General features: G+C 63.2%; 112 protein-coding genes (2 of these 112 running past the window's edge). 43 read left to right on the top strand and 69 right to left on the bottom strand.

Translation table 11 applies throughout. The annotated features are described in order from the left end of the window. From AC1D1B_RS11010 to AC1D1B_RS10950, 13 genes are all read right to left on the bottom strand, one after another. On the bottom strand, positions 1–658 hold the 5' end (the start) of the coding sequence (locus AC1D1B_RS11010) for a sarcosine oxidase subunit alpha (protein WP_477331957.1). It extends 2324 nt beyond the left edge of the window; only the first 658 of its 2982 coding nucleotides appear in the window; its start codon is at positions 656–658; its stop codon lies off the left edge, out of view. Next, on the bottom strand, positions 658–933 hold the full coding sequence (locus AC1D1B_RS11005; RefSeq protein ID WP_477331956.1) for a sarcosine oxidase subunit delta family protein: 276 nt from the start codon (positions 931–933) through the stop codon (positions 658–660). Before AC1D1B_RS11005 ends, AC1D1B_RS11010 begins: the two co-directional genes overlap by 1 nt. 10 nt (positions 934–943) lie before the next feature. After that, positions 944–2197: a sarcosine oxidase subunit beta family protein gene (locus tag AC1D1B_RS11000; RefSeq protein WP_477331954.1), complete on the bottom strand. Its 1254-nt coding sequence runs from the start codon at positions 2195–2197 to the stop codon at positions 944–946. Positions 2198–2234: 37 nt separating this feature from the next. Continuing rightward, positions 2235–3542: a type III glutamate--ammonia ligase gene (gene glnT, locus AC1D1B_RS10995; RefSeq protein WP_477331952.1), complete on the bottom strand. Its 1308-nt coding sequence runs from the start codon at positions 3540–3542 to the stop codon at positions 2235–2237. A gap of 36 nt (positions 3543–3578) precedes the next feature. Continuing rightward, positions 3579–4907, bottom strand: a complete 1329-nt coding sequence (locus AC1D1B_RS10990; RefSeq protein WP_477331950.1) for an FMN-binding glutamate synthase family protein — start codon at positions 4905–4907, stop codon at positions 3579–3581. Between the two features lie 6 nt (positions 4908–4913). Further along, on the bottom strand, positions 4914–5642 hold the full coding sequence (locus tag AC1D1B_RS10985; protein ID WP_477331948.1) for a GltB/FmdC/FwdC-like GXGXG domain-containing protein: 729 nt from the start codon (positions 5640–5642) through the stop codon (positions 4914–4916). Between the two features lie 4 nt (positions 5643–5646). Then, on the bottom strand, positions 5647–6543 hold the full coding sequence (locus AC1D1B_RS10980; RefSeq protein WP_477331946.1) for a class II glutamine amidotransferase: 897 nt from the start codon (positions 6541–6543) through the stop codon (positions 5647–5649). Between the two features lie 85 nt (positions 6544–6628). Beyond that, positions 6629–6946 carry a hypothetical protein gene (locus tag AC1D1B_RS10975; RefSeq protein ID WP_477331944.1) on the bottom strand — a complete coding sequence of 106 codons (318 nt, stop codon included), beginning with the start codon at positions 6944–6946 and terminating at the stop codon, positions 6629–6631. After that, positions 6943–7632 carry a hypothetical protein gene (locus tag AC1D1B_RS10970; RefSeq protein WP_477331942.1) on the bottom strand — a complete coding sequence of 230 codons (690 nt, stop codon included), beginning with the start codon at positions 7630–7632 and terminating at the stop codon, positions 6943–6945. Before AC1D1B_RS10970 ends, AC1D1B_RS10975 begins: the two co-directional genes overlap by 4 nt. Positions 7633–7674: 42 nt before the next feature. Next, entirely contained in the window at positions 7675–9081 is a 1407-nt protein-coding gene (locus AC1D1B_RS10965) for an APC family permease (RefSeq protein ID WP_477331940.1), read from the bottom strand. Positions 9082–9095: 14 nt separating this feature from the next. After that, the gene (locus AC1D1B_RS10960) at positions 9096–9257 is read right to left on the bottom strand and encodes a hypothetical protein (protein WP_477331938.1); all 162 of its coding nucleotides are present in this window, start codon (positions 9255–9257) and stop codon (positions 9096–9098) included. 45 nt (positions 9258–9302) lie between these two features. Beyond that, on the bottom strand, positions 9303–9680 hold the full coding sequence (locus AC1D1B_RS10955) for a hypothetical protein (RefSeq protein ID WP_023668545.1): 378 nt from the start codon (positions 9678–9680) through the stop codon (positions 9303–9305). 28 nt (positions 9681–9708) lie between these two features. Further along, positions 9709–9996 (bottom strand): hypothetical protein, encoded by a 288-nt coding sequence (locus AC1D1B_RS10950; protein WP_477331936.1) that lies wholly within the window; start codon positions 9994–9996, stop codon positions 9709–9711. A gap of 287 nt (positions 9997–10283) precedes the next feature. On the opposite strand from AC1D1B_RS10950, the gene AC1D1B_RS10945 reads away from it, so the two are divergent. The 4 genes from AC1D1B_RS10945 to AC1D1B_RS10930 are packed head-to-tail and all read left to right on the top strand — an operon-like array spanning position 10284 to position 14067. Next, complete coding sequence (locus AC1D1B_RS10945; RefSeq protein WP_477331934.1) at positions 10284–11417, top strand: aminomethyl transferase family protein; 1134 nt, start codon at positions 10284–10286, stop codon at positions 11415–11417. 41 nt (positions 11418–11458) lie between these two features. Further along, the gene (locus tag AC1D1B_RS10940) at positions 11459–12055 is read left to right on the top strand and encodes a dimethylamine monooxygenase subunit DmmA family protein (RefSeq protein WP_477331932.1); all 597 of its coding nucleotides are present in this window, start codon (positions 11459–11461) and stop codon (positions 12053–12055) included. Further along, positions 12052–13017, top strand: a complete 966-nt coding sequence (locus AC1D1B_RS10935) for a PDR/VanB family oxidoreductase (RefSeq protein ID WP_477331930.1) — start codon at positions 12052–12054, stop codon at positions 13015–13017. Before AC1D1B_RS10940 ends, AC1D1B_RS10935 begins: the two co-directional genes overlap by 4 nt. Before the next feature lie 9 nt (positions 13018–13026). Further along, a complete protein-coding gene (locus AC1D1B_RS10930; protein ID WP_477331928.1) occupies positions 13027–14067 on the top strand; it encodes a heme-dependent oxidative N-demethylase family protein in 1041 nt (346 codons plus the stop codon). Between the two features lie 115 nt (positions 14068–14182). Here the strand turns inward: AC1D1B_RS10930 and AC1D1B_RS10925 are convergent, their stop codons facing one another. Then, the gene (locus AC1D1B_RS10925) at positions 14183–14554 is read right to left on the bottom strand and encodes an endonuclease domain-containing protein (protein WP_477331926.1); all 372 of its coding nucleotides are present in this window, start codon (positions 14552–14554) and stop codon (positions 14183–14185) included. A 148-nt stretch (positions 14555–14702) separates the two neighbouring features. Further along, a complete protein-coding gene (locus AC1D1B_RS10920; protein ID WP_477331924.1) occupies positions 14703–15422 on the bottom strand; it encodes a helix-turn-helix domain-containing protein in 720 nt (239 codons plus the stop codon). A gap of 313 nt (positions 15423–15735) precedes the next feature. Between AC1D1B_RS10920 and AC1D1B_RS10915 the strand changes: the two genes are divergently transcribed. Then, positions 15736–17094: an NAD(P)-binding domain-containing protein gene (locus tag AC1D1B_RS10915; protein WP_477331922.1), complete on the top strand. Its 1359-nt coding sequence runs from the start codon at positions 15736–15738 to the stop codon at positions 17092–17094. An 11-nt stretch (positions 17095–17105) separates the two neighbouring features. Here the strand turns inward: AC1D1B_RS10915 and AC1D1B_RS10910 are convergent, their stop codons facing one another. The 9 genes from AC1D1B_RS10910 to AC1D1B_RS10870 all read right to left on the bottom strand — a co-directional run bounded on the left by AC1D1B_RS10910 (position 17106) and on the right by AC1D1B_RS10870 (position 27690). Then, on the bottom strand, positions 17106–17906 hold the full coding sequence (locus AC1D1B_RS10910; RefSeq protein WP_477331920.1) for a hypothetical protein: 801 nt from the start codon (positions 17904–17906) through the stop codon (positions 17106–17108). Positions 17907–17913: 7 nt separating this feature from the next. Next, on the bottom strand, positions 17914–19893 hold the full coding sequence (locus tag AC1D1B_RS10905; protein ID WP_477331918.1) for an ABC transporter permease: 1980 nt from the start codon (positions 19891–19893) through the stop codon (positions 17914–17916). Then, positions 19890–20963 carry a quaternary amine ABC transporter ATP-binding protein gene (locus AC1D1B_RS10900; RefSeq protein WP_477331916.1) on the bottom strand — a complete coding sequence of 358 codons (1074 nt, stop codon included), beginning with the start codon at positions 20961–20963 and terminating at the stop codon, positions 19890–19892. Before AC1D1B_RS10900 ends, AC1D1B_RS10905 begins: the two co-directional genes overlap by 4 nt. Positions 20964–21034: 71 nt before the next feature. Beyond that, positions 21035–22009 carry an ABC transporter substrate-binding protein gene (locus tag AC1D1B_RS10895; protein ID WP_477331914.1) on the bottom strand — a complete coding sequence of 325 codons (975 nt, stop codon included), beginning with the start codon at positions 22007–22009 and terminating at the stop codon, positions 21035–21037. A 422-nt stretch (positions 22010–22431) separates the two neighbouring features. Further along, a complete protein-coding gene (locus AC1D1B_RS10890) occupies positions 22432–23217 on the bottom strand; it encodes an SDR family oxidoreductase (protein WP_477331912.1) in 786 nt (261 codons plus the stop codon). Between the two features lie 11 nt (positions 23218–23228). Then, positions 23229–24014, bottom strand: coding sequence for an SDR family oxidoreductase (locus tag AC1D1B_RS10885; RefSeq protein ID WP_477331910.1), 786 nt, complete (start codon positions 24012–24014; stop codon positions 23229–23231). 103 nt (positions 24015–24117) lie between these two features. After that, complete coding sequence (locus AC1D1B_RS10880; RefSeq protein WP_477331908.1) at positions 24118–25626, bottom strand: sugar ABC transporter ATP-binding protein; 1509 nt, start codon at positions 25624–25626, stop codon at positions 24118–24120. 29 nt (positions 25627–25655) lie between these two features. Further along, positions 25656–26594 carry a sugar ABC transporter substrate-binding protein gene (locus AC1D1B_RS10875; RefSeq protein ID WP_352584436.1) on the bottom strand — a complete coding sequence of 313 codons (939 nt, stop codon included), beginning with the start codon at positions 26592–26594 and terminating at the stop codon, positions 25656–25658. Between the two features lie 112 nt (positions 26595–26706). Then, positions 26707–27690, bottom strand: a complete 984-nt coding sequence (locus AC1D1B_RS10870; RefSeq protein WP_477332126.1) for an ABC transporter permease — start codon at positions 27688–27690, stop codon at positions 26707–26709. Between the two features lie 272 nt (positions 27691–27962). Between AC1D1B_RS10870 and AC1D1B_RS10865 the strand changes: the two genes are divergently transcribed. Then, a complete protein-coding gene (locus tag AC1D1B_RS10865; protein ID WP_477331906.1) occupies positions 27963–28925 on the top strand; it encodes a sugar-binding transcriptional regulator in 963 nt (320 codons plus the stop codon). Between the two features lie 18 nt (positions 28926–28943). On the opposite strand, the gene AC1D1B_RS10860 is transcribed toward AC1D1B_RS10865, so the two are convergent. The 5 genes from AC1D1B_RS10860 to AC1D1B_RS10840 form a co-directional block, all read right to left on the bottom strand. Continuing rightward, a complete protein-coding gene (locus tag AC1D1B_RS10860) occupies positions 28944–29477 on the bottom strand; it encodes a hypothetical protein (RefSeq protein WP_477331904.1) in 534 nt (177 codons plus the stop codon). 158 nt (positions 29478–29635) lie between these two features. After that, positions 29636–31123 carry a xylulokinase gene (locus AC1D1B_RS10855; protein ID WP_477331902.1) on the bottom strand — a complete coding sequence of 496 codons (1488 nt, stop codon included), beginning with the start codon at positions 31121–31123 and terminating at the stop codon, positions 29636–29638. A 19-nt stretch (positions 31124–31142) separates the two neighbouring features. Then, positions 31143–32465 (bottom strand): NAD(P)H-dependent oxidoreductase, encoded by a 1323-nt coding sequence (locus AC1D1B_RS10850; RefSeq protein WP_477331900.1) that lies wholly within the window; start codon positions 32463–32465, stop codon positions 31143–31145. Between the two features lie 379 nt (positions 32466–32844). Continuing rightward, positions 32845–33729 carry a DUF427 domain-containing protein gene (locus tag AC1D1B_RS10845; RefSeq protein ID WP_477331898.1) on the bottom strand — a complete coding sequence of 295 codons (885 nt, stop codon included), beginning with the start codon at positions 33727–33729 and terminating at the stop codon, positions 32845–32847. Between the two features lie 108 nt (positions 33730–33837). Further along, entirely contained in the window at positions 33838–35493 is a 1656-nt protein-coding gene (locus AC1D1B_RS10840; RefSeq protein WP_477331896.1) for an ABC transporter substrate-binding protein, read from the bottom strand. Positions 35494–35607: 114 nt separating this feature from the next. Here AC1D1B_RS10840 and AC1D1B_RS10835 point away from each other — a divergent pair, with 114 nt between their 5' ends. Continuing rightward, positions 35608–36516: a LysR family transcriptional regulator gene (locus tag AC1D1B_RS10835; RefSeq protein WP_477331895.1), complete on the top strand. Its 909-nt coding sequence runs from the start codon at positions 35608–35610 to the stop codon at positions 36514–36516. A 106-nt stretch (positions 36517–36622) separates the two neighbouring features. Here the strand turns inward: AC1D1B_RS10835 and AC1D1B_RS10830 are convergent, their stop codons facing one another. The 9 genes from AC1D1B_RS10830 to AC1D1B_RS10790 all read right to left on the bottom strand — a co-directional run bounded on the left by AC1D1B_RS10830 (position 36623) and on the right by AC1D1B_RS10790 (position 48844). Next, on the bottom strand, positions 36623–38662 hold the full coding sequence (locus AC1D1B_RS10830; protein WP_477331893.1) for a dipeptide ABC transporter ATP-binding protein: 2040 nt from the start codon (positions 38660–38662) through the stop codon (positions 36623–36625). Next, positions 38655–39530, bottom strand: a complete 876-nt coding sequence (locus AC1D1B_RS10825; RefSeq protein WP_477331891.1) for an ABC transporter permease — start codon at positions 39528–39530, stop codon at positions 38655–38657. Before AC1D1B_RS10825 ends, AC1D1B_RS10830 begins: the two co-directional genes overlap by 8 nt. Continuing rightward, positions 39527–40480, bottom strand: coding sequence for an ABC transporter permease (locus AC1D1B_RS10820; protein ID WP_455860121.1), 954 nt, complete (start codon positions 40478–40480; stop codon positions 39527–39529). The genes AC1D1B_RS10825 and AC1D1B_RS10820 overlap by 4 nt, the downstream gene beginning before the upstream one ends. Before the next feature lie 11 nt (positions 40481–40491). Further along, positions 40492–42834, bottom strand: coding sequence for a molybdopterin guanine dinucleotide-containing S/N-oxide reductase (locus AC1D1B_RS10815; RefSeq protein ID WP_477331890.1), 2343 nt, complete (start codon positions 42832–42834; stop codon positions 40492–40494). Between the two features lie 134 nt (positions 42835–42968). Then, positions 42969–44633 carry an ABC transporter substrate-binding protein gene (locus AC1D1B_RS10810; RefSeq protein ID WP_477331888.1) on the bottom strand — a complete coding sequence of 555 codons (1665 nt, stop codon included), beginning with the start codon at positions 44631–44633 and terminating at the stop codon, positions 42969–42971. 308 nt (positions 44634–44941) lie between these two features. Further along, positions 44942–46126 (bottom strand): mandelate racemase/muconate lactonizing enzyme family protein, encoded by a 1185-nt coding sequence (locus tag AC1D1B_RS10805; RefSeq protein ID WP_477331886.1) that lies wholly within the window; start codon positions 46124–46126, stop codon positions 44942–44944. A 1-nt stretch (position 46127) separates the two neighbouring features. Further along, on the bottom strand, positions 46128–47231 hold the full coding sequence (locus AC1D1B_RS10800) for a mandelate racemase/muconate lactonizing enzyme family protein (protein WP_477331884.1): 1104 nt from the start codon (positions 47229–47231) through the stop codon (positions 46128–46130). Positions 47232–47262: 31 nt separating this feature from the next. Next, the gene (locus AC1D1B_RS10795; protein ID WP_477331882.1) at positions 47263–47949 is read right to left on the bottom strand and encodes a GntR family transcriptional regulator; all 687 of its coding nucleotides are present in this window, start codon (positions 47947–47949) and stop codon (positions 47263–47265) included. Positions 47950–48055: 106 nt separating this feature from the next. Beyond that, entirely contained in the window at positions 48056–48844 is a 789-nt protein-coding gene (locus tag AC1D1B_RS10790) for a HalD/BesD family halogenase (RefSeq protein ID WP_477331880.1), read from the bottom strand. A gap of 100 nt (positions 48845–48944) precedes the next feature. Here AC1D1B_RS10790 and AC1D1B_RS10785 point away from each other — a divergent pair, with 100 nt between their 5' ends. Beyond that, on the top strand, positions 48945–49865 hold the full coding sequence (locus AC1D1B_RS10785; RefSeq protein WP_477331878.1) for a LysR substrate-binding domain-containing protein: 921 nt from the start codon (positions 48945–48947) through the stop codon (positions 49863–49865). Positions 49866–49925: 60 nt separating this feature from the next. On the opposite strand, the gene AC1D1B_RS10780 is transcribed toward AC1D1B_RS10785, so the two are convergent. The 3 genes from AC1D1B_RS10780 to AC1D1B_RS10770 are packed head-to-tail and all read right to left on the bottom strand — an operon-like array spanning position 49926 to position 54531. After that, the gene (locus AC1D1B_RS10780; protein WP_477331876.1) at positions 49926–51080 is read right to left on the bottom strand and encodes an efflux RND transporter periplasmic adaptor subunit; all 1155 of its coding nucleotides are present in this window, start codon (positions 51078–51080) and stop codon (positions 49926–49928) included. A gap of 14 nt (positions 51081–51094) precedes the next feature. After that, entirely contained in the window at positions 51095–54295 is a 3201-nt protein-coding gene (locus AC1D1B_RS10775) for an efflux RND transporter permease subunit (protein ID WP_477331874.1), read from the bottom strand. Next, positions 54289–54531: a hypothetical protein gene (locus tag AC1D1B_RS10770; RefSeq protein ID WP_477266026.1), complete on the bottom strand. Its 243-nt coding sequence runs from the start codon at positions 54529–54531 to the stop codon at positions 54289–54291. Before AC1D1B_RS10770 ends, AC1D1B_RS10775 begins: the two co-directional genes overlap by 7 nt. Before the next feature lie 243 nt (positions 54532–54774). On the opposite strand from AC1D1B_RS10770, the gene AC1D1B_RS10765 reads away from it, so the two are divergent. Next, positions 54775–55356: a TetR/AcrR family transcriptional regulator gene (locus tag AC1D1B_RS10765; RefSeq protein WP_477266024.1), complete on the top strand. Its 582-nt coding sequence runs from the start codon at positions 54775–54777 to the stop codon at positions 55354–55356. Between the two features lie 471 nt (positions 55357–55827). Here the strand turns inward: AC1D1B_RS10765 and AC1D1B_RS10760 are convergent, their stop codons facing one another. The 7 genes from AC1D1B_RS10760 to AC1D1B_RS10730 form a co-directional block, all read right to left on the bottom strand. Continuing rightward, complete coding sequence (locus tag AC1D1B_RS10760; protein WP_477331872.1) at positions 55828–56850, bottom strand: LacI family DNA-binding transcriptional regulator; 1023 nt, start codon at positions 56848–56850, stop codon at positions 55828–55830. 141 nt (positions 56851–56991) lie between these two features. Further along, on the bottom strand, positions 56992–57786 hold the full coding sequence (locus AC1D1B_RS10755) for an ATP-binding cassette domain-containing protein (RefSeq protein WP_477331870.1): 795 nt from the start codon (positions 57784–57786) through the stop codon (positions 56992–56994). A gap of 3 nt (positions 57787–57789) precedes the next feature. Continuing rightward, a complete protein-coding gene (locus AC1D1B_RS10750; protein ID WP_477331868.1) occupies positions 57790–58776 on the bottom strand; it encodes an ABC transporter permease in 987 nt (328 codons plus the stop codon). Positions 58777–58893: 117 nt separating this feature from the next. Continuing rightward, positions 58894–59826 carry a substrate-binding domain-containing protein gene (locus AC1D1B_RS10745; RefSeq protein WP_477331866.1) on the bottom strand — a complete coding sequence of 311 codons (933 nt, stop codon included), beginning with the start codon at positions 59824–59826 and terminating at the stop codon, positions 58894–58896. 259 nt (positions 59827–60085) lie between these two features. After that, positions 60086–61114: an ABC transporter permease gene (locus tag AC1D1B_RS10740; RefSeq protein ID WP_477331864.1), complete on the bottom strand. Its 1029-nt coding sequence runs from the start codon at positions 61112–61114 to the stop codon at positions 60086–60088. Further along, a complete protein-coding gene (locus AC1D1B_RS10735; RefSeq protein ID WP_477331862.1) occupies positions 61111–62655 on the bottom strand; it encodes a sugar ABC transporter ATP-binding protein in 1545 nt (514 codons plus the stop codon). Before AC1D1B_RS10735 ends, AC1D1B_RS10740 begins: the two co-directional genes overlap by 4 nt. Before the next feature lie 138 nt (positions 62656–62793). Then, positions 62794–63951, bottom strand: a complete 1158-nt coding sequence (locus AC1D1B_RS10730; RefSeq protein WP_477331860.1) for a fumarylacetoacetate hydrolase family protein — start codon at positions 63949–63951, stop codon at positions 62794–62796. Positions 63952–64135: 184 nt separating this feature from the next. On the opposite strand from AC1D1B_RS10730, the gene AC1D1B_RS10725 reads away from it, so the two are divergent. From AC1D1B_RS10725 to AC1D1B_RS10685, 9 genes are all read left to right on the top strand, one after another. After that, entirely contained in the window at positions 64136–65419 is a 1284-nt protein-coding gene (locus AC1D1B_RS10725; protein ID WP_477332124.1) for an NAD(P)/FAD-dependent oxidoreductase, read from the top strand. Between the two features lie 96 nt (positions 65420–65515). Further along, entirely contained in the window at positions 65516–66403 is an 888-nt protein-coding gene (locus tag AC1D1B_RS10720; RefSeq protein ID WP_477331858.1) for an ABC transporter permease, read from the top strand. Then, on the top strand, positions 66400–67224 hold the full coding sequence (locus AC1D1B_RS10715; protein ID WP_477331857.1) for an ABC transporter permease: 825 nt from the start codon (positions 66400–66402) through the stop codon (positions 67222–67224). Before AC1D1B_RS10720 ends, AC1D1B_RS10715 begins: the two co-directional genes overlap by 4 nt. Positions 67225–67255: 31 nt before the next feature. Continuing rightward, the gene (locus AC1D1B_RS10710; protein WP_477331855.1) at positions 67256–68344 is read left to right on the top strand and encodes an ABC transporter substrate-binding protein; all 1089 of its coding nucleotides are present in this window, start codon (positions 67256–67258) and stop codon (positions 68342–68344) included. Between the two features lie 276 nt (positions 68345–68620). Beyond that, positions 68621–69229, top strand: coding sequence for a cupin domain-containing protein (locus AC1D1B_RS10705; protein WP_477331853.1), 609 nt, complete (start codon positions 68621–68623; stop codon positions 69227–69229). After that, positions 69219–70304, top strand: coding sequence for an ABC transporter ATP-binding protein (locus tag AC1D1B_RS10700; RefSeq protein ID WP_477331851.1), 1086 nt, complete (start codon positions 69219–69221; stop codon positions 70302–70304). Before AC1D1B_RS10705 ends, AC1D1B_RS10700 begins: the two co-directional genes overlap by 11 nt. A 37-nt stretch (positions 70305–70341) precedes the next feature. Further along, positions 70342–71769, top strand: a complete 1428-nt coding sequence (locus AC1D1B_RS10695; protein ID WP_477331849.1) for an aldehyde dehydrogenase family protein — start codon at positions 70342–70344, stop codon at positions 71767–71769. 151 nt (positions 71770–71920) lie between these two features. Further along, entirely contained in the window at positions 71921–72544 is a 624-nt protein-coding gene (locus AC1D1B_RS10690) for a 2'-5' RNA ligase family protein (RefSeq protein WP_477331848.1), read from the top strand. Positions 72545–72681: 137 nt separating this feature from the next. Next, positions 72682–73035 (top strand): SnoaL-like domain-containing protein, encoded by a 354-nt coding sequence (locus AC1D1B_RS10685; RefSeq protein ID WP_477331846.1) that lies wholly within the window; start codon positions 72682–72684, stop codon positions 73033–73035. 82 nt (positions 73036–73117) lie between these two features. On the opposite strand, the gene AC1D1B_RS10680 is transcribed toward AC1D1B_RS10685, so the two are convergent. Genes AC1D1B_RS10680 through AC1D1B_RS10670 form a run of 3 tightly spaced genes read right to left on the bottom strand, consistent with a single transcriptional unit; the run spans position 73118 to position 74513 of the window. Beyond that, the gene (locus tag AC1D1B_RS10680; protein WP_477331844.1) at positions 73118–73597 is read right to left on the bottom strand and encodes an SRPBCC family protein; all 480 of its coding nucleotides are present in this window, start codon (positions 73595–73597) and stop codon (positions 73118–73120) included. Continuing rightward, on the bottom strand, positions 73594–73944 hold the full coding sequence (locus AC1D1B_RS10675; RefSeq protein WP_477331842.1) for an ArsR/SmtB family transcription factor: 351 nt from the start codon (positions 73942–73944) through the stop codon (positions 73594–73596). Before AC1D1B_RS10675 ends, AC1D1B_RS10680 begins: the two co-directional genes overlap by 4 nt. Then, positions 73944–74513 carry a dihydrofolate reductase family protein gene (locus AC1D1B_RS10670; protein WP_477331840.1) on the bottom strand — a complete coding sequence of 190 codons (570 nt, stop codon included), beginning with the start codon at positions 74511–74513 and terminating at the stop codon, positions 73944–73946. Before AC1D1B_RS10670 ends, AC1D1B_RS10675 begins: the two co-directional genes overlap by 1 nt. Before the next feature lie 149 nt (positions 74514–74662). On the opposite strand from AC1D1B_RS10670, the gene AC1D1B_RS10665 reads away from it, so the two are divergent. Further along, the gene (locus AC1D1B_RS10665; protein WP_477331838.1) at positions 74663–75013 is read left to right on the top strand and encodes an ArsC family reductase; all 351 of its coding nucleotides are present in this window, start codon (positions 74663–74665) and stop codon (positions 75011–75013) included. A 210-nt stretch (positions 75014–75223) separates the two neighbouring features. Here AC1D1B_RS10665 and AC1D1B_RS10660 read toward each other — a convergent pair whose 3' ends face one another. The 3 genes from AC1D1B_RS10660 to AC1D1B_RS10650 form a co-directional block, all read right to left on the bottom strand. Next, positions 75224–75580 (bottom strand): DUF488 domain-containing protein, encoded by a 357-nt coding sequence (locus AC1D1B_RS10660; protein ID WP_477331836.1) that lies wholly within the window; start codon positions 75578–75580, stop codon positions 75224–75226. A 21-nt stretch (positions 75581–75601) separates the two neighbouring features. After that, the gene (locus AC1D1B_RS10655) at positions 75602–76858 is read right to left on the bottom strand and encodes an aminopeptidase (protein ID WP_477331834.1); all 1257 of its coding nucleotides are present in this window, start codon (positions 76856–76858) and stop codon (positions 75602–75604) included. A gap of 86 nt (positions 76859–76944) precedes the next feature. Further along, on the bottom strand, positions 76945–77859 hold the full coding sequence (locus AC1D1B_RS10650; protein WP_477331832.1) for a LysR substrate-binding domain-containing protein: 915 nt from the start codon (positions 77857–77859) through the stop codon (positions 76945–76947). A 95-nt stretch (positions 77860–77954) separates the two neighbouring features. Here AC1D1B_RS10650 and AC1D1B_RS10645 point away from each other — a divergent pair, with 95 nt between their 5' ends. The 3 genes from AC1D1B_RS10645 (at position 77955) to sbmA (ending at position 81077) form a co-directional block, all read left to right on the top strand. Further along, the gene (locus AC1D1B_RS10645; protein WP_477331830.1) at positions 77955–78158 is read left to right on the top strand and encodes a hypothetical protein; all 204 of its coding nucleotides are present in this window, start codon (positions 77955–77957) and stop codon (positions 78156–78158) included. 377 nt (positions 78159–78535) lie between these two features. After that, positions 78536–79693, top strand: coding sequence for a YbfB/YjiJ family MFS transporter (locus AC1D1B_RS10640; protein ID WP_477331828.1), 1158 nt, complete (start codon positions 78536–78538; stop codon positions 79691–79693). A 121-nt stretch (positions 79694–79814) separates the two neighbouring features. After that, positions 79815–81077, top strand: coding sequence for a peptide antibiotic transporter SbmA (sbmA, locus tag AC1D1B_RS10635; protein ID WP_477331826.1), 1263 nt, complete (start codon positions 79815–79817; stop codon positions 81075–81077). Between the two features lie 38 nt (positions 81078–81115). On the opposite strand, the gene AC1D1B_RS10630 is transcribed toward sbmA, so the two are convergent. After that, positions 81116–82120 (bottom strand): polysaccharide deacetylase family protein, encoded by a 1005-nt coding sequence (locus tag AC1D1B_RS10630; RefSeq protein ID WP_477331824.1) that lies wholly within the window; start codon positions 82118–82120, stop codon positions 81116–81118. Positions 82121–82314: 194 nt separating this feature from the next. On the opposite strand from AC1D1B_RS10630, the gene AC1D1B_RS10625 reads away from it, so the two are divergent. Together AC1D1B_RS10625 and der are read left to right on the top strand one after the other, a co-directional pair. Then, entirely contained in the window at positions 82315–82977 is a 663-nt protein-coding gene (locus tag AC1D1B_RS10625) for a tetratricopeptide repeat protein (RefSeq protein ID WP_181058392.1), read from the top strand. 58 nt (positions 82978–83035) lie between these two features. After that, complete coding sequence (gene der / locus AC1D1B_RS10620; RefSeq protein ID WP_477331822.1) at positions 83036–84469, top strand: ribosome biogenesis GTPase Der; 1434 nt, start codon at positions 83036–83038, stop codon at positions 84467–84469. Positions 84470–84704: 235 nt separating this feature from the next. Here der and AC1D1B_RS10615 read toward each other — a convergent pair whose 3' ends face one another. Next, positions 84705–85613, bottom strand: coding sequence for a LysR substrate-binding domain-containing protein (locus tag AC1D1B_RS10615; RefSeq protein WP_477331820.1), 909 nt, complete (start codon positions 85611–85613; stop codon positions 84705–84707). Between the two features lie 116 nt (positions 85614–85729). On the opposite strand from AC1D1B_RS10615, the gene AC1D1B_RS10610 reads away from it, so the two are divergent. The 7 genes from AC1D1B_RS10610 (at position 85730) to AC1D1B_RS10580 (ending at position 91424) form a co-directional block, all read left to right on the top strand. Beyond that, the gene (locus tag AC1D1B_RS10610) at positions 85730–87031 is read left to right on the top strand and encodes an MFS transporter (RefSeq protein ID WP_477331818.1); all 1302 of its coding nucleotides are present in this window, start codon (positions 85730–85732) and stop codon (positions 87029–87031) included. Positions 87032–87298: 267 nt separating this feature from the next. Next, positions 87299–88483, top strand: a complete 1185-nt coding sequence (locus tag AC1D1B_RS10605; protein WP_477331816.1) for a cell wall hydrolase — start codon at positions 87299–87301, stop codon at positions 88481–88483. A gap of 265 nt (positions 88484–88748) precedes the next feature. After that, positions 88749–89141, top strand: a complete 393-nt coding sequence (locus AC1D1B_RS10600; protein ID WP_477331814.1) for an AtpZ/AtpI family protein — start codon at positions 88749–88751, stop codon at positions 89139–89141. A 63-nt stretch (positions 89142–89204) separates the two neighbouring features. After that, a complete protein-coding gene (locus tag AC1D1B_RS10595; protein ID WP_454573732.1) occupies positions 89205–89963 on the top strand; it encodes a F0F1 ATP synthase subunit A in 759 nt (252 codons plus the stop codon). Positions 89964–90031: 68 nt separating this feature from the next. Beyond that, on the top strand, positions 90032–90256 hold the full coding sequence (locus tag AC1D1B_RS10590) for a F0F1 ATP synthase subunit C (protein ID WP_006206606.1): 225 nt from the start codon (positions 90032–90034) through the stop codon (positions 90254–90256). 66 nt (positions 90257–90322) lie between these two features. Continuing rightward, positions 90323–90922 carry a F0F1 ATP synthase subunit B gene (locus AC1D1B_RS10585; protein WP_477331812.1) on the top strand — a complete coding sequence of 200 codons (600 nt, stop codon included), beginning with the start codon at positions 90323–90325 and terminating at the stop codon, positions 90920–90922. A gap of 10 nt (positions 90923–90932) precedes the next feature. Continuing rightward, positions 90933–91424 (top strand): F0F1 ATP synthase subunit B, encoded by a 492-nt coding sequence (locus tag AC1D1B_RS10580; RefSeq protein ID WP_477331810.1) that lies wholly within the window; start codon positions 90933–90935, stop codon positions 91422–91424. A 293-nt stretch (positions 91425–91717) separates the two neighbouring features. On the opposite strand, the gene AC1D1B_RS10575 is transcribed toward AC1D1B_RS10580, so the two are convergent. Both AC1D1B_RS10575 and AC1D1B_RS10570 read right to left on the bottom strand, forming a co-directional pair. Next, a complete protein-coding gene (locus tag AC1D1B_RS10575) occupies positions 91718–92413 on the bottom strand; it encodes a ribonuclease HII (RefSeq protein WP_477331808.1) in 696 nt (231 codons plus the stop codon). Between the two features lie 152 nt (positions 92414–92565). After that, the gene (locus tag AC1D1B_RS10570; protein WP_352584514.1) at positions 92566–93720 is read right to left on the bottom strand and encodes a PA0069 family radical SAM protein; all 1155 of its coding nucleotides are present in this window, start codon (positions 93718–93720) and stop codon (positions 92566–92568) included. A 149-nt stretch (positions 93721–93869) separates the two neighbouring features. Here AC1D1B_RS10570 and AC1D1B_RS10565 point away from each other — a divergent pair, with 149 nt between their 5' ends. Beyond that, entirely contained in the window at positions 93870–94373 is a 504-nt protein-coding gene (locus tag AC1D1B_RS10565; protein ID WP_477331806.1) for a glycosyltransferase, read from the top strand. A gap of 156 nt (positions 94374–94529) precedes the next feature. Further along, on the top strand, positions 94530–95504 hold the full coding sequence (locus AC1D1B_RS10560) for a hypothetical protein (RefSeq protein WP_477331805.1): 975 nt from the start codon (positions 94530–94532) through the stop codon (positions 95502–95504). Here the strand turns inward: AC1D1B_RS10560 and AC1D1B_RS10555 are convergent. The 7 genes from AC1D1B_RS10555 to AC1D1B_RS10525 all read right to left on the bottom strand — a co-directional run bounded on the left by AC1D1B_RS10555 (position 95494) and on the right by AC1D1B_RS10525 (position 99837). Beyond that, entirely contained in the window at positions 95494–95922 is a 429-nt protein-coding gene (locus AC1D1B_RS10555; RefSeq protein ID WP_477331803.1) for a GFA family protein, read from the bottom strand. The two genes, AC1D1B_RS10560 and AC1D1B_RS10555, sit on opposite strands and share 11 nt — an antisense overlap. A 129-nt stretch (positions 95923–96051) precedes the next feature. Beyond that, positions 96052–96606 carry a molybdenum cofactor biosynthesis protein B gene (gene moaB, locus AC1D1B_RS10550; RefSeq protein WP_477331801.1) on the bottom strand — a complete coding sequence of 185 codons (555 nt, stop codon included), beginning with the start codon at positions 96604–96606 and terminating at the stop codon, positions 96052–96054. Then, positions 96593–97486, bottom strand: coding sequence for a 4-(cytidine 5'-diphospho)-2-C-methyl-D-erythritol kinase (locus AC1D1B_RS10545; protein WP_477331799.1), 894 nt, complete (start codon positions 97484–97486; stop codon positions 96593–96595). The genes moaB and AC1D1B_RS10545 overlap by 14 nt, the downstream gene beginning before the upstream one ends. Positions 97487–97512: 26 nt before the next feature. Further along, a complete protein-coding gene (locus tag AC1D1B_RS10540) occupies positions 97513–97698 on the bottom strand; it encodes a hypothetical protein (RefSeq protein WP_454586702.1) in 186 nt (61 codons plus the stop codon). A gap of 83 nt (positions 97699–97781) precedes the next feature. After that, on the bottom strand, positions 97782–98639 hold the full coding sequence (locus AC1D1B_RS10535) for a S49 family peptidase (protein ID WP_477331797.1): 858 nt from the start codon (positions 98637–98639) through the stop codon (positions 97782–97784). A 179-nt stretch (positions 98640–98818) separates the two neighbouring features. Further along, positions 98819–99613: a tRNA1(Val) (adenine(37)-N6)-methyltransferase gene (locus AC1D1B_RS10530; protein WP_477331795.1), complete on the bottom strand. Its 795-nt coding sequence runs from the start codon at positions 99611–99613 to the stop codon at positions 98819–98821. Then, the gene (locus AC1D1B_RS10525; RefSeq protein ID WP_112567065.1) at positions 99613–99837 is read right to left on the bottom strand and encodes a putative signal transducing protein; all 225 of its coding nucleotides are present in this window, start codon (positions 99835–99837) and stop codon (positions 99613–99615) included. The genes AC1D1B_RS10530 and AC1D1B_RS10525 overlap by 1 nt, the downstream gene beginning before the upstream one ends. 199 nt (positions 99838–100036) lie before the next feature. Here AC1D1B_RS10525 and AC1D1B_RS10520 point away from each other — a divergent pair, with 199 nt between their 5' ends. The 5 genes from AC1D1B_RS10520 (at position 100037) to AC1D1B_RS10500 (ending at position 105256) form a co-directional block, all read left to right on the top strand. Continuing rightward, the gene (locus AC1D1B_RS10520) at positions 100037–101053 is read left to right on the top strand and encodes a polyprenyl synthetase family protein (protein ID WP_181058521.1); all 1017 of its coding nucleotides are present in this window, start codon (positions 100037–100039) and stop codon (positions 101051–101053) included. 90 nt (positions 101054–101143) lie between these two features. Further along, entirely contained in the window at positions 101144–101812 is a 669-nt protein-coding gene (locus AC1D1B_RS10515) for a GntR family transcriptional regulator (protein ID WP_181058374.1), read from the top strand. A gap of 355 nt (positions 101813–102167) precedes the next feature. Then, positions 102168–102758, top strand: coding sequence for a biotin transporter BioY (locus tag AC1D1B_RS10510; RefSeq protein WP_477331792.1), 591 nt, complete (start codon positions 102168–102170; stop codon positions 102756–102758). A gap of 110 nt (positions 102759–102868) precedes the next feature. Then, complete coding sequence (locus tag AC1D1B_RS10505) at positions 102869–103285, top strand: DUF1284 domain-containing protein (RefSeq protein ID WP_477331790.1); 417 nt, start codon at positions 102869–102871, stop codon at positions 103283–103285. A gap of 192 nt (positions 103286–103477) precedes the next feature. Beyond that, complete coding sequence (locus AC1D1B_RS10500) at positions 103478–105256, top strand: tetratricopeptide repeat protein (RefSeq protein WP_477331788.1); 1779 nt, start codon at positions 103478–103480, stop codon at positions 105254–105256. Positions 105257–105319: 63 nt separating this feature from the next. On the opposite strand, the gene AC1D1B_RS10495 is transcribed toward AC1D1B_RS10500, so the two are convergent. Further along, positions 105320–105781, bottom strand: coding sequence for an N-acetyltransferase family protein (locus AC1D1B_RS10495; RefSeq protein ID WP_477331786.1), 462 nt, complete (start codon positions 105779–105781; stop codon positions 105320–105322). 172 nt (positions 105782–105953) lie between these two features. Here AC1D1B_RS10495 and AC1D1B_RS10490 point away from each other — a divergent pair, with 172 nt between their 5' ends. Together AC1D1B_RS10490 and AC1D1B_RS10485 are read left to right on the top strand one after the other, a co-directional pair. Beyond that, positions 105954–106898, top strand: a complete 945-nt coding sequence (locus AC1D1B_RS10490) for a glycine--tRNA ligase subunit alpha (protein ID WP_477331784.1) — start codon at positions 105954–105956, stop codon at positions 106896–106898. A gap of 77 nt (positions 106899–106975) precedes the next feature. Then, entirely contained in the window at positions 106976–107662 is a 687-nt protein-coding gene (locus AC1D1B_RS10485; RefSeq protein WP_477331782.1) for a DUF4328 domain-containing protein, read from the top strand. Here the strand turns inward: AC1D1B_RS10485 and AC1D1B_RS10480 are convergent. After that, complete coding sequence (locus AC1D1B_RS10480; RefSeq protein WP_477331781.1) at positions 107659–107829, bottom strand: hypothetical protein; 171 nt, start codon at positions 107827–107829, stop codon at positions 107659–107661. The two genes, AC1D1B_RS10485 and AC1D1B_RS10480, sit on opposite strands and share 4 nt — an antisense overlap. A 221-nt stretch (positions 107830–108050) precedes the next feature. Here AC1D1B_RS10480 and glyS point away from each other — a divergent pair, with 221 nt between their 5' ends. Together glyS and AC1D1B_RS10470 are read left to right on the top strand one after the other, a co-directional pair. Next, positions 108051–110492 carry a glycine--tRNA ligase subunit beta gene (glyS, locus tag AC1D1B_RS10475; RefSeq protein ID WP_477331779.1) on the top strand — a complete coding sequence of 814 codons (2442 nt, stop codon included), beginning with the start codon at positions 108051–108053 and terminating at the stop codon, positions 110490–110492. A gap of 150 nt (positions 110493–110642) precedes the next feature. Next, entirely contained in the window at positions 110643–111017 is a 375-nt protein-coding gene (locus tag AC1D1B_RS10470; RefSeq protein ID WP_477331777.1) for a hypothetical protein, read from the top strand. 135 nt (positions 111018–111152) lie between these two features. Here AC1D1B_RS10470 and AC1D1B_RS10465 read toward each other — a convergent pair whose 3' ends face one another. Together AC1D1B_RS10465 and AC1D1B_RS10460 are read right to left on the bottom strand one after the other, a co-directional pair. After that, entirely contained in the window at positions 111153–111545 is a 393-nt protein-coding gene (locus AC1D1B_RS10465) for a hypothetical protein (RefSeq protein ID WP_477331775.1), read from the bottom strand. A 146-nt stretch (positions 111546–111691) separates the two neighbouring features. After that, on the bottom strand, positions 111692–112162 hold the full coding sequence (locus AC1D1B_RS10460; RefSeq protein ID WP_477331773.1) for a hypothetical protein: 471 nt from the start codon (positions 112160–112162) through the stop codon (positions 111692–111694). A gap of 161 nt (positions 112163–112323) precedes the next feature. Here AC1D1B_RS10460 and AC1D1B_RS10455 point away from each other — a divergent pair, with 161 nt between their 5' ends. After that, positions 112324–112523: the start of an L-threonylcarbamoyladenylate synthase gene (locus AC1D1B_RS10455; RefSeq protein WP_477331771.1), read on the top strand. Its footprint extends 766 nt past the window's final position; 200 of the gene's 966 nt are visible here — the first part of the coding sequence; its start codon is at positions 112324–112326; its stop codon lies off the right edge, out of view.

Genomic DNA, 112523 nt, shown 5'->3' with positions numbered 1-112523 from the left:
GCCCGTCGATGGTGCCACCGTCCGACAACAGCCGGCCGCCAAGCGCAAAATCCTCCTCGCACAGGATGACGCGGGCGCCGCTGCGGCCCGCGGCCAAAGCGGCCGCCAGACCGGCCGGGCCGGAGCCGGCGATCACCACATCGCAATGCGCCCAGGCCTTGTCGTAGTGATCCGGGTCGGCGACGATCGCGGCACGGCCGAGACCGGCGGCGCGGCGGATCGCCGGCTCGTAGATCATCTCCCAGAATTTCGCCGGCCACATGAAGGTCTTGTAGTAGAAGCCGGCGACGAAGATCGGCGCGAACAGCTGGTTGACCGACATGAAGTCATGGCGCAGCGACGGCCAGCGGTTCTGGCTGGCGGCTTCGAGCCCTTCATAGAGTTCTGCCGTGGTCGCCTTGGTGTTCGGCTCGCGTCTTGCGCCCGTACGCAGCTCGACCAGTGCGTTGGGTTCTTCCGAACCGGCGGTGAGAATGCCGCGCGGGCGATGGTATTTGAACGAACGGCCGACCAGCTTGACGCCATTGGCGACCAGCGCCGATGCCAGCGTGTCGCCCTGGAAGCCTTGGAAGGTCTTGCCGTCGAAGCGGAAGTTGAGCGGCGCCGAGCGGTCGATGAGACCGCCATTGTCCAGCCGGTTTGTCTGTGCGCCGGCCATCACGCACCAACCTTGGCGGCGCCGACGCCCGCCGCCGGCGCCACCGCCGAAATCTCATGCGTGAGCGTGTTGCGGGTGACCTTCAGCCAGGCGCGGCAGCCGCCGCCGTGATACCAGTTCTCAGCCATCACGCCGGCGACGTTGTCGCGCAGATAAACATAGTCGTAGACGGCATCTTCGCCGGCATCCGCGGCAGGGCGTTGCGGCTTGGCGTCGCCGAGATAGGTGAACTCCCCGAGTTCACGTTCGCCGCAGAAGGGACAGACAATACGCATGTAGTCGTCCTCAGTGCAGGTTCGGTTGGGCGCCCTGGCCCTTTTCGTCGATCATGGCGCCACGCTGGAACCGGTCGAGGCGAAACAGCGCCGCTTCCTTGTGTGACTCGTCGCGGGCCAGAAGATGGGCAAAGACGAAGCCGGAACCCGGCGTCGCCTTGAAGCCGCCATAGCACCAGCCGGCGTTGAGGTAGAGCCCGTCCACCGGCGTCTTGTCGATGATCGGCGAACCGTCCATCGACATGTCCATGATGCCGCCCCATTGGCGCAGAAGCCGCACGCGGCCGATCATCGGGATCAGCGCCATGCCACCTTCGCAGACATCCTCCATCACAGGCAGATTGCCGCGCTGGGCGTAGGAATTGTAGCCGTCGATGTCGCCGCCGAAGACAAGGCCGCCCTTGTCCGACTGGCTGACATAGAAATGCCCGGCGCCGAAGGTCATGACGCCGGGAATGAGCGGCTTGATCGCTTCGGAGACGAAGGCTTGCAGCACATGGCTTTCGATCGGCAAGCGCATACCCGCCATCGCAGCGACGCGCGAGGAGGAACCGGCGACCGCCATGCCGACCTTGCCGGCGCCGATCTTGCCGCGCGACGTCTCGACCCCTGTCACCTTGCCGTTGCCGTCCCGGACAAAACCGGTGACCTCGCAATTCTGGATAATATCAACGCCGAGTTCGCTCGCCGCATGCGCATAGCCCCATACCACCGCGTCGTGGCGCGCCGTGCCGCCGCGCCGCTGCAGCAGCCCGCCCTGCACGGGAAAGCGCGCATGGTCGAAATTCAGGAAGGGCAGCATTTTCTTCAGCGCCGCCTGGTCGAGCAGTTCGGCGTCGATGCCGTTGATGCGCATGGTGTTACCGCGCCGCGCATAGGCATCGCGCTGGGCGTCGGAGTGGTAGAGGTTGAGCACGCCGCGCTGGCTGACCATCGAATTGTAGTTGAGATCCTGCTCCATCCGCTCCCACAGCTTCATCGACAATTCGTAGAAGCCGGTATTGCCGGGCAGACCATAATTGGAGCGGATGATGGTGGTGTTGCGGCCGGCATTGCCGGAGCCGATCCAGCCCTTTTCCAGCACGGCGACATTTTTGATGCCGAACTCGCTGGCAAGGAACCAGGCGGTGGCGAGCCCGTGGCCGCCGCCGCCTATGATCACCACATCGTAGCGGTCCTTCGGCGTGGCGTCGCGCCAGGTGCGCTGCCAGTTCTTGTGGCCGGAAAGGGCGGCGCGGGCGAGCGAGAAGATGGAGTATTTCATCAGGTCATTCCGAGGTCGCTCGCACCGCTTGGACGGATCAGATATCCAGCGTGTGGTCGCGCTCCCACTGCGTGAAGTGCGAAGCATAGGAATTCCATTCCTGGTGCTTCAGCTTTAGATATGCCGACGAGAATTCCTCACCCAGCGCCACCTTGAGCGATTTGTCCTTGTCGAACTCGCGCAACGCGTCGAGCAGGTTGAGCGGCAGCTTCGGCGCTCCCTTCACGGTGTGGCCGTGCTGGTACATGTCGATGTCGTAGCGCTTGCCGGGATCGGCCTTGGAGCGGATGCCGTCGAGGCCGGCGGCGATGATGACCGCCTGCAGCAGATAAGGGTTGGCGGCGCCGTCCGGCAGCCGCAGCTCGAAGCGGCCGGGGCCGGGCACGCGCACCATGTGGGTGCGGTTGTTGCCGGTCCAGGTCACCGTGTTCGGCGCCCACGTCGCGCCCGAAATGGTGCGCGGCGCGTTGATGCGCTTGTAGGAATTCACCGTCGGGTTGGTGATCGCGGCCAGCGCCGAGGCATGTTTCATGATGCCGCCGAGGAAATTCTTGCCCTTGGCCGACAGGCCTAGTTCCATCGCATTGTCGGCAAAGACGTTGGTCTTGCCTGATTTGTCCCACACCGAGATGTGGGCATGGCAGCCATTGCCGGTCAGGCCCTGGAAGGGCTTTGGCATGAAGGTGGCGCGCAGGCCGTGCTTTTCGGCCACCGACTTGACCATGAACTTGAAGAAGGAGTGCTTGTCGGCGGTCGCCAGCACGTCGTCGAAAGCCCAGTTCATCTCGAACTGGCCGTTGGCGTCCTCATGGTCGTTCTGGTAGGGGCTCCAGCCCAGCGCCAGCATGTGGTCGCAGATCTCGGCGATGACATCGTAGCGGCGCATCACCGCCTGCTGGTCGTAGCAGGGTTTTGATGCCGTATCGTATTTGTCGGAAATGACGCTGCCGTCCGGCGAGATCAGGAAAAACTCCGCCTCGACGCCGGTCTTGACATGCATGCCGTCGGTGGCGGCCTCCGCGATCAGCCGCCGCAGCGTGTTGCGCGGCGCCTGCTCGACCTCCTTGTCGTCCATGATGCAATTGGCGGCGACCCAGGCGACATCCGGCTTCCACGGCAGCTGGATCACCGAATCCGGATCCGGCACCGCCAGCATGTCGGGATGCGCCGGCGTCAGGTCGAGCCAGGTGGCAAAACCGGCAAAGCCGGCGCCGTCCTTCTGCATGTCTGATATCGCCTGCGCCGGCACCAGCTTGGCGCGCTGGCCACCGAACAGGTCGGTGTAGGAAATCATGAAATATTTGACGCCGTTCTCTTTGGCGAATGCGGCGAGATCGTTCCCCATTATAGTTCCTCGCTTATGTGATCTGGGTAGTCTTTGTCAGAAGCCGTTCTTCCCCGGTATCCAGTTGGTGCCGGCAAGCGGCACGCCGGCCATGGCGGCGGCTTCGATGGTGAGCGCGACAAGATCCTCGGGCTCGAGATTGTGCAGGCTGTTCTTGCCGCAGGCACGCGCGATCGTTTGAGCTTCGAGCGTCATCACCTTGAGGTAGTTGGCCAGCCGCCGTCCAGCGGCGATCGGATCGACCCGCTTCATCAACTCCGGGTCCTGCGTGGTGATGCCGGCGGGGTCGCGGCCCTCGTGCCAGTCGTCATAGGCGCCGGCCGTGGTGCCGAGCGCATTGTATTCCGCCTCCCAGCGTGGATCGTTGTCGCCGAGCGCAACCAGCGCCGCGGTGCCGATCGACACCGCGTCGACGCCGAGCGCCAGCGCCTTGGCGACGTCGGCGCCATTGCGAATGCCGCCCGACACGATCAGCTGCACTTTGCGGTGCATGCCGAGATCCTGCAGCGCCTGCACCGCCGGCCTGATGCAGGCAAGCGTCGGCTGGCCGACATTTTCGATGAACACTTCCTGCGTCGCGGCAGTGCCGCCCTGCATGCCGTCGACGACGACGACATCGGCGCCGGCCTTCACCGCAAGGGCTGTATCGTAATAGGGCCGGGCGCCGCCGACCTTGACGTAGATCGGCTTTTCCCAGTCGGTGATCTCGCGCAGCTCGAGGATTTTGATCTCGAGGTCGTCGGGTCCGGTCCAGTCGGGATGGCGCGAGGCCGAACGCTGGTCGATGCCTTTCGGCAGCGTGCGCATCTCGGCGACGCGGTCGGAAATTTTTTGGCCAAGCAGCATGCCGCCGCCGCCGGGCTTGGCGCCCTGGCCGACCACCACTTCGATCGCATCGGCGCGGCGCAGGTCGCGCGGGTTCATGCCATAGCGCGACGGCAGGTACTGATAGACCAGCGTCTTCGAATGGCCCCGTTCTTCCTCGGTCATGCCACCGTCGCCGGTGGTGGTCGAGGTCCCGGAAAGGGTCGCACCGCGTCCCAGCGCTTCCTTGGCCGGGCCGGACAGCGAGCCGAAGCTCATGCCGGCCACGGTGATCGGTATCTTCAGCTCGATCGGCTTCTTGGCGTAACGCGAGCCAAGCACCACCGATGTGTCGCAGCGCTCGCGATAGCCTTCCAGAGGATAGCGCGAGATCGAGGCGCCGAGGAACAGGAGGTCATCGAAATGCGGCAGCTTGCGCTTGGCGCCGGCGCCCCGGATGTCATAGATGCCGGTCGCCGCGGCACGGCGGATTTCGGAAAGCGTGTAGTCGTCGAAGGTCGCGGATTTGCGCGGTGTCGTCGGCGGGTTCTTGTAGGTCATGCTGCCTCAATACGCGTCGGCGTTGTCGATATTGAAATTGTAGAGCGTGCGCGCCGAGCCGTAGCGCTTGAACTCCGACGGCTTGACGCCAGTCACGCCGGCGCGGTCGAGAAGGCCCTGCAGCAACTCGATATGCTCGGGCCGCATCTCCTTGGCGATGCAATCAGCGCCCAGGCTCTCGACCTTGCCGCGCACGAACAGCCGCGCCTCGTAGATGGAATCTCCCAGCGCATCGCCGGCATCGCCCAGCACCACCAGATTGCCGGACTGCGCCATGAAGGCCGACATGTGGCCGATATTGCCGTGGACGACGATGTCGATGCCTTTCATCGAGATGCCGCAGCGGGAGGATGCGTTGCCCTCGATCACCAGAAGTCCGCCCTTGCCGGTGGCGCCGGCATACTGGCTGGCGTCGCCCTTGATGACGATCGAGCCCGACATCATATTCTCGCCGACGCCGGGACCGGCCGAGCCGTGCACGGTGATCGCGGCGCCGTCATTCATGCCTGCGCAATAATAGCCGACGCTGCCGCGCACATCGATGCTGACCGGCTGGTCGACGCCGACGGCGACCGAATGGCTGCCCTTCGGGTGCAGCACTTCCCACGCTGTCTCGTTGGAGCCGGGCGTCAGATTGTGAAGCGCCTGGTTGAGTTCGCGCAGCGACGACACATCGAGATCGACGACCCGGGAGGCGTGGTCTTGCGCCGCCTTCGAAAGTTTGGTTGCCGGCATGGGCTCAATGCTCCCAGAAATAGACGGTTGCGGGTTCCGGTTCCCAGACCCTCGCATTGTCTATGCCGGGCAGTTTGGTCAGCGCGCGATATTCGGAGCCGAAGGCGACATACTGGTCGGTCTCGGCCATCACGGCCGGCTTGCAGGCGATCGGATCACGCACCACGCCGAAACCGTTCTTGGTGCCGACGACGAAGGTGAAGAAGCCGTCGAGGTCGGACAGCGTGCCTTCCAGCGCCTCGCCGAGATTCTTGCCGTGCGCCATCTGCGAAGAGAGATAGGCGGCCGCGACCTCAGTGTCGTTTTCGGTCTCGAAGGTCATGCCTTCGCGCCGCAATTCGCGCCGCACATTGTTGTGGTTGGACAGCGAGCCATTGTGCACCAGGCACTGGTCGGCGCCGGTCGAGAACGGATGCGCGCCCATCGTGGTGACGGCCGATTCCGTCGCCATGCGGGTATGGCCGATGCCATGCGTGCCGGTCATCGAGCGCACATCGAAGCGGTCGACGACCGCCTCCGGCAGGCCGACTTCCTTGTAGATTTCCACCGCTTCGCCGGAACCCATGATGCGCACGTCGGGTCGGATCGATTGCAGCGCTTCGCGCGCGGCGTCGACCTTGTCCGGGGCGGTCCGGAGCACCGCATGCGTCGACTTCACCGCAATGCTCACCGGCGCGCCGATCGCCTTGGCGAGTTCGGCGTCGAGGCCGCGGAAATCGCGCTCAGGCTTGGCCGACTGAATGGTGATCTTGGCTTCGTTCTTCGAAGGCGCGCCATAGATGGCGATGCCGGCGCTGTCGGGGCCGCGATCGCTGAGCGAGATCAGCATCTGCGACAACATCGAGCCGAGCTGCGGCTCAAGCGACTTGTCCTTCAAAAAAAGTCCGACGATTCCACACATGTCAGCCTCCCGGCGTTTACCACTAAGAGATGATGTACCGAATGCGCTGCCAGAATTCAATCATATGAAAAAAATATTCCTGTAGTTACGTATGCGGCTCAATGCCGTCCTGTCCACTATCGCCGCCCGCGCGGGCACTGTGAACCCATGTGGCGGCGCGGATGCGGGCGATTTTGTAGGCATCGAGGATCGACAGCGCATAGATCAGGAAGCCGCCGGCATGGCGGCCGACGAAGCTGGCGTCGGCCGGCGCGATCTTGGCGGTGACCCAGGCCAGGATGACCATGAAGAACAGGAACTGCAGGCCGCGCACCGGCACGCCGAGAATAACATGGCCGCTTGCCGGTAGGACGATCGCGGCCCCGAGCACGAGATAGGGGTTGGTCGGTGCGGGTGCGCTCATGCCACCTGCCTTTCCTGGCGGTTGATAGCATCGCGCAGCGCCGATGCCGAGGTGAGCAATCTCTCGATCAGCCCCGGATCGAGCCTTGCGCCGCCGAAGGCAGCCTGTCGGAACACGCCGTAGCGGGCGCGCTCTGCCTCGGCCAGCAGCCAGACGATGCGCACGCCGTTCGGCGTGATCAAGAGTTCCTTGGCGCGGCCTTCGGCAAAGATGTCGAGATGACTGGCGATGAGGTTTTGCGGAAAGCGCGCCGCCCTGAGGTCGGTTCGCAGCACGGCCTCGGCTGGAAATCCCGGCGCCTTCGGCAGCGTATGCTGAAGGTGGTCGAAATTGGAGAAGGTCGTCGGCGAGCCCGGCCGCATCATCATGTCGAAGGTCGCCGGCACCGCGACCGGTTCGGTGATCGAGACGCTCAGCCAGCGCGCCGGCAGTTTTCGCGTTGCCAGCGTGTCGACGATGGTGCGTACCTGCACGCGATGTCCGTTCCACGAACCCACCCAGGTGACGACGCCGACCGTGCCGTCCGAGATGTCAGCGGCATCAGGGATGACGGCGCGGATGCCGGCCTCTTCGGCGGCATGAGCAGCCTTGGCCCTGTTGCGGCTGGCGCGCGCAAGCCAGGCGAGGTGCAGGACGAGAGCCAGGGCGATCGCCCCGGCCAGCAATGCTGTCGTCACGTCAGACACCTCGTCACGCCATGCCCGCCCAAACCGGCAGGCCCTCTCCTGTCAATAGCCCTGTGGCTTCGGCCACGGCATGGTGAACTGGTCGCCGCGGCGCACATAGCGGTAGCGGTAGAAGTGGAACCACAGCGAGATCAGGAAGTAGAAGGCGACCATGGCGATCAGCTGCGAGCCGAAGCCGAGGAAGATCGCAAAGAAGGTCACCACGCACAGGCAGAACAGCACGATCGCCGGCAGCGGATGGAAGGGGTGGGTGTAGCCGCGACGGATGGTGCCCAGAGGCCACTTCTTGCGGAACATCATGATGTTGATGCTCATGAAAGTGTATTGCAGCACGCCCGACAGGATCGAGAAGGTGATCGCCTGGTTGAGGTCGGCGATGAAGGCGAAGGCGAGCGCGATCGGCAGCAGGAACAGGATCGAGCGGTAGGGCGTGCGGTATTTCGGGTGCACGGCCGAGAACCAGGTCGGCAGATAGCGGTCGCGTCCGAGCGAGAACCACGCGCGGGCCGCATCATTGATACAGCCATTCGCTGAGGCGAGTGCCGCCAGCAGCGTGGCGATGAACAGCAGGTTTTCCAGCAGCGCACTCCCCGTCAGCTTGCCGGCGTCCCAAAGGGGATAATAGGTGATGCCGAGATATTCCCAGGGCATCAGCGAGGCGCAGACATACCAGGTCATGGCGGCGGCGATCAAAAGTGTGATCATGCCGGCCATGGTGCCGTAGGGCAGCGAACGGGCCGGCGAGCGCACTTCTTCGGCAGCCTGCGTGGTGCCTTCGATGCCGAGATAATACCAGATGCCGAACTGGAAGGCGGCGATGACGCCGATCCAGCCATAGGGCAGCGCGTTACCGGGCGTCACCAGTTCGTTGAGCTTGAGCACCGCGCCTTGCGTCCACGGGCTGACCGAGAAGAACAGGATGACGATCGAGATATAGGCGATCGCGGTGATGACGAAATTGACGTTGAGCGTCATCAGCACGCCGCGATAGTTGAGCCACGCCAGCACGACAATGGTGGCGGCAATGAAGGAATTGTGGGTAAGCCCCTCGACCCCCGCCTTGGCGACAATGGTGTCGCCGAGCAGGATGGCGTCCGAGACTTCCAGCATGGTGTAGGCAAAGACCAGGAACAGCGCGACGTTGAACGCCATCAGCGGCCCGACAATGTGCTTGGCCTGGGCGTACTGGCCACCGGCGGCGGCGACCGTCGATGTCACCTCGGAATCGATCATGGCGACCGAGGTGTAGAGCAGTCCGACGACCCAGCAGACGATCAGCGCTGCCAGTGCGCCGCCCTTGTCGGCCGAGAAATTCCAGCCGGTGAATTCACCGACAAGCACGATGCCGACGCCGAGCGCCCAGACATGGGCCGGGCCGAGCACCCTGAGCAGCGAAACCCTGTCGCCGTGAATGGTGGTGGTGATGGTATTCTCAACCGCGGCGGTCATTGATCGATCCCCACTCAGATCCGGTGTTTTTCGGAAACGGCTTCAAGCTCGCCTTCGCGTGAGGAGGTCAGCACCTCCTCGGAGTAGGTCGTGTCGATCTTGAACCAGTCGTAGAGCATCCACAGCGCAAGCACGACCGAGATACCCCAGCATGCATAAGACAGAGCTATCCACATGAGCGTGCTTCCCCAAAATCTCTGGCGTTGTCTGAATTTCTTGCGTTATTTGTCGTCGAACTTTTCGTTGATGACGTCGCGATATTCGCGGTCGGAGGCGCGGAACAGGAAGACGAAATAGCCGATCAGCACCGCCGCCATGATGATCAGCGTCGGCCAGTCGATGATGTAGTGGAAGCGGTTCTGGATGATGTCGTGCGCGGTCTCGGGCGTATAGCCGAGCTTTTCCCAGATCGAGGCCATGGTCGGGTTCTGTCCGAGCGCCTCCCATGTCTTGGCATCGAGCGCGTCGATGGATTTCGCGGCACCGGCGAGGCCCAATTTCAGCGGCAGCCACAGCGCCACGAAAATGGCGACGACGACGACGACAATATCGAAAATCTGCCCGGCCTTGCCTTGTTCCGGCGGCGTGTAGCGCGACATGTCTTCTACCCCTCAGGACGTTCTATTTTCAGGACTTGCGGTTGCGGGCCGCGTCGGCGTTCTTGATGTCGAGACCGTAGATGAAGTCCTTGTCTTCCTTGTAGTGCTTGACCATCGCCAAGATGGCGGCTGTGTTGAAGATCAGCACGGCGGCGGCCGCGATGGCGACGACGATCTTGATCCCGGTGTCCGGGATGTAGGGCCATGTCATGATGAGTACGAAGAGGATCGTCGCCCATAGGCAGATGATCAGGAGCGCGGATCCGCGCACGTCGGAGCGGTACAGCGCTTCGATGCGCTGCTGCAGGTCTGACATCGGTTTTCCCCTTTATTCCAACGCCGGCTTCCGAATTGGCCGGTCGCTGCCCTCTTTCAAGAGAGTGAAATTTTTTTCATAAATTCAGACCGATTTGCGAAATTGTCAAGGCGAATTTACGTTTGGTTAACCGGTCATTTTGGCGTAGCAAATTTTGCCTGACAATGAAATTATTTGCTTATGGGTATTGCGACATCAGCAAGTTTGCGGTCAATATTCACTCAAAGCTCCCGCCGCAGCGCAGGGGGCAGGGAACACAATAGAATTTTCGAACGGAGGATTAGCGGATGACGGCATCCTGGAGATTTTCGACCTTGGCGGATCGCCATCGCGCGCTCGGCTCGAAGCTCGAAGACTGGAGCGGCATGGGCACCGCCTGGACCTATGACAAGGATGCCGACGAGGAATATGCCGCCATCCGCACCAAGGCCGGGCTGATGGATGTGTCGGGCCTGAAGAAGGTCCACATCACCGGCCCGCATGCCTCGCATCTGATAGACCTGGCGACGACACGCGACGTCGAAAAGATCTATCCCGGCAAGTCAGCCTATGCCTGCATGCTGAACGAGGCCGGAAAATTCACCGACGACTGCATCCTCTACCGCACCGGCCCGAACGCCTGGATGGTGGTGCACGGCTCCGGCACCGGCCATGAGGAATTGCAACGCGCTTCCGTCGGCCGCGACGTCTCGCTGCGTTTCGACGACAATCTGCACGACCTCTCGCTGCAGGGGCCGACCGCTGTCGATTACCTCGCCAAGCACGTGCCGGGCATCCGCGACCTCAACTATTTCCATCATATGCAGACGCAGCTGTTCGGTTTTCCCGTCATGATCTCGCGCACCGGCTACACCGGCGAGCGCGGCTACGAAATCTTCTGCCGCGGCCAGGATGCGGGCACGATCTGGGACAGGATCCTCGACGAGGGCAAGAGCGCCGGCATCATTCCCTGCCGCTTCACCACGCTCGATATGCTGCGCGTCGAAAGCTATTTGCTGTTCTATCCCTACGACAATTCGCAGAAATATCCGTTCGAGAATGAAGGCCCCGGCGACACGCTGTGGGAGCTCGGCCTCGACTTCACCGTCAGTCCAGGGAAAACCGGCTTCCGCGGCGCGGAGGAGCATTATCGGCTGAAAGGCAAGGAACGCTTCAAGATTTATGGCGTTCTGCTCGACGGCAAGGAACCCGCCGACGAGGGCGCACCGGTCTACCGTGATGGCAAAAAGGTCGGCGTGGTGACCTGCGCCATGTATTCGCCGCTGGTCAAGAAATCGATGGGCATCGCCCGTCTCGACGTCGACTGCGCGGTCAAGGACACCAAGCTCGAGATCCGCAACAAGAGCGGCTCGATCAAGGCGACGGCGCAGCCGCTGCCTTTCGACGATCCGAAGAAGACCAAGCGCACCGCCAAGGGTTGAGGCATAGTCGACAGCGAAGGGTTTTAAGGCACAAAGAGAGAATGGCAGCCAAGACGATCATCAGCCGGCCCATTTACGGAACCCTGTCTCCGCAGCCCGGCAAGCATCATCTTTTCGTCGTGGATGCGGAAGGCGCGCTGGCGATCGTTGATATGGCAAAGACCGCGCCGCCCGGCTTCTTCGACGGCGCCGAGATCGTCTTCATTCCCGGTCCCCACGGCAAGTATGTCGAAGCCCTCGAAGCGCTGAAGTCGGCGCAATTTCACGTTGCGCCATCTTTCGCCAGCCTGCTACCGCGCCTGAAGCAAACTCTTGCCAACGCCCATATGGGGCTGCGCCTCTATCTCGCCGGCACAGAAGGGCTGATCGGCCAGGCCATGCAGGTAGCCCTCGAAGCCGGCATCGACCACACCTCGATGCAGACCGAACACCGCGGCACGCTGGCGCGGCGCATGCAGTGTGTGCACTGCAAGGGCATCACCGAGAACGTGACGACGCAGCCGGCCACCTGCGCGCATTGCGGCCTGCTGCTTCTGGTGCGCGACCACTATTCCCGGCGTCTTGCCGCCTTCCAGGGCGTCTGCATCAATGCCGAGGATCGCTCGGAAATTCCTCCTGTCGAGGAGGCCTTCCCATGAGCACCGGCACCACCAAGCTCGATGTCGTGGTCAGCGATGTCGTTCCGGTCAACGACCTCGTCACCCGCTTCCATTTCCGCCGCCGCGACGGCGAGCTGTTGCCGACCTTTTCCGGCGGCGCGCATGTCGTGGTCGAGATGCGCGATGGCGACCTCACCCGGCTCAACCCCTATTCGCTGATGGGTTCGCCACTCGACACCCGTGAATATACCATCTCGGTGCGCCGCGACGATGTCGGCCGCGGCGGCTCGCTGTTCATGCACCGGTCGGTCAAGCCGGGGCTGGAGATGGTGGTCAGCTATCCCGTCAACCTGTTCTCGCTCGATCTCAGGGCAAAGAAGCATCTGATGCTGGCCGGCGGCATCGGCATCACGCCATTCATGGCGCAGACCGCGCAGCTCGCCGGGTCGGGCGGCAATTTCGAACTTCACTACACCTGCCGCACCGCTTCGCTCGGCACCTATGCCGATGTGCTGCAGGAGCGCTACGGCCGCCGCATCCGGCTCTATCACGACGACCTGGAGGAGCGCATCGAGCTTGATCGTCTGCTTTCCTCGCAGCCGCTCGGCACGCATCTCTATGTCTGCGGCCCGGCCGGCATGATCAACTGGGTGCGCGCCCGCGCGGCAGAACTGGGCTGGCCGCCGGAGACGGTGCACTACGAGCATTTCGCGGCACCGCAGCCCGGCCTGCCATTCGACGTCACACTTGCCGTCAGCGGCAAGACCATCCGAGTCGGCGAACAGCAGAGCCTGCTGGAAGCGGTGGAAGCTGCCGGCGTCGATCCGCCCTATCTCTGCCGCGGCGGCGTCTGCGGCCAATGCGAAACCAACGTCATCTCGTATGACGGCAAGTTCATCCACAATGACCATTGGCTGAGCGAGGAAGACCACCGTTCCGGCTGCAAGATCATGCCGTGCGTGTCGCGCTTCGAGGGCAAGTCGCTGGTCTTGGAAAGATAGGAGGCGAGCTTGGGCATCACCTTTCGCAAGGAAACGTTTCGCGACGATTTCACCTTCAAGAACAGCCCGGAGCACATCAGGCGGTTTCCGTTCCCGTTCCACGAAGATGCCTACATGTATGCGGTCAACATCGAGCCGCATGTCATCGGCCCAAAGGGCTCGGTGCTGGAAAACCAGATCGATGTCGACGAGCACTATGTCGCCGAGATGCAGGACCGCGCTCTGGTGCTGGCCGAGGATCCGCTGCGCTGCCAGTCGCTGCCGCACATGACGCTGGCCGGCTGGGACCTGCTCGAGCTTTTGATGGAGCAGCAGGCGCTTGGCTATCCCGAGCATTTCACGCTTGAGCGCGACGGCGACCGCTGGCGCTGGATCAACCGGCCGCTCGGCATCGACGACACCTTCACCTTCGGCGACACCTCGACGCTGCCTTACGGGCCGATGGAGTACATCACTCGCCAGAGCCAGGGCGATTTCTGCATCCTTGACCAGCGCGACGGCAATCTGTGGATGGATGCCGGCATGGTCACCACCCAGGCCGACTGGTCGCTCGATTTCGACATCGGCATGAACTTTTTCGAGTGGCACGCGCCGGTGCCGCTGGCGCATGAGAAGGGGATTTTCGTGCGGGCGCTAAAATTCCTCACCAACATCCAGCAGGGCAAGCCGGCGCGGCGTCTGAACTGGACGATGACCATCAACCCGCGCCTCGACACCAGCCCCGAAAATTATCACAAATGGGGACCGGATCGCGCCACGGTGACGCCGGACAATGTCGGCGAAAAGGTGCATCTGCGCGTCGAGCTGCAAAGCTTCTGGCGCCTGCCGCGCTCCAACGGCATCGTCTTCCCAATCCGCTGCTATCTCATCAAGATGGACGAACTGGTGACGCAGCCGAAATGGGCGCGGCGCCTGCACCGGGTGATCCGCGACCTGCCGGAGGAACTGGCCACCTACAAGGGCCTGACGCGGTATCGGCCGACGCTGGTGGAATGGCTGTCGAAATTGGATGATGGCAGCGCGACATCACCGGGGTTTGGGCCGGATTAGAGCCACCCGCAACGCTGCCAATCTCCCCCCAAGAGGGGGAGATGCCCGGCAGGGCAGAGGGGGGCGCCGTAGAGCGCCGGCCCTTGCCCAATGGCCACCCCAGCTTCGGCGAAGCTCACGACGCGCCGTCCACCCCGGCCACGATCACGATATGCTGGCAGACATTGTCGACATCGCGGATAACGTCGTCGTTCCAGAATCGCAGAATGGTCCAGCCTAGGGCTTCGACCTTGGCGGTTCTTGCAGCGTCCAATTCCGACGTTTCGGCCCGACCATGCTGGGAACCATCAAGCTCGACGATCAGCTTTTTGTCGGGGCACGCAAAATCGACGATATAGCCGGCGATAGGCATCTGGCGCCGAAATCCAAGTCCCATCAGCCTGTGGGCCCTGATCTCATTCCAAAGCTTGAGTTCGGCATCAGTCATCACCTTGCGCATCCTGCGCGCATTGCGGCGGTTGTTGGCGAATACTAAATTATGCGTCATCGCGGTTCGCCCCCCTCTGTCCTGCCGGACATCTCCCCCTCAAGTGGGGAGATCGGATGTCACTTCGGCTTTCGCCAATCGCCAATGCTGCAAAAGAGCAGCCGTCGCGAAGGATCTCCCCACGAGGGGGCCAAGGGAGATCGAGCTCCTAACCCGCACTATTCTGCGGATAGCAAATAATCGACAGATAGCGCATCGGCAGCTTCGTCAGCTGCTCCGGTCCGTGCGGCGCGTCGGCGTCGAAGAACAGGCTGTCGCCGGGCTTCATCGGATAGAGGTTGCTGCCGTGCCGGTAAACCACTTCGCCCTCCAGCATATAGAGGAACTCCATGCCCTCATGCTGGAAGGTCGGGAAGACATCCGAATCCTCGGTCAGCGTGATCAGATAGGGCTCGACGACGACGCCGCTGGTGTTGGAGCCGATATGGCCCAAGAGATTGTACTGGTGCCCGGCGCGGGTGCCGCGGCGTTCGACATCGAGGCCTTCGCCAGCCTTGACGAAGACGGCGCTGCGTTCTTCCTCGAAGCGGCGGAAGAAGGCAGTGACGGGAACACCGAGCGCCCGCGACAGCGCCTGCAGCGTGGTCAGCGACGGCGAGGTGATGCCGTTCTCGATCTTCGACAGCATGCCCAGCGAAATGTCGGTGGCGACGGCGAGATCGGCGACGGTGATGCCGAGCTTCTTGCGGAACGCCCTGACTTCGCGGCCGATCGCCACCTCCAGCACCTTTTCGCGCGTGTCGCGGATGGCGTGCGGGTTCTGCGTCAGCGGCGTGCGGATGGTCTTCCCGTCCACCGAGACCTTCGCCAGCGGCTTTGCCTTGGCCGGAGCTGCCCCGGGCTTGAGATCGGATGCTGTCTTCGCCATGTCGCCGCTCCCAAGAATCGCAGATTTATTTCACTCAAGGTGAACATATTCGCTGCCGATACAGAAACGCAACCGCCACAGCAAGCCCCTTAGGTCGAATGGTGTTGGGTCCGGATTTGCGCTGTCATCGGTTTTTGCGGAAAATCCGCCGGGAGGAAACGCGGTTTCGCCACAAGCCCTGTTGACAGCATCGAAGGGGCAATTACTGTCACTGTGAGTGAAATTTGTTTCGTAAGAGCAATCCTGGGAAAAGCGTGAAACGGTTTTCCCGCAGGAATTGCCTCAAAGTTGAAATGAGACCGGGAGGCCTGCCATGAACACTCGCGTTGCCGTCATTGGAGCCGGACCGTCCGGCCTTGCCCAGCTCAGGGCCTTCAAATCTGCCGAAGACAAGGGCGCCGCCATTCCTGAAATCGTCTGCTTCGAAAAGCAGTCCGACTGGGGCGGCCTGTGGAACTACACCTGGCGCACCGGCCTCGACGAACATGGCGATCCCGTCCACGGCTCGATGTACCGCTACCTCTGGTCGAACGGGCCGAAGGAATGCCTGGAATTCGCCGACTACACATTCGAAGAGCATTTCGGCCGGCCGATCGGCTCCTACCCGCCACGCGCCGTTTTGTGGGACTACATCAAGGGCCGTGTCGAAAAATCAGGCCTGCGCAAATGGGTGCGCTTCAACAGCCCGGTGCGCATGGTGACCTTCTCGGATGTGACGAAGAAATTCACCGTCACCGCGCATGACCGCACCAACGACGTCACCTATTCCGAAGAGTTCGACAATGTCGTCGTCGCCTCCGGCCATTTCTCCGTGCCCAACGTTCCCTATTTCGAAGGTTTTTCCACCTTCAACGGCCGCATCCTGCACAGCCATGATTTCCGCGACGCGATGGAGTTCAAGGGCAAGGACATATTGATCATCGGCCGCTCCTACTCGGCCGAGGACATCGGCTCGCAATGCTACAAATACGGCGCCAAATCGATCACCTCCAGCTACCGCTCCAAGCCGATGGGCTTCAAATGGCCGGAGAACTGGAAAGAGGTGCCGCTGTTGCAGAAGGTCGTCGGCAAGACCGCGCACTTCAAGGACGGCACCACCAAGGATGTCGACGCCATCATCCTGTGCACCGGCTATTTGCATTCCTTCCCCTTCCTCACCGACGATTTGAAGCTCAAGACAGCCAATCGCATGTGGCCGCTCGATCTCTACGAAGGCGTCGTCTGGGAGAAAAACCCGAAACTGTCCTATATCGGCATGCAGGACCAGTTCTACACCTTCAACATGTTCGACGCGCAGGCCTGGTTCGCCCGCGATGTCATCATGGGTCGCATCAAATTGCCGTCGCCCCAGGCGATGACCGAGCACGCCGCCAAGTGGCGGGCTCGCGAGGAAACGCTCGAAGACGCCGAGCAGATGATCTGGTTCCAGGGCGACTACACCAAGGAGCTGATGGACCAGACCGACTATCCCGGCTTCGACGTCGAGGCGGTCAACCAGACTTTTATGGAGTGGGAGCACCACAAGGCTGACGACATTATGAGCTTCCGCGACCACGCCTACCGCTCGCTGATGACCGGCACTATGGCGCCGCTGCACCATACGCCCTGGCTGCAGGCGCTGGACGATTCGATGGAGAGCTATCTCGAGGTGAAAGGCGTCGCGGCGGAGTAGCGCGGCGCCAATCAATCCAGCGGATAGTCGGGAGCCGCATCCGTCTCCGTCACCTTAACGGAGAGAAGGTCGCAGTCGTTGGCCCAGTCGGGGCCATCGCCGCGCAGCGCCATCGTGTCGGCCATCAGCAGGAACTGCATGGTTCTGAGCGCCCAGTCTGTCGGCTCTTCCGGCCAGGCGAAGACGCCGGCGGCGTCGCCGCCGAACTTCACATCGTGGCAGACGAATTCGACCTCGACCTTCCAGGATCGCAGCACGACACTTGGCGGCGGGTAGGGAGGGTCGGGCAGCTCGAAGTAGTTGGCGACCATGAGCTTCGTCGGCTCCGCCGGCTCGATGCCCTTGGCTTTGAAGGCGGCAATGGCGTCGTCGCGGAAACGCTCGAGCAGGCCGTCCCGCGTCAATCTGTAGGTCGAGCGAAAGAAGCCGCCGGCCCAGACGGATTCGTTGTTGTCGTTGGAGGTGAGCAGCGAGGTATGGAAGCGGCGCAGCCTTGGCGCCAGCACCGCCCAATTGCACTCAGCTGGTGTCGCCGACGTCGCGATAAAATCGTCGAGCAGATCGCTGCCGCGCACATTGGCGTTCAGCACCGAACAGTCTTCGCCATAGATGTGCCAGAGCTGGCGCAGCTCCGCGGCTGCGATGCCGGGCTTGCGCAATTCTTCTACCGAGGCGCGGACCCGCGCGATCGCGTAAGACGTTGCCGCCTCCAGTGTCTCGAACCCCGGAATCAGATGCTCGCCATCCGGTTCGCCGGTCCTGGCCATGTCGAAGACGAGAACGGTGAAAGGTGGAGCGCCCGGCTCGGACATTCGGCAACTATCCCAGCCTCGCCCGCGCCTTCGCCGTCCAGGCGTTGAACAGGCGGTCGGCGACGATGCCGATGAAGGCGATGGCGAGACCCGCAACAATGCCGCGGCCGGAATCGGCTTTCGAGAGTGCTATGAACACCTCCTGGCCGAGATCGCGCGTGCCGACCATGGCGCAGATGATGATCATCGCCAGCGCCATCAGGATGGTCTGGTTGACGCCGAGCATGATTTCGGGGAGCGCCAGCGGCAGCTGTACGCGGAAGAAAGTCTGGCGCGGTGTGCAGCCCGACACCTTCGCCGCCTCGATCAGCGCCGGCGGCACTTGGCGGATGCCGTGATTGGTGTAGCGGATCGCCGGCACCACGGCGAAGGCGATCGTTGCGATCATCGCGGTGACGTCGCCGACCCGAAACAGCATCACCACCGGGATGATGAAGCAGAAGGATGGCAGCACCTGCAGCGTGTCGATGATGGGCGTGACGATCTTTTCGAAGCGGTCGCTGCGCGCGGCCATCAGGCCTATGGGGATGCCGATAAGACAAGCGATGAAGGCCGAGATGCCGCAGAGATAGACGGTCGCCATGGTCTTTTCCCACAGACCGGTGACGGCGCAAAAGGCGGTCAACGCGGCGACCAGGGCGGCGAGCCGCAAGCCCGACAGCTGGTAGCCGGCAAGGCCGAGCAGGAACACTGCGCCGAGCCACGGAAAGCCTTCGCAGAAGGCGCGCAACGGGTTCAGCACATTGAGGATCAGCGCCACGCGAAACGCTTCGATCACGTCGAAGAAATTAATCGTCACCCAACTCACCGCTGCCTTCCACAAAGGCGCGGTGGTGAAGGTGATCGCCTTCGGCACGGCGGCGAAGGCCGGCAGGAACAGGCCGAGCAGCGTTGTCACGACCAAGATGGCGATGGCCAGCGACAGATTGGGATAGCGCTGCCAAAAGCTCTGGTTCGCTTGCTGTTGAACGTGGCCCTTCGCTTGGCTGTGGGCGACGGCCTGGCTCAGCCGGTCGAGCGCGATGGCGAGCGCGACGATGGCGAGGCCGGCTTCCATGGCTTCGCCGACCTTCAGCGCGCGCAGCGCCAGCAGCACGTCATAGCCGAGCCCGCCGGCGCCGATCATCGAGGCGATGATCACCATGTTCAGTGCCAGCATGATCACCTGGTTGACGCCGACCATCAGTGTCGGCCGCGCCGAGGGCAGCAGCACCCGCCACAATTTCTGCCGCGCCGTGCAGCCGGCCATCTCGCTGAAATCGTCGATCTCGGAGGGCACCCGCGACAGACCCAGCATCGTCGCCCGCACCATGGGCGGCGTGGCGAAAATGGCGGTGGCGATCATCGCCGACACCGGGCTGTTGCCGAACAGAAGCAGCATCGGGATAAGATAGGCGAAGGTCGGGATGGTCTGCATCAGATCGAGGGCAGGGGAAACGATCAGCCTCTCGGCCCAGGGCTTGCGCCACGCCCAGATTCCGGCAAACAGGCCGGTGACGATGCAGAACGGCACGGCGATGGAAATCAGCGCCAGCGTCAGCATGGCACTGGTCCACTGGCCGAACAGCGCGATGTAGAGGAAGCAGCCGCCGACCAGCAGGCCGAGCTTGCGGCCGCCCGCAGCATGCCCTGCGATGAAGGCGGCAGCGCAGACGCCGACCCAGGACAGGCGCGGCAGCACATAGGCGTCCGCGCCATGGCCGATCTTGAAATTCTTGGCGAGCAGATTGAGCGCGAAATCGAGGGGAACGCCGAGCACGGCGGTGATCGAGCGCGTCAGCCACGAAAGGTTCGACTTGATCCAGCGCATCAGCGCGCTGACCCAGTCGGCGACGGGGACAACCGCATCCGCCGGATAGTTGACGGCCCAGGGCAGCCTGTCCTGCAGCAGGAACACCACCAGCACGACGGCAAGTGCCAGCGCCCAGACCAGCAGCCAGCGCTGAACCGGCGGCCTTGTTTCGCTGGCGTTTGCCGTCACCGTCATGCGCCGGCCCTGTCCAGGCCGGCCAGCAGCCCGATCACGGCTTGCGGCGTCACTTCGCCGATCGGTTTGCCGGTGCCGTTGATCACCGCGAATGGCTTGCCTGAGGCGACGATGCTGGCCGAGAAGCTGGCGATCTTGGCATCGGGCGAAACCGTGCCGCCATGGTCCGAGCCATCGCAGGCGCGCATCAGGCTGCGGGCCGAAATCACCTTGGCGCGGTCGACGTCGCGGGTGAACTCGGCGACATAGTCGGTCGCCGGATTGACCACCAGCTGTTCCGGCGTGCCGATCTGGATGATTTCTCCATCCTTCATGATGGCGATGCGGTCGGCCAGCCGGATCGCCTCGTCGAAATCATGGGTGATGAAGACGATGGTCTTGTGCAGCATGGTTTGCAGCCGCATCAGTTCGTCCTGCATTTCGCGGCGGATCAGCGGATCGAGCGCCGAGAACGGTTCGTCGAGGAACCAGATCTCCGGCTTGGTCGCGAGGCTGCGGGCAATGCCGACACGCTGCTGCTGGCCCCCGGAAAGCTCGCGCGGATAAAAATGCTCGCGGCCGCGCAGGCCGACGAGCTCGATCACCTCGCGTGCCCGCGCTTCGCGTGTCGGCCGGTCCTGACCCTGAATGCTGAGCGGGAAGGCGATGTTGTCCAGCACGTTGAGATGCGGCAGCAAGGCAAAATTCTGGAACACCATGCCCATGCGATGGCGCCTGAGTTCAATCAGCGCGGCATCGGAAATCTTGAGCAAGTCCTTGCCTTCGAATTCGACCTTGCCGTGGGTCGGCTCGACCAGCCGCGACATGCAGCGCACCAACGTCGACTTGCCGGAGCCCGACAGGCCCATGATGATAAATATCTCGCCCTGGCGTATTTCGAGATCGACGGCGCGCACCGCGCCGACCAGCCCGGCGGCAGCGACATCGGCCATGCTGGCCTTGCCGTCGCGCGCGCGAATGAAGTTCGCCGCGTTCGATCCGAACAGCTTCCAGACATTGCGGCAGGCAAGCTTTATCGGCCGCGCATCCTTTGGCGCGCCAACTGCCTGCGGTTCAGTCGCTTCCGTCATCCAATGGTCCTTCTGGAATATGGGATAGTGACCCGGCCGCTAGGGCCGGGTCTGGCTTCCAGTCGGAACGATCACTGCGCCCAGGCTTTCCAGTCGGCTTCGTGGGCGGCAATCCAGGCGGCGGCGACCTCTTCCGGCGTCTTTCCGCCGAGGTCGATCTCGCCGCTCATCTTGTTGAGTTCGTCGGTGTCGATCGTGTAGGCCTTGGCCACCTTGTAGGCGACCGGCCATTTATCCTTCATGCCGGACCACGAGTACTTCCAGATCTCGCCATGCGGCTTGCCGCAATCATATTTGGCGTCGGGGTTGGTGCCCCATTTCGGATCGGTGTAGCACTCGGGCGTATAGTCCGGGAATTCGACCCATTCGCCCTTGTACTTGGCCGGCGCCCAATGCGGCGAATAGATCCACAGCATGATCGGCGCCTTGCGCTGATAGGCCGAGTCGAGTTCGGCGAACATCGCCGCGTCGGTGCCAGCATGGATGACGGTGAAGGGCAGCTTCAGCGCCTCGACGCGCTCGTCGTCAAAGCCTTCCCAGGTCACCGGCCCGCCGAGATAGCGGCCCTTCGGCGCCGTCTCCGCGGTCGAAAACGCCTCGGCGCATTTCGGGTCCTTCAGCGCTTCCCAGTTGGGCAGGCCCGGGCACTTTTCCTTCATGTACTCAGGAAACCACCATTCTTCCTTGGCCTTCGGCCCGAGCTTTCCGAGCCGCTCGGTCTGACCGGTGGCGTCGGACGCCTTCATCGCTTCGCCGGCGGTCGTGTCCCAGAATTCCAGGCCGACATCGAGGTCGCCATTGGTGAGGCCCGTGGTCAGGCTGGAGAGATAGTCGGCAGTCGGATATTCGACGGTGTAGCCGAGCTTTTCGAGGATGCCGCCAAGGATCTTGGCGTTGAGGTTGACGCTGGTCCAGTCGAACAGCGCGATCTTGATCGGGTCGTTGGATTCAGGTGCTGCGGCCTGCGCCACCGGTGTCAGTGCACTTGCCGCGGCAAGTGCGAGGGCTCCCATTGATAGGTTCGAAATCACACTGCGAAAGGACATGCTTGTTCTCCTGTCAAACCATGTGGAAATTCTTAGTCGTTCCCTTCTTGCGTCTTTTCTTGATTGTGTTGGAAAGGCGGGTCGTTACGCAAGCTCGTTCGCACCGTGCCATCGCAGCGGCTAGAGCCGGCGCAAGCGAAATGGTGCTCTATCTGGTGGTGGTATGATGCAGGATGGGTCCGCCTCATGGCATCGCATGGATTGCTGGAAGAGCAATCGTCAACGGATCGATCGCCGCTCTGGCGGCGCTCTGAGACGTGCGAGCCATCAAGGTCCCATGATCTCGGCCGGCGAGCCCCATCCCCGCCAAGGCCGTTTCATGGGATGAAATTATATATACCAAGGTTCATGCGGCGCAACGGCTGATGCCTTGTGCGTTGCGGAATTTCAGACTGGTCGATTGCCAGTCGTCAGGTCGGACTTCACGACATGATCAGGCCGCCATCGACATTGATGGTCTGGCCGGTGATGTAGGTGGCGTCGTTGCTGGCGAGGAAGCTGACCAAGCCGGAGACGTCCTCGCCGCTGCCGGCGCGGCCCATGGGGATGTTCTTCACCCATTCAGCCATCAGCTCGCCGGGCTTGTAGTCGCCCATCAGCTTGCCCCAGGCCGCGTCATTGTAGGCCCACATGTCGGTGTCGATGATGCCGGGGCAGATCGCGTTGACGGTGATTTTCTCCTTGGCCACTTCCTTGGCGAGGCTCTGGGTGATGCCGACGACGCCGAACTTCGACGCCGCGTAGTGCGGCGTGTAGATGAAGCCCTGCCGTGCTTGGCCAGACGCCGTGTTGATCAGCCGGCCGCCATCGCCATGCTTGCGGATGCGGGCGATCGCTTCCTGGCAGCACAGGAACACGCCCTTGGTGTTGACAGCCATCACCTTGTCCCACTCGGCTTCGGTCATTGCCTCGATCCGGGCGATGGTGATGACGCCGGCATTCTGCACCGAAATGTCGACGCGGTCGAACTCCTTCTCGGCGAGGTCGTAGAGCGCGGTGACCTCATCCTTCCTGGTCACGTCCATGCGCATCGACGCCACCTTGGCGCCTGCGGCTTTCAGGCTGGCGGCGACCTCTTCGACGCGGGCATCGATGGCGCTGACCACGACCGCCGCACCTTCCTCGGCAAAGCGCTTGGCCATTGCCGCACCGATGCCGCCGCTGGCCCCGGTGATGACAGCCGTCTTGCCTTCAAAACGCTTCGGCACTTTCTGTTCTCCTACCAGCAGACAAAACCGCCATCGACGATCAGGTCGATGCCGGTGACAAAACTTGCGGCGCGGCTGGCCAGGAACACGGTCGGGCCGACCATCTCTTCCGGCGTCGCCATGCGTCCCATTGGTGTGTCGCGCTCGAAGATCTTGATCTGTTCGGCAACTTCCGGCCGCTTGTTCATCGGCGTCAGTGTGTAGCCCGGGCTGACCACATTGACGCGCAGGCCGCGATCGGCCCACTCCATGGCGAGGCTCTTCGACATGTGGATGACGGCCGCCTTCGACGAATTGTAATGCGCCTGGGTGAGCCCGCGATTGACGATCGAGCCCGACATCGAGGCGATGTTGATGATCGAGCCCTTGCGTCGCGAAAGCATGGCGCGCGCCTCGGCCTGGCAGGACAGGAACACGCCGCTGACATTGACGTCATAGATCTTCTGCCATGTCTCAAGCGGCAGTGTTTCGGCCGGTTCGGCCCCGGCGATGCCGGCATTGTTGACGGCAATGGTCAGCGCGCCGAGCTCCTTCTCCGTGCGCGCGACCGCCAACGCGAGGTCTTCCTCCGACGTTACCGTGCCGGTCAGCACCAGCGCCTTGCAGCCAAGTGCTGAAATCTTGTGTGCCGTCTCGTCCAGCCCGCCCTTGGAGGTGTGGCCGAAACAGACGACATCGGCGCCAGCATCGGCCAGACCAATTGCGATCGCCTGGCCGATGCCGCTGCCGGCTCCGGTCACCAGTGCCACGTCTCCGTGAAGATCGAATAGTTTCATTCGTCGGTCCCTCTGCTCCAACCACCGGCCGTCTGAAATGAAGGGGCGCCAGTCCTTGCTGGCGCCCCGCGCGGTCAGTCCTTGGGAGGATATCACCTGCTGCGCTTTGTTCCGATACGTTGTTCTAGCTCGTGGCGAGTTCCATCACTGCGACGTTGCTGGCTTCGCCGCGGTCGAGAATGCCGCGCTGGCGGCCGCGGCTCAGCACCAGCACGCGGTGCGACAGCCCCAGCACTTCCTCGAGGTCGGAGCTGACCACCACGACCGCCATGCCGGAGCGGGCGAGGTCGGCGATCACGTCGTAGATCGCCGCGCGCGCGCCGACATCGATGCCGCGCGTCGGCTCATCGAGGATGAACACCTTCGGCGGCCGCGACACCCATTTGGCGATGATCACCTTCTGCTGGTTGCCGCCGGACAGTTTTGATACCGCCTGGTTCGGCTTGCCCTTGACGCCGAGCCTGGCGATGCCGGCCTCGGCGAATTTCTGCACTGCTTTCGGAAACACCCAGCCCTTGGGCGCGACATGGTCGAAATTGCCGAACGCCAGGTTTTCGCCGATGGTCTGGTCGAGCACCACGCCTTGCGCCTTGCGGTCTTCCGGCACCAGCACGACACCGGCCTTGATCGCTGCCGCCGGCCCGCTGAGATGCACCGGTTTGCCGGCGACGCGCACCGAGCCCGTCGAGATCGGATCGGCGCCGGCGATTGCCCGCACCAGTTCGGTGCGGCCGGCGCCGATCAATCCGGCAATGCCGAGGATCTCGCCAGCTTTGACCGAGAAGGAGACATTGTTGAAACTCTTCTCTGGCGAGGACAAGTTCTCGACCTCAAGCAGCGTTTCCTCGCGCGATGGCGACAGATGCGGGAACATCCGCTCGACCGAGCGGCCGACCATCTGCTCGACCACGGTGCGCACGGACACGTCGGCGCGCTCGTGGCGCGCGACGATGCGTCCGTCGCGCATTACCACCACGCGGTCGGCGATCTGCGCGATCTCATCGAGCCGATGGCTGATGTAGATGAAGGACATGCCTTCCGCCTTGAGCTTGCGGATCTGCTGGAACAGCAGTTCCGTTTCCTCACCGCCGAGCGCTGCTGTCGGTTCATCGAAGATCAGCAATTCAGCATTCAGCGTCAGCGCCTTGGCGATCTCGACCTGCTGCTGGGCGGCGATGCGCAGTGTGCGTACCTTGCGCTCGGGCGAGACGTCGAGACCAAGCCGCATCAATTGCGCCGAGGCCTTGGCGTTCATCTCAGCACGGTCAATGTGGCCGCCGCGCATCGGCAGGCGCCCGACATAGACGTTTTCCGCCACCGACAGGTCCGGCAGCAGTTTCAGTTCCTGATGGATCATGCCGACGCCGGCGTCGATTGCCGCGGCAGGCGAGGCGGGGGAGTAGGGCTTCCCCCGCCAGATGATGGTGCCGGCATCGGCCCTGATCGAGCCGGCGATGATATTGGACACCGTTGACTTACCGGCTCCGTTTTCGCCGAGCAGCGCCACGACCTCGCCCGGCCGTACCTCGAAGCTCGCATCGGCCAGGACCTGGACCGGTCCGTAGCTCTTGCAGAGGCCGTTGACGAAGAGCCCGTTATGCGGGCTTTCGCTGTGGCGAGGTTCAGAGGACATCGTGGCGCTCTCTTAAGCGGTGCCGCAGGTCACGGATGCTTGGCGATGAACTGCTCGACATTGTCCTTGGTGGTCAGCGTCGCATCCTGCAGCTGTTCGGCCGGAATGCTTTCGCCAGCCACCAGCTTGATCGCCGCATCGACGGCGAGCCTGCCCATGCCTTGCGTCTGCTGCGTCGCGGTGACGTCGAACACGCCGTCCTTCAGTGCCTTCAGCGCCGCCACGTCACCGTCGAAGCCGGCGACCCAGACCTTGTGGCCGGGATTGGCGACCTTGACTGCCTGTGCTGCACCCAGCGCCAGCGCATCGGCCTGGCCGATGACGATGGAGACATCAGGATGCGACTGCAAAAGGTCCTGCGTCAGCTTGAAACCTTCGTCCTGGTGCCAGCCTTCACTCCACAATTCGCCGACCACCTTGATGTCGGGATAGGCCTTGAGCGCTTCGCCGCAGCCCTTCGAGCGGTCGACCTCGGGCGTCGTGCCTTTCTGGCCATGGATGATGATCAGCTCGCCTTTGCCGCCGGCCTGCTTGGCGATGTAGTCGCACACCGCCTGCGCCGAGGCGACGCTGTTGGTGGCGATGAAGGTGTCGCCGGGCGCGCCGTCGGCGTTGCGGTCGACATTGATCACCGGAATGCCGGCAGCCTTGGCTGTCTTGGTCGGCACGGTGGCGGCGGTGGCGCCGGCCGGAATGTAGATCAGCGCGTCGATGTTCTGCGTGATCAAATCCTGTACCTGGCTGACCTGCGTCGCCGAATCGCCCTTGGCGTCGACAGTGACGATCTCGATGCCCTTCTCCTTGCCGTAGGCTTCGACCGACTGCTTGATCTGGTTGAAGAAGTCGGCCTGCAGGTTGGCGACGGCGAGGCCGAGCTTCTTGGCCTCCTTGGCCGAGGCCATGTCGGTCAGGCCAAGCAGCGGAATGATTGCGGCCGCGGCAAGCAGCAGTGAACGTTTGGTCAGCATGTGTTTCCTCCGTTGATAGTCAAACTGTCCCGCCAGCGCATCGCGCCCCTTGGAACATCCCAGTTTCGGATCGACCGATCCGTCTATCGCCCGGACGCTCCGGGCGAATTCCTCATTGACCTCGCCGACGCCAGGTGTCGGTGGCGACCGCCAGCGCGATCACCACGCCGATCACCACCTGCTGGATGAAGGGCGAGACACCGAGCAAATTGAGCCCGTTGCGCAGCACGCCGATGATGAGCACGCCGACCGCGGTGCCGCCGATCGAGCCGACGCCGCCCGACAGGCTGGCGCCGCCGATCACCACTGCGGCGATGGTGTCGAGCTCATAGCCGAGGCCGGAGCTCGGCTGCACCGAATCCAGCCGCGCCGCCAGCACGATGCCGGCAAGCCCGGCGAGCACGCCGCAGATCGCGTAGACCCAGTTGGTCAGCGACTTCACCGGAATGCCGGAGAGCCGCGCCACCTCGGCGCTGCCGCCGATGGCGTAAAGGCTGCGGCCGGTGGCGCGGTAGTTGAGGAAGATGGCGAAGATGATCGCCAGCACCATCATCAGCCCGACGGTGACCGACAGGAAGCCGAAATGGCGGATGATCGACAGGTTGGTGAACCAGTCGGGGAAGCCGACGATCTGCGAGCCATCGGTGATCATGTTGGCAAGACCGCGCGCCACCGACATCATCGCCAGCGTGGCGATGAAGGGCGGCAGCCGGGTGGCGGTCACCAGCAGGCCGGACACCAGTCCGCAAAGGCCGGCGACGACCAGTGCGGCGACGACGCCGGCCGCAAGGCCGAGATTGAGATAATCGGGGTGGGCGACGAAGCCCATCACCATGGCGGCCAGCGCCAGCACCGAGCCGACCGAGAGATCGATGCCGCCGATCAGGATGACCAGCGTCATGCCGATCGCCATGATGCCGAGCACGGTGATCTGGTCGAGCACGTTGAGGATGTTGCGCACGGTGAGGAATGTGTCGGTGGTCAGCGTCAGCGCCAGGCACAAAAGCACCAGCCCGATCAACGGTCCCATGGTTCCGGCGAACAGCGCCGAAAGCTTCGCGCTCGTCGCGACCTGCGCGCCGGTCGCGGCTTTCAACTCGCTTGCATCATTGCTCACGGCCACTTCGTCTCCTCCGTCAGCGAAACGGCGATGGCCTGCCGTCCGCTCTTGTTCACCAGGCACCTCCCTGTGAACAATTTATCCTTGATATGCAATTTTGTTCAGCTAAACTGTTCATTAGAAAATTGTCAAGAGCCGTTGAGCCATTCGGCGATGGTTTGCGCCACCGGGCGGTTTGTCCTAGGGAAGGCCGGGGGCGGCGTTTAGCGGAAAAGATTTCCGAAAATCTGCCGCGGGAGGGCACGAGCATGGCGACCGTCGAAAATGAGAAGGCCTCGCGCTTCCCCGATGCCGAACTGAAGGCCCGCGCTGCCTGGCATTACTATGTCGAGGGCCTGACACAGGAGCGCATCTCCGAGATCCTTGGTGTCGGCCGCATCAAGGTGCACCGCATTCTATCCGCCGCCCGCGAGGAGGGCATTGTCCAGTTCCGCATTCGCGACAGTGTCGTCGAATGCGTGCAACTTGAGGAAAGCCTGAAGCAGCGCTTTGGGCTAAGCCAGGCCGTCGTGGTGCCGTCGGCCGCCGACCGCAGCAACGCGCCGCTAATGATAGGCCATGCCGCCGCCGCCTATCTCGCCGACAACGTCAACGCCGGCGATGTCATTGCGCTGGGCTGGGGCCGCACGCTGAAATTCGCTATCAACGAATTGCCCAGGCGGCCGATCGCCAGAACCACGGTCGTTTCGATGCTCGGCGGTCTCACCCATGCGCAGCCGCTCAACCCGACCGAAAGCGCCTGGGAGTTCGCCGAAAAGATCGGCGCCGAATGTTTTCTTCTGCCGGTGCCGGTCTATGCCGACAGGCCCGAGCAGCGCGATGCCTTCATGAGCCAGCGCAGCGTCCAGGACGTCGTCTTTCGGGCGCGGCGGGCCAACATCGCCGTGCTCAGCGTCGGCTCATTTTCCAACGACAGCCCGATCGCCAATTACGGCTTTATCAAACCGAGCGAACTCGAGGAACTGCAGGCCGCCGGTGCGGTTGGCGACCTGCTCTGCCATTTCATCGACGCCGAGGGCCGCCCGGTCGACCATGAGGTCAACCGCCGCGTCTGCGCCTATCCGCTGCAGGAGCTGTCAGACATTCCCAACATCATTCTGGTTTCGGGCGGCCAGGAGAAGATCGCCGTCATGCGCGCGGCACTCGCCAACACCAGGATTTCCGTGCTGATCACCGACGAAGATGCGGCAAAGGGTTTGCTCAATCGCTGACTTCCGGCAGGGCGTCGGTCAGAATTGACAGGGCTCGGGGCGACTGTCGTCCGACCAGTCGGCAAGCGCGATCGGCACGAATTTTCCCGCAACTGGCTTGCCGTCGTCGAGATCCTTTGAGGCGACGCCCTTGCCGGTGAGGAAATTGATGTCGCAGCCGCCGAGCGTCGTCTCGACCGTGCCGTCGGCTTTCTGCACATTCCAGTCCCAGTCGCGGCGGTAGCCGGCGACCAGGAATTTGCCGTTCCGCCAGACGATGGTCAGCGTCGCTTCCCATGATTTGTTGGCGCCGCAGCCGAAGCAGGAGGTGACGACAAGCGACCCGTTGCCCTTGCTTTCGAGCGCAAGGATACGGTCCTCCGTCAGCGCCTTTTTGACGAAGTCGGGCTTGCGCGAAGGGTCGAGCTTTCCCTCGCCGGCAGCCAGATAGAGGGAGAGTTCCGCCAGCCCGCTGTCGGGATCCGCCGCAATGACGGCCCGATCGATCTGGCCGTCATTGCCCATGTCGAGCGCGACTTCGAAAGGCGGTTCGTCCTGTGCGCACGCCGCCATTGGAACTGTCGCAAGAGCAACAATCCAGTGTAGGGCGGCAAGGTGAAATGCAGCCTTCATGAGCCCGGCAAGTCTAGCATTCGCCGGGCAGGACGCAAAATCGACAACCCTATCAGGTGGGGCATCGGAAGCTTCACGCAGGCAAAATGCGTTTGAACTCAGATCGCACCCAGTCGCGCATGAATATCGCGCGTCGCATGATAAAGATCACGGTAGATCGCCTTGCGCGCCCGGTAGGCCGGCACCAGCGCCGTGTCCGGATCGACACGCCTGGCCGGCGCTGCCGTCATCGCCTTGGCCGCGTCTTCCGGCGAGGCGAACCAGCCGATCGCCGAGGCCGCCAGCATGGCCGCGCCGAGTGCGGCCGCCTCGTTGACCGGCGACACGAACAGCGGTCGCGCGAGCACGCTGGACATGATCTTCATCAGCAGCGCTGAATTGGTGCCGCCGCCGGCGGCGATCATCTCCGCCGGCTTGCCGCCGCTCTCGGCTTCCATCGCCTCGCTGGCGATGGCCTGCTCGAAAGCGATGCCTTCCAGCGTTGCGCGAAAGAGATGCCTGGGCTCATGGTTGAGCGACAAGCCGACGACGGCGCCACGCGCCGCACCATCCCAATAGGGGCTCATCACGCCGGCCCAATAGGGCATGACCAGCAGGCCGTCGCTGCCGGCCGTGACATCGACCGCAAGCTTCTCCAACTCGGCTGCGGAAGCCGCGCCGGTGGTGCGCACGATCCAGTCGACCAGTTGCATGCCAGAGCGTAGCACGGTCTCCAGCATGAAGCCGGAACCGGTCGGGGAGACCAGCGTGCGAAACGCGTCCGATGTGGTGACCGTGCCGGAATAGCAGCCGCTGACGACGCCGGAGCCGAGCGACAGATAGCTCTTGCCCGCCCCATAGACCCCCATGCCGAGGCCCATAGCCTGGCCGTCGCCGGCGCCGGCAACAACGGGTGTGCCGGCCTTCAGCCCGGTCAACCGCGCAATGCTTTCGGCAAGTCCGCCACAGATTTCGCCTGGACCGACCAGCGCCGGCAACTGCTCGGGCCTAAGTCCCGCGGCCGCGATGAGTTCGGGGTGCCATTGTCCTGTCGCGACGTCGAGCAGGCCGAGCGGATCGGCACTTGCCGTGCTGGTGACGAGACGGCCGGTCAGCCGATGGACGAAGAAGCCGTGCACGTCGACGAGTGCGGCGGCGCTGTAGAGCACCTGCGGCTGGTGCTCCGCCAGCCAGGCAATGGCATAGAGTGCCGGCGTCGGGTCCGGCGGCTTGCCGCTCCAGTCGCGGATCGCTTCGCGGCCAAGTTCGGCCGACAGTCTGGCGACCTGCGGCCGGGCGCGCTCGTCAAGCCACAGGATCGCCGGGATGAGCGGCTTGCCGGCATGATCGATCAGCGTGAAGGTCTCGCGTTGATGAGCGATGGCGATCGCTGTTACTCGCGCCGCTCCCATCTTGTCGGTGACCTGCTTCAGCGCGCCGACAAGGGCTGCCCACCAATGTTCGGCATCCTGCTCGAAATGGCCAGGCTTCGGATTGGCAAGCGGGTAGGTCTCACGCGCCTGGAAAAGCTCCGCGCCGTCGCGGGTGAAGGCAATCGCCTTCACGGCCGTCGTCGAGGCATCGATCCCGATAACGACATCGTCCATCACAGCTATTCCCGAAGGTTCAGGCGGCGTTGGTCACGAACCGTCCGTCCGACTGGTCGAGACGACGGCGGATCTGCGTTATCACCATCGAATCGTCGGGTACACAATTTTCATAGGTTAGGAAGTCGCCGGTCTTGATCGGCTTGACCACCTTGGCGCGTTCGGCAAGCCCGAGCGGCAGCGCGCCCTTGGCGCGCGCGTCCTCCCAGGTCATGGCGAAGCCGCGATAGTCGGTCTCGCCGATCATGCCGAGCGATTGCCCGGCGCCGAGATCGCTCTTGGCCACCGCCACCGCCTCGGCCACCGGATGGTCGAGCGGTTCCATGTCGGCGCGCTTGTAGACAACGGCGCGCGCCGCCGACAGCGGCACTTCCAGGCTAGTCAGGTGGTAGGGCCGGAAGATCGTGAAATAGGGGCCCTTGCCGACCTTGAGGTCGATCATCCGCTCCATGACGCGCGGATGCCTGGTCTCGATGACGCAGAACACGCCGGGCGCCACACCCTTGCCGATGGAATAGTCGACCACGCCCTTGCGGTGCAGCACACCGCCATCTTCGCGCGGGCAAAGCACACTGGCGAGTTCCTCCAGCGACGCGGTCGGGCCGTGCATGCCCGGCACATCAGGCACCAGCCCCGTGGCGTTGGCGATCGCTACCATCTCGATCGCGGTCTTCGAGCCGTCGACGAACTCGACCAGCATGCGCGCATTCATGTTGCGCTCGGCCGCTTCCTTGGCGTAGTCGGCCGGCATGGCGTCGAACTTCAGCGGGTTGTTCTTGCCCTTGCCGGCGGCGATGATGTTGAAGCCGAGGCTGCGGGCAAAGCCGATGATCTCCAGCGTGCAGGCGGGCTCGTCGCCGGCAGCACCGGTGTAGACGACACCAGCCTTGCGGGCTTCCTCCTTGAGGAAGCGGCCGATGGTAATGTCCGCCTCGACATTGAGCATGACGATGTGCTTGCCGTTCTTCATCACTTCGAGCGCAAACAGCGTGCCGATGTTGGGATTGCCGGTGGCGTCGATAATGACGTCTATGCGGCCGGCTGCGGCCAGCGCATGCAAATCCTCGGTCACCGCGATCTTGCCGGCCTCGATGGCGCGGTCGATGGCCGAGGCATTAGCCGCCTGAACGATGTCGGAGCGGTCATGGCCGGCAAGCAGTGCTGCATCGATCGCCGCTTGCGGCCGCACCTCCGAGATGGCACCGATCCGCATGCCCGGCATCAACGCCACCTGGACGACGATGTCGGTGCCCATCTGCCCGGCGCCGGCCAGGCCGATGGTGATAGGCCCTTGGGCTTCAGCGCGCTGCAGAAGTTCCGCTGCAAATTGCGGATGGGCCATATCGCTTCCTCCAGTCATGACGCGCCGCAGCGTCAAACAATCATTTTGAACATTCCTATTTCCATTTGAAAAATATTTCAACCGGGAAAAGGGATGTGGGAGGATTCAAGTTGGTTGGGTGCGCGGCTTTGGAAGTTTTCCTGCTGGCGGGACAGCGCCCCCCTCTGTCCTGCCGGACATCTCCCCCACCAGGGGGGAGATCAGCCGTCGCCGGCCGCTGTCGTCAATTTTTGAACGTTGAAGGACGAGTGGAGCGCCAGAACTGCCAATCTCCCCCCAAGTGGGGGAGATGTCCGGCAAGACAGAGGGGGGCGCGAAGGATCGCTGCGGCCGCTATTTGGCGCCGCCTGCCACCTGGCAATGATAACGGGGACGCTCCTCAGAAATACCCGTCCGAAGCCGCCGTAGCCTCTTTCGATATCTCCACCCCGTCGACCAGGATCTTGTCGACAAGCTCGTGGTGGAAGCACACCAGCCCCTTGATGCGCTCGGCCTCGTGCACTGGTTCGGGATAGTACCAGACCATGTTCTCGTGCCGCTTGGTAGCCGTCGTCACGTGGTAATAGTTGGAGATGCCCTTGTAGGGGCAGCGCGAGATGTAGCGGCTGGGCGCGAACATATCGAGCCTGGTGTCGGCGATCGGCAGATAGTGGCGCACCGGATGCCCGGTCTCGAACAGGAACACGCCACGGCGTGAATCTGCCACCTGCTCGCCGTCGAGAATGACCTGCACCCGCCGCGACGAGGGCAGGCAGTCGACCCTGCGGAACGGATCGCGGGCGTGGACGAAAATCTCCTCATCCTCCTCGAACCAGTGGCCCATCTTGCTCCACACGAACGACATATAGCCTGCGATCGGCGGGCAACCCTTGGCCGGATCGAGATAGCGCCATGCCCCATCCTCGACCAGCGTGATGCCGGTGTTGAGCGAGTAGAAGGTGGCGGTGCCCTTGTAGGGATCTTCGGTCGTCGTCTTCGAGGGCAGCAGGAACTCCTCGCGCACATCCTCTATCGGGAAATAATATACCGGCAGGTGATCGGATTCGTGGAATACCAGCGCTCTCGTCGTGTCGGCGACGGTCATCGATCCCACCTGCACCCGCAGCCGCTTCAGCGACGGCATGGTGAAGGCGACGTAGCTGGGCTCGAACTCGTACTGGACGATCTGGTCGAGCACCGGGAAATGCGGTCCGCGACCGCGCAGATGGGGCTTGCGAATGGTGGTCTCCCGCTTCTTGTCTTTTGTGGCTGAACGCTGGTGCATGGCTTGAGCCGGATGAGCTTTCTTGTTGAGCACGATCAAACCCGAACCGAAGGTCAACGCAGCAAAACCTGATCGCTTTTGTCATGCGGGCCTTCAGTCCGGGATCCTCTACCCCAAGGATACGCGATCGAGCAGCAGCCCGGCCGCAATCGGCGGCAGGCCGCTGACATTCTTGCGCACCGGCACCAGAAGGTCGGGGAAATAGCTGAAGATGACAGGCGTCTCGTCGAGCAGAAGTTTCTGGATGTCGGAGGCCGCACTGCGCTGCGCGCCGATGTCGAGCGCCTTCAGATAGGAGGTGACCATGCCGTCATAGGCGGTGTTCTTGAAATGCGCCGCGTTCCATGGCCCGTCGCTGACCAGCGGGCTCTTCAGGAAGACGTTGGGCACGCTGCGATGCGCGTAGTCGGTGATGCCGAGCGGGCTGTCCAGCCAGTCCGACTGGCCGAACACCGCCTTGCCGTAATATTTATCCTGGTCCTCGATGTTGAGGGCGATGCGGGCGCCGATCTCCTTGGCAAAATTCTGGAACAGTTGCGCATAACCCGGAATGTCGGAATAGCGCAGCGTCGTCAGCGTGATGTCGAAGCCGCCGCCGAGCCCGGCTGCTTCCATCAACTGCTTGGCCTTGGCGATGTCCTGCACGCGCTGCGGGACCGATTTGTCGGTGGCCGGGAAAGCCGGCGCGAATGGGCTGTCATTGCCGGTCGCCGCCATGCCGCGGCAAAGCCCGTCGACCAGCTTCGAGCGGTCGATGCACAGAGACAGCGCCTGGCGCACGCGCTTGTCGGTGAACGGCGCCATGTCGCAGCGCATGTGCAGCTGGCGGTGCGCGGTCGAGGCGACGCGCAGCACCGTGATATCGGGGCTGTTCAGCACCACCTGGCTGACATCGAGCGGGACGGCGTCGAGCAGGTCGACTTCGCCCGCCTGCAGCGCCAGGATGCGCGGCTGCACGTCGCCGTAGAATTTGAATTCGAGCCGGTCGGGAAGTGCCTTCTCGCCCCAATAGTCGGGGTTGCGGATGAAGGTTGCGCCGACCTTCGGCGTATAGGTCTCCAGCCGGAAGGGCCCGGTACCTTCGAAGGTCTTTTCGTAGTCGCCCTTGTAGCTCGCCGGCAGGATGACAGCGTTGTAATTGTCGATCGACACCGAATAGGGAAAACTGCCGTTGGGCGCATCGAGGTGGAAGGCGACCGTGTGGTCGTCCACCTTCTGGGTGCCGCCTTTCGACAACAGGCCCTTGAACACCGAAAGCGCATTGGAAGCGCCAGCGGGATCGGCCAGCCGGTCGAAGGTGGCAACTACATCGTCCGCCTTGAACTCCTCGCCATTGTGGAATTTGACGCCCTTGCGCAGCTTGAAGGTCCACACGCTGCCGTCTTCGTTCGGCGCCCAGCTTTCGGCCAACACCGGCTTCAGGGTGAGGTCCGGCTGGGTGATGCAGAGAAACTCCGCGGTCTGGAAGACCAGCTGGTAGCTGCCGCTGTCATAATAGGTGACGGGATCGATGGCGCCGCCCGGCGTGGCGATGCCGGCGCGTACTGTGCCGCCCGGCTTGCCTTCGGCGCGCACAGGTTGCGTGCCGTAACCCACCGCCGCGACAAGGCTGCCGAGGAACGGCAGCGACAGGCCGAGCATACTGCCATGCCTGAGGAAATCGCGCCGGCCGATGCGGCCGGCCAGCAATTCGTCGACAGCGGAATTTTCGATGGCGGTTAAAGTCTTGCGGGCGGCATCGATGGTCTGGAAATGCTTCGGCATGGGCGGCATTCCTGTTTTCGCGGGGGCTCCGCCAAATAGTTCACTGTTGACCCCGGCCGGAAAGCGATATTTTTTGATGGCGGCCATCGAAATTTTCGATGGCGGAGCCAAATCATGGACACTGAAAATCTGCGCAGTTTTCTCGAGGTTGCCACCCATGGCAGCTTCACCGTCGCCGCCAGCCGGCTGAACCTCGCCCAGTCCACGGTCAGCGCGCGGATCAGGGGCCTGGAGGAGCAACTGGGCCGCCGGCTTTTCGTGCGTGACCGCGATGGCGTCACGCTTACGCCGGCCGGTCGGCAATTCCTGCCGCACGCCTCCTCGATAACGCGCACCTGGGAACAGTCGCGGCAGGACATCGCAGTTCCCGATGGCTTTGAGACGCTGCTGCGACTGACCGCGCCGGCCTATCTGTGGGACCGCATCACCTCGTCCTGGATTGCCTGGATGCGCGAAAGGCGGCCAAACGTTGCGCTTCGGCTTGAAGGCAGTTTCCCCGACCAGGCGATCGACCAACTGGCGGAAGGCCTGCTCGATATTTGCATCCTCTATCTGCCGCGGCCGCATCCCGGAATCGTCTATGAGACGCTGGCTGTCGATCAGGTCGTGCTTGTCCAGCATGCCGCCCAGACCGGGCCATGGACCGAGAATTACATTTTTATGGACTGGGGGTTGGAGTTCCGCATCGAGCACGACCGTGCCTTTGCCGGCCTGGTCAAGCCGGCCATATCGGCCGGGCTGGTGTTCATCGGCCTGCAGCATGTGCTGTCGCAGCAGGCGGCGGCCTATCTGCCGCTCAGCGCCGTCAGCGGCCACATCGAGCGCGGCGAAATACGCCGCATCGAGGATGCACCGGTTTTCCAGCGGCCGATCTATCTCGCCTATCCCGCCAACCCGGCCTCGTCGGATACGCTCAATGTCGCACTCGACGGATTGCGCGCGCTGGCAAAGGACTGGACTGCGGCTGAAGGCTTTGCCGAAGGCGACCGCGTCTTCAGCATGGCCGATACCTATCGGGGCTAATGCATGTCGCTCAAAAGTGGTCCCGGTTTTGAGAGAACGACATGCACAAAACAAAGAGCTAAAGCGCGTCGCCTGAATCCGTTCAAACACGACGCGCTTTAGCGCCTCAGGCAGGCACTGGCTGCTTCGGCCCCTGCAGCCTTGCCAGCTCCGCATAGGGAATATGGCAGCGGATCGAATGGCCGGGCTGGGCTTCGCTGAGCGGCGGCTCCTTTTCCTCGCAGATCGCGCCGATCTTGCGCGGGCAGCGTGTGTGGAACACGCAGCCCGACGGCGGATTGGTGGCGCTGGGGATTTCGCCGTCGAGGCGAATGCGCGCCGTCTCGGTCTGGTCGAGTTTTGGCACCGCCGACAGCAGCGCTTCCGTATAGGGGTGATGCGGCCCGGAAAAGACGTTCTCGGACGGCCCGAGCTCCATGATGCGGCCGAGATAGAGCACGGCGATCTTGTCGGAGAGGTAACGCACCACGCCAAGGTCGTGCGAGATGAAGATGTAGCTGACATCTTCCTTCGACTGCAGGTCGGCGAGCAGATTGAGGATCGCCGCCTGCACCGAAACGTCGAGCGCCGAGGTCGGCTCGTCGCAGACGACGATGCGCGGCTCGCCGGCAAAGGCGCGCGCAATGGCGACGCGCTGCTTCAGACCGCCCGACAGCTGGCGCGGCTTAACGGCGAGATGCCGGTCGGTAAGCCGCACCGAACGGACGAGTTCTTCGAGGCGGGCCTGCAATGCAGCACCCTTCAGGCCGGCCAGCCGCTTCAACGCCCGGCTGATCAAATGGCGGATCGAATGCGAGCGGTTGAGTGCCGAATCCGGGTTCTGGAAGACGATCTGCATCGCCTTGATCTGGTCGTCGCTGCGGTTCTCCAGCCGGGGCGCCAGCGTCTTGCCTTCGAGCTCGATCGTGCCGCCTTGGTCCGGCGGTACGAGACCGAGCAGCAGCCTGGCGAAGGTCGTCTTGCCGCTGCCGGATTCGCCGACCAGGCCGAGTGTCTCGCCCGGCTTCAGGCTGACCGAGACATCCTTCACCGCACGCAGTGCATGGCCGTGGCTGGCGTAAGTCTTGTTCAGCCCTTCGACGCGCAGCACTGCGGGTGCTTCCTTGCGGGCAGGCGCGGCGACATCGCTTGGCGTGGCGCGGGGCAGCGCCTGCGCCTGCTCGTGATAGTGGCAGCGCGACAGCCGGACACCCCCATGGCCATCGTCAAGCTCATAGAGCGGCGGCAATTCGGTGCGGCAGCGATCCGTCGCGAGCGCGCAACGGTCGGCGAAGGCGCATCCCCTAATGGTGGCGCCGATGCCGGGTAGGAAGCCCGGAATGGTGTCGAGGCGGCCATGGTCCTTGCGCTGGCCGCCGCGCGGCAGGCAGCGCAGCAGCGCCACCGTATAGGGATGGCGCGGATCGGTGAACACGCGATCCGTTGGCCCTTCCTCGACCAGCATGCCGGCATAGAGCACGCCGACCCGGTCGCACATGTTGGAGACGACGGCGAGGTTGTGGCTGATGAACAGGATCGAGGCCGAGAGCTCGCGCCGCAGCTGCGCGATCAGGTCGAGCACTTCGGCTTCCACCGTTGCATCGAGGCCGGTCGTCGGCTCGTCGAGGATCAGCATGGTCGGATCGTTGGCGAGCGCCATGGCGATCGCCACGCGCTGCTGCATGCCGCCCGACAGCTGGTGCGGGTAGCGCTGCATGACGCTCTTCGGATCGGAAATACGCACCCGGTTCAGCATCGCGATGGCGCGGTCTTCGGCCGCTTGTCCCGACACGCCACCAAGCTCGAAGATTTCGGTCAACTGGCGGCCGATGCGCAGCGACGGGTTCAGCGCCTTGCCCGGGTCCTGATAGACCATCGACACGCTGTCGGCGCGGGCCCGCCTGAGCGCCTCGGCGTCGAGCTTCATGACATCCTGGCCGTCGAGCGAAATCGCCCCGCCGGTGATCGAGCCGTTGCGCGGGAGATAACGCACCACGGTGAGCGCGACCGTGGATTTGCCGCAGCCGGATTCGCCAACCAGGCCGTAGGCTTCGCCCTGGCCGATGGTGAGGCTGAGATTGCGCAGCACCGCCCGGTTGCGCCCGTTGACGCGGTAGGCGACGGAGAGGTCGTGGAGTTCGAGCGCGTTTGCGGCTTTCTCAGTCATTGAGCGCCCCCTGAACGCCGTCGGCCACCAAATTGACGCCGATCACCAGCGAGGCGATGGCGAGCGCATCGAACAACACCGTCCACCAGAAGCCGCCGCCGATCATGCCGTAATTCGAGGAGATCGACAGGCCCCAGTCGGGCGAGGGTGGCTGGATGCCGAAGCCCATGAAGGAGAGCGTGGCGACGGCAAAGATCGCATAGCCGAGCCGCACCGTGGTCTCGACCAGGATCGGCGGAATGACGTTGGGCAGGATTTCGACGAACATCGTATGCAGCGCGCTTTCATGCCGGAGCTGGGCAGCAGCGACATAGTCGAGCTCGCGTTCGGCCAGCACGGCCGAGCGCACGGTGCGTGCGATGATCGGTGCGAAGCTCAGGCCGATGACGACGATGACGGTAGCCTTCGACGTGCCGAGCGCGACGATTGCCAGCAAGGCGACAATGACCACGGGGATGGCCATGAAGGCTTCGAGGATGCGGCTGACGATGTCGTCGACAATGCCGCGGAAATAGCCGGTGAAGAGGCCGAGCGCGGTGCCGGCCACCGTCGCCAGCAACGTCGCCAGCGGAGCGACGGTCAGGATGTCGCGCGAACCGACAATGACGCGCGAGAAGACGTCGCGGCCGATCTGGTCGGTGCCGAACCAGTGCTCGCGCGAGGGCGGCGCCAGCGCGTTGATGATGTCGTCGGCTAGCGGGTCATAGGGTGCGAAATGCTCGCCGAACAAGGCGCAGGCGACCCAGAACAGCACGATGCCGAGGCCGACGAGAAAAGTCGGCGACCGCAGCAGCGAGAAGAACACTTCGGCCCAGGGGCCGCGCCGGGCGGCGGTGTCGGGCGTCGGTATGGTTTCGGTGGCGCTCATTGGTCTGTCCCCAGGCGGATGCGTGGATTGAGCACGGAATAGAGAAAGTCGGCGGCAAGGGTGGCCACCGCATAGACGATGCCAATGGTCAGGATGCCGGCCTCGAGGATCGGGAAATCCTTGCCGCGCGCGGCGGTGAAGATCAGCGAGCCGATGCCCTGGTAGCGAAACAGCGTCTCGATGACGACGAGGCCGCCGATGAGATAGCCGGTCTGCGTAGCAATGACGGTGATGGTCGGCAGCAGCGCGTTGCGCAGCACATGGCGCCAGATCACTGTGCGCCACGGCAGGCCCTTGAGCACGGCCGTCCTTGTATAGTCGGAATCCAGCGCCTCGATCATGCCGGAACGCGCCATGCGGGCGATGTAGCCGAACAGCACCAGGAACAGCGGCAGCGACGGCAGGATCAGGTAGTAGAGCTGGGTGAAGAAGCCGGCGTCCTTCGGCCATGCCGCCGAGATCGGCAGCCAGCGCAGCCAGACGCCAAAGATCAGGATCAGGATGATGCCGGTGACGAATTCCGGCAGCACCGTCACCGACAGGCCGCCGAGGCTGATAATGCGGTCGAGCGGCCGGTTGAGGTTGAGCGCCGCAATCACCCCGCCGAGGATACCGATCGGCACCACCAGCACGAAGGCGACCGCCGCCAGCTTCATCGAATTGACGAGCGCATCGAGCACGAAAGGCGCCACCGGCGAACGGAAGATGTAGGACGTGCCCATGTCGCCCTGGATGAAATTCCAGATCCAGCTGCCATACTGGGTCAGCAGCGGACGATCGACGCCGAGCGTGTGGTTCAGCGCATCGACGGCGCGCTGGTCGGCGAACGGCCCCAAAATGGCGCGCCCGACATTTCCGGGCAGCACCTGGCCGCCCAGAAACACCATGATCGAGAGCAGGAACAGGGTGACGAGCGACAGCGAGACACGCCGGGCGAGGAAGGAGAGAATGGCATCGACTCCTATGAAAGGCCGGCCATGCCGGGGACGTCGGACAAATTCAGTATGACAGGCGGCTCGAACGCCGTCACCGGCGGAACGGCGCCTGCAAATCGCGACACCTGAACCAGCGTCGAATTACAGGTCGGCGACTGGGCAAGGCGCGACGTGCCCCGGTCCGCCGTCAGCACATTCGGGTTGCCGTGCTTTTCCAGGCTGGGCGATTGCCCGGGTTCGACGGGGTCGAACCATGCGCCGGTCGGCAGTTGCACGACGCCGGGGATCACCCCGTCGGTCAGGATTGCCCCGGCCAGGCACGATCCGCGATCGTTGAAGACGAGGACGACCATTCCGTCCAGGATGCCGCGCGCCGCAGCATCGGCCGGGTTCATCTGCAGCGGTGCGCGGCCGGACACCTTGCCGGCGCGGCTGACCGATCCATGATCGTACTGGCTGTGCAACTTGTCGGCTGGCTGCGGCGACAACAGATGCAGCGGAAATTGGCCGGCAAGGTCGCTGCCTAGCCACTCCCACGGCTCCCGCCACACGGCATGGCCCGGACAGTCGTCATAGCCGAAGGAATCGATCGTCGCGGAGAACAGTTCGATACGGCCTGACGGGGTCGCCAGCCGGTGCTGCTGCGGATCGGCACGGAACGAGCCAAGGAACGTCTGCGACGTAACCTTGCGGGCAAGCTCGGCGTGGCCGTCATGCCAGAAACGGTCGAATGGCGGCATCTCGACCCCGGCCGCGCCCGCATTGTCCCTTGCCTGGTCGTAAAGCAGGCGAATCCATTCGTCGGCCTCGCGCCCTTCAGTGAAGGCTTCGCTTGTGCCAAGCCGCGCCGACAGGTCGTGGAAGATACGATAGTCGTCGCGTGCCTCCCCGACCGGATCGATCGCCTGTTTCATGGCGACCACGTGGTTTTCGCGGTTCGAGAAGGCGAGGTCATTGCGCTCCAGCGGTGTGGTGACCGGCAGCACGATGTCGGCATGGCGCGCCGTCGCCGTCCAGAAGGGCTCGTGAACGATGACCGTCTCCGGCCGCTGCCACGCCTCGACGAGACGGTTCAGATCCTGATGGTGGTGGAATGGATTGCCGCCGGCCCAGTAGACTAGCCTGACATCGGGATAGGATAGCGCAGCGCCGTTGAATTCGAAGGCATCGCCTGGGTCGAGCAGCATGTCGGCGACGCGCGCGACGGGGATGAAGTGCGATATCGCGTTCTCGCCTTGCGGTAAGGACGGCCACCGAAATCCCATCTCCGGTCTTCCAGCGCCATTTGTTGATGAATAACCGAAGCCAAATCCGCCGCCGGGCAATCCGATCTGGCCGAGCAGAGCGGCAAGCGTGATCGCCGCCCAGTAGGGCTGCTCGCCATGGTCGGCACGCTGCAGCGACCAGCTGACCATCAGCATGGTGCGCTTGGTTGCCATCTCCCTGGCCAGCGCGATGATTTTTTCCGCTGTCATGCCGCTCAGCGCCGCCGCCCAGGCCGGATCCTTCGGCTGGCCGTCGCTTTCGCCCATGACATAGGCCCGCACGACCTCGAAGCCGGTGCAGTAGCGCGCCAGGAAGGCTTCGTCGTGACGGCCCTCGCTGATCAGCACATGGCACAGCGCCAGCATGACGGCGGTGTCACTGTTCGGCCGCAGCCGCAGCCATTCGGTCTCCACGCCGCGCGGCGCGTCGTCGCGCACGGGCGAGACATTGATGAGCCGAGCGCCGTTGGCGACGGCCTTTTGCAAGGCTGCCGAGGCTTCGTGGCGTGCCGCGCCGCCGCCCTGGATCTGCGCATTGCGCCAAGGCAGCCCGCCAAAGGCGACGATGAGCTGGCTGTGCTGCTCGATCCCGTCCCAGGTGGAATGATTGCCGGTCAGGCCGTCGGTCCCACCGAGCACATGCGGCAGGATGATCTCGCCCGCGCCGTAGGAGTAGCTGAGGACCGAGTTGGTGTAGCCGCCGATTGTGTTGAGGAAGCGGTGGACCTGGCTTTGGGCATGGTGGAACCGCCCGGCGCTCGCCCATCCGTAGGAGCCGGCGTAGATCCCGGCGTTGCCATGCGCGGTGCGGACCCGGTCAAGCTCGGCGGCGACGATGTCGAGCGCCTTCTCCCAGGGCACCTCGACAAAGGCTTCGCCGCCCCGCCGGCCGCGGACTGCCGATCTGTCCCCTTCGAGCCAGCCGCGCCTGATGGCGGGTCGCGCGACGCGCATGTTTCCCTGCGCGGCGCCGAGCAAGGACTGGCCGATCGGCGACGGATCGCGATCGCCGCTCCACGGTTCGACACCGACGAGCCTGCCGTTCTCGATCCTGACCTCGTATGTCCCCCAATGCATGGTAGTGAGCAGGGTTCTGGACTCCATTGGACACGTCGATGTGGGATCATTCACGATGGCCCAAGCCGGGCAAGGCGCGCCATGCTCCCTGTCCCGGCTGGTCATCAGGTGCCAGCCCCTGGCTTGGGGCTGGCGGTTGCGGGATCAGCTCTTCCTCGCGTTCAGGCCTTCGATGCCTTTTCGAGGAACAGCTGCGACATCGCTGTCGGCTGCACCCCGGTCACGCCTTTCGCCGTCGCCGTCAGATAGTCGTAGAAATAGCCGAAGATCACCGGCGTTTCCTCGAGCAGCAGCTTCTGGATCTTGCCGGCGTCGGCCTTCTGCGCCTCGAGATCGAGGGCGGCGATGTAGCTGGTCGCCAGCGCGTCATAGTCCTTGTTCTTGAAGTGCGCTGCGTTCCAGGTGCCCTCGCTCTTCAGCGGCGCGGCCAGGAAAACGTTCGGCACGCCGCGGTGGCCGTAATCGGTGATGCCCATCACCGAATCCAGCCAGTTCGATTTGCCGAACACCGCATCGCCATAATAGGCGCCTTGATCGAGGATGTTGAGCTCGAGCTCGATACCGATCTCCTTGACCGCATTCTGGATAAGCTGGGCGTATTCAGGGATTTCCAGATAGCGCTCGGTGGTCAGCGTCACCTTGAAGCCCTTGCCGGCGCCTGCCGCTTCCATCAACTGTTTGGCCTGTGCGATATCCTGCTTGCGCTGCGGCACGGTCGGGTCGGTCGAGGGATAGACGGAGGCAAACGGGCTGTCGTTGCCGACAACGGCGCGGCCCTTCATCAGTCCGGCGACCAGCTTGTCACGATCAAGGCTGAGCGCGATGGCGCGGCGCACGCGCGGATCCTTGAAGGGATCGGCATCGCACTGCAGATGCAGCTGCTGGTGGGCGACCGATTTCAGGCTGATGATGTCTATGTTCGGATCGCTGAGCAGGCCGACGCCGGCCAAAACTGGCAGCTGGTTGATGATGTCGACCTGGCCGCCCTGCAGAGCCAGGATCATTGGCTGCGTGTCGGCGAAGAAGGTGAATTCGGTGCGCTCCGGCAGTGCCTTCGGTCCCCAATAGTCCTCGTTGCGGACGAAGGAGGCGCCGACTTTCGCCGTGTATTTTTCGATCTTGAACGGGCCGGTGCCGTCGAAGCTCTTTTCGTAGTCGCCCTTGTAGCTGGCTGGCACGATGACGGCGTTGTAATTGTCCGACGACAGCATGTAGGGGAAGTTGCCGTTCGGTGCGTCAAGGTGGAATTCGACCGTATAGTCGTCGACCTTCTTCGAGGCGCCTTTCTGCAGGATGCCGTTGAAGACCGACAGCGCGTTGGAGGAATTCGCCGGATCGGCGAGGCGGTCGATGCTGGCCACCACGTCGTCGGCCTTCATCTCGCCGCCCGAGTGGAATTTCACGCCCTTGCGCAGCGTGAAGGTCCACACCGTGCCGTCGGCGTTCGGCTTCCAGCTTTCAGCCAGCGCCGGCTGCAGCACCAGATCGGGGCCGTCGACGCAGAGGAATTCGGCCACCTGTTGCAGGACAACAAGGCCGCCGGCATCGGCAATGGTCACCGGGTCGATCGCCGCGGCCGGCACGCTGCTGGCGACGCGAATGGTGGCGCCCGGCGCACCTTGAGCGCGGGCGAGCGAAGGCATGCCGCCGAAGCCGGCCGCTGTGGTGATGCCACCGAGCAGCGGCAGCGACAGGCCGAGCAGGCTGCCGTGGCGAATGAACTCGCGGCGGCTGACGCGGCCGTCGACGAGCCCGTCGATCAGGTGGTTTTCGAGCGGCGTGCGCTGGCGCCGGATGAGGTCGAGAAGGCGGTAATTCTTGATCATGGGTTCTACCCTTTCCCCTGCATTTTTGTAGTTGGTTGGTGTGTTTATGGTTGACGAAATTCCGTGGAGTTCTCCTTATCCCGGCCGTCAACGATGTCTCTCGACCGGGACTGTACCATGCGATTTTCCGCGGTCCATCCGGTCCATAATGAGGAGGGGCCGGATTTTGCGAGGCATCTGCTTTTACCCGTTCGTCCCGCGCGCCTGTGATCGTTGTCACAACTGCGGGCTTCTCTTGTTGTATCCGTCTCTTGTCGGCTTGTGTGATCACTCCTCGTTGTCTTGACGCAATTCCAGACCGAAAACAGTCAGTTCAACGGCAGCCGGCGATAGGTGCCGGGCTTTTCCGGATCGTGATATTTGTTGCACGGCCCGTTCTCGACGAAGTCGCGATGGCAGGCGGCAAGCCTGTCCTGCGACAGCGTGACGCCGAGGCCGTGGCCCTCGGGCACCGGCACGACATTATTCCGAGGCGAAAACGGACCTTCCTCGATAATGTCCATCGGCTGCATGCGAAACAGCGACTGGTTGGGCTCCCTGATCCAGCCGAGCGCGGCGCACAGATGCAGGTAGCAGGCGCTGCCGACGCCGGTGTCGCCGCTGTAGCACCAGTAGTCGATGCCGGCATGCTCGCAGGCGCCGACGAAGCGCTGCATGCGGCCAATGCCGCCATGTGCCGTCGGGTTGCCGACAAAGGCGTCCGGCACCTTCAGCTCCATGGCGCGGGCAACGTCGATATTGTGGGTCGAGAACGGGATCGAGGTATGACGGCGCAACTCGCGCATCTCCTCGATGCTCGCCACCGGATCCTCCCAGTTGCGCACGCCTAGCTCCTCCAGCGGTCGCGCCAGCCGTCTGGCGGTGGCCAGCGAATAGGCCTGGTTGGAATCGATCCGGATCATCGCATCGTCGCCGAGCTTTTTGCGGATCAGCTCGACCATCTTCAGCGAGATTTTCGGATCATGCGTCGAGAATTTGCCTTCGAAGAAGGTGGTGCCGAAGCGCTCATGGAGTTCGACGCAATAGTCGGCGACCTCTTCGGGCGTGTTCTCGCCCTTCACGTCAGCGCCGTCGCCGCGCAGTGAAAAATAGTCGGTGAAGGGGATGTCCTTACGCACGGCGCCGCCGAGCAGCTGGTAGAGCGGCTGCTTCCATGCCTTGCCGCGCAGGTCCCACAGCGCCACCTCGATGGCGCCGAAGGCCATGATGCGGGTGCGGTCGTTGATCGACTGCACGCTGCTCCAAAAGGGCAGGCAGACTTCCTCGGCGCCGGCAATGTCGAAAGCGTCGCGGCCGACAAGCCGTGGCGCCAGCACATCGTTGACGACGGCCGCGGCGGCCGGCGTCGGTGCCTCGCCGATACCGACCAGCCCGTCCTCGGCCTCGACCTCGACGATGGTCGGCGAGAAACCGTCGAGTTCGCCGAAGACCCAGACGTAAGGCGCTTCGAGCCTGTAGTTGATCGGCGTTGCCTTGATGCGGCGGATCTTCATCTCAGCCGATCTCGAAGAACGGTTTGCCAAGCAGGCTCGGGTCTACATCGATGCCGAGGCCGGGTCCGTCGGGAATGCCCATATGGCTGCCGGTGACCGGTGGAGCGTTGGAGGCCGTGCGCACCGTCACCCATTCGTGGAAGGCGATCGCATGCAGCCGGCGTTCCGCCGGCGTCGACAGCGACAGATGCGCCATCGCCGCCGTATCGATCTCGGCGCCGCCTGTATCCTCGACCGTGATCATGAAACCGAGATCGACGGCGACGTCGCGAATTTGCCGCGTTCGGCTCACGCCACCCAGCCGCGAGATCTTCAGCGTCAGCCCGTCGGCCGCGCCTAGGCGATGGATTTCCAGCATTGCCTCGAGCGATATGACGCTCTCATCGAGCACCATCGGCTTGTCGAGCATGCGGCGCACCGACATGTTCTCCTCGATCGTCGTGCAGGGCTGCTCGAACGTGTAATCGATGCTGCGCGTCGCGTCGGCGAACTGGCGTGCCTGATAGGGCGTCCAGCCGGCATTGGCGTCGCAGAAAATGACCGTGCCCTTCGGCACAGCCGAGGCGACTGCGCTCACCCGCTCGATGTCGTCATGCACATTGCCGCCGACCTTGACCTGCAGCCGGCGACAGCCCTCGGCGATGATCCGTTTGGCCAATGCCGCCATTTGGTCGAGCGTGCCATGGGTGACGACGCGGTAGGTCTCCGCCATATCGCTCTCGCGGCCGCCGAGCATCGTCACCAGCGGCACCTCGGCCGCTCGGGCGGCCAGGTCCCAGCACGCCATGTCGAGCGCCGACTTGATATAGGGATGGCCCTTGAACACCGTGTCCATCAGCCGGCCGATGCCGGCGAGGCCACGCGGGTCCTGGCCGATCAAATGCGGCGCGATTTCCACCACGCCCGCGCGCGTGCCGGCCGGAAAAGCGGCCGAATAGAAATTGCCGAGCGGCGCCATCTCGCCCCATCCGGTCACGCCACTGTCGGAGGTGATGGCGATGATCACCGCGTCGAAGCAGTCGGCGACCCGCCCCTTGGACATGCGGTAGGGCCCGTCCACGAAGGGCTGCACGACACGATAGGCCTTGATGGATTTGATCTGCACTTTGTCTGTCCGTTGTCTGTGATGGTGAGGGTCAGGAGCCCACGCGTTTTTCGAGGCCGCGCGTATAAGCAAGCAGCTCTTCGAAATCGAGGTCGATGTGCTCGCGCGCATGGCGCTGGGCGGCGCGCATATCGGTGCCCTTCAGGAGCCGCACATAGGTCTCGTGGACATCTTCCGCCGGCACCGGCTCGTTGCGGGCCCGCTGGTGCAGGGCAAAGTACATTTGCAGCCGGCTGGTCAGCCGCTGCCAGGTTTCCAGAAGCACCGAATTGTCGGCCCATTCATAAATCAGCCCGTGCAATTGCAGCGCGGTCTCGATCTGGCGGGTGGTGTCGAGCGCGCGGGTCGCCTGTTTCACCGCTTCGTGACGGCTCTCGAGCTCGTGGAAGAAGCGCTGGTCGCGCAATTTCCAGGTCCGCTCGATGGCGAACTCATCGAGCACCTTGTTCAGCGAATAGGCGTCGTCGATGTCCTTGGCGGTGACATCGATGACGAAAGTGCCGGCATAGGGAATGCTGGTGAGGATGCCTTCCTGCACCAGCTCGCGCATAGCCTCGCGCAACGGCGCGCGGCTGACCCGCATCTGTTCGGCGATCCTGAGCTCATTGAGCTTCTGGCCGGGTTCCAGCTGGCCGGTCAGGATCGCGCGCCTCAACAGCGCGACGATCTCGGCCCGCCGTGTCGTATCCGCGATCGGACTGAAATCCAGCTTGGCCATTCCGTCACTCCAGTGAGAGCCGGAAACAAGACAAGCAGATTGTCGACAATCCTACAAGAGCCCATTTCTGGATTCTTGTAGCCGCAGCCGTGTTAGCCTTTCGTCCTCATGCAGCGCGGCCGTAGAAGCCGACGCGCTCCTCCGCGCTGAACATCACGCCCGGTTTCTCATAGTAGGAAAACACCGTGATCATCCGCTCGCGCTCGCCCTGGACCGTGGTGACGCGATGCGCGGTGTTCTTGCCGCGAAAGACGTTCAGCGTGCCCGGCTTCAGGCGCAGGATTTTTGCCTCGGGATCGCCCCCCTCGAGCAGTTTTGCGACGCCGTCATAGTTGGGGTTGTCGTCCGACCGCAGATTGGTTCGGTACTCAAAATCGCCGCCGCGTTCCGGCGCCTGCAGCAAGAGCGTAGTGGTGAATTCGGAACGGTCGAAATGCCAGTTCAGCGCTTCGCCGGCGCGATACGCCATGACATTGGTGCGCGCCAGCGGATCCTGCATGACATGCAGCCTGCTCTTGCCCATTGCCGCCGCCAGGAAGCGCAGCAGCGGCTCATATTCATAGATGGCAAGCACGGTGCTGCCGGGAATCTGGTCGGCACAGACCGTGTGGCTGATGGTCTCGACCTTGCGGAGCGCCGGATGATCAGGTGCAAGCTCCGGAATCTCCGGCTTGAAGTAAATGTTGTGCATGCGCTTGTGCACATGCGAGCCCGCCGCCATCACTGGCTGGATTTCGCCGACCGCCTTCTCGGCGACGCCCGGGCGCAAAAAACCTTCGAGGTTGAACATGCCGTCGGCTTCGAGTGCGGCGACGGAGGCGTTCACCAGCCGCTGCCATTCAGGGCTGCCTTCGCGGTCGAGCGGGTAGCGGTCGAGGTCGAGAATGTCTTTCATCGTCAAATGCTCCAGTTTCGAAAGCAGAAGACGACAAAAAAATCTTTCTCTCAACGCGGAAAATTATTAGGGTTGCCCAAGAAAAAATTGAGGAAGCGATATGGAGAAGCTCCCACCTCTGAACGCCGTGCGGGCTTTCGAGGTCGCCGCGCGCGCCGGCTCCTTCACGCTCGCCGCCACTGAACTTGGCGTCTCCTCCGCCGCGGTCAGCCAGCAGATACGCAATCTCGAAAGCTGGTTCGGCAAGCAGCTCTTCGTGCGCACCGGCAATCGCATCACGCTGACCGATGCCGGCCATGCCATCTATCCGCAGACGGCCCGCGCGCTTGGCGACATAGCGGCGGTCGGCCGGCGCATGCTGGAGGGTGGCGTGCGGCCCCGTTTGGTCGTCAGCGTGCCGTTCTCGCTGGCCGAATTGTGGCTGGCGCCCCGGCTGGCCGAACTGCTCGACGGCTTCCCGCAAATGGCCATCGATATCCGCGTCGAGGACGATCCCGTCGATGTCGTGCGCCAGAACATCGACCTCCGCATCTCCTATGGCGACTATCACTATCCGGCGCTCAGGATGGTGCGGCTCGTGCATGATGAGGTGCTGCCGGTCGCGTCGCCCGATTTCCTGAAGCGCCACGGCAACCAAGGCTCCATCCTGGCGGATATGCATGAAAGCCAGTTCATCCACACCAACTGGGGGCCGAACTATGCCTCGCATCCAAGCTGGGCGGACTGGTTCGCCGCGGAAGGCGGTACTCGCGCGCCGGATCCCTCGCACGGCCGCCGCGTTGGCCTCTCCAGCCTGGCGATATCGGCGGCCCGGCTGGGACTGGGGGTCGCGCTTGGCCAGCGGACGATGGCAAGCGCCGATCTCGAAGCCGGCCGCCTGATCGCGCTCTCGTCGACCTCCGTCCGGCTTGGACAGCCCTATTGCGCCTTCATGCTGCCGGCGAAGGCCGAGCGCGCCGACATTGCCGGGCTCGTCACGCTGCTCGCGGCCATTCCAGGAAAAGTACGCAGCGCTTCATAGAAAACGGCGCCCTCGGCGTGGGAGCCGAGGGCGCCACAGAACCGGGGCTGATGGGGGTTATCAGCTGGCCGGTTTCTCCTGAGGCAATGGCGAGATCGGCATTCCAGGTCCGATCTTCTGCAGATTGCCCGTTATCACCTGGTCGCCTTCGGCAACGCCGCTGAGGACGGCCACCAGATCGCCGCTGGTCGCGCCGAGCGAGACGATGCGCTGGTCGACCGTGTTGCCCTTGCCGACGACATAGACATATTTGCCGAGCTGGCTCGAACCCAGCGCCACCTGCGGCACCATCAGCGCGTCGGGCAGCTGCTTGATGTGCAGCCGCACGCGGACATACTGGCCCGGCAGCAGCGAGAATTTCGCATTGCCGATGGTGGCGCGTGCCGTGATCGTGCCGGTCGAGTGGTCGACCGTGTTGTCGATGAAGGTGAGTTCGCCCTTCTGGCTGGCCTCGGTCTCGCCGGGCAGCAGCACCTCGACCTCGATCGGGCCGGCCGCGCGGGCCTGCTCGATTTCGGCCAGGTCCGTCTCGCTCGGGTTGAAGGTGACGTATATCGGGTCGAGCTGCACCAGCGTGTTCAGCACCGTGCCGGCGACGCTGACCAGCGTGCCGACGGAGGCCTGGTTGCGGCCGACGCGGCCGGCGAACGGGGCGTGGATTTCGGCATAGCTCAAATTGAGTTCGGCCGTCCGCACCGCCGCCTGGTTGACGGCAAGCGAGGCTTCGGCCTGGCGCAAAGTGCTGGTGCGTTGGTCGAACCCGTCCTTGGCCAGGTAGCCGCTCTTGGCGAGCTCGGAGCCGCGGCCGAGATTGGAACGTGCATAGTCGAGCGTTGCCTGGTCGCGCTGCACCTCGGCCTTGGCCTGGTCGAGAGCCGCCTGGAAGTCGTCAGGCGAGATCTTGTAGAGCAGGTCGCCTTTGCGCACATCCGCGCCGTCCTCAGCCGTCTGTTCGTCAAGATAACCGGGCACGCGGGCCTGCAAGGTGACGCTGCGGATCGGCTCGATGCGGGCGGCGTAGTCGAGGTAGATCGGGATCGTCTTCTTGACCACGTTTGCCACCGGCACCGGCATCACGAAGGCCGCTGGCGCCGGCGTCGCAGACGCCGTGCCGGCATTGAGGCTGAGATTGCCCATATCGAGGAAGTGAACGCTTGCCACCGAGATCGCCCCCAGGGCGATGGCCGTTCCCAAAGCTATTTTCCATTTACGCATTTTGGTCTCCAATTCTATTCGGCTGCTTCGGCCAGGCGCACGGGCGCCGGTTCGGCAGTCGGTTCATTATTGTCCTGGTCACTATGGTCCTGGTCATGTGCGGCGGGTTCGCTGCGCTCGCGGCCTTCGCGCAGCTGTTCGATCACCGCGTAGAAGACCGGCACGAACACCAGCGACAGGATGGTCGCGGCGACCATGCCGCCGAAGACGGTGGTGCCGATCGACTGCCGGCTTGCAGCACCCGCGCCCGTCGCAAACATCAGCGGCAGCACGCCGAGGATGAAGGCGAAGGCCGTCATCAGGATCGGCCGCAGCCTCAGCCGCGCGGCTTCCATCGCCGCGTCGACAATGCTCAGGCCCTCTTCTCGCCGCCGCCTTGCGAACTCGACGATCAGGATCGCGTTCTTGGCGGCGAGGCCAATCAGCATGACGAAGCCGATCTGCGAGTAGACGTCGATCTGCATGCCGCGCAAAAACAGGGCTGCGAAGGCGCCGAACAGGGCCAGTGGCACCGCCAGCAGCACCATGAACGGCATCGCCCAGCTCTCATACTGCATCGCCAGGATCAGGAAGACGAAGACGATGGCGAGGCCGAAGACGACCGACGCGATCGATCCTGCCTTGAGCTCCTGGAAGGTGATGCCGGTCCATTCGAAACCGAAATCCCTTGGCAGAGCGGTGGCAGCGGCCCGTTCCATCGCGGCGACCGCTTGGCCCGACGAGAAGCCGGGGGCTGCGCCGCCATTGATCGTGGCCGAGGCGTTGTTGTTGTAGTGCGGCACGGTTTCCGGGCCGACGAACGGAACCAGCTTGCCCAGTGTCGAGAGCGGCACCATGCCGCCGGATGCATTGCGCACATAGAGCCGTGAAAGGTCGGCTGCGTCAGCCCGTGCATCCTTGTCGGCCTGGATGGTCACCCGGAAGGTGCGGCCGAACAGGTTGAAGTCGTTGACGTAGAGCGAGCCGAGATAGATCTGCAGCGTGTTGAAGACGTCGGGCAGGTTGAGGCCGAGCAGTTTGGCCTTGCTGCGGTCGAGGTCGTAGTTGAACTGCGGCGTCGAGGTCGAGAACGGCGAGAACAGCTGTTGCGGATTGACTTCCGGCTGCTTGCGCGCCTCGGCGATCACGGCTTGCGTCGCGTCGTTGAGGGCAACGCTGCCGCGCCCGGTGAGGTCCTCGACGACGAATTCGAAGCCGCCCGTGGTGCCGATACCCGGGATCGAAGGCGGATCGAAGGACAGCGCGAAGGCTTCCGGAATCTGCATCAGCTTGCCGCGCACGTCGGCGACGAGCTTCGACGCGCTCTGGTCGGGGCCGCGCTCCTCCCATGGCTTCAGGATGGCGAACTCGACGGCCGAGTTCGACTGCGCCGCGCTGGTCAGAAAGTTCAGGCCGCTGATCGAGCCGACAATGTCGACGCCGGGCGTCGCCTGCAATATGTCGCGCGCCTTCTGCGCCACGGCATCGGTGCGTTCCAGCGACGCGCCGTCAGGCAGCTGGATGACGACGAAGAAGTAGCCCTGGTCCTCGACCGGAAGGAAGGTCGAAGGCAGCTTCTGCCAGACGAAGTAGGTGGCGACCAGTCCGGCCGCGAACAGGCCGAGCATGATCCAGCGCAGCCGGATGAGGATGCGCACGCCGTGCGCGTAGAGATGCGACAGTTTGTCGAAGCCGGTGTTGAACCAGCGGAACGGGGCGAACTGCGTCTCGCCGCGATGGCGCAGGAAGGCGGCACTCAGCGCCGGGCTGAGCGTCAGCGAGTTGAAGGCCGAGATGCCGACCGAAATCGCCACCGTGAGCGCGAACTGATTGTAGAGCTTGCCGGAGACGCCGGGAATGAAGGCGACCGGCACGAAGACGGCCATCAGCACCGCGGTGGTGGCGATGATCGGTCCGGTGACTTCGGCCATCGCGGCCTTGGTCGCCGCCAGCGGTTTCAGCCCGGCCTCCAATTGTCGTTCGACATTTTCGACCACCACGATGGCGTCGTCGACGACGAGGCCGATGGCCAGCACCATGCCGAGCAGGGAGAGCATGTTGAGCGAGAAGCCGAGCATCTCCATGACGACCATTGTCGCCACCAGCGACACCGGAATGGCGATGGTCGGGATGATCGTCGTGCGCCAGCTCTGCAGGAAGATGAAGACCACGGCCACGACCAGCACCAGTGCTTCACCGAGCGTGATCAGCACGTCATGCATCGAGGCCGAGACGAAGCGCGTCGTGTCGTAATGCATGGCGTAGGAGACGCCCTTGGGGAAACGTGCCGACAGCTCCTGCATCTTGTGCTTGACGTGCTGCTGCAGATCGAGCGCGTTGGAACCGGGCATCTGGTAGACGGCGAGCACGACCGTCGGCTCCTTGCCGAAGAAGGCCGACGACGAATATTGCAACGCGCCGAGCTCGATGCGGGCGACGTCGCGCAGCCGCACCAGCGAGCCGGTGCCGGTGTTGGCGCGCACGACGATGTCGCCGAACTCCTTCGGATCGCTCAGGCGGCCGACGGCGTTGACCTGCATCTCGAAGGCAGTGCCGGCTGGCGCCGGCGACTGGCCGATCTTGCCGGCCGCCACCTGGACGTTCTGTTCCGAAATGGCGTTCTGGACATCGACTGCGGTGATGCCGAGATTGGCGAGCTTGTCGGGATCGAGCCAGACGCGCATCGAATAGCGCCGTTCGCCGAAGATCTGCACATCGCCGACGCCTGGCAGCCGCTTCAGCGGATCGACGACCTGCAGATAGGCAAGGTTGCTCAGCGCCACCGGATCGACCGAACTGTCGGGCGACGTCAGGTTGACGATGAGGACGAAATTCGGGTTCTGCTTCTTGATCGTCACGCCGCCCTGGTTGACGATCGCCGGCAGCGACGAGGCGGCTTGCGAGACGCGATTCTGGACGTCGACGGCCGCGGTGCTCAGCGAATAGCCGACATCGAAGGTAATGGTGATGGTCGAGGAGCCGTCATTGGAGCTCGACGACGACATGTAGGTCATGCCTTCGACGCCGTTGATCTGCTGCTCCAGCGGCGTCGTCACCGTATCGGCGACCACTTGCGCGCTGGCGCCCGGATAATGGGCGCTGACCACGACCTGCGGCGGCGTGATGTCGGGAAACTGCGAAACCGGCAGCAGGAAATAACAAATCGTCCCGGCGAGCACCATAATGATGGCGATCGCCGAGGCGAAGATCGGGCGATGGATGAAAAAGTTTACCACGACAAGCAAGCCTCTTTAAAAGAATGGGCAGACCGGGACAGCCGCCGGCTGCGCACTGAGCCCGGGTCCTGCAAAAAGTAGGAAGACGGCGCCGCGCCGCTGAGGCCCTGCTCATCGGCCACGGTCCTCAGCATCGCTTCGAAGGCGCGCGGGTTGACGCGATCCGCCTTCATCACCAGCCGGATCATCGGATCCCGGATGGCTTCATCGATGGTCAAATCCTTGCGCTGCGACATTGGAGCGTCTCCATTCCAGCGATTCGCATCGGATGATCACGAACCGTTTTTTCATCTCTTCACCGGCCGAAGCCGCATGAACTGCAATTTTCACCCTTTATGATCTGGCAGGACCAGTTCACGGCCTTGTTATTGACGGAAGGCTACATAGGTGTTACCAGTAAGTAACATCAGGATAGTTACAGACCGGTAACACCCTAGTCAAGAGGTGAACCGAAATTTTAGGGAGACAAGGAGACTGCGATGGCAGACGGCATTACGGATCGTGTGCGCCCCCGGGATCGAATCCTGGAGACGGCGCAGGACATGTTTCACAAGCATGGCATCAAGGGCGTCGGCGTCGACGCCATCACGGAAGCCGCCGGCACCAACAAGATGACGCTCTACCGTCATTTCGAGTCCAAGGACGAGCTGATCGTCCAATGCTTGCGCGCATCGGCAGCCAAGGGCGCCGCGATATGGGACGAATTCGAGGCTGAGCACCCTGGCGACAAGCTGGCGCAACTGCATGCCTGGGTTCGCAAGGTAGCCGAGATGCTCGCCGCCGACGGCCGCGGCTGCGACATGGCCAACGCAGCCGTCGAACTGACCGAACCGAACCATCCGGCCAGAAGCGTGATCAAGGAACTCAAGGGAGCCCAGCGCGATCGCCTTGTTGCGCTTTGCCGCGATGCCGGCATCGGTCAGGCCGAGCTTCTCGCCGATACGCTGTCGCTGCTGTTCGAAGGCGCGCGTGTCAGCGTGCAGACCATGGGCTGCCAAGGCCCCAGCACACAGTTCGTGCGCATGGCCGAAGGCCTGATCAGCTCTTTCCGGGCGCGCTGAAACTCCAGCGCACTGAGTTTGTACTAAAGCCCCCCTCATCCGGCCGCTTCGCCGCCACCTTCTCCCCGAGGGGAGAAGAGGCAGGAGCCAGCGCAGGCGCGAACTCCTCTCCCCTTGGGGAGAGGTCGGATTGCCCCGAATTGTCCTTCGCAATTCGGTTGGCAATCCGGGTGAGGGGGCCTTGCCATCGCCCCGGCTTGCGAAGTCTTCGTTCTCGTCGAATCTCTGCAAAAACGAAAAAAGCCCGCTGCCGGGAGGAGGTGGCAGCGGGCTCGATTTCGAACGAGATGCGGGAGGAGGTGCACCGCGTTCAGCGCCGGCATCGCATCTGGGAGGAGTAGATGGCCGACGACCAATACCTACGAGTTGCTTAATGATTCGGCAACCATAAAAGATGCATAGCTGCTGTGCAGATTTGCGACAGCTACCCCGACTTGTCGTACAAATAGGAAAAGCCGCCACGGCGCAAATTCACTGCACCGGCACGTTTTCCTTGAAGATCAGCCGCGGCTCGATGAATTTCTTCGTCAGATAAGGCGCGGCCGACGCGATCGAGCCGAGCAGGCGGATCACCGATTGCTCGGCGATCAGCCGCGCATTCTGGTCGATGACGACATCGGCGACATCGTCGACGAGATAGCCACGCGTTTCCTTCGTCAGGTCGTGGCAGATGAAGACCGGCTTCTTCTTCGGCCTGGTTTCGAGCAGCGCTCTGGCCACGCCTGAGCGTCCGGCGCCGACGCAGTAGATGCCGAGCAGTTCCGGCTCGTTGTGCAGCGCCTGCATCGTCGCGGCATAGCTTCCCTCCGGTTCGTCATTGATTTCGACCGCGCTCGAGACGCTGAGATTGGGGAACTCCTCTGACAGCACCGAGCGAAAACCCATCTCGCGTTCCTCGTGCCCGCGATAGGAGCGTGAGCCGACGACCATCGCCAGATGACCCTGCCGGCCATTGAGAAAGCGCCCCATCAACAGCGCCGCCGTGCGCCCGGCAACGCGGTTGTCGATGCCGACATAGGCCGAGCGCGGCGCTGCCGGAACGTCGGAGACCAGCGTGACCAGGCGGATGCCGGCTTCGACCACGTCGCGCAATATGTTGCGCGTCCGCGGGTGATCGACGGCGATGACGCCGACGCCGTTTGCCCTCAACGATAGATTTTCGACCGCCGCCTGGAGTGCGGCGGGCGAGATGCCGGCAAGGTTGTGGATGCGGCACGAGGCGACCAGCGGCAGCCGCGCCGCATAGTCCTCGATATGCCCGGCCAGATCGACCATGAAAGCGTTGGCGCCGATCGGCAGGAAGAATTCCAGATGCGCCGGCCGGGACGGCAGCGTCACCTGATCGACCACCGGCAAATAGCCGAGCTGCTTGGCCGCTTCCATCACGCGCTGCCGGTTGGCGGCACTGGCGCCTGGCCGATTGTTGAGCACACGGTCGACGGTCGCCGTCGACAGCCCGCAGCTTCTGGCTATGTCCGAAACGGTGGCTTTCATGACTGTAGTCATAGAGCATGATCCCGAAAAGTGGGAACCGGTTTTGTCGGACAAACGGGAACCGTTTTGTCCCAAAGATCATGCTCCACAAAGAGTTAGAGCGGATGCGTTTCCATGCCAGTCGGCAGCGCCGACGGCCACTCAGCCGTGCGATGGCCTGCCTTCGGCGATGGCGTCGCGGATTTCCTTGTCCGACATGCCGGTGATGATACGCTCGACTTCGGCGACGCTGGTTTTCTTCGGATCGATGTCGTCGGCCACCACCTTGCCCCGGCGCATGACGACGATGCGGTCGACCACCTGAAAGACGTGGTGGATGTTGTGGGCGATGAAGATGCAGGAATGGCCGGAATCGCGAGCGTTGCGCACGAAGCTCAGTACCCCTTGCGTTTCGGCGACGCCGAGATTGTTGGTCGGCTCGTCGAGAATGATGAGGTCGCTGTCGAAATGCATGGCACGCGCTATGGCGACGGCTTGCCGCTCGCCGCCCGAGAGCGAGCCGATCGGCGTCGTCGGTGGAATGTTCTTGGAGATGCCGACCTGTTTCAACAGGTCGCGGGCGACAACATTCATCGCCTCCTGGTCCATGCGGTTCAGAAAGCGCGGCGGCTTGATCGGCTCGCGCCCGAGGAACAGGTTTCGCGCGATCGACAGTTGCGTCACCAGGGCGGAGTCCTGGTAGATCGTCTCGATGCCATGCGCGATGGCGTCGCTGGTTCTGCGCAGATGGACCTTCTTGCCGCGAATGAAGATGTCGCCGCTGGTCAGCGGCACCGCGCCCGACAGCACCTTGATCAGCGTCGACTTGCCGGCGCCATTGTCGCCGAGCAGGCCGACGATCTCCCTTTCATTGACATGGAAATTGGCATCCTCGAGCGCCTGTACGCGCCCGTAGGACTTTTTGATATTGATCATGCGGATGAGCGGTTCAGCCATGGTTCACGTCCCTGCCTGATGCCGGCGTTCCAGCCATGAGTGGAGCGCCATCATGCCGAGAATGATGGCGCCGATGAAGATATTGTAGGCAAGGCCGGGCACGCCGATCAACACGATACCGTTGCGCATGACGCGCAGGATCAGGATGCCGAGCACGGTGCCGACGATGGTGCCGCGGCCGCCGGTCAGCGCCGTGCCACCGATCACCACCATGGCGATGACTTCGAGCTCATAGCCGGTGCCGCTGTTGGGGTTGGCCGCCGAGGTGCGCAGCGAAGAGATGACGCCGGCGAACGAGGCCATCAGCGACGACAGCACGAACAGGCCGATCTTGACGCCGCTGACATTGACGCCGCGCGCCCGCGCAGCACTTGGGTTACCGCCGGCCGCCTGGATCCAGTTGCCGGTCCGGCTTTGTGTCAGCACGTAGCCGAGCGCGACGGCGGCGGCGATGAACCAGAACAGCGACATGTAGATGCGGAACGGTCCGATGAAGAAATCGCCGACCAGCGCTTCGGCCAGCCAGCTGCCTTCGGCGCTCCAGGTACGCTGCGGAAAGCCGTCGGTGACGAACAAGGCGGTGCCGCGCACCACCAGAAGCATGCCGAGCGTCACCAGGAAGGACGGGATCTTGAGCTGCGTCACGAACCAGCCATTGACCAGCCCGATGAAGGCCGCGACCAGCAAGGCAACGACGAAGCCGACTTCGAGCGAGGTGACGCCGCTGTTGAACAGCGTCCACATCAGCACCGGCGAGAAACCGAACAGCGAGCCGACCGAGAGGTCGAATTCGCCCGATGTCATCAGCAGCGTCATCGCCAGCGCAATAAGGCCGAGCTCAACGGTGAAGGCCAGTATGTTGGAGATGTTCTGTGGCGACAGGAAGTCATGGTTGAACCCCCAGAACACGGCGAGCTCGATGAGCAGCAGCACGAAAGGCCCGAATTCCGGCCTCGCGATCAGACGTTGGATGAGCGAACGATTTTCCACGAGCGACCCGCGACATGATGGGAATTGGCTGAGACCTGCACATGTTTGCGCAGGCTCGGCGGAATGGACAAGACAGCCGCGACCGCGGATACGGTCGCGACTGTTGCGTCTCGGGTTTTACTTGCCGGACAGGATGTCGTCGTAGACCTGCGCGGTGTCCTTTTCGTAGAGCGCGCCGGTGATGACGTTGAAGCCGGGCGGTATGCCGCCGGCGGCCATGTTGGCCAGCGAAAGCGCCACATAGCTGGTTGCCTGTGGGTCCTGCCACTGCCCGGCATTGACGTAGCCGTTCAGCACTTCCTGGGTGGTGTCGAGCGAGTTGCCCCAGCCGACGACCGGGATTTCGCCCGGCTTGATGCCTACCTGGTCGAAGACCCGCTTGATCGAGCCGGTCACCAGATCGCCGAGGCCGATGATCGCCTTGACCTTGGCCTTGTTGGCCGTAAGGTAATCGACCATGCGGCTGATCACTTCGGCTTGGTCGAGCGTGGCTTCAGTGATTTCATAAGTGATGCCGAGCGGTTCGAAGACGCTCTTGATGCCTTCCTCTTCCTGCACGCCATAGGTGGCGCCGGGTATCTCGACCGGCATCCAGACGAAGTCGCCCTTCTTCACCAGGCCCTTGTCGACCAGATATTGCGCCCAGTGCTTGCCGAAGGTGACGTTGTCGCCGCCGACATAGGCGTTGAAGCTCGCCTTGGGATCGGGCGTGTTGAAGTTGATGATCGGAATCTTCGCAGTGTTGGCTTCCTTGGCGATCTCGATCAGGCTGCCCGGATCGGGGCTGGTGGTGACGATGCCGTCCGCCTTGGCCGAGATCGCGGCGCGCACGGCCTCCTGCTGCGAGGCAACGTCGCCATTGTGGAACGAGGTGTTGACGGTGTTGCCGGTGTCCTTCGCCCATTGCTTGGCGCCGGCCAGGAAGTAGGTCCAGACCGGGTCGGCCGGGCCGCCATGCGAAATCCAGTAGAACGTCTTGGCTTGCGCCGCTGCCGGAATGGCCAGCGCCACAATCAAGCCAAGCACGAGTAATCGTAGCCTCGTCAGCATTTGCTTTCCTCCCATGTTGAAAAACGACCTCCACGTCCGGCGATGATCCGGGGTATGCCCCGATCACTTCCTCCTGCCAGCGCCGATCCGAATGCACAGAGCATCTTCTTTTGCGGCTGATGGCAAGCCTCCATCCGCCCAATGGACGGTGGCGCGACGCAACACGCCATCAGCGATCCCATCAGATCGCATCAGTTCGAGCAATTCCGTGAAACGGCGAACTGCTTCAGCTTGGATATTTCAGGGCCGGTGCCGGAGCTCAGGCGTGCATATTTTCCGGAATGCGCTCGGCCCGGCGGTTGCGCAGCGCCTTGACCAGCCGGTCGAGCGCCAGGGCAAGCAGCATCACCACGCCGATCACGAAGGGGTTCCATGTGGCGTCGATGCTGAACAGGGTCACGCCGCTCAAGATCACCTGGACGATCAGCATGCCGATCACCGCGCCTATGGCGGCGCCGCGGCCGCCCGAAAGCGAGGAGCCGCCAATGATTGCCGCGGCAATCGCCATCAGCACAAAGTCGCCGCCTTGTTCCGCGTCGGTGACGGGAGAGCCAAGCCACAGCGCGCCCGCCAGCCCCGAGACGGTGCCCATCAGCACCAGCGTCTGCAGCCGCACCGCGCCTGTCGGGATGCCGGCATAGAGCGCTGCCTGCGGGTTGCTGCCGACGGCCTGGACCCGGTAGCCGAAGCGGCTGCGGTGGAGCACGAACTGCAACACCACCGCCGTTGCGACGAAGACAAGGACGGCCGTCGGCACGACGCCGAACATTTTGCCGTGGACGATCTGCGAAAGCCCGCCGCTTTGATCGGCCGGAGCGGTGGGTTGCATCTTGACGGCCACCGCCGCCAGGCCCCGGAACATCGCAAAGGTGCCTAGCGTCACGACAATGACCGGCAGGCGCAGCGCCACCACCAGCAGGCCGTTGACGAGGCCGAGCCCGGCGCCGAGCAGCACGCCGGCAAATGCGGCGAGCCACGGGTTGATGCCGGCGGCCAGAAGGAATGCTGTGAGCAGTGCCGCGAGATGGAACATCCAGCCGACGGACAGGTCGATCTCGCGCATGGCAAGCACAAACACCATGCCGATTGCCAGCATGCCGGGATAGGCCGCGGTTTCCAGCAGGGACAGCAGATTGGCCTGATCGAGGAAACCCGGCCGGGCAAAGCCGATCATCGCCACCAGGACGACGAGCCCGGCGAGCGGGCCGAGTTCCGCCGGCAGGCGAAAGCTGCGCTTCGGGCGGGCCACCGATCCGGCAAGCGGCGGCGTGGGATCCAGTCTTGTCATGCCATGGTTCCCACGGGTTTCTTCTTCGGCTGTTCCGCCTCCGGCATCTCGCCGGTGGTGGTCAGATGCAGAACCGTCCTTCTCTTCATCTCGGCGCCGAACACCTCGCCGGCGACCCGGTCGCGATGGAAGACCAGGACGCGGTTGCTGAGGTTGGTCAGTTCGGACGGCTCGACCGAACGCAACAAAACGATGCAGCCATTCGCCGCCATCTGCCGGATCAGTGCATAGATTTTGCGCTTGGCAGCCGCCTCGATACCGCCAGCCGGATTGTCCAGGAGCAGCACTTGCGGCGCCGTCTCCAGCCATTTCGCGATGACGATTTTCTGCTGATCGCCGGCCAACAGCGAATTCACCGGCGCATCCGGCAGGCCCTTGATGCGCAGCGCGTCGATCTGCCTTGCCGCGCCGGCGATCGCGGCCTTGGGCGAATAGCGGCGCGAACCCCAGTTGCGGGCGCCCGCGACGATGTTTGCGATGTTGAAGGCCAGCGACCGGTCGGGCATCAGACCGCTGCACAGGCGGTTGGCCGGCACCAGACCGATGCCGCGCCGTGCCGCTTCGGTCGGGTTTCTTGGCAAGCCGTGGCCGTCGGGAAGCCGCACCGTGCCGCCTTGCGCCTTGCGCAGGCCAAACAGCATCTCGAACAGGTCTTCAACGCCCGATCCCTCAAGCCCGGCAAAGCCGAGGACCTCGCCGGAGCGCGCGGTGAAGCTGACGCTGGAAATCCGGCCGCCGCTCAGACCCTCCACGGTAATCTGCGGCCTTATCGTGCTGGCATTGGCCGGCAGCGCAGGCGGGAACAGCCTGTCGCGCTGCTGGCCGATCATGGCGTCGATGACATCGGCTTCGCTCAACGCCAAGCGGTCATTGGTCAGCACATCGCGGCCGTTGCGCATCACGGTGATGTGGTCGGCGATGGCAAACACGTCCTCCAGCCGGTGCGAGACATAGAGCACGCTCATGCCCTTGGCCTTTAGCCCGCGCAGCACCGTGAACAGATGCTCGGTCTCGCGCCGGTCGAGTGCCGAATTGGGTTCGTCGAGGATCAGCAGCCGCGGCGTTTGCAGAAGCTCGCGGGCAAGTTCGACAAGCTGCCGCTCACCCATGTCGAGGTGACGTACCGGGGCGCGGACATCGACGTTGAGTTCGAGTTGCCGCAGCAAGGTGCGGCTGCGCGCCTCCATCTCGCGCGTGGAGATCAGACCGTTGCGCAGCGGTTCGCGGCCGACGAACAGATTGGCCAGCACCGAACGGTCGGGAAACAGGCTCAGATCCTGGTAGACGACGCCGAGGCCATGCTTGCGAGCAACGGCAGAGCTATCGATGGCAACGGTCTGGTCGCCGATCCGGATGGTGCCGCTGTCGGGTCGGACCACGCCGGCAAGCACCTTCACCAGCGTCGACTTGCCGGCGCCGCTTTCACCGATCACGGCATGGATCGTCGCCTGTCCGACGGACAGGTTCATATCCCTGAGTGCGACAACACCGCCATAACGCATGGCGAGATTGCGCACCGACATTATCGGCGAACCGAGCATGCGATTCGGCCCCCACAGACCGCGCCCCGATCTTGGAGCGAATTTCCGAAACAGTCACCCGGATTCCGCTAACAAACGGCCTACGGATCCCGGGCGAGAACGTTCGCCGGCTGCCCGTTCGTCCAGGCGGTCGCGAAATTAGATCAGATCGGCCTTGGCGAGGTCGCGCATCAGATGGCTGGCGCCATAGGTCCAGTGCGGGCAATCGGGCGACAGTCGGACACGATTGACCAGCGCGCCGAATTTTTCCGACGAGATGGTGACGATGTCGCCGACCTTGTGGGTAAACCCCTTACCCTTTTCACCGCGATCCTTCGAGGGCACGAACATGGTGCCGAGATAGAGCGCCAGCCCGTCCGGATACTGGTGGTGCGGCCCCATGGCGGCGGCAACGAGTTCTTCCGGCGAGCGGCTGATCTCGGCCATCGAGCTTGCGCCCTCCAGTGAAAACCCGTCCTCGCCCTCGACTTTCAGCCGCACCGTCGCCTGCTTCACGTCGTCGATCGAAAATGTTGGGTCGAACAGGCGGATGAACGGGCCGAGCGAAGCCGAGGCGTTGTTGTCCTTGGCCTTGCCGAGCAGCAGCGCCGAGCGTCCTTCGACGTCGCGCAGATTGACATCGTTGCCGATGGTCGCGCCGACGATCCTGCCGGTGCTTGCGGCAATCATGGCGATCTCCGGCTCCGGGTTGTTCCACGTCGACACCGGATGCAGTCCGACATCGGCGCCGAAGCCGACCGAGGCCATCGGCTGGCATTTGGTGAAGATCTCGGCATCAGGCCCGATGCCGACCTCCAGATATTGCGACCAGGCGCCACGCTCGATCAGCTTGGCCTTGATCTCCATCGCTTCGGGCGAACCGGGCTTCAGCTTCGACAGATCGTGGCCGATCAGCCCGGCAATGTCGGCGCGGATGGCGTCGGCCTTTTCCGCCGAGCCGCGCGCCTGCTCCTCGATGACGCGCTCCAGCAGGCTGACGACGAAGGTCACCCCCGACGCCTTCACCGCCTGCAGGTCGACGGGCGAGACCAGATAGGGCTTGCCCGGGTCGCGGGTGGCCTGAAAACTGTTGGCGGCGATCGCGTCGAGCGAGCCGATCGACTTGCCTTTGGCTGAACGGACATAGGCGGCCGGGTCGGCCATCTCGCAAATGTCGCGCACGGTTGGCGCTGCGCTCGATGTGATGTCGAAGACGGTGTCGTCGCGCACCGTGACCACCAGCGGATGCGGGGCATCGCTCGCCTTGGCGCGGCCGATGAAGAGCCCGTCGGCGGGAAGCTGCGTTGGGTTCGTCATGGCTTACGGTCCTTTGAATGATCGAAATGGAGCTGGCTTGAAGGGCGCGGCACTTTCACCGGATTCACGCCAAAGGTCTATCCCGTGGCGTAGCCAATTGTCGGTGCTGACATGACGGCCTCTCTTTCAAAAAAATGAAACTGCCACTAGGATTTTCATTTTGCGCCATACTCCAGGTGAAGCCTTGCCCGCGCCGTTTTCCGTTCCGATCTGGCAAAAGCCGCAGACAGCATCCGCATTCCAGTCGCTCGTCCCTGATGGCAAATCGGTCGATGTCGCCATCGTCGGCGGTGGCTTCATGGGCCTGTCGACCGCCTTGCATGCCGCCCGGCTTGGCCTTGACGTTCAGGTTCTGGAAGCCGGCGAGATCGGGCAGGGCGCATCGGGTCTCAACGGCGGCCAGGTCATTCCCGGCCTGAAATATGATCCCGAATGGCTGCTCGAGCACTTTGGCCCTGAACGCGGCCAGGCATTGGTCGATTTCGCGGCCTCGACGGCGGATACGGTGTTCGATCTCATCCGCGACGAAAAACTGGCGGTGCCGTTCACCCGCAATGGCTGGATCCAGGCCGCGCATACCGAAACCGCCTTGAAAGCGGCAGCGAACCGGGATCGCCAATGGCGGGCACGTGGCGCCGATGTCCGGCTTCTGAGTGGAAGCGAGATCGCCGCTATGACCGGCGCGCAAGGCTATCTCGGCGGCTGGCTCGACCGCCGCGCCGGTATCATCGATCCGCTCGCCTACACGGCGGAACTAGCGCGCATTGCTGCTGCGGCCGGCGCCAGCATCGCCGAACGGCAGAAGGTGGTGAAACTCAGCAAAGACGCCGGTCTTTGGCGCGTTTCCACCAAAAGTGACGTGGAGATAAGGGCCAAGGCGGTTGTCCTGGCAACCAACGCCTATACCGATGGACTGCTGCCGGGCCTCGCCGAGACCATCGTGCCGCTGCATTCCTTCCAGGTCGCGACCGCGCCGCTGTCGTCCAACCTGGCGGCGACGATCCTTCCGGAAGGGCAGGCTGTGTCCGACTCCAGGCGCATCCTCGTCTATTACCGCAAAACAGCCGACGGCCGGCTCGTGCTTGGCGGCCGCGGTCGCATGGCAATGCCGAAGAGCGAGGCCGACTGGGCGCATCTGCAACGCGCGCTGCTGCGGCTCTATCCGGCTCTGGCCGATAGCCCGATCGAGAAGCGCTGGTTCGGCCGCGTGGCGATGACGCCGGACCACCTGCCGCACATCCACGAGCCCGAAAAAGGCTTGCTCGCCGTGGTCGGTTGCCAGGGCAGGGGCGTCGGCCTGATGACCGCGCTGGGAAAGCGCATGGCGGGCTATCTCGCAAGCGGCGAAGTCAATCAATTGCCGTTCCCGCTGTCGCCGATCCGGCCGATCCCGTTCCATGCCTTCCGCCAGGTCGGCGTCGCCGCGACGATCGCCTGGTACCGGATGCTGGACGCTTTCGAGCGCTGATTGTGCGCCGGCCGTTTAGGCTTCGTGGATTCAGCTTGACAGTTTCAGGAATATGAAAAAAGCTAAGTCGATTTCATATTTCCATTGAGCAGTCCGATGTCGAGCATCGTTGCGTCTGAAGCGCCAGCAGGGTCCGGGTCGTCCCGGGGCTTCCGCTTCGCCATGTTGCTGCCGGGAGGACTGGTCACCTTCTTCCTGATCCTGTTTGCCCTCGGCCTGGTGCTGTTCCTCGCCCTGCGCGGCAATGACGGTTCGCTGCTCGGCGTCGGCTTCACCGCAGACAATTTCATCACCGTGGTCGCCGATCCGCTGTACTGGACGGTGACGCTGCGCTCGCTAGTGATTGCCGGACTGGTGACGCTCGCAACCGTCGTCACCGCCTATCCCGTCGCCTACTATCTCGCCTTTCATGCCGGCCGTAGGCGCGGCCTATTGCTGTTCCTGGTGACGCTGCCGTTCTGGACCAGCTATCTCCTGCGCGTCTTCGCCTGGAAGATCGTGCTGGCCTACAATGGCGTCTTGAACTCGGCGCTGATCGAAAGCGGCATCTGGTCGGAGCCGACGCTGGCCTTCCTCAACACCCCGGCTGCCGTCGTCGTCACGCTGGCGCATGCCTATGCGCCCTTCGCCATCCTGCCGATCTATGTGGCGCTCGACACCATCCCGAAATCGCTGCTCGAAGCCGCGTCCGACCTTGGCGCGAGGCCCTTCACCACGTTCCGCCGCGTCGTGCTGCCCAATTCGATGCCGGGCGTGCTGGCGGCGGCTCTCGTCGTCTTCGTGCCGACGGTCGGCGACTATGTCACGCCGGCCATGGTCGGTGGCCCGGCCAGCACCATGATCGGCTCGCTGATCCAGTCGCAATTCGGCAAGGCCAACGACTGGCCGTTCGGGGCAGCACTCTCCGTCGCCGTGATGCTGGTCATTCTGTGCGTGGTGCTGGTCGTGCGCTTCGCCGACCGCAAATTCGGCAGCCGCACATGAGTGCGGCGCGCACCGAAGGCGGTCGCTGGCTTGGCGTCTACGTCATCGCCTACTTGGTGTTCCTCTATCTGCCGGTCCTGTTGATCCCGCTGTTTTCCTTCAACAATTCGATCCAGGCAGCGTTTCCGCTGCAGGGCTTCACGCTCGAATGGTATGCCACGCTCTATGGCAATCCGGCGCTGTCCGGCGCGCTTTTGAACAGCCTTGTCATCGGCGTCGTGGCCGCTGCCGGGGCGACGCTCTGCGGCATCACCGTGTCCTACATGGACCTCTATGGCCGCTCGCCGCTGGCCGCCACCATCAGCGCCATCTCGAGACTACCGATCCTGATCCCTGGCGTTATCGTCGGCATATCACTGCTCATCCTCGTCAATCTCATCGGCCTCGGCCCGTCGCGCATCGCCATCGTTCTCGGCCACATATTGGTGGCGCTGCCGACGACGGTGGTGATCATGCGCAGCCGCTTTGCCGCCATCCCGAAAACCATCCGCGAGGCCGCGCTCGATCTCGGCGCCTCCGACTGGACCACGTTCCGGCGCGTGATGCTGCCGCTCTCGCTGCCGGCCATCATCTCGGCCTTCATGCTGGCGTTCCTCATTTCCTTCGACGAATTCATCGTCGTCTTCTTCCTGGCCGGCACCGAGCCGACGCTGCCGCTCTACATCTGGAGCCAACTGCGGTTTCCCCGCTCGCTGCCGACCGTCATGGCGCTGGGGACAGCGATCCTGGCGGTGTCTTTCATCATTGCCGGCACCGCCGAACTGTTGCGCCATCGCGGGCTCAGTGCGACCCGCCCGCGAGCGCCCGCCAATCCAGCCTGAACCATAACAAAACAAGAGAGGAGAACTGAAAATGGCATACGATCTGAAATCGATCACCGGCCTGAAATCGCTCACCGGAAAGACAGCTCGCACCGGGCTTGCCGCCCTTGCAATCGTCCTGTCGTCGACCGTCGCCTTCGCCGCCGACAAGCTGCAATATTTCACCTGGTCGGGCTATGAACTGCCCGACTTCAACAAGAGCTTCCTGGCGGCGCATCCTGATGGCGTCGAAGCCTCGATCTTCGGCGACGACGACGATGCCTTCACCAAGGTCAAGGCCGGTTTCCGCCCCGACATCGCGCATCCCTGCTACGACAAGGTCGCGCGCTGGAACAAGGAAGGCCTGCTGCAGCCGATCGACACCAAGCGCATCAAGAACTGGGACTCGATCTTCCCGGTGTTCAAGAACCTGCCCGACATCCAGGCCGGCGACGGCAAGGTCTGGATGGTGCCGTGGGACTGGGGCAACACCTCGATCCTCTACCGCACCGATCTGGTCAAGAACCCGGAAGCGAGCTGGAACCTGCTGTGGGACAAGCAATATGCCGGTCGCATGGCGACCATCGATGCCGTGCATGACACGCCGATCGTTGCCGCGCTGCTCGCCGGCGTCAATCCGTTCGACATGACGCCGGCTGAGATGGACAAGGTCGCGGAAAAACTGCGCGAGCAGCGTCCGCTGCTTTCCAACTACACCACCGACATGACCTCGGTCGAACAGGCGCTGGCCAGCGGCCAGTTGGTCGCCGCCATGACCTGGAACGCGTCGGCCACCTCGCTGAAAAAGCAGGGCGTGCCGGTCGAGTTCATGAAGCCCAAGGAAGGCATGCTGACCTGGGCCTGTGGCTTCGTCATGCTCAAGGACGCCAAGAATGTCGACCTCGCCTATGACTTCATCAACAGCCGCCTGGACGCCGACTCGGGTAAGTACCTGATCCAATCCTACGGCTATGGCAGCTCGCTGAGCACCGCCTTCGCCGGCGTGGCGAAGGACGAACTGGACAAGCTGCAATTGCCGGCGGATCCCGAAGTGATGCTGAAGAGCACCATCTTCACCGGCCCGATGAAGCAGAATGACGACGTGGCGAAGATGTTCGAGAAGGTGAAGGCTGGCGGTTGAGGGATCAATCGCCGACATTTGCGCTGCCCCTCACCTGCCTGCCGGCATCCTCTCCCCGTATAGTGACGGGGAGAGGGGCGCTGTCATCGACGGTTTCGCCAATTACCGGCTTAGCAGGAAGCGGCATCTAGGCTGAGGCTGCCCCTTTCTCCCCGTCACTATACGGGGAGAAATGTCCGGCAGGACAATGAGGGGCGGCGCCGACGGCCGGTAATTTCGATTAGTTTTTTGAAGCCGGCCCCTCTTGCCGCCCAAGACAGTAACGAGGACCCACGCATGGACATGCTTGACGACGCAACCGAGAAGCCAAAGGACGATGCGGATGTTCGCGTCGGCCGGCGCGTGCGGGCGCTGCGGCTGGAGCGCAATCTGTCGCTGGCTGAGCTTGCGGCCAAGGCCGGCGTCTCGATCGGGGCGCTGAGCCAGATCGAGCGCGGCCTGTCTTCGCTGCGCGTCAAGGTGATCTGGCCACTCGCCGCCGCGCTCGACATCGAGCCCTCGGCGCTGATCACCGACGGCAACGATGCCGGCAACGATCTCTATTGCGTGCGGGCCGACAAAAGGCGGCAGATCCCGGTCAAGTCGGAAGGCATCGCCAAGGCGCTGCTGTCGCCGCCGGGCGCGACGTTGACCGGCCTGCTGGTAACGGTGGAGGCCGACGGCGGCACCGCCGAGGCCTATGCGCATATCGGTCACGAATTCGGCTACGTGTTGTCGGGCGAGGTCGAGCTGGTTGTGGACTCCACAACCTATGTGCTGAAGACGGGCGACAGTTTTGCCTTCAAGAGCACGCTCCTGCATGCCTTCCGCAATCCGGGCGCCGAGCCTTGCCAGATCCTCTGGGTCAACACCACGAAACCGTCCGAGGTTCGCGATGGCGCCTGATCCTCTCGTCCGGTTGCAGGCGGTCTCGAAGGTTTTTCCCGGCGGCATCGTCGGGCTCGACGCCGTCGATCTCGACATTATCAGCGGCGAGTTCATCACCCTGCTCGGGCCGTCGGGCTGTGGTAAGACCACCAGCCTGCGCGTCATTGCCGGTTTCGAAAGGCCGTCGAGCGGCAAGGTACTGCTCGACGGCCTAGATATCACCGCGCTCAGGCCCTTCGACCGGCCGGTCAACACGGTGTTCCAGGACTATGCGCTGTTCCCGCATATGAACGTCGCCGAAAATGTCGGATTCGGCCTGTCGCTGCGCAAGCTTTCAGGCAGCGAACAAGCCAAGCGCGTCCGTGAAGCGCTCGACATGGTCGGCCTCGCCGACAAGCTCGGCGCCCGCGTCTCCGAACTGTCGGGCGGCCAGCGCCAGCGCGTCGCGCTCGCGCGCGCCATCGTCTGCGAGCCGCGCGTGCTGTTGCTCGACGAACCGCTCTCGGCGCTCGACGCGCATCTGCGCGAACAGATGCAGGTCGAGCTGAAGCGGCTGCAGTCGCGGCTCGGCACCACCTTCGTCATGGTCACCCACGACCAGACCGAAGCGCTGTCGATCTCCGACCGCATCGTCGTCATGAACAAGGGCCGCATCGAACAGATCGCGCCGCCGGCCACGCTGTATGACCGGCCGGCGACGAAATTCGTGGCGAGCTTCATCGGCACCATGAACCTGCTGCAATCGCGCTTCATCGGCCGCGATGGCGACCGCCTGCGCTTCGCCGCCGGCGCGCTCTCGCTGGAGGCAACATCCGAAACCGGCGACACGCCCGGCGAAGGTGCCGAACGCACCATCGGCATCCGCCCCGAAGACTTGCTGGCCACCACCGCGGCCGCCGACGGCACCGCGCCTGCGCGCGTCAACAGCATCGTCTTCCACGGCCGCACGCTGCGCCTACATGCCGAACTCGAAAAAGGCGCACCGATCGTGATCGACGCCCCGCGTCAGGCCGAAGGCTTTCAATTCAGCGTCGGCGATGTGGCGCATATCAGCCTGCGCCGGGGCGCCAACTGCCCTATGCTGCCAAGCTGATCTAACCCAATCCTTCCCCACAATCGGAGCATACCCCTTGAGCAATCATCTCAATTTCTTCATCGACGGCAAATGGGTGGCGCCCGTGGTGCCGGCGACGCTCGATGTCATCGACCCCTCGACCGAAGAGGCCTACACCAAAATTTCCGTCGGCTCGAAGGCCGATGTCGACAGAGCGGTTGCCGCTGCCAAGGCAGCCTTCCCGTCCTTCTCGCAGACCAGCAAGGCCGAGCGCCTGACGCTGCTGAAGCGCATCCTCGAAATTTACAATGAGCGCTACGAAGACATCGCCCAGGCGGTCAGCCAGGAAATGGGCGCGCCGATCACCTGGGCGCGCGAGGCGCAGGCCTGGGCCGGCCGGGCGCATATGGAAGCCACCATCAAGGCGCTGGAAGACTATGAATTCCAAGAGAAGCGCGGTGGCACCATGGTTGTCAAAGAAGCGATCGGCGTCTGCGCGCTGATCACGCCATGGAACTGGCCGCTCAACCAGATCGTCTGCAAGGTAGCGCCGGCGATTGCCGCCGGCTGCACAGTGGTGCTGAAGCCTTCCGAAATCGCGCCGATCAGCGGCATCGTCTTCTCCGAAGTGATGCAGGCCGCCGGCGTGCCGAAGGGCGTCTACAACATGATCAACGGCAACGGCCCCGATGTCGGCCAGATCATGGCTAGTCATCCCGACGTCGACATGGTGTCGTTCACCGGTTCGACCCGCGCCGGCATCATCGTCGCCAAAACGGCGGCCGAGACGGTCAAGCGCGTGGCGCAGGAGCTCGGCGGCAAGTCGGCCAACATCGTGCTGCCGGATGCCGATTTCGAGAGAGCGGTGCGCAAGGGCGTCAACGCCTGTTTCGGCAACAGCGGCCAGTCCTGCGACGCGCCGACCCGCATGCTGGTGCCGGCCGCCCGCCACGACGAGGCGCTGGCCATCGCCAAGAAGGCCGCCGAAGCCCACAATGTCGGCGATCCCCGCTCGGAAGACACCAAGCTCGGACCGGTCGTCTCGAACATTCAATACGACAAGATCCAGCGCCTGATCGAAGCCGGCATCAAGGAAGGCGCGACGCTCGTCACCGGCGGCCCCGGCCGGCCGGAGCACCTTAACCGTGGCTACTATGTCCGCCCGACCGTCTTCGGTCACGTCACGCCCGGCATGACCATCGAGAAGGAAGAAATCTTCGGCCCGGTGCTGTCGGTCATTTCCTACAGCGACGATGACGACGCGGTGAAGATCGCCAACGACACGGTCTATGGCCTTGCCGCCTACGTGCAGTCCGGCGACATCGACCACGCCCGCAAGGTGGCGGCACAGCTGCGCGCCGGCCAGGTCTCGATCAACTATCCGGAGTGGGACACCTTCGCCCCCTTCGGTGGCTACAAGCAGTCCGGCAACGGCCGCGAATATGCCGACTGGGCGATCCACGATTTTCTCGAGGTCAAGGGCATCATCGGCTACGGAGCGTAGACTGCGGACCCTGCTCGGCAGGACGTCCTCAATTTGTTGAAATCGCGGGCGCTGGTGCGGAAAGCATCAGCGCCCGTTTCGTTTCCACTTGATTTGTTCTCTTTTTGTTCTATAGTCGTCGATCGGATACAATTGCCAGGCGAGATTGGTTGTGAGTGGGCAATTTTCATTCGGGACTGCGCAAAACGGTCAGACGTTTTTCCAATGGGACAATCTAATCCCGGTCCGCGAACCGCATCTGTTCTACGGATGTCTGGTCGAAGACCCGATCAACGCAATGCTGAGGCGCAAGGCCGAGCATTATGACCAGGAACTGGGATTGCGGGGGCGGCTGACGCCAACCGATCAAATGCACATAAGCCTGATCGGCCTTGGTGATGGCAAGCAGAAGCGTGTGGTGGAGATTGCTCGCCATGTCGGGTTGCTTATCCAGGCCGCGCCATTCGATGTTTGCTTCGATCGCCTCTCGGCTTTCGGCGGCGGGGCGTTGGTGCTTCGCAGCAGCGACCATTCACCAGCATTGCAAGCCTTCTGGCGAAAGCTCTCTGCCGTGATTGACGACAGCCCGCTAAAACCTTTCGTCACGAACTCGGTGGAGCCGCATGTCACGTTGCTTCGCGACAGACTGGGCGTGCCGAAGGTGCGGGAACGAATCGTCGAGCCGATGTCGTGGACGGTACGGAGTTTTGCGCTGATCCGCAGCCACCAGGGTAAATACCAATGTCCAGCGACATGGCGATTGACCGGTCAGGACGATGCCTTGGCCGGCATGTGAGCCGCCGCCCCAAATCATCGTCACATAGCTGCGCTATATCCATCTCCTGACACAGCTTGTCAGCTAATGTGAGGGCAGCGGTGGCGGGCCGGCAAGCGCTTCCCTACTTGCAATGCGTCTGAACAGGAGGAACACACATGACCATCGCGGATATTGCCAAGGATTTCACCGAAATGCTCCAGCAGGGCGATCACCTGGGTGCTGGTGCAAAATACAATGCCGATGACGTCGTCAGCCTCGAAGCCATGGAGGGACCGATGGCCATCGCCCACGGCAAGGAGGCTCTCAAACAGAAGGGCCAGTGGTGGCAAGAGAACCATGAAGTGCATGGCGGCTCGATCGAGGGCCCTTATGTCAATGGCGACCAGTTCGCGGTGCGCTTCAAGTTTGACATAACGCCCAAGGCCACCGGCGAGCGTGTCACCATGGACGAGGTTGGTGTGTACACGGTCAAGAACGGCAAGATCACCGAAGAGCGCTTCTATTATTAAGGCCGGAATACAGCCGGCTTTCGGCTCACCTGAATGATCCATATGGCGGCCGGGACAACGTCCTGGCCGCCATATGAAAAGCTCAAATCGTCTTCACATACTGCGCCAACTGGTCGGCCACCGTGCCCCAGCCGTCGAAGAAGCCCATCTCTTCATGATTGTTGCGGGTGGCCTCATCGCGATGGATCGCGGTGGCGGTGTAGCGTGTGCCCTTGCCGTCCGGATGCAGGGAAATGACCGCGGTGATGAACGGCTCGCCTGACGGCCGGTAGCCCGGCAGCAGCGCGTCCGTCCACACCAGCCGCTCGTTCTCCACGATGTCGAGGTAGCAGCAAAGGCGGTCGTTCACCTCCTTGCCATCGGGCGACTGCATGCGGGTGCGAAACAGCCCGCCTGGCCGCAGATCGATCTCGCAATCGGTGATCAGCCATGGTTTCGGCGTGAACCATTGCTTGACGTGCTCCGGCGTCGTCCAGGCGCGCCACAGCAATTCGCGCGGCGCATCGATGACGCGCTCCAGCACAAGGTCCAGTCTGGGATCCGGCTTGAAAGGATAGCTCACTTTTCCTGCTCCTTGAGGCTCATCACATAGGCGTCGAACTGATCGAGGCGGCGCTCCCACAGCGTGCGCTGTTCGGCCAGCCAGTTTTCGGCGAGCTGCAGCGGCTCGGGCGCCAGCTGATAGGTCCTGATACGGCCAATCTTTTCCGATCGCACCAGACCGCAGCCTTCCAGCACCTTGAGGTGTTCGATGAAGGAAGGCAGCGCCATCTCGAAAGGCTGCGCCAACTCGCTGACCGAGGCCGGGCTGCGGTTCAGCCGCTCGACCACGCGCCGCCGCGTCGGATCGGCCAGCGCGCGAAAGATGCCATCGACCGGTGTCGGCGTTGCCGTTTGCAGACCGGTCATCACGACGCCCGCTCCACATGATAGGTGAGCACCACGGCGCCATTGCCGAAGGCGCGCGTGTCGACAAGCTTGAGGTCGGTCGCGTCCTCCGTCCTGTCGAAAAGCTGCGCGCCGCTGCCGAGGATGACGGGAAACACCATCAGCCGGTACTCGTCGACGAGATCATGCTGCTTGAGCGCGTTGACCAGCCTGCGGCTGCCGCCAACCACGATGTCGCCCTTCATCTCCCATTTGAGTTTGCGGATCGCGGCCATCGGTTCGCCCTGCAGCACGGTGGTGTTGTTCCATGCCGGATTTTTCAGCGTCGAGGAGACGACATATTTCGCCATGCCGTTCATCCGGTCAGCGAATGGCCCCTTGTATGTCGGCCAGCCGCTGGCGAAGCTTTCATAGGTCACCCGGCCGATCAGCAGCGCCTCGTGGTCCAGCACCTCCTGGAACTTGTAGTCGATCATGCCGGCCTCATGGCGCCTGCCGACCCAGTTGGTGTGCCGGAAGCCCGGCTCGCCACCAGGCGCTTCCGTCACGCCATCGAGGGAGATCAATTCCGATACAACGATCCTTGCCATGGCGTTTCCTCTTCCGGTTTCGCAAACACTTAGGAAAATTCCTTAGTATTGGCAAGCCCTAAAAATGAGGTGACCGGGGCGCTGGCAAAGCGGGAAGGGCGGTTTTAGGCTGTTGGCGGATTCGACTGTCAGCTCAAGGGAAGCGCGTTTTGACCATCACCATGTACGGCATCACCACCTGCGACACGATCAGGAAGGCGCGCACCTGGCTGGAGGGCCACGATGTGCCCTACCGGTTCCATGATTACCGGGCCGAAGGGGTCGAGGCGGGCAGACTGGATGGCTGGGTCGGCAAGGTCGGCTGGGAGCCGCTGCTCAACAAGGCGAGCACGACGTTTCGCGAACTGGCCGACAAGGACAAGCAAGGTCTCGATGAGAAAAAGGCCAAGAAGCTGATGCTGGCCAACCCGACCATGATCAAGCGGCCGGTGCTGGAGGTGGGGGATAAGATACTGGTCGGGTTCAAGGCTGATGTTTATGAGGCGGAATTGGGGAAGTAGGCCTTCCCCGCAGCGATCCTTCGCGCCCCCCTCTGTCCTGCCGGACATCTCCCCCACGAGGGGGGAGATTGGCGGCTTCGGCGTCTCGTCTATCCTGCAACGCTGGTGATTGGCGAAAGTCCGCGTGACATCTGATCTCCCCCCTCGTGGGGGAGATGTCCGGCAGGACAGAGGGGGGCGCTGTCCCGCGGCTTCCGAATGCCTATCGTCTCACTCCGCCCCGCGCAAATACCTCGCCAGCGCCACGGCATTGTTATGCGCCTCATCATGCGCGCCATAGAGCACTGTCACCTTGCCCTTTCCGAGCAGGCCGCGCAGTTTCGCCACAGCCTCACCATTCCCATCCAGCTCAGCCGCATACCGCTGCCGAAACTCAGCCCAGCGCACCGGCTCATGTCCGAACCATTTGCGCAACTCGTCGCTCGGCGCGATCTCCTTCAACCACAGCGTCAGCGCGGCATCCTCCTTGCGGACGCCGCGCGGCCAGATGCGATCGACCAGCACCCGCTGCCCGTCATCGGGCGCGGGTGGCTCATAGATGCGTTTGACCACCAGATCGAAACCCATCGGGTCCTCCGTGGGTGGCCCTCAGGCCCACTCGCCCTTGCGCATCACCGGCACCTTGCGGCCATCCGTGTGAACGCCGTCTATGTCGATCTTGTTCGAGCCGATCATCCAGTCGATGTGGATAAAACTCTTGTTGCCGCCGCGCGCCGCGATCTCGTCCTGGCTGAGCAAGGCGCCGTCGACGAAGCATTTCGAGTAGCACTGCCCGAGCGCGATGTGGCAGGCGGCGTTCTCGTCGAACAGCGTGTTGAAGAACAGCAGGCCGCTGGCCGAAATCGGTGAGGAATGCGGCACCAGCGCCACTTCGCCGAGCCGGCGCGAACCTTCGTCTGTGTCGAGCACTTTCTTCAGCACATCCTCGCCCTTCGACGCCTTCGCCTCGACGATCCGGCCCTCCTCGAAGCGTACCGAAATCTCGTCGATCAGCGTCCCCTGGTAGGACAGCGGCTTGGTCGAGGAGACATGGCCCGACACGCGCCGCGCGTGCGGCGTGGTGAACACTTCCTCGGTCGGGATGTTCGGGTTGCAGGTGATGCCGTTCTTGGCGGTCGAGGCGCCGCCCATCCATTCATGGCCGTCGGCCAGCCCGACTGTGAGGTCGGTGCCCGGGCCGGTGAAATGCAGCGCATGGAAATTATGGCTGTTGAGCCATTCGGTGCGGCCGCGCAGGGCAGCATTGTGCGCCGTCCAGTTTGCGATCGGGTCTTCCACATCGACCCGCGATGCCGAAAAGATGGCATCGGCGAGCTTGACCACCGCGACGTCGTCGGCGTCGCCGGGGAAAACCTGTTTTGCCCAGGCAAGATCGGGATAGGCGACGATGTTCCAGTTGATGTCGAAGCCGGTGATCTTTTCCAGCGCCGGCTGGTAGGCCACCGAGTTGGCCTTGTTGGCGCGCGCCACCTTGGCCGGGTCCTGCGCCGACAACAGCGACGGGTCTTCGCCGCGCACGGCCAGCCGCGCCGCATTGTTGGAAAAGGCTTTCGCCATGCCCTCATACATCCAGCCGGCGGCACGGTCGAAGCCGGCATCCGCCCCGTAGCGGAAGCGTGCCAGCGTGATCTCGTCATCGTTGAAGATCGGTGTCACCAGCCCGGCGCCGGCCTTGTAGGCATGCTCGACGATGCGCCTGGTCAGCGGCAGGGCCGCGATCGACGAGGTCAGCACCAGATCCTGCCCCGGTTGCAATTGCAGCCCGACCTTGATGGCGACTTCCGCCAGCCTGTCGAGCTTCACCGGGTCGATCGTTGCGGAAACGCCGCGCGAATGTGTGGTCATGATCCTGCCTGCCTTGGTCTGGGGATGAGAATTCCAACATAGATCGGCGCGGCTTCCCTTTCCAGCATCGTCGCGACAGCCAGCGTTTACGCAGCGCTATCGAGCGACCGGAACTGCGCCACCGTCGCCGCGATCTCCTCGCGGATCCATGCCTTGAAATCGCGGACCTTGCGGCTTTCGGTCTTGGTGGCCGACGTCACCAGCCAGTAGCCCAAGCCGCTCTGCGCCCGCACCCCGAACGGCGCGACCAGGCGGCCGTCCGCCAGCGCATCGGCGGCCAGCAATTGCCAGCCGAGCATGACACCGTGGCCGGCGATCGCCGATTCCAGGCATAGCATCGGATCGGTGAAGCGCGCCCCCTTGCGGAAGGTGACCGGCTCGACCCCTGCGGCTTCGAACCAGCTCTCCCAGGTGATCATGGCCCGCTCGTCGGTGATGGCACAGGTCTGCGCCAGGTCGCCGATCGACATCAGCTTTTTGGCGATCACCGGCGCGCAGACCGGAAAGACCTCTTGCGCCAGAAGCAGCTCCGCCCGACCGCCAGGCCATTTGCCGTCGCCAAGGCGGATGGCGATGTCGATATCGGAGCGGTCGAGATCGGCCAACCGCACCGAAGCGTCGATGCGCAACAGCACATTGGGATGCCGATCGAAATGCCGCGACAGCCGCGGCAGCAGCCATTTCGAGGCGAAGGCCGGCGCCACCGAAACCACCAGCGTGCACTGGCTTGCCTCATCGGCAAGCGCCACCGCCTGCGTCAACTCGCGGAACCCGGCGCCCAACCGGGCGGAAAAAACCGTGCCGAACTCGGTCGGCACCAGCCCGCTTGCCGTTCGTTCGAACAGCGCCTGTCCCAGCTGCTTTTCGGTGCGGTTGATCTGCTGGCTGACGGCGCTGACGGAGACGTTGAGCTCGCCGGCCGCCGCAGCGAGTGAGCCGAGGCGGGCGACGGTTTCGACGGCGCGCAAGCCGTTGAGATGGATGCGGTTCAGCATAGCCATTTCAGTTTTTCTAAACCGGCGCGGCTGAAATCTCAATTGAAACACAGCTCGATAAGGCAGATTTTAGCGGTGACATTCAGATTGAGGAGGCGAGGATGGTGACGATCATGTCATTGCTCAAGATCTTTGCCGCCGGCTACACTCGGCGGCGCCCTGACGGGGATGTCCTCAACTGGGTGGCCGACCCGCTATCGCATCCGGTGCTCGACACCATGTCGGAACGCGAACTCGGCGACATGCCGTTCCGGCTGACGGCGCGCCGCACCGCCTACGAGACGGTGCAAGCAGGCTGCCGCTGAGAATCGCGGACGCGGTACCGGGGAATGGGCGATATTGTCGAGGCCGGTGCTGCCCCTCATTGCCCTGCCAGGCATTTCTCCCCGTATAGTGACGGGGAGAAAGAAGCCTATGCCGAAGGTTTCGCCAATCACCAGCGCTGCAGGAAGAACGCCGAGGCGCACGGCTAGTCCCTTCTCCCCGTCACTATACGGGGAGAAGGTGCCGGCAGGCGGATGAGGGGCAGCGCGACGTCAGATGGCCTTCGCGCTTGGGCAGATTGACCGTAGAAGTAGTTTGGCGAGCCGGGCACGCCAACGGCGACTATTGTCGCCGCCACCGATCTGGCCCAACACAAAGCGGATTGTTTCGGCGCCGGCCAAATCTATTGTGCGCTGCAATGAACGCCGCGCCGTCACCCCTTCGCCTCGCTCTCGCCGGCATGATCGCCATGGCCGTCGCCATGGGCATCGGCCGCTTCGTCTACACGCCGATCCTGCCCGGCATGATGGAAGAGTTGCATCTGTCGCCGGCCGATGCCGGCTGGATCGCATCGGCCAATTATCTCGGCTACCTCGTCGGCGCGCTTGCCGCGGCCGGCGGCTGGGCGCATGGCCGCGAGCGCATGCTGATGTTTGGCGGCCTTGCCGCAAGTGCTGCGCTCACCGCCCTGATGGGACTGACAGAGGCGATGACGGCCTTTGTCGTCATCCGTTTCCTTGCCGGCCTCGCCAGCGCCTTCGTCATGGTGTTCATGGCCAGCATCGTCTTTGGTCATTTGGCTGCCGCCAACAGAAGCGACCTGCAGGCGCTGCATTTCGGCGGCGTCGGCCTCGGCATCGCGGCGTCCTCGGCGCTGATGGCGGTTCTGGTCACCGAACATGCCGGCTGGGCGGCGGGCTGGCTGTGGTCGGGCGCGATTTCGGCTTGCGGCCTTGTGCTCGTCGCCTGGCTCGCCGGAGGCACGGCGCCCGCCAACGGTGTGGCTGGCCGCGAACCGGCGCTGCCCAAGGACCGGTCGCTGGTGAAGGTCATCGTCGCCTATGGCCTGTTCGGCTTCGGCTATGTGGTGACGGCGACGTTCCTCGTCGCCATCGTGCGCCAGGGCGGCGGCGGCCGCGTCTTCGAGGCAAGTGTCTGGCTGGTCACCGGCCTTGCCGGCTTCCCCTCGGTCTGGCTCTGGCAAAAGATATCGGCACGGATCGGGCTCTACGCGGCCTATGCCCTGGGCTGCCTGGTCGAAGTGGTCGGCGTCACCGCCAGCGTCGCCATGGGCGGCGCCATCGGGCCGCTGCTCGGCGGCGTTCTGCTTGGCGGCACCTTCATCGCCGTCACCGCGCTCGGCCTGCAGACCGCAAGGCAGCTTGTCCCCCAGGCGCCGCGGCGGATCTTCGCCATGATGACCGCTTCCTTCGGCATCGGTCAGATCGTCGGCCCTGTCGTCGCCGGCCTGCTGGCGCAAGCGTCGGGCAACTTCTTCCTCGCCTCGATCGTCGCTGCTGCCGTATTGCTGGTATCTGCAGGGATCACATGGTCGGCCGCGCCAAAATCGCCATGATTGTGGTCTTGCTCGATGTCGGGCATCGGGCACGGGCATTTGCTTTCCACCTAATGTGTGACTTTATGCCCGCTGAACGGCAACCCCGCTGATTTGCGCATCGACCGAGGATTTCACCACAGTGTTCGTATCGTTTTTCCCGCAGCCGAAGCTGTTTTTCACCTCGGCAGTCGTCTGGATTCTTGCGGCAATTTTGTTTTGGTTTTTTGGTGGAGAGCAGCTAGGTGCTGTTTTTGGATTGCCCCCCACAGCCGAAGGCGTCGACAAGATCATCGGCGTGTCGCTCTTTTGGTCGAAGCCGTTTCTCTGGTTTTACATATATTTTGCCGCTATCGTCCTAATTTTCCACGGTTTTTGGGCTTGGTACCGACCTCATCCATGGCGGAATTGGTCAATCCTTGGCACCTCACTGATCCTCTTTGTGATCTACTATCAGGTTCAGGTAAACGTCGCTTTCAACGACTGGTATGGCCCTTTTTACGATCTCATTCAGAAGGCCTTGGGTACACCGTTTTCCACGACGCCATGGGATTTCTATAGCCAGTTGCTGACAATCATGTGGATTGCGCTTCTGGCTGTGACCGTTGGGGCCCTCAATCGGTTTTTTGTAAGTCATTGGATATTTCGTTGGCGCACCGCGATGAACGAATACTACATGACCAATTGGGAAACGTTGAGGCGCATCGAAGGTGCATCCCAGCGCGTCCAGGAAGATACAATGCGCTTCTCCACCACGATGGAGGATCTGGGCGTAAGCTTGGTCGGGTCTGTCATGACTCTGATAGCGTTCCTTCCTGTGCTGCTGCACCTCTCTCGGAATGTCACGGAACTGCCGATTGTCGGCACAGTGCCTTACTCCCTCGTCGTTGTGGCAATTCTCTGGTCGCTTTTTGGAACCACTTTCTTGGCGTTGGTTGGAATCAAGCTGCCGGGGCTCGAATTCCGGACCCAGCGTGTCGAGGCGGCTTACCGCAAAGAACTTGTCTATGGTGAGGATGACGTAAACCGCGCCCAGCCACCAACTGTTGCTGAGCTTTTTAGAAACGTAAGAAGCAACTATTTTCTTAAGTACTTCCACTACTTATATTTCAATATCGCCAGAATATTCTATCTTCAGATTGACAATATATTCCCGTATATTGTCCTTGTTCCCACGATGGTCGCGGGAAAGATCAAGCTCGGTGCTCTGAACCAGATTCTCAATTCCTTTGATCAGGTCCGGTCTTCGTTCCAGTATCTGGTCAATTCCTGGCCGACCATCGTCGAGCTGATCTCAATCTACAAGCGTCTTCGCGCCTTCGAGGCGACGATCCATGGCGAGCCGCTTCCCGACATTGACCGCCGCTTCATGGAGCGGCAGGCACAGGAAGGCGACCCGGCCTGATTGCCTGACTGTTAAAGGAATTAGGCAGAGTGGGCGGCTCAGCCGCCCACCGCCGCCTGTCTTTCGCCAACACGCTGCCGCTGCACATAATCTCGAAAACTGATGCATTCGACATCGGCTTTGACGCAGGCCTCGTCGGCAAAGCGTTCCAGCGCGTTCCAGTAGGCGCCATTGTTCATCAAGGTGAAGTGGAAGCTTAGCACCAGCGGAATGCGCTTGCCCCGATATTGCTTGTCGAAAGCGGCGCGGAAGGCCTGATAGGTCCGGTCGCTGAACTCGGCCGCCTGGCTCGGCCGCTCGAAGCCGCCGGAATGGCGGACATAAAGATTGTAGTCCATGGCGATCACCGGCCTCCCGCTCGGGCCTTCCGGAATCTGTGGCAATGAAAGGCGGGTGAGGCCGCCGCTGGTCGACGGCGCGACCGGGCCTTTTGAAACGCCGCTGACGTCATAGTGGTACCCGGCTTCAGGCAGGGCCTGATAGAGCCCTTTGCTGGTCGAGAGATACGGCGCGCGAAAGCCGACAACGGCATGGGCAAGATTGCGCCAGCTTGCGGGCTCGGGCGCAATGCCATTGATCGAATAGGCGTTCTCCAGAATGCGCTCGAACGAGGCGAATTCCTTCAGCCAGTCGGCCTTGCTCCAGTCCTTGCCGTCGAAATGGCCGCAGCCATGGCTGGCAATGTCGTGGCCTTCCGATGCAGCGAGCCCGATCTGGTCGAGGCGGTCCGCGACTTCCTGTTTCGAGGCGGCAAAGCCGATGTTGGATTTGCCCGCGGACTTGGCCGGCGCTGTGTATTCGGCGCGCGTCTGTTGCGACAAAAGGAAGACGCAGGACAGAAAGTAGGTGAAATGCGCGCCGGTGCGCTTGGCCAGCGCCCGGCTGCGCTGCCATTGCGAAATCTCGCGGGCGCTGTCGAACGAGATGATGACGACCTGCTTGGGCTTGGCCGGGGCAGGTGCAGCCGGCGGGTCGGCGTAAGCAGCGCCCGCGGTAGCAAGCATGGCTGTGGAAAACGCAACGAAGCGGGACAAACGAGGCATCGGCAATCTGGGCTTGATCCGGGGGCAGTCCAAGCCGGCTATCGGCAAAATGTGGCGTGGGTGCGGTCAATGTCAGTGGCTGCTTGCCCGGCGATTAGCCGATTTTCCTGTCCAGCCCCTTCCATGCCGACAAAATTTCGCTAAAACGCGGGGCTCAAGAAGCGCCCCTGCCGGGGCAGCAATGGTTTTGATTGATGTCCGACGACAGTTTTATCCGCGAAGTCAACGACGAGATGCGTCGCGATCAGGCGCAGGCGCTGTGGGACCGTTTCGGTCCGGCGATCCTTGGCCTTGCTATCCTGGTGGTGCTCGGTACCGCCGCCTTCGTCGGCTACCGCTATTGGGACGAGACCCGCGCCAACCGCTCGGGCGATGCTTTCTCGCAGGCGCTGAAGCTCGCCAATGATGGCAAGAGCGACGATGCGCTGACCGCACTTCAGCAGCTGGAAAAGGACGGCTACGGCGCCTATCCGCTGCTCGCTCGCATGCGCGCGGCAACCGTCAAGGCCGACAAGGGCGACTTTGCCGCCGCAGTCGCGGATTTCGATGGCGTCGCCGCCGACACCGCCATTCCGCAGGGCATTCGCGACATGGCGCGCCTGCGGGCAGCCCTGCTGCTCGTCGACCACGGCTCCTTCGCCGACGTCTCCAGCCGCGTCGAGGCGCTGACCGCCGATAACAACACGCTGCGCCACACGGCGCGCGAAGCGCTCGGCCTTGCCGCCTGGAAGGATGGCAAGACCCAGGATGCGCTGAAACTGTTCGACCAGATCGCCGCCGATGACGGCGCCCCGCGCAATGCACGCCAGCGGGCGACCCTGATGTCGGAATTGATCCGCGGTTCTGGCGCATCGTGATACGCATCGCCCAAAATGCGCTGCGGTTTGGGCGATGGATGACGGATTGTAGGGCCGGATGAGCTTCAAAGTCGCCATTATCGGCCGTCCCAATGTCGGCAAATCGACGCTTTTCAACCGGTTGGTCGGAAGGAAGCTGGCGCTTGTCGACGACACGCCGGGCGTCACCCGCGACCGCCGCGTCCACGCGGCCAAACTCTACGACCTGCATTTCGATGTCATCGACACTGCAGGTTTCGAGGACGCGGCCGCCTCGACGCTGCCCGGCCGCATGCGGGCGCAGACCGAGATCGCCATCCGCGAAGCCGACTTGATCTTCTTCACCATCGACGCCAAGTCCGGCCTGCTGCCCGACGACCGCACCTTTGCCGAGATCGTGCGCAAGTCCGGCAAGCCGGTCGTGCTGGTCGCCAACAAGGCCGAGGCCAAGGGCGCCCAAGGCGGTATGCTGGAGGCCTGGGAGCTTGGCCTGGGCGAACCGATCCCGGTCTCGGCCGAGCATGGCCAGGGCATGCCCGATCTGCGCGACGCGGTGATCGAAGCACTTGGCGAGAAGCGCGCTTTCGACGAGGAAGAGGCCGAGGTCGAGGAGGAAGTCGCCGCCAGCGAGGTGCTGATCGGCGAGGACATCACCGATCCGGAGGCCGAACCCGCCTATGACGACACCAAGCCGATGCGCATCGCCGTCGTCGGCCGACCCAATGCCGGCAAGTCGACGCTGATCAACGCGCTGATCGGCGAGGAGCGGCTGTTGACCGGCCCGGAAGCCGGCATCACCCGCGATTCCATCTCCGTCGACTGGGACTGGCATGGTCGGCGGCTAAAGCTGTTCGACACCGCCGGCATGCGCCGCAAGGCCAGGATCCACGAAAAACTCGAAGTGATGTCGGTGCAGGACGGCCTGCGCGCCATCCGCTTCGCCGAGATCGTCATCATCGTGCTCGACGCCACCATCCCCTTCGAGAAGCAGGATCTGCAGATCGCCGACCTGATCATCCGCGAGGGCAGGGCGCCGGTCATCGCCTTCAACAAATGGGACCTGATCGACAACCCGCAGGAACTGCTGGCCGAGTTGCGCGAAAAGACCGGGCGGTTGCTGCCGCAGGTGCGTGGCATCCAGGCGGTGACGGTTTCGGCCGAAACCGGCCGCAGCCTCGACAAGCTGATGGATGCCGTCATCAAGACGCACAAAGTGTGGAACAGTCGCGTTTCCACCGGCAAGCTCAACCGCTGGCTGGAAAGCATACTGGCGCATCACCCGCCGCCCGCCGTCGCTGGCCGCCGGCTGAAGGTCAAATACGTCACCCAGGCTAAGACCCGGCCGCCGGGTTTTGTCGTCCAATGCTCGCGGCCGGATGCGATGCCGCAATCCTACGTCCGCTATCTCTCCAACAGCCTGCGCGAAGCCTTCGACATGCCGGGCGTGCCGATCCGGATAGCGCTGCGCACTTCGGATAATCCGTTCGCGGGTCGGGCGAACAAGCGCAAATGAGCGGTGGCGGTTGCGGAACTTTCCGCAACGCTGGAGGGACAGCACCCCCCCTCTGCCCTGCCGGGCATCTCCCCCGCAAGGAGGGAGATCAGCAGTTCGTTCTGACGACGCCTTTCTTGCAACGTTGAAGATTCGCGAAAGCATTCGCGACATTCAATCTCCCCCCTTGCGGGGGAGATGTCCGGCAGGACAGAGGGGGGTGTGACGGAACGCTACGCTGGATAGCCGCTTCCGCCTAAGCGACCTCCCTCAACCGTTCGTCCCGCGGCAGCGCCGCTATCGCCGCCTGCAACAATATATCTGCCAGCCGCGCCGCAACCGGATCCAGTTCGGCGTCTTTCTGGTGCAGCACCAGCGCCATTGTCGGCAGCGCGGGCAAACCCAGCACCTGCGGCGTCATTGCCCTGACATTGGCCGGCAAGCCGATATCGGTGCGGATCGTCAATCCGAGCCCGGCGGCGACCGCCGCCCAGATGCCGCCAAGGCTCGGGCTGGAAAAAGCCATCCGCCACGGAAGGCCGGCGCGGTCGAGCGTTTCCGTCGTCACCGTGCGCAGCAGGCAGGGCGCTTCGAGTGCCACCAGCGGCAGCGCTTCGCCCTCGCGCAGACTGGTCTCGATCAGCTTTGCCGGACCGATCCAGCGCAACTGCGCATCGCCGACATGCCGGCTGTAGGGCAGCGCCTGGCCGCTGTCCCAGGCGAGCGCAATGTCGAGATTGCCTGACGTGATCCGCTCGGCAAGTTCATAGCTGCGCCCGATCCTGGCCTCGATCTTGACCTTGGGATGCGCGCGGGCGAAGCGCCCGAGCACCTCCGGCAACACCGCCTCGCCGAAATCCTCCTGCAGGCCGAGCCTGACCCAGCCCTCCAGTTCGACATCGTGGATGGCGGAGGCCGCCTCGTCATTCAACTCGAGCAGCCGCCTGGCGTAGCCGAGCATGGTCTCGCCGGCTTCGGTCAGTGCCAGGCCGCGCCCCGACTTGCGGAAGATCGGCGTCGCTGCCTGTTCCTCCAGCTTCTTCAACTGCGCGCTGACCGCCGAGGTCGAACGTCCAAGCCGGTCTGCGGCCTTGGCGAAGCTGCCCAACTCCATGCCGGTGACGAAGCTTCGGAGGACGTCGAGGTCGAAGGTTACACGTCGCATTGTGATGGTCCTGCTTTTCGGGAGTAACTGTTAAAAACTTCCCGATATTCAGGATGAAGCTATGACGGTAGAGACGAGGCGTCAAGGTCCGGAAGGGCCAATACAGGAGTTCCGCCATGTCGATTGCCGACGCAAATTGTGAGCCAGGCCGGGTTGGTCGAGCCGCCGCCGTCACCGCCACTTCGAAGGCTGAACGATTTCGCACCAATCATCGCTGGAAGGTGCTTGGCATCGGCGTTGCCGCCAATGCCAGTTTCTCCGCCACCTTCGCCGGCATACCGGCGGCGGCGGTGTTTCTGCGTTCAGGCTATCAGCTCTCCAACGGCAATCTCGGTCTCGTCCTCGGCCTGCTCGGATTGGGCGTTGCCCTGAGCGAATTGCCCTGGGGCCTGCTCACCGACCGATGGGGCGATCGGGGCGTGCTGTTGACCGGCCTCGGCGCGACGGCGGCGTGGCTCGTGCTCATGGCGTTGTTCATCGTGCCGTCGGCGACCTATGTGCCTGGTGCTGCGATGCTGGCCGCATGTCTTCTGGTCACCGGCCTGCTCGGCGGCAGCGTCAACGGTTCAAGTGGCCGCGCCATCATGGCCTGGTTCCACGAGGGCGAGCGCGGCTTTGCCATGAGCATCAGGCAGACGGCAGTGCCGCTCGGCGGCGGGCTCGGCGCACTGGTCCTGCCGTCGTTGGCGTCAGTGCATGGCTTCGCCGCGGTCTTCGGGCTGTTGGCCGCCTTGAACGCCGTCTCCGCGCTGTTTGCTTGGCGCTGGCTGCACCAGCCGCCGGAGATCGAACATGCCGGCAGCACGGCCACGGCAAAGCCGGCCGGGCCGGCGCCGCTGCGCAATGTCGAGGTCTGGCGCATCGCCACCGCCATCGGCCTGCTATGCTTCCCGCAGGTGGCGGTGCTCACCTTCGCCTCCGTCTTCCTGCACGATTTCGCCGGCATGGGCACGCTCACGATCAGCGCCAGCCTTGCCGCGGTGCAAACCGGCGCCATGGTCATGCGCGTCTGGAGCGGCCGCTTCACCGACCGTCACGGCAACCGCCGCTGGTTCTTGCGCCTCTGCAGCTTGACGAGCGCGCTTGGCTTCGCGGCTCTCGGCCTGCTGGTGCTGGCGGCAGCCGCCACGCCAGGCTTGGATGGCGCGCTGGTGCCGGCAATCGCGGTGCTGCTGGTTATTGCCGGCATCTCGGTCTCCGCCTGGCATGGCGTCGCCTACACCGAGCTCGCCACGCTTGCCGGCGCCAGCCGCGCCGGAACGGCACTCGGCCTCGCCAACAGCTTCGTCTTCATCGCCTTCTTCGTCGTGCCGACGGCCATTCCGGCATTGCTGCTCGTCTGGTCGTGGCCGGGCGTCTGGCTGGCAGGGGCGCTCTGCGCACTCATCGCCTGGCCGATCTTGCTTCGGCCGAACTGACGGTTCGACTGGCCGCCAGAGCAATTCCAGGAAAAGTGTGAGCGGTTTTCCCGGGAAAAGCGCGTAGCGCTTTCCCTTGGGAATTGCGCAAAAAAAGAGATAGAGCGGTTCGCCGTTTCTGTGAAACGATGAAACGCTCTAACGGCGTCCCGTTTCGGGCCGGTTTGAAAAAACACCATCGTTAGCGTTAACCCCGCATCAAGGTTAATGCTTCACTTTGGCTCTCCAGTGGCTCAGTGGCTCAGTGGCGTTTCTGGAGAGTTCCCCGTGCATCGACGTGTCTTGAAGCGGCTGGCCGCCGCCGCCGGTGAGAAAAAACGTTCCTTCGTATCGCCATTGGTCATCGGGCTCGGCATCTGGATCGGCTTTCCGACCGTCGTTGCCTACCAGGACATAGGCAGCCTGATTTCCGGCCTTGAGGCGTCGGGCAGCCGCTGGAATTCCTATGTCGAGCGCTCCGTCGCTGGCTCCGTCCATGCCGCCGAAATGCCTTTCATCGATTCCGTCACCACCGGTTCGCTCTCGGGCTCGGGCGTGCGCCTGCCCGGCGTCGGCAAGGTCTCGTTTCGCGGCAAGGGCAATGTCGCCGGCGTCACGCCCGACGAGGACCGCATCATGCGCGCCGACAAGAAGGGCCGCATCATCCAGGTCTCGCCGGTGGCGCCGCCGAAGAACTTCAATGCCGGCTCGATCTTCCAGCGCACCTCCTCGCTGCTGCGGCCGAGCATGGACAGCGGCCTGAAGCTGGCCTTCGCCAAGCCCGGCATCAAGGGCAAGGAAGTCCAGATCGCCCAGGCCTTCCATACCAATGTGGACAAGAAGCCCGATCCCGGCGTGCCGGCGATGCTGGCGGCGCTCGTCAACAACGACAAGCCTGACGTGCTGGCAACAGCCTATGCCCAGGCCGAGCCCGACTACGCCAAGGCGTCGCCCTTCGAGGCACTGCTACAGGACGAAGAGCCGAACGACGGGCGCTTCATTCCGCCTATGGCCAAGGGCGATCACTCGTGGATCCAGAACCCGCTGCCTGCCAGCGTCTTCTCTACGAAGGAGCAGGCCTGCCTTGCCAACGGCATCTATTTCGAGGCGCGCGGCGAATCCGTGCGCGGCCAGGCCGCCGTCGCGCAGGTCATCCTCAACCGCGTCCGCAATCCGGCCTATCCGAACTCGATCTGCGGCGTCGTCTACCAGAACGACAACTGGTTGAATCGGTGCCAGTTCTCCTTCGCCTGCGACGGCAGGAAGAAGCGCATCGAGAGCCCTGCCAACTACAAGGTGGCGCAGGATGTCGCCATGGCCGTCACCGCCGGCAAGATCTTCATTCCGGAAGTCGGCTCATCGACGCATTACTACGCTAACTACGTCCATCCGGGCTGGGCCCGCACGATGCAGAAGATGACCAAGATCGGCCTGCATATCTTCTACCGCACCTATGGCGGCGGCTGGAGCTGAGCCCTTCGGGCTGCCATCTGTTACGAGCCGCAAAAGCCCCCGGGCGCCGAAATCGGACAGCGGTCGCCGGATGGATTCGGGGCATGTGCCGACCCCATATTACCGGGCACGATGTCGCACCTCTCCAAGTGGTTGATTTCAATAGAAAAAATACATGGCTTTGAAGGTCCGCCCGTGGCTTGACGGGCGCAAACCCTCTAACTATGTTGCCGGCGACTTTAGAAGCGGACGGACGGTGACGGTCTGACCGGGCAGGGGGGTTACGATGGCCGACAAGAACGGGCCAGACGGAACCGGAGAAACCGGCCGCGGCAGCAAGCACGAACCCGACATCCGCGATGAAGACCTCGAGCGCCGCCGGCGCGAGCTTGGAGCATCGCTTGCGACAAGGCTGCCGGATCGGCTAGAGGGGAATGACGGCGCGAAGGCGACGGCCGGATATGGCCAGGCGCTCAAGCTGTCCAGCGAGTTTATCGCCGGGATAGTAGTGGGTGTGGGCCTTGGCTGGTTTCTGGATCGTGTGGCGGGAACCTCGCCATGGGGTCTGATCGTCGGCTTGTTGCTGGGCTTTGGCGCCGGCGTGCTCAATGTCCTGCGTTCGTCAGGTGTTGTGGCGGAATTCGGAAAAAGCGAGAAGTCGCGCGATCCGAAAGAATGAACTGGCGCCGCCAATGGCGCATAAGAACACTTAAAGCCGTTCGCGGCTTTGACGGGGATGTAAATGGCTGCTGACAAGGTCGATCCGATCCACCAGTTCCATATCGTCAAGCTGATTCCGATCAACATCGGCGGCTATGACCTGTCCTTCACCAATTCGGCCCTGTTCATGGTCGCGACCGTGCTCGTCGCATCGGCGTTTCTTTACCTCTCGACCTCAAGCCGCAGCCTTATTCCCGGGCGCCTGCAGTCGGTTTCGGAAATGGGCTACGAGTTCGTTTCCAACATGCTGCGCGATGCTGCCGGAACGCAGGGCATGAAGTTCTTCCCCTTCGTGTTCTCGCTGTTCATGTTCGTCCTTGTTGCCAATCTGCTTGGCCTTTTCCCCTACTTCTTCACCGTCACCAGCCACATCATCGTCACCTTCGGCCTCGCAGCCCTGGTGATCGGAACCGTGGTTGTCTACGGTTTCATGAAACACGGCCTGGGCTTTCTGAAGCTGTTCGTGCCGCATGGCGTTCCGGTCTTCCTGCTGCCGCTGGTGGTGCTGATCGAAGTGATTTCCTTCGTCTCTCGCCCGGTCAGCCTCTCGGTTCGTCTGTTCGCCAACATGCTGGCCGGCCATATCACGCTGAAGGTTTTTTCGGGCTTCGTCGTGAGCCTCAGCGCGCTGGGTGCTGTTGGCGTCGCCGGTTCGGTGCTGCCGCTGGCCATGGCGGTCGCGCTGACCGCCCTTGAATTGCTGGTCGCCTTCCTGCAGGCCTACGTCTTTGCCGTGCTGACCTGCATGTATCTGAACGACGCCCTGCATCCCGGGCACTGATCAAGAGTTTCCGGCATCGGTCGCCGGATGGAATTGCAACGGAATTACAGATCCAAAGGAGTTTTAAAATGGACGCAGAAGCAGCAAAGTACATCGGCGCTGGTATCGCTTGCCTGGGCATGGGCGGCGCGGGCATTGGCCTCGGCAACATCTTCGGCAGCTACCTGGCGGGCGCTCTGCGCAATCCGTCGGCCGCCGATGGCCAGTTCGGCCGTCTGATTTTCGGCTTCGCCGTGACCGAAGCTCTGGGCATTTTCTCGCTTCTCATCGCGCTTCTCGCCCTGTTCGGCTGAGCTTTCGAGAAGATTGGACAGGCCGGCCGCTACCCTGCGGCCATGCCTGATATCAGGGGATAGTCCATGTTCGTGACATCTGCCTTTGCGCAAGAGTCCGCACCCGCCGCCGAAGGCGCCCACACCGGCACGGAAGGCGACACGCATTCCGGCACCGGCGTGCCCGCCGAGGCGCACGGTGCGTTCCCGCCATTCGATCCGGCGACGTTTCCGTCGCAGCTTCTGTGGCTGGCGATCACGTTCGGGCTGTTCTACCTGTTCCTGAAGAAGGTGGTGATGCCGCGCCTTGGCGGCATCATCGACGTCCGCAGCGATCGCATCACGCAGGACCTCGACCAGGCCGCCAGGCTGAAGGGCGAGGCCGACGCCGCTGTTGCTGCCTATGAGCAGGAACTGGCGGAAGCCAAGGCCAAGGCCAATGCGATCGGCCAGCAGGCCAACGACGCGGCCAAGGCCGAAGCCGAGACCGCTCGCAAGAAGATCGAGGCCGCGCTCGACAAGAAGCTCGGCGAGGCCGAGGCCAGCATCGCTTCCATCAAGGCCAATGCCATGAAGGAAGTCGGCACGATCGCCGAGGACACCGCATCGGCCATCGTCGATGCGCTTGTCGGCGGCAAGGCCAGCAAGGCCGAGATCGCGGCTGCCGTCAAATCCGTGGCCCGCTGAGGAGCACATCATGGACGCCACATCGCTCGCGACGCTCTGGGCCACCGTCGCCCTGGTCATTTTCCTCGGCGTCGCCGTCTACATCAAGGTACCGGGGCTGATCGCCAAGGCGCTCGACGCCCGTGCCGCCAAGATCAGCGACGAGCTTGCGGAAGCCCGTCGGCTGCGCGAGGAGGCCCAGCAGCTGCTCGGCCAGTACCAGAAGAAGCGCAAGGAAGCCGAGCAGGAAGCCGCGGCAATCGTCGCTGCCGCCAAGCGCGAGGCAGACATGCTCGCCGCCGAGGCGCACAAGAAGACCGAGGATTACGTCACCCGCCGCACCGCGCTTGCCGAGCAGAAGATCGGCCAGGCCGAGCGCGAAGCAGTCGCCGAAGTGCGCGCCAGCGCCGTCGACATTGCCGTCGAGGCAGCCCGCACGCTGCTTGCGGCCAAAGTCGATGCCAAGGCCGGCGCCGATCTGTTCAAATCCGCGCTGCAGGATGTGAAGGCCAAGCTGAACTGAGTGGAAGCCGTTAACGCATCATCGAAGCCGCCCGGGCAACTCGGCGGCTTTTTTGTTTGAGGGTGAGCGAGACGCCGGAGCCGCTTAATCTCCCCCCTTGTGGGGGAGATGCCCGGGAGGGCAGAGGGGGGCGCGAAGGATCGCCAACGACCCGTTCTCATGCGTTGCGCCAGCCACAAGTTATGTAGGGAATCCGCGCGCTAGAAGCTGATAGGCTGGAGGGACAGCGCCCCCTCTGTCCTGCCGGACATCTCCCCCACGAGGGGGGAGATTGGCTGTCGCCGCCGTCGGCTCTACTCCAGCCCGGCGAAGCTCTCTTCTTCCACCAACTCAACCCCACCCAGCCGGAACGGCGCGAACGACGCACGGTGCAGCCTCGCCACCGGCCCATGCGCTTCGATCGCGGTCCGGTGCCGCACGGTGGCGTAGCCCATATGGACTTCGAACCCGTAACGCTCGTGGTGGCTGCCGCAGCCGCACATCATGCGGTCGCGCATCACCTTGGCGACGATCGAGGCGGCGGCGATCGATTGCGAGCGCTGGTCGCCCTTGATCAGCGCGCGGCCCTCGCAAATGAGACCCGGCGGCACGTCGCGGCCGTCGGCCAGCGCCAGCTTTGCCTGTATGGGCAGGCCGGCAAGGGCGCGGCGCATCGCCTCCAGGCTGGCCTTGAGGATGTTGCTGCCGTCTATGCCTTCAGCGCTCACGGAGGCCATCGACACGCCGAGCGCGGAACCGAGGATTTTCAGGAACAGCGCCTCGCGCTGCAGATGGTTGAGCCGTTTGGAATCGTCGAGCCCGTCCGGAATATTGGCGGGATCGAGGATCACCGCTGCCGCCACCACCGGCCCGGCCAGCGGACCGCGGCCGGCCTCGTCCATGCCTGCGACAGGCCACAGGCCTTCGGCCATCGCCTTCGTCTCGAAGGAGAAGTCGGGCTTCTCGACGATTTCGAAAAGAAGCGGAGAATCGGAACGCGCGCGAGCCATGTTGCGGCGAGGTTCGCATCGGCTCCGATTCTCCGCAAGTCCCTCCAGGGTCGAGTGGGGCAAGACCGGGAGGGCACCGTCTGCAGGCCGGGGGACAGGCCGGACGGGATTTCTTCGCCTGCCCGGCCAACGATGGCGGGCAGGGATGGTCTTCAGAGCAGCATCAGCTGCTCTGTCGCATTGGCGGCGGCGACGAACTGGTCGGTCCTCAGCGTCCGCCGTTCGGCATTGAGGCCGAGCCGCTTGGCGGTGATCTCGAAGCGTCGGCCGATCTGCCAGGCATAGGGTCCGGCGCCTTTCATGCGCTTGCCCCACTCCGAATCGTAATCCTTGCCGTCGCGCATCGACCTGATCAGCGACATCACGTGCCGGTAGCGGTCGGGATAGTGGCGCAGCAGCCAGTCCTTGAAGATCGGCGCGACTTCCAGCGGCAGGCGCAGGATGACATAGCCGGCTTCACGTGCGCCGGCGGCGCGTGCCGAATCCAGGATGCGCTCCATCTCCTGGTCGGTGAGGCCAGGGATGATCGGCGCCACCATGACCGAGGCCGGAATGCCTGCATCCGAAAGCTGCCTTATCGCTTCCAGCCGCTTGGTCGGCGTCGACGCGCGCGGCTCCATTGTTCTGGCAAGCATGCGGTCCATCGTCGTCACCGACAGCGCCACCTTGGCCAAGCCCCGTTCGGCCATCCGCGACAAGATGTCGATGTCGCGCGTCACCAGATGGGATTTGGTGACGATGCCGACCGGGTGACCACGCGCCTCGAGCACTTCGAGGATCTCGCGCATGATCCGGTACTGCTTTTCGATCGGCTGGTAGGGATCGGTGTTGGTGCCGATGGCGATGGTGCGCGGCTGATAACCGTCCTTCGACAGTTCCTTGTCGAGCAGCCGCGCCGCATCGGGCTTGGCAAACAGCTTCGATTCGAAATCCAGCCCCGGCGACAGACCCATGAAGGAATGCGTCGGCCGCGCGAAACAATAGACACAGCCATGCTCGCAGCCGCGATACGGATTGATCGAGCGGTCGAAGGAAATGTCGGGCGATTCGTTGCGGGTGATGATGGTGCGCGGCTTCTCGACCTGCACCTCGGTCTTGAACGGCGGCAGCTCCTCAAGCGAATTCCAGCCATCGTCGAACACATGCCGGCTGACCGGCTCGAAGCGGCCGGACGGATTGATGCCGGCCGAACGGCCGCGGTTGCGGTCCGGACGGACGCGCATGCCGCTCTGTTCGATCATCGCATTGGCCATCTCGGCTCGTCCTGCTCCGAAAGCTGCAATGTCCGCACGCACGATATGTTCCATTTTCGCCCTCTCCCAGGGACTGTCGGCCGGCTGTCGAATCGGTCTGTTCATGAAACTATTCCTATTTGCCGAATGAGAACAAAGCAAGAACTTTTTTGTTGTGCAATGCAAAACTGGCGCTTCGCGAGGCTTTCCGCTATTCGGCTAAAATGCTCAGCGTTCTCATCGAAACCCGTGATGACGAAGAGGGCCTTGCCCGCACACTTGCCTCGCTGATCGGCGGCGCGGTCGAGGGCGTGGTGCGCGACGTCATCGTCTGCGACACCGGCTCGACCGACCAGACGCATCGGGTGGCCGATCATGCCGGCTGCCACTTTGTTGTCGGCGGCATTGCCGCCGGGATCCGGCAGGCGAAGGGCGACTGGCTGCTGTTTCTGGAACCCGGCGCACGGCTTTCGGAAGGCTGGATCGACGACGTTGTCGCCCATACGGCGCGGCAAACCATGCCGGCGCGCTTTTCCCGTGCGCGCGGCAGCCGCACGCCGTTTCTGGCGCGCGTGCTTTCGGGAAACCGCGCGCTGGCCGAAGGGCTGGTGATCAGCAAGCGCCAGGCCGCTGCCCTATCGAAGAACGCACACAGCGCCGAAGCGCTTGCGCGCGGCCTTGCCACCAGGCGGCTGGACGCCGAAATCTGGGTGGCGCCGAAGAAATAGCGCCGGTCGAATTTTGCCGGGGCTCCCGTTATTGTGCATTGCACAAAATATGACGTGGCGCTAACATTCCATCGATGCGGGACATCTGGGTTTGGGTAATGCCGGAGCGATGAGCACCGACGCTGCGTCGGTGCCACGTTCATACCCGAGGACCCGATGACCTTTACAAGCCCTGACAAATCCGGCGCCGCCAGCCTGGAAGCCATTGCCCGCAACGGTAGCCTGTTGCGCCGCATTGCCGTGCGCATCCCGACCTATCTGTCCGACCTGCGCGAGAACCCGGCCTGGCTGCCGATGTTCATGCTGGCCCGCACCATGCCGGCGCGCAAGCTGCACTGGCTTGGCGCTAAAGCCGCCCGCCCGGCGCAAAGTGCCGAAGCTACGATGTTCAGGGGCGTCGAGCTCAAGTCGATCGTCGAAACGCTGCGCACCGACGGGTTCTTCTCTGGTCTGGTGCTGCCGCAGGCGATCCATGAAGAGATCGCCAGCTTCGCGCAGAGCACGCCATGCTTCGGCAATTTCGATCGCCGGCTCGAATTCATGCCTGGGGATCATGCCGATGCCGAGAAGCGCTTCGGCCGCTCTTTGCTCAGCGGCCACTATTTCGAGCGCGTCCTCGGCTGCAAGGCAGCACTCGCCATCCAGAACGACCCGTTGCTGCTCGATATCGCCCAGAACTATCTGGGCGGGCAGGCAAAGCTGATCACGACGCGCGTCTGGTGGAGCTTTCCGACCGGCGAGGCCTCCGACGCCGACAAGAACCTCGCCTCGCTCGGCAAATACCATTTCGATCTCGACGACTGGCGGATGCTGAAATTCTTCTTCTACCTGAAGCCCTGCGATGCCGGCACCGGTCCGCATGTCTATGTCAAAGGCAGCCACAACAGACGCAGCCTCAAGCACCAGCTGACGCTGCTGGTCGGCCATCCGGCGGAAGAGGTGCTCAAGGTCTATGGCGACGACAGCCCGGTCACGTTGACTGGCGAGGCCGGTCTCGGCTTTGTCGAGGACCCGTTCGGCTTCCATATGGGCACCGTGCCGTCACGCACGCCGCGGCTGATGATGGAGATCGGCTTCGGCGTCTCGCCGCCCTCGCGGCGCCGCTTCCACGGCGAACCCGTCATCCGCTGATGTTAATTTCGACCGGCATCCAGCGCGCCTGCCGCCGGGCCATGCGGCCGTCTTTGTTCTCGGCATCGTAGTCCATTGGAACCGGCTCGCGGCTGAACTGGCGCCGGTCGTCCAGCGCGTTAACGATGACGATCGCCCTTGGGTCGTCGCCATCGGTGGTCACAGCCGCGACATAGACGCCGCAGTCCCGGCAGATGAGATAGTCGGCTGTGCGCAATCCGAACCGGTATCGGTGCAGCCGCGCCTCGTCCTCGACCGAAACGCTCAACCGTCCGAGCGGATCGGCGGCAGCGCGCGAGCCATGCCGGACGCAGAACGCGCATTGGCAGGCGCGGATCTCCATCTCGGACGGCTCGATCCTGGTTTCGAAGGTCAGGTGAATGTTGCCGCAATGGCAACCGCCGCGGTACGCATTCATGGTATCTTTCCGTCTCAAGCACCTTGGCGGCAGATTACCCGCCTGGCGGCCTGCAGAAAATGACCCTTCGAAGGTCCAAGCGTCATTCTGCCTGACAAAGGCGGCGCGTGGCCGGCACTTTGCCTTGGTTTATGAACCGGCCTTGCCGCGCCGCAAATGCTCGTCCAGGCGCGGCATGATCTCGACGAAGTTGCAGGGCATGTGGCGGTAGTCGAGCTGCGGCTTCAAGATGCCGTCCCAGGCATCCTTGCAGGCGCCGGGCGAGCCCGGCAGCACGAAGACGAAGGTGGCGTTGACGACGCCGCCGGTCGCCCGGCTCTGCACGGTCGAGGTGCCGATCTTGTCGTAGGAAATGCGGTGGAACACTTCGGAAAAGCCGTCCATGCGCTTTTCGAAAATCGGCTCCAGCGCCTCCGGCGTCACGTCGCGGCCGGTAAAACCGGTGCCGCCGGTGGTGATGACGACATCAATATTTTTGTCCTGCGACCAGGCCAGGACCGTTTCACGGATTTTCTCGCGATCGTCGGTGACGATGTCGCGGGCGGCCAGCACATGGCCGGCCTCGGTGATGCGGTCGGCCAGCGTCTGGCCGGATTTGTCGTCGGCAAGGCTGCGCGTGTCGGACACCGTCAGCACCGCGATGCGCACCGGGATGAACGGGCGGCTCTCGTCAATTTTGGCCATCGGCTCCCTCCGAAGCGATGCTGCGTGTCGCCGCGACAAACCAGTCCGGTTCACGGCTGCGGATCTCGGCCGCAGCGCGCTTGGCGACATTGCCGGTTTCGAACAGCCCGAAGCATGTCGCGCCGGAGCCCGACATGCGTGAAAATCCCGATCCGGCCCTGTTCAGCAGCGAAAGCGCCCTGCCGATGGGCGGCTGTATTGCCTGCGCCGATGCCTCAAGATCGTTGCGGGTGATCTCCAGCCAATTGCGGACGCTGTGAAAGTCGAAGCCGCGCGGCAGCGGCGGCAGTGGTTCGTTGTCGCGTTTCTCGAGTGCGTTGAACACGTCCTGCGTCGAGACGGCGACGCCTGGATTGACCAGCACCAGCGCCAGCGCGGGAAAATCCGGCAGCAGCGACAGCTCGTCGCCGACGCCGCGGGCGACCAGCGGTTTTGCCGAAAGACACATCGGCACGTCGGCGCCGAGCGTGAGACCAATCCGCGCCAGTTCGGCCTCGCCGATGTCGAGACCCCAAGTCCGGACAAGACCATGCAGAACCGCTGCCGCGTCGCTCGAACCGCCGCCGACGCCGGAGGCGACCGGCAGGTTCTTTTCCAGCCGGATGGCAACCGGAGGTGTGCTCTGCTGGCCGGCCTGACTGCGCAGCGCCTCGCGCGCCTTCACCACCAGATTGCTGTCGTCGATCGGCACGGAAGTCGCGTAGCGGCCCGATACGGAGAGCCGGTCACTGTCGGCAGGCCCGATCTCGACCCTGTCGCCGAAGCGGGTGAAGACGGCGAGGCTTTCAAGCAAATGATAGCCGTCGGCACGCCTGCCGGTGACATGCAGCGCCAGATTTATCTTGGCGGGTGCCAGCCACGTCCGTGCTGCGACATCCACTGTGTCAGCTGCAAGCGGGATGATGCTCAGTCCTTGGCCAGGCGGTATTCGCCGGTCTTGGGATCCTGGACCAGCGTGCCGTTGGTACCGTTGGCTGCCTGCTTTTCGGTGCGCCGCACCTTGGCGGTCACACGCTCGGCCTCACGGATGAAGGTGCGGTAGCCGAAATAAGCGGCGGCGCCGACGACTGCGAAGAAAATGATCTGTGGCATTCTCAAAACTCCTCCCTCGCAAGGCGGCAAAGGCGGCCGATCGGGTCGGTCAGACTGTTATGCTAGACGCTTTCCCGGCTTTTTCAAAGCCCGAAGCGCGCCCACAATGCGCGCTCTTCCGCCGCATCGATCACGCCACTGGCGGCAGCGGCGGCAATATCGGGCGCTGAAAAGCTTGAGCCGAACAAGCCGATGCGGCCGAAAAGGCCACGCGGCGCCGTGACCAGCCTGAGCTGGGTTTTCGCGCCGAAGCGGGTCTTCAGCACCGTGCGCATGTCGCTCAAAGCATCGACGAGGCCAAGCTCCAGCCCCTTCTTGCCGGTCCAGAACAGGCCGGTAAACAGGTCCGGATCGTCCTTCAGCTTGGTGCCGCGGCGCTCCTTGACCAGGTCGATAAAGGTCTCGTGCACCTCGAGCTGCAGCGCCTTCAGGCGCTCGACGTCTTCCTTTTTCTCCGGCTTGAACGGATCGAGCACCGCCTTGTTCTGGCCGGCGGTGTGGACGCGGCGCTCAACGCCGATCTTCTTCATCAGTTCGGGAAAACCGAACGAGGCCGAGACCACGCCGATCGAACCGACGATGGAGGACGGATCGGCAAAGATCTCGTCGCCGGCGACCGCGATCATGTAGCCGCCCGAGGCCGCCACATCCTCAACGAAGACCAGCACCTTCTTGTTCTTCTCGACCGCGAGATCGCGGATGCGCTTGAAGATCAGCCGCGACTGCACCGGCGAACCGCCCGGCGAATTGATCGAGATGGCGACCGCCGGCGCGTCGAACAGGAATGCCTTTTCGATGAGGGCGGCCGTGGACGCCAACGACAGGCTCGGCCGGAACTGGCCGCCGCCGGCCATGATGGTGCCGTGCAGCCTGATGACGGGAATGGTGACGACATTGGAGCGCCAGGATTTCGGCAGCAGGCGGTTGAAAAAGCGTTTCACGAGGTGGCTGTCTCCAGTGGCAAAAGAGCAAGATAGATCAGTTTTGGAAGAAATTCCTCGGGCGGCGTGGATCTTGCTCTGGGCATGTAGGGATTTGCTGGCCAACGGCAATGCCGTGGTTTTGGGGCGAATGCATGTAGTGCTGCTGCTTTGCGGCAACGACATGCTGGCCCCCAAAATCAATCGCCGAACAGCGACGCCAGTCCGTTGTTGATCATCTCGGTGCGTTCCGACGGGCCGTCCCCGGTCTCGGCATGCAGCATCAGCGGCGGGCGGATCGACAGTTTGCCGCGCGCGCCGAGTGCTGCCCTGATGACAATGCGGATCGCAGCTGCTTGTGGGCGTGGATGGACGGCCAGCATCTCGGCGTCGCCGAAGCGGCCCGACATAGCGTCGAGGAGCTCGCCGAGCTGTTCCGGCCGCGCAATGACGGCCAGGCCGCCGCGCGGCTTGGCCACTGCGGCCGCACTCCTGATCCAGCTTTCGAACAGCTCGTCTTCCATCACATGCGCTTGCCTGCGCAGCGGATCGGGCGTGGCGCGGTCCTTTGCAGCGTTGAAGGGCGGGTTCATGATGACGAAATCGAAGGAATTGTCGGCAAGGCCGGCCTGCGTACGCGCCCGGCCCGACAGCATGACATCTGCCGTCAGCACCGAGGCGCGGTTGCCGAGATGCGCATTGCCGGGGTGGGCGAGCGTGGTTGCGGCGAACCCCGCCATCTCGGTCGAACGTTCGACAAGCACGACCTCAGCCGCTTGGCAGCGCGACAGCACCGCAAGGCCCGCGGCGCCCGCACCTGCGCCGAAATCGGCAAGCCGCCCTGCGAAGGCGGATGGAACTGCCGCCGCCAGCATCATGGCGTCCATGCCGGCGCGATGGCCGGTCCTGGGCTGCACCAGCCAGAAGCGGCCGCGATGGAAGGCATCGACCGTGTGGGCCGGCGTGTCGTTGGCGAAGGCGCTCGCTTCAGCCATTACTTCTGGCGGATTTCGTTCTCGATGCCGGCGTCTTTCAGGATGCGCCGCGCCTGGTCGGCCTGGTCGGCATCGACCATGACGCGCTTTTGCAAAAGACCGATCGACCCTTCGAGTATACTCATGTTCTGATCGGCGACGAAGCACGCAATGCCGGCATCACGCATCAGCGATTCGACAAAGGAGATGATCACGGCATCGTTGGTGCGGACGAGTTCTATCATCGGACGAAGTTCGCAGGTTGCAGCGTTGATGTAAACGCTGGAGCATGGCGCCGAAACGTGTGAAGCGGCTCTAAGGGTTGACACGCCGTCACCGCAGCCGCGCCAATTCGCCTCTTGCCGTGCCCGTATGTGCCGCCCTAGAGTCCTAGGCGGGACCAGGGTGCCGTCGCACGCGTGATCAAGACGGGAGTGTTTGTTGGTGGGTGTCGTTCTCAACATCGAAAACGGGAAGCGGGAACCTGCTTCCATCAAGGATCTCATTGACCTGACAGCCGCCGATATGGGCCGCGTCAACGAGTTGATCCTGTCCAAGGCCGGCTCCGACGTCGAGATGATCCCGGAAGTCGCCAACCATCTGATCTCGTCGGGCGGCAAGAGGCTGCGTCCGATGCTGACGCTCGCCGCCGCCCAGATGTTCGGCTATTCCGGCGAGGGCCACGTCAAGCTCGCCACCTCGGTCGAGTTCATGCACACCGCCACGCTGCTCCATGACGACGTCGTTGATGAGAGCGGCATGCGGCGCGGCAAGAAGACCGCCCGCATGATCTGGGGCAACCAGGCCAGCGTGCTGGTCGGCGATTTTCTGCTCGGCCAGGCCTTTCGCATGATGGTCGATGTCGGCTCGCTGGAAGCGCTCGACATCCTGTCCAGCGCCGCCTCGATCATCGCCGAGGGCGAGGTGATGCAGCTTGCCGCCGCCAAGAACCTCGATACCACCGAGGACGAGCATTTCGCCGTCATCAAGGCCAAGACGGCTGCCCTGTTCTCGGCTGCCGCCGAGGTCGGTCCGGTGATCGCACTGGCGACGCGCAACGATCGCGCGGCGCTTCGCTCCTATGGCATGAATCTCGGCCTTGCCTTCCAGCTCATCGACGATGCGCTGGATTATGGCGGCTCCAGCCAGGAGCTGGGCAAGAATGTCGGCGACGATTTCCGCGAGGGCAAGGTTACGCTGCCGGTCATCCTCGCCTACCGCCGCGGCACCAAGGCCGAGCGCACCTTCTGGAAGCGCGCTATCGAGGACAATGTCACCGACGACGCCGGGTTGGAAAAGGCGATCGGCCTGATGACCCGCCATGGCGCCATCGCCGACACCATCGGCCGCGCCCGCCATTTCGGCGAGATCGCCCGCGACGCGCTGGCGCCGCTGGAGGCGACGCCGCAGAAATCGGCGCTGATCGACGTCATCGATTTCTGCATCAGCCGGGTGAACTGACCGGCGCCTGGCGCGCCGACGAAAATTTTGCACTCAAAATCGGGCAATGACCGCTCGACAATTGGCTGCGCCGCAAATTATCTATAAAACATGGCAAAGACCGTAGACGACACCATCGCCGTGCGCATCAGCAAGGTGCTGGCCGACCGCATCATATCGGGCGCGATCGAGCCGGGCGCGCGGCTGCGGCAGGATCACATCGCCGAGGAATTCCAGACCAGCCATGTCCCGGTGCGCGAGGCCTTCCGACGTCTGGAGGCGCAAGGGCTGGCGATCGGCGAGCCCAGGCGAGGCGTGCGCGTCGCCGCTTTCGACCTCGGCGAGGTCAGGGAAGTCGCCGAAATGCGGGCGGCGCTCGAAGTGCTGGCGCTGCGCAATGCCGCGCCACACCTGACAGCGGCCATTCTCGACCGTGCCGAGGAAGCGACCAAGGCCGGCGACAAATCCCGCGATGTCCGCTCCTGGGAGGAGGCCAACCGCACCTTCCATCGGCTGATCCTGGCGCCCTGCGGCATGCCGCGGCTCATCGCCACCATCGACGATTTGCACGCGGCAAGCGCCCGCTTCCTGTTCGCTGCCTGGCGCTCGGAATGGGAAATCCGCACCGACCAGGATCATCGCGCAATCCTGAGCGCGCTTAGGCAAGGCAACACCGAATCGGCCGCCGCCACCCTTGGCCGGCACGTGCAATGGATCGGCCAGAAACCGGTCAGGACCGCCTCCGGCAAGATGCGTGAAGCCTTCGCCATCGTCGGCTAGGGACAGAGCGGAGATAGGGGCAACGGACAAGCCGTCGGCTTTCTTTGAAGAACCCGCGCGTAGCGATCCTGCACACCCCCCTCTGTCCTGCCGGACATCTCCCCCGCAAGGGGGGAGATTAGCTGGTCCTGCAATGTCGGCGATTGGCGAAAGCATAGGCGACATCCGATCTCCCTCCCTGCGGGGGAGATGGCCGGCAGGCCAGAGGGGGGTGCTGTCCCTCTGCCATCTCCGAAATAGCTCCATGTTCCAAAACTTTTCCACACCAGCCCTTGCCATCCCTGCGTAAATATGGATTCGATAATAGATCGAACAACAAAATTATCTATAATTTGAAACCAGCAGGGAAGCCGCCATGACCGACATCGCCTTTTCGCCCTCCAAGCCGTCCTTCAGCCCGTTGCGCCTGCAAACCCGCTCGCTTGGCTGGCAGGTCGGAGCCGTCGTCCTCGGCACGCTGTTTCTGGCGCTGTCGTCCTACATCGAAGTGCCGATGGTGCCTGTCCCCGTGACCATGCAAACCTTCGCGGTGACCCTGATCGGCGCGCTCTACGGCTGGCGGCTCGGCGCCATCACGATCGCCGCCTGGCTGGTCGAGGGCGCGGCCGGCTTTCCGGTTCTGGCCGGGGGCGCTGCCGGCGTAGCGCATTTCGTCGGCCCGACTGGTGGCTATCTCTTCGCCTTCCCCGTCACCGGCGCGCTTGTCGGCTGGCTGGCTGAACGCGGCTGGAACGGCAACAAGGTCGTGCTTGCCTTCGCCGCCATGGTCCTCGGCAATCTCGCCTGCCTGGTTCTCGGCACGGCCTGGCTCGCCGTCATGATCGGCCTCGAACAGGCCGTCACCTTCGGTTTCCTGCCTTTCCTCGTCGGCGGCTTGCTGAAGTCGGCGCTCGGCGCCGCGACGCTCAAGCTGTTTTCCGGTAAGGCGGACCCGACCGGAGCATGATCCCGAAAAGTGGAGTCCGGTTTTCGGAAAAGATCATGCTCAAACAAAAAGGAGGAGCCCCATCCCGATACCATCGGGATGGAACAGGCTCCGCAACCGCGTCCTAAACCATGACTGTGAGGCTGCGCTCCCATCACCTGCTTTGCTTGCTGACCTATGTCGGCAAAGGGTACAGCGCAGCCTTCGTCGCCAATTATGACGCGATCGCGAAACGTCTTGGCCGGGGCGAGGATATCCTGATCGTCTCCGGTCCAGACGATATCTGCCAGCCGCTGCTCGGCGAGGCCGAGCCGCACTGTTTGCGCGAAAGCGCCGCCGGTCGGGACGAGCTGGCGGCACGCGATGTCGGCAAACTGCTGGCCCGATCGATCCAGGCCGGCGTCCGCTTCGGCCTCGACGCGGCAACGCTTGCCAGCCTGCGCGCGGCCTTTGCAGCCGGTGTGACGCGTGAGGCCTGCCAGGGTTGTGAATGGGCCGGCCTGTGCACCACTGTAGCTGCAGGCGGATATCGCGATGTCAGGCTGTAGCTCCCAATCCCAATCTGCTATTATCCCGAACCGACAGTGTGTGCGTCGCCATGGTTTGTTAATCGGGTGACCCGATTGTGAATTCGGCCCGGATTGAAGCCTGACCCCAAAAAGGCCATGCTTTGTCCGGAAACATCGAGTCTGTGGCTTCTCCGCGCCGACGCGGGATGGCGTTTGGCTGAAAGGGATACGATGCGGCAAGGACGTGCGCGCTGGCTCGCAGGGCTGGCAATTGTGGCAGGCATGGCGATTTCTCCGCTGCCCGCCTACGCCAAAGAATCGACCAACCCGGTCAAGATCTCATCCTTCTCGGGCGCCTATCTCGCCGCCCGCATCGCTGAAGGCGACAATGATCTCGACAATGCCATCGCCTATTACAAACAGGCGCTGGCCTTCAATCCCGGCGATACCTCGCTGCAGCAAAGCCTGATGCTGTCGCTGATCGCGCAGGGGCGCTTCGAGGAATCGCTGGTCTATGCCGACAAGCTCAAGGAAGTTCCCGACGTCGAGCGCTTCTCGCGTCTGGCGCTGGCGATCGATTCCTTCCACAAGAAGGATTTCACCAAGGCGCAGTACTGGCTCAAGCTGTCGCTCGAATCCGATCTCGACCGGTTGATTTCGGGCGTCATGTCGGGCTGGGCACAAGAGGGCGCCGGCAACGCCACCGAGGCGATGACCTCCATCGACAAGCTGCAGGGGCCGGACTGGTTCGGCCTGTTCAAGTCCTTCCACCGCGCGCTGATCGCCGATGCCTCAGGCATGTCGGACAAGGCCGATGCGCTCTATGACGCGACCCTGACCGACATCACCGCCGGCGGTGCTGCGCCCGAGACCTGGATGCGCAACGCCCAGGCCTATGCGTCTTTCCTGGCTCGCAAGGGCGACAAGAACAAGGCGCTCTACGTGCTCGACAAGGCCGAGGCGTTCGCGCCGGGCAAGCTCGACATCCAGGCGCTTCGCGACAGGATCAGCAAGGGCGACAAGATCGAGCCCTTCGTCTCCAGCCCGTCGGAAGGCGCCTCCGAAATCCTGCTCGACCTCGCCATTGCGCTCAATCGCGGCGGCGGCGAACCGTTCGTGCGCCTCTATCTGCAATATGCGCTGGCCCTGAAGCCCGACAGCGATGCCGCTTTGGTGCAGCTCGCCGCCGTTGCGGAGCAGCTGAAGGACGGCGAAGGCGCCATCGCGCTCTACCGCCGCATTCCGGCCTCCTCGCCGCTGAAGGAGCTTTCCGACCTGCAGCTCGGCCTCAACCTTGCCGATCTTAACCGTCACGACGAGGCGATCGCCCATCTGAAGGCATTCGTCGACGCCCACCCCGACGACATGCGCGCCTATCTGGCGCTGGGCGGGGTCTATGCCTCGAAGGAAGATTTCCGCTCCGCCGCCAATCTCTACGACAAGGCGGCTGCTGTGCTGAAGACGCCGACCAATGCCAATTGGAACATCTATTATCAGCGCGGCATCGCCTATGAGCGGCTGAAGGAATGGCCGAAGGCCGAGCCGAATTTCCGCAAGGCGCTGGAACTGTTCCCCGACCAGCCGCAGGTGCTGAACTATCTCGGCTATTCCTGGGTCGACATGAACATGAACCTCAAGGAAGGCCTTGCGATGATCCAGAAGGCCGTCGACCTCAGGCCGAGCGATGGCTACATCGTCGATTCTCTGGGTTGGGCCTATTTCCGCATGGGGCGGTTCGATGACGCCGTGCGCGAAATGGAGCGCGCCGTGTCGCTGAAGCCGGAAGACCCGGTGCTCAACGACCATCTCGGCGATGCCTATTGGCGCGTCGGCCGCAAGCTCGAAGCCACCTTCCAGTGGAACCAGGCGCGCGACCTGAAGCCGGATCCCGATGTGCTCGCCATCTTGCAGCAGAAGCTGATGAAGGGCCTGCCGCCGATCGAATCCAACACCGCGCAGGAAACCCCGAAGGTCAAGCCAGTCGCACCGGCGCCCGCGCCGAAAGGCTGATTGGGCAGCTAATACTCGTTTAAGCGGGGCTCTCTGGAGCCCCGCTTTCGTTTCAGAACTGCATCAAAACAGCTTCCGATAGACGACAAACCCCGAAAGCTCGCCGATCTTGTCGTAAAGCTTCATCGCCGTATGGTTGGTCTCGTGCGTCAGCCAATAGACGCGGCCCGAGCCGGCGGCTTTCGCACGTTCGTACACGCCTTCGATCGGCGCCCGGCCGACGCCCGTGCCGCGCGATGCTTCGGAGGTGAAAAGGTCCTGCAGATAGCAGTTCGGCGAAATCGCCGTGGTGGTGCGGTGGTAGAGGAAGTGGACGAGACCCAGAAGGTTGCCTTCGCTCTCGGCGACCAGTGCATGCATCGGCTCATAGGCATCGAAGAAGCGCGACCAGGTCATTGCGGTGATGTCGCCGGGCAGGGCGGTTTCACCCGAGCGGCCGTAAAAGGCGTTGTAGCCGTCCCACAGCGGCAGCCATTGCTCGTAATCCTGGCGGGTGATGGGGCGCACGATGGACTGGCCGGACATGGCTGAACCTTTGTCGATGGAACTGAGCTGAGCAAACGGCCGCCGGCGCCGTCCGGCAATGGGCCAGCCTTTACCAAAGCGTTCAACCTCCCGGCCAGGTGCCGCCCTGCCTTGACGCTTGCCGGCCCGGCAACTAGGGAATGTCTTCTTTTTCGCGCTTTGCGAGGCCGCCGTGACGTCAGACAGTCCAGCCCATATGCATCCCAGCCGTTCGTTCCAGGGGCTGATCCTGACCCTGCACAATTACTGGGCCGCCTATGGTTGCGTCATCCTGCAGCCCTACGATATGGAGGTCGGCGCCGGCACCTTTCATCCGGCAACCACGCTGCGCGCGCTTGGGCCCAGGGGCTGGAATGCCGCCTATGTGCAGCCTTCGCGCCGGCCCAAGGACGGCCGCTATGGCGAAAACCCCAACCGGCTGCAGCATTATTACCAGTACCAGGTGATCCTGAAGCCCAATCCGCCGAACCTGCAGGAGCTCTATCTCGGCTCGCTCAAGGCGATCGGCGTCGACCCGCTGCTGCACGACATCCGCTTCGTCGAGGACGACTGGGCAAGCCCGACGCTGGGTGCCTGGGGGCTTGGCTGGGAGTGCTGGTGCGACGGCATGGAAGTGTCGCAATTCACCTATTTCCAGCAGGTCTGCGGCATCGAATGCGCACCGGTGGCGGGAGAACTGACCTACGGCCTGGAGCGGCTGGCCATGTATGTGCAGGGCGTCGACAATGTCTACGACCTCAACTTCAACGGCCGCGAAGGTGCTGAAAAAGTCACCTATGGCGAGGTCTTCCTCCAGGCTGAGCAGGAATATTCCAGGCACAATTTCGAATATGCAAACACCGCGATGCTGCTCAGGCACTTTGAAGACGCTGAAGCCGAATGCAAGGCGCTGCTCGCTGCCGGAGCGCCGGCCTCGAATGACAATTTGCCGATGCACCGCATGGTCTTCCCGGCCTATGACCAGTGCATCAAGGCCAGCCACGTCTTCAACCTGCTCGACGCGCGTGGCGTGATTTCCGTCACCGAGCGGCAGAGCTACATCCTGCGCGTGCGCAATCTAGCGAAAGCCTGTGGCGAAGCGTTCCTGATGACCCAGGCCGGTGGTCTGGCGGCCTGACCGATCGGTGCTGACTGCTTGAGCGTCGGCCTTTGCGCGTCTAGCTTGTGCAGGGCGCGGATGAGGAGCGGGCTGACGTGAGCATTTTTAGGGATTTTTCGGCAAGCACCACTTGGGTGATCCGCATCTTGTGGGTCCTCATAGCGGTCGATGTCATCGCTGTCGTGTCCGGCTATTTCGAGTTCCAGCTTCTGGTCGATATCGGCAACGGAACTGGAAGCCTTGATTACGACGTTTCGGCGGCCGCCGATTCGAGCGACAACAGGCAGAGGATTGTCGGCATCATCCAGGTCGTTCTCTGGCTGGTGGCGGGAATAAGCATCCTTGGCTGGATAAGGCTGGCCAACAAGAACGCCAGGGCGCTCGGCGCCACCGATATGGAGTTCACGCCGAATTGGGCGATCGGCTGGTATTTCATCCCGGTCGCCAATCTCTGGAAGCCGTATCAGGCGATGGCCGAGATCTGGCGGGCGAGCGGCGGATCGAAAAGCTGGAAGACAGAGTCGGCGCCGGGCATTTTGGCGATCTGGTGGTTCGTCTGGCTTGCCTCCAACATATTCGACCGGGTCGCTTTTCGGCTCACCATGAAAGCGGAGGAAATCCCGGAGCTGCAGAATGCAAGTCTGGCGATGATGGCCTCCGATGTCGTCAGCGTGTTTTTGAGTCTGGCCTTTCTGGAGGTCGTCAAAGAGATCTCGCGACGGCAGACGGCCCAGCCGGCGGCAGCTCTAGAGGAGACCTCGGAGCAGCCAGATCCCGCCTAGGTGGAAAGGGAAACGGTGTAGGTTACATCAGGCGTGCTCTGGCCGCTCGATCCGGCCATGGTCCGCAAGGCCTGCCGTACGCCCGGCATCGAGAAGGCGCCATGCACCTGCGCGGCGAAACAGGCGCTGAGTGCGAGTATCTGGAGAAGTCTCGATGCCGTTTTCATGGTCGTTCAGCCAATAGGTCCCTGCCTGAGCGTTGGTCGCTTCAGCGCTGCGTTTGGTTCATGGAAATCTTTGATCCAAGGACGGGCGGGCTGCTTGCCGCCCGACAGCGCTTTGAAAATTTTTGGAAATTGACGGTAGTTGCGCCGATTGCCGGGGAAAGGGTGACAGCGGCCAGCCGAGTTGCTATGCCCCGCCGACCACTGTCGCGCGAGTTCCATCCATGCCTGACCTGCTCTTAGAACTTCGCTCCGAGGAAATACCGGCCCGCATGCAGCGCAAGGCGGCGGGCGATCTCAGGAAGATGCTGACCGACGGTCTGGTCGAGGCGGGCCTGACCTATGAGGCCGCGCGCGAATACTGGACGCCGCGGCGGCTCACGCTCGACATCAGGGGCCTGACCGCGCGTTCGAAGGACATCCACGAGGAGATCAAGGGGCCGTCGACGACGGCACCGGAACAGGCGGTGCAGGGATTTCTGCGCAAGGCCGGCCTCGCCTCGGTTGCCGAGGCGCATATCCATTCCGACCCGAAGAAGGGCGATTTCTACGTCGCCCATATCTCCAAGCCGGGCCGGCCGGCCGAAGCCATCATCGCCGAACTGGTGCCGGCCATCATCCGCAGCTTCCCCTGGCCGACATCGATGCGCTGGGGGCCGGCTTCGGCCAAGCCAGGCTCGTTGCGATGGGTGCGGCCGCTGCAGACGATCCTGTGCACCTTCGGCCCGGAGACGGAGGAGCCGGTGGTTGTCGATTTCGAGATCGACGGCCTTCGCTCGGGCAATATCACCTACGGCCATCGTTTCATGGCGCCGGGTGAAATCACCGTGCGCCGCTTCGACGATTACGTGACCAAGCTGGAAGCGGCCAAGGTCGTGCTCGATGGCGACCGGCGCAAGGAGATCATCCTTGCCGACGCCCGCAATCTCGCCTTCGCCAACGGGCTCGACCTGGTCGAGGACGAAGGGCTGCTGGAAGAAGTGTCGGGTCTTGTCGAATGGCCGGTGGTGCTGATGGGCGAATTCGAGCAGGCCTTTCTCGCCATTCCGCCTGAAGTGGTCCGGCTGACCATCCGTGCCAACCAGAAGTGCTTTGTCACCCGGCCGCAGGGCGATGGCGAAAACCTCTCCAACCGTTTCATCCTCACCGCCAACATCGAGGCCAAGGACGGCGGCAAGGAGATCGCGCATGGCAACGGCAAGGTGGTGCGCGCGCGCCTGTCGGATGCGCTCTATTTCTGGAAGACGGACCAGGGTGATCTGCCCGATCTGGAGCAGCTCGAGGCATCGGCGAAAAAGTTCGGGCTCGATCTGAAAAAGCCACTCGACCAGCGCATGGCCCGCCTCGATCATCTCAATGTCACCTTCCACGCCAAGCTCGGCACGCAAGGCGAACGGGTGGAGCGGATCAAGCGGCTGGCCGAAGAGATTGCCGACACCTTGTCGAAGCAGCCGAAATTCTTCGACGGCAAGCTTCTGTCCGCCGACGACCTCAACACCGAGCAGAAATACCTGCACGAGCGCGCGGGGCGAGCCTCCGTGCTGGCCAAGGCTGATCTGACAACCGAAGCAGTGGGTGAATTCCCGGAACTGCAAGGCGCCATGGGGCGCAAATATGCGCTGCTGCAGGGCGAGCATCCGTCCGTGGCCGCAGCCATCGAGGAGCACTACAAGCCGCAAGGTCCGTCCGACCGCGTGCCGACCGATCCCGTGTCGATGGCCGTCGCGCTGGCCGACAAAATCGATACGCTGGTCGGCTTCTGGGCGATCGATGAAAAGCCGACGGGATCAAAAGACCCCTATGCGCTGCGCCGGGCTGCACTGGGCGTTGTGAGGATCATCCTGGAAAACAAGCTCAAGCTTTCCTTGGGCATCGCCATTGCGGCCGCGGTCTCCTCGGCACTCGCCGCGTACGAGCAAAAAGGCGAAGGGGCGGAGAGCCGCGGAGTGGTCGCGATGCTCGATTCTCGTATTCGCGACTACAAGGGAACGAGTCAGCTGTTGTCGGAAGCAAGCTTGGTTTCCGACTTGCTGAAGGGTGGCCTGGCCAAGGCACATTCACAAACCTTTGGCTCGACCGACCAGGAACGAGAGTTCTTCGACGGCCAGCGCATGATGGAATTGGAGGCATCGCTGTCGCCATTCATCGCCGACCTGCTCGCCTTCTTCCACGACCGCCTGAAGGTCTACCTCCGCGATCAGGGCGCCCGCCACGATCTCATCGACGCGGTCATCACGCCGCAGTCCGATGATCTCCTGCAGATCGTCCGCCGCGTCGAAGCGCTCGGCTCCTTCCTCGACACCGAGGACGGCAAGAACCTGCTCGCCGGCACCAAGCGCGCGGCCAACATTCTGGCTGCCGAGGAGAAGAAGAAAACGGTCATCGCCGAGACTGTTGAGCCGGCGCTGTTTCGCGATGAGGCAGAGAAATCACTGTTTGCGGCGGTGAATCAGGCTGAGAAGCAAGCCGGCGAAGCGATTCAAAACGAAGACTTTTCCGCCGCCATGCTGGCGCTTAGCGTGTTGCGTGAACCGGTTGATTCATTCTTTGAACGCGTTCTTGTGAATGATGAGGACCAGGCCGTGCGCGCCAACCGTCTGGCGCTGCTCGCCCGCATCCGTGCGGCCACCGATCAGGTCGCCGACTTCTCCAGAATAGCTGGCTAAAGGGCAAGCGAAAGCATGATCCCGAAAAGTGGCTTGCCCGGTTTTCGGACAAGATCATGCTCAAACAAAGCGCGGAAAAATATCTTCGCCGCCAGCCGCCCGAGCCGGCTTACAGTCATATGACGATGATCTCTCCGTGGCAAAAAGGACATGTTCCCAACCCCCACGGAGGCTTCCATGAATTCCGCTCACGACATCGAAGTGACAGAAGAAACCTCGGGCACTCCCGAGGCGCTTGAATCCGCTTCCGAAAACATTCTCGACCACGCCGCCGCCACGGCGGTCGAGGCCGCCGATCTGTCGGATGACGAGGCCGGCGATGACGAAGACAGCGACGAATCGGGTGATGAAGAAGGCGAAGAAACCACCGCCTCTTCGGACGACGATGAGGACGAAGAAGACGACGAGGACGAAGACGACGACAGCGTGAAGGCCGAAGCCGGCGACGCTGACGAAGAAGAATCCGACGACGAGGACGAGAAAGAAGAGTCCGAAGACGGCGACGACAAGGAAGAAGCCGCCTGAGCTTTCAGGCGACTGATATCAAACGAGAAGGGCGGCGTTCACACGCCGCCCTTCTTGTTTTCAGGCCTCCCGGAAACTGACTCCGTCAGGCCTCCCGGAAACTGACTCCGTCAGTCCTCCCCGAGGCTGACTTTGTCAGTCCTCAAGGATGCTGACATGCACGCTGTCTGAATAGACATCGACCTGGATCAGCGGCTCGCCGTTGACGATGGCGTTCCGTGTCGAGGAACTCATCGCGCCGCCGCGCTTCAGCATGCGTTCCAGATAGGCCCGATCATCATTGCTGCTAAACCAGTCGTCGCCCTGGTCGTCGGCGTCGCGCCGGTGAAACTTGTGCCAGTTGGCGCGGTCCTGCCGCACCATCTGCGCCGCGCTGCTCAGCTCATAGCCATCGCTGGCATGGTGGTCGCGATCGGAAATGCGCGCGACATAAGACCCCAGCATGTCGTCACCGGCCTGCGCGCTGCCGACGCTCAGACATGACGCCAGCAACAGGCCGGCAATAGTCAATGATTTCGCCCTGTTCATGATACCCCCTTGCTCACTTGAAACCCGGCGCGCTCATGCCAAAACCGATTGGCGAAATTGGGGCCGCCGCCGACAGGCCGATCGTGCGCCGGGGCGCCGATCGGCGTCAAGCGGGATGGACTGGCCGACTGTTTTGGCTGAATGGCTTACTCGGCTTTGCCGACGCCTTGGATCGGCTGCTGCGGCGTTGCCGCCGGCTTGGGCGCCGCCGGCTGCGACTCAGGCTTACCGTTCGATGCCGTCGCAGTTCCGGCTGGTGCGGTCTCTGCACCAGGCTTCGTCTCCGCTGCCGGCGCTGCTGCAGCGCTCGCCTTGGCAGGAGCCGGTGTGGCGAAGGCGCCGCCGACGATGCCGCCGCGAATGATCATCGGGTTCTGGTTGCCGTGCCTGGGCTTTTCGGGAATTGCCGCAACCTTTTCATAAGTCACGTCGGGCTGGGCATCGCCGACCGCCACGATCGATGGCGTCGAGGCGACCTTCATCGGTTCGGGTTCGCCGACCTTGATGACCGATGGCGTGGATTTCGAGATGCCGAGAAAGACGATCGACGAGGCCTGTGCCCCACCGGTCATTGCCGCCAGGGTAAAACCAAGCGCTGCAAGCACACGCATCGACATCGCAACCGTCCCCTTACCCAACAAGCCGGTAGCCTTAACCCCAGTGGATTGATGCCGGCTTGCAGGGAAACATAGCATTTTAGGCATTGATAATTCACCAACGCCCGCACTTGCCCGAAAATCGCTGCCGTATTAGGTCCGGCGCCTGTGAGGTGATGCGAGTGGCTGAGATACTACCCGTCGGCGAAGCGATGGAGCGGGCGCTGGCGCTGCTTGAGGGCGGCGACGTCGTCGCCATCCCGACCGAGACCGTCTACGGACTGGCCGGCGATGCCACCAATGGCGTTGGCGTCGCCCGCATCTTCGAAGCCAAGGGCCGGCCGCGCTTCAACCCGCTGATCGCCCATGTCGCCGATCTGGC

It is taken from the genome of Mesorhizobium sp. P2_C5_2 (assembly GCF_056404535.1).
This window is presented reverse-complemented; position numbering and strand designations above follow the sequence as displayed.

Excerpts from the sequence above, each read along its gene's own strand:
- glyS (WP_477331779.1), top strand. The coding sequence starts at position 108,051 with ATGCCTGACCTGCTCTTAGAACTTCGCTCCGAGGAAATACCGGCCCGC.
- AC1D1B_RS10760 (WP_477331872.1), bottom strand. The coding sequence starts at position 56,850 with ATGAAAGCCACCGTTTCGGACATAGCCAGAAGCTGCGGGCTGTCGACG.
- moaB (WP_477331801.1), bottom strand. The coding sequence starts at position 96,606 with ATGGCCAAAATTGACGAGAGCCGCCCGTTCATCCCGGTGCGCATCGCG.
- AC1D1B_RS10835 (WP_477331895.1), top strand. The coding sequence starts at position 35,608 with ATGGACACTGAAAATCTGCGCAGTTTTCTCGAGGTTGCCACCCATGGC.
- AC1D1B_RS10685 (WP_477331846.1), top strand. The coding sequence starts at position 72,682 with ATGACCATCGCGGATATTGCCAAGGATTTCACCGAAATGCTCCAGCAG.
- AC1D1B_RS10825 (WP_477331891.1), bottom strand. The coding sequence starts at position 39,530 with ATGAGCGCCACCGAAACCATACCGACGCCCGACACCGCCGCCCGGCGC.
- AC1D1B_RS10975 (WP_477331944.1), bottom strand. The coding sequence starts at position 6,946 with ATGAGCGCACCCGCACCGACCAACCCCTATCTCGTGCTCGGGGCCGCG.
- AC1D1B_RS10755 (WP_477331870.1), bottom strand. The coding sequence starts at position 57,786 with ATGGCTGAACCGCTCATCCGCATGATCAATATCAAAAAGTCCTACGGG.
- AC1D1B_RS10645 (WP_477331830.1), top strand. The coding sequence starts at position 77,955 with ATGGTGACGATCATGTCATTGCTCAAGATCTTTGCCGCCGGCTACACT.
- AC1D1B_RS10515 (WP_181058374.1), top strand. The coding sequence starts at position 101,144 with ATGGCAAAGACCGTAGACGACACCATCGCCGTGCGCATCAGCAAGGTG.
- AC1D1B_RS10990 (WP_477331950.1), bottom strand. The coding sequence starts at position 4,907 with ATGACCTACAAGAACCCGCCGACGACACCGCGCAAATCCGCGACCTTC.
- AC1D1B_RS10715 (WP_477331857.1), top strand. The coding sequence starts at position 66,400 with ATGAGTGCGGCGCGCACCGAAGGCGGTCGCTGGCTTGGCGTCTACGTC.
- der (WP_477331822.1), top strand. The coding sequence starts at position 83,036 with ATGAGCTTCAAAGTCGCCATTATCGGCCGTCCCAATGTCGGCAAATCG.
- AC1D1B_RS10670 (WP_477331840.1), bottom strand. The coding sequence starts at position 74,513 with ATGGCAAGGATCGTTGTATCGGAATTGATCTCCCTCGATGGCGTGACG.
- AC1D1B_RS10705 (WP_477331853.1), top strand. The coding sequence starts at position 68,621 with ATGGACATGCTTGACGACGCAACCGAGAAGCCAAAGGACGATGCGGAT.
- AC1D1B_RS10935 (WP_477331930.1), top strand. The coding sequence starts at position 12,052 with ATGAGCACCGGCACCACCAAGCTCGATGTCGTGGTCAGCGATGTCGTT.
- AC1D1B_RS10910 (WP_477331920.1), bottom strand. The coding sequence starts at position 17,906 with ATGTCCGAGCCGGGCGCTCCACCTTTCACCGTTCTCGTCTTCGACATG.
- AC1D1B_RS10460 (WP_477331773.1), bottom strand. The coding sequence starts at position 112,162 with ATGTCGATGCGTGTGCTTGCAGCGCTTGGTTTTACCCTGGCGGCAATG.
- AC1D1B_RS10945 (WP_477331934.1), top strand. The coding sequence starts at position 10,284 with ATGACGGCATCCTGGAGATTTTCGACCTTGGCGGATCGCCATCGCGCG.
- AC1D1B_RS10720 (WP_477331858.1), top strand. The coding sequence starts at position 65,516 with ATGTCGAGCATCGTTGCGTCTGAAGCGCCAGCAGGGTCCGGGTCGTCC.
- AC1D1B_RS10510 (WP_477331792.1), top strand. The coding sequence starts at position 102,168 with ATGACCGACATCGCCTTTTCGCCCTCCAAGCCGTCCTTCAGCCCGTTG.
- AC1D1B_RS10675 (WP_477331842.1), bottom strand. The coding sequence starts at position 73,944 with ATGACCGGTCTGCAAACGGCAACGCCGACACCGGTCGATGGCATCTTT.
- AC1D1B_RS10875 (WP_352584436.1), bottom strand. The coding sequence starts at position 26,594 with ATGCTGACCAAACGTTCACTGCTGCTTGCCGCGGCCGCAATCATTCCG.
- AC1D1B_RS10735 (WP_477331862.1), bottom strand. The coding sequence starts at position 62,655 with ATGCTCGGTTCGCCGATAATGTCGGTGCGCAATCTCGCCATGCGTTAT.
- AC1D1B_RS10840 (WP_477331896.1), bottom strand. The coding sequence starts at position 35,493 with ATGCCGAAGCATTTCCAGACCATCGATGCCGCCCGCAAGACTTTAACC.
- AC1D1B_RS10540 (WP_454586702.1), bottom strand. The coding sequence starts at position 97,698 with ATGCCACAGATCATTTTCTTCGCAGTCGTCGGCGCCGCCGCTTATTTC.
- AC1D1B_RS10940 (WP_477331932.1), top strand. The coding sequence starts at position 11,459 with ATGGCAGCCAAGACGATCATCAGCCGGCCCATTTACGGAACCCTGTCT.
- AC1D1B_RS10895 (WP_477331914.1), bottom strand. The coding sequence starts at position 22,009 with ATGTCCTTTCGCAGTGTGATTTCGAACCTATCAATGGGAGCCCTCGCA.
- AC1D1B_RS10855 (WP_477331902.1), bottom strand. The coding sequence starts at position 31,123 with ATGGACGATGTCGTTATCGGGATCGATGCCTCGACGACGGCCGTGAAG.
- AC1D1B_RS10950 (WP_477331936.1), bottom strand. The coding sequence starts at position 9,996 with ATGTCAGACCTGCAGCAGCGCATCGAAGCGCTGTACCGCTCCGACGTG.
- AC1D1B_RS10570 (WP_352584514.1), bottom strand. The coding sequence starts at position 93,720 with ATGGAACATATCGTGCGTGCGGACATTGCAGCTTTCGGAGCAGGACGA.
- AC1D1B_RS10955 (WP_023668545.1), bottom strand. The coding sequence starts at position 9,680 with ATGTCGCGCTACACGCCGCCGGAACAAGGCAAGGCCGGGCAGATTTTC.
- AC1D1B_RS10555 (WP_477331803.1), bottom strand. The coding sequence starts at position 95,922 with ATGAATGCGTACCGCGGCGGTTGCCATTGCGGCAACATTCACCTGACC.
- AC1D1B_RS10465 (WP_477331775.1), bottom strand. The coding sequence starts at position 111,545 with ATGAACAGGGCGAAATCATTGACTATTGCCGGCCTGTTGCTGGCGTCA.
- AC1D1B_RS10900 (WP_477331916.1), bottom strand. The coding sequence starts at position 20,963 with ATGACGGAAGCGACTGAACCGCAGGCAGTTGGCGCGCCAAAGGATGCG.
- AC1D1B_RS10575 (WP_477331808.1), bottom strand. The coding sequence starts at position 92,413 with ATGGCTCGCGCGCGTTCCGATTCTCCGCTTCTTTTCGAAATCGTCGAG.
- AC1D1B_RS10815 (WP_477331890.1), bottom strand. The coding sequence starts at position 42,834 with ATGGAGTCCAGAACCCTGCTCACTACCATGCATTGGGGGACATACGAG.
- AC1D1B_RS10650 (WP_477331832.1), bottom strand. The coding sequence starts at position 77,859 with ATGGCTATGCTGAACCGCATCCATCTCAACGGCTTGCGCGCCGTCGAA.
- AC1D1B_RS10810 (WP_477331888.1), bottom strand. The coding sequence starts at position 44,633 with ATGATCAAGAATTACCGCCTTCTCGACCTCATCCGGCGCCAGCGCACG.
- AC1D1B_RS10700 (WP_477331851.1), top strand. The coding sequence starts at position 69,219 with ATGGCGCCTGATCCTCTCGTCCGGTTGCAGGCGGTCTCGAAGGTTTTT.
- AC1D1B_RS10595 (WP_454573732.1), top strand. The coding sequence starts at position 89,205 with ATGGCTGCTGACAAGGTCGATCCGATCCACCAGTTCCATATCGTCAAG.
- AC1D1B_RS10470 (WP_477331777.1), top strand. The coding sequence starts at position 110,643 with ATGTTCCCAACCCCCACGGAGGCTTCCATGAATTCCGCTCACGACATC.
- AC1D1B_RS10805 (WP_477331886.1), bottom strand. The coding sequence starts at position 46,126 with ATGAAGATCCGCCGCATCAAGGCAACGCCGATCAACTACAGGCTCGAA.
- AC1D1B_RS10925 (WP_477331926.1), bottom strand. The coding sequence starts at position 14,554 with ATGACGCATAATTTAGTATTCGCCAACAACCGCCGCAATGCGCGCAGG.
- AC1D1B_RS10795 (WP_477331882.1), bottom strand. The coding sequence starts at position 47,949 with ATGGCCAAGCTGGATTTCAGTCCGATCGCGGATACGACACGGCGGGCC.
- AC1D1B_RS10920 (WP_477331924.1), bottom strand. The coding sequence starts at position 15,422 with ATGGCGAAGACAGCATCCGATCTCAAGCCCGGGGCAGCTCCGGCCAAG.
- AC1D1B_RS10615 (WP_477331820.1), bottom strand. The coding sequence starts at position 85,613 with ATGCGACGTGTAACCTTCGACCTCGACGTCCTCCGAAGCTTCGTCACC.
- AC1D1B_RS10480 (WP_477331781.1), bottom strand. The coding sequence starts at position 107,829 with ATGAAAACGGCATCGAGACTTCTCCAGATACTCGCACTCAGCGCCTGT.
- AC1D1B_RS10625 (WP_181058392.1), top strand. The coding sequence starts at position 82,315 with ATGTCCGACGACAGTTTTATCCGCGAAGTCAACGACGAGATGCGTCGC.
- AC1D1B_RS10660 (WP_477331836.1), bottom strand. The coding sequence starts at position 75,580 with ATGGGTTTCGATCTGGTGGTCAAACGCATCTATGAGCCACCCGCGCCC.
- AC1D1B_RS10610 (WP_477331818.1), top strand. The coding sequence starts at position 85,730 with ATGTCGATTGCCGACGCAAATTGTGAGCCAGGCCGGGTTGGTCGAGCC.
- AC1D1B_RS10640 (WP_477331828.1), top strand. The coding sequence starts at position 78,536 with ATGAACGCCGCGCCGTCACCCCTTCGCCTCGCTCTCGCCGGCATGATC.
- AC1D1B_RS10505 (WP_477331790.1), top strand. The coding sequence starts at position 102,869 with ATGACTGTGAGGCTGCGCTCCCATCACCTGCTTTGCTTGCTGACCTAT.
- AC1D1B_RS10770 (WP_477266026.1), bottom strand. The coding sequence starts at position 54,531 with ATGTCGCAGCGCAAGGATTTGACCATCGATGAAGCCATCCGGGATCCG.
- AC1D1B_RS10580 (WP_477331810.1), top strand. The coding sequence starts at position 90,933 with ATGGACGCCACATCGCTCGCGACGCTCTGGGCCACCGTCGCCCTGGTC.
- AC1D1B_RS10765 (WP_477266024.1), top strand. The coding sequence starts at position 54,775 with ATGGCAGACGGCATTACGGATCGTGTGCGCCCCCGGGATCGAATCCTG.
- glnT (WP_477331952.1), bottom strand. The coding sequence starts at position 3,542 with ATGGGGAACGATCTCGCCGCATTCGCCAAAGAGAACGGCGTCAAATAT.
- AC1D1B_RS10780 (WP_477331876.1), bottom strand. The coding sequence starts at position 51,080 with ATGCGTAAATGGAAAATAGCTTTGGGAACGGCCATCGCCCTGGGGGCG.
- AC1D1B_RS10830 (WP_477331893.1), bottom strand. The coding sequence starts at position 38,662 with ATGACTGAGAAAGCCGCAAACGCGCTCGAACTCCACGACCTCTCCGTC.
- AC1D1B_RS10495 (WP_477331786.1), bottom strand. The coding sequence starts at position 105,781 with ATGTCCGGCCAGTCCATCGTGCGCCCCATCACCCGCCAGGATTACGAG.
- AC1D1B_RS10880 (WP_477331908.1), bottom strand. The coding sequence starts at position 25,626 with ATGTCCTCTGAACCTCGCCACAGCGAAAGCCCGCATAACGGGCTCTTC.
- AC1D1B_RS10730 (WP_477331860.1), bottom strand. The coding sequence starts at position 63,951 with ATGACGAACCCAACGCAGCTTCCCGCCGACGGGCTCTTCATCGGCCGC.
- AC1D1B_RS10530 (WP_477331795.1), bottom strand. The coding sequence starts at position 99,613 with ATGGCTGAAGCGAGCGCCTTCGCCAACGACACGCCGGCCCACACGGTC.
- AC1D1B_RS10600 (WP_477331814.1), top strand. The coding sequence starts at position 88,749 with ATGGCCGACAAGAACGGGCCAGACGGAACCGGAGAAACCGGCCGCGGC.
- AC1D1B_RS11005 (WP_477331956.1), bottom strand. The coding sequence starts at position 933 with ATGCGTATTGTCTGTCCCTTCTGCGGCGAACGTGAACTCGGGGAGTTC.
- AC1D1B_RS10860 (WP_477331904.1), bottom strand. The coding sequence starts at position 29,477 with ATGGCGGCGTGCGCACAGGACGAACCGCCTTTCGAAGTCGCGCTCGAC.
- AC1D1B_RS10565 (WP_477331806.1), top strand. The coding sequence starts at position 93,870 with ATGCTCAGCGTTCTCATCGAAACCCGTGATGACGAAGAGGGCCTTGCC.
- AC1D1B_RS10710 (WP_477331855.1), top strand. The coding sequence starts at position 67,256 with ATGGCATACGATCTGAAATCGATCACCGGCCTGAAATCGCTCACCGGA.
- AC1D1B_RS11000 (WP_477331954.1), bottom strand. The coding sequence starts at position 2,197 with ATGAAATACTCCATCTTCTCGCTCGCCCGCGCCGCCCTTTCCGGCCAC.
- AC1D1B_RS10560 (WP_477331805.1), top strand. The coding sequence starts at position 94,530 with ATGACCTTTACAAGCCCTGACAAATCCGGCGCCGCCAGCCTGGAAGCC.
- AC1D1B_RS10985 (WP_477331948.1), bottom strand. The coding sequence starts at position 5,642 with ATGCCGGCAACCAAACTTTCGAAGGCGGCGCAAGACCACGCCTCCCGG.
- AC1D1B_RS10845 (WP_477331898.1), bottom strand. The coding sequence starts at position 33,729 with ATGCACCAGCGTTCAGCCACAAAAGACAAGAAGCGGGAGACCACCATT.
- AC1D1B_RS10525 (WP_112567065.1), bottom strand. The coding sequence starts at position 99,837 with ATGATAGAACTCGTCCGCACCAACGATGCCGTGATCATCTCCTTTGTC.
- AC1D1B_RS10740 (WP_477331864.1), bottom strand. The coding sequence starts at position 61,114 with ATGACAAGACTGGATCCCACGCCGCCGCTTGCCGGATCGGTGGCCCGC.
- AC1D1B_RS10745 (WP_477331866.1), bottom strand. The coding sequence starts at position 59,826 with ATGCTGACGAGGCTACGATTACTCGTGCTTGGCTTGATTGTGGCGCTG.
- AC1D1B_RS10790 (WP_477331880.1), bottom strand. The coding sequence starts at position 48,844 with ATGAAAGACATTCTCGACCTCGACCGCTACCCGCTCGACCGCGAAGGC.
- AC1D1B_RS10655 (WP_477331834.1), bottom strand. The coding sequence starts at position 76,858 with ATGACCACACATTCGCGCGGCGTTTCCGCAACGATCGACCCGGTGAAG.
- AC1D1B_RS10500 (WP_477331788.1), top strand. The coding sequence starts at position 103,478 with ATGCGGCAAGGACGTGCGCGCTGGCTCGCAGGGCTGGCAATTGTGGCA.
- AC1D1B_RS10865 (WP_477331906.1), top strand. The coding sequence starts at position 27,963 with ATGGCGACCGTCGAAAATGAGAAGGCCTCGCGCTTCCCCGATGCCGAA.
- AC1D1B_RS10960 (WP_477331938.1), bottom strand. The coding sequence starts at position 9,257 with ATGTGGATAGCTCTGTCTTATGCATGCTGGGGTATCTCGGTCGTGCTT.
- AC1D1B_RS10850 (WP_477331900.1), bottom strand. The coding sequence starts at position 32,465 with ATGGCCCATCCGCAATTTGCAGCGGAACTTCTGCAGCGCGCTGAAGCC.
- AC1D1B_RS10630 (WP_477331824.1), bottom strand. The coding sequence starts at position 82,120 with ATGCCTCGTTTGTCCCGCTTCGTTGCGTTTTCCACAGCCATGCTTGCT.
- AC1D1B_RS10965 (WP_477331940.1), bottom strand. The coding sequence starts at position 9,081 with ATGACCGCCGCGGTTGAGAATACCATCACCACCACCATTCACGGCGAC.
- AC1D1B_RS10980 (WP_477331946.1), bottom strand. The coding sequence starts at position 6,543 with ATGTGTGGAATCGTCGGACTTTTTTTGAAGGACAAGTCGCTTGAGCCG.
- AC1D1B_RS10915 (WP_477331922.1), top strand. The coding sequence starts at position 15,736 with ATGAACACTCGCGTTGCCGTCATTGGAGCCGGACCGTCCGGCCTTGCC.
- AC1D1B_RS10785 (WP_477331878.1), top strand. The coding sequence starts at position 48,945 with ATGGAGAAGCTCCCACCTCTGAACGCCGTGCGGGCTTTCGAGGTCGCC.
- AC1D1B_RS10590 (WP_006206606.1), top strand. The coding sequence starts at position 90,032 with ATGGACGCAGAAGCAGCAAAGTACATCGGCGCTGGTATCGCTTGCCTG.
- AC1D1B_RS10905 (WP_477331918.1), bottom strand. The coding sequence starts at position 19,893 with ATGACGGTGACGGCAAACGCCAGCGAAACAAGGCCGCCGGTTCAGCGC.
- AC1D1B_RS10585 (WP_477331812.1), top strand. The coding sequence starts at position 90,323 with ATGTTCGTGACATCTGCCTTTGCGCAAGAGTCCGCACCCGCCGCCGAA.